This is a genomic window from Pseudomonas sp. G11-1, from assembly GCF_024031555.1.
Taxonomy (GTDB): domain Bacteria; phylum Pseudomonadota; class Gammaproteobacteria; order Pseudomonadales; family Pseudomonadaceae; genus Halopseudomonas; species Halopseudomonas bauzanensis.
On the sequence record NZ_QEYQ01000001.1, the window covers coordinates 975,634 to 1,090,976 of the forward strand.

The 115,343-nt window shown below is 61.6% G+C and carries 98 protein-coding genes, 1 tRNA gene and 1 pseudogene (2 of these 100 only partly in view); 49 read left to right on the top strand and 51 right to left on the bottom strand.

Translation table 11 applies throughout. The features are described from left to right. The 4 genes in view from glgP to DHB74_RS04565 are tightly spaced (at most 26 nt apart) and all read left to right on the top strand, a layout consistent with a single transcriptional unit that may run on beyond the window. Positions 1-1,594: the 3' portion of an alpha-glucan family phosphorylase gene (gene glgP / locus DHB74_RS04550; protein ID WP_499160866.1), read on the top strand. 53 nt of this gene lie to the left of the window's left edge; only the last 1,594 of its 1,647 coding nucleotides appear in the window; its start codon lies beyond the left edge, outside the window; it ends in the stop codon at positions 1,592-1,594. A gap of 15 nt (positions 1,595-1,609) precedes the next feature. After that, a complete protein-coding gene (locus DHB74_RS04555; RefSeq protein ID WP_136868829.1) occupies positions 1,610-1,876 on the top strand; it encodes a DksA/TraR family C4-type zinc finger protein in 267 nt (88 codons plus the stop codon). A gap of 26 nt (positions 1,877-1,902) precedes the next feature. Next, positions 1,903-2,874 (top strand): diacylglycerol/lipid kinase family protein, encoded by a 972-nt coding sequence (locus DHB74_RS04560; RefSeq protein WP_499160867.1) that lies wholly within the window; start codon positions 1,903-1,905, stop codon positions 2,872-2,874. Continuing rightward, positions 2,871-3,674 carry a metallophosphoesterase family protein gene (locus DHB74_RS04565; protein ID WP_499160868.1) on the top strand — a complete coding sequence of 268 codons (804 nt, stop codon included), beginning with the start codon at positions 2,871-2,873 and terminating at the stop codon, positions 3,672-3,674. The genes DHB74_RS04560 and DHB74_RS04565 overlap by 4 nt, the downstream gene beginning before the upstream one ends. Positions 3,675-3,677: 3 nt before the next feature. Here DHB74_RS04565 and DHB74_RS04570 read toward each other — a convergent pair whose 3' ends face one another. Then, positions 3,678-4,394: a YebC/PmpR family DNA-binding transcriptional regulator gene (locus DHB74_RS04570; RefSeq protein ID WP_036989198.1), complete on the bottom strand. Its 717-nt coding sequence runs from the start codon at positions 4,392-4,394 to the stop codon at positions 3,678-3,680. A 153-nt stretch (positions 4,395-4,547) separates the two neighbouring features. Between DHB74_RS04570 and DHB74_RS04575 the strand changes: the two genes are divergently transcribed. The 3 genes from DHB74_RS04575 to DHB74_RS04585 all read left to right on the top strand — a co-directional run bounded on the left by DHB74_RS04575 (position 4,548) and on the right by DHB74_RS04585 (position 7,707). Continuing rightward, positions 4,548-5,273: a transporter substrate-binding domain-containing protein gene (locus DHB74_RS04575; protein WP_136868827.1), complete on the top strand. Its 726-nt coding sequence runs from the start codon at positions 4,548-4,550 to the stop codon at positions 5,271-5,273. Next, entirely contained in the window at positions 5,270-6,226 is a 957-nt protein-coding gene (locus tag DHB74_RS04580; RefSeq protein ID WP_499160869.1) for a cation diffusion facilitator family transporter, read from the top strand. The genes DHB74_RS04575 and DHB74_RS04580 overlap by 4 nt, the downstream gene beginning before the upstream one ends. Positions 6,227-6,489: 263 nt before the next feature. Beyond that, complete coding sequence (locus tag DHB74_RS04585; protein WP_499160870.1) at positions 6,490-7,707, top strand: BaiN/RdsA family NAD(P)/FAD-dependent oxidoreductase; 1,218 nt, start codon at positions 6,490-6,492, stop codon at positions 7,705-7,707. Here DHB74_RS04585 and lnt read toward each other — a convergent pair. Continuing rightward, positions 7,655-9,322, bottom strand: coding sequence for an apolipoprotein N-acyltransferase (gene lnt, locus DHB74_RS04590; RefSeq protein WP_036989194.1), 1,668 nt, complete (start codon positions 9,320-9,322; stop codon positions 7,655-7,657). The two genes, DHB74_RS04585 and lnt, sit on opposite strands and share 53 nt — an antisense overlap. A gap of 740 nt (positions 9,323-10,062) precedes the next feature. Between lnt and dbpA the strand changes: the two genes are divergently transcribed. Then, entirely contained in the window at positions 10,063-11,442 is a 1,380-nt protein-coding gene (gene dbpA, locus DHB74_RS04595) for an ATP-dependent RNA helicase DbpA (protein ID WP_074777593.1), read from the top strand. A 561-nt stretch (positions 11,443-12,003) separates the two neighbouring features. Here dbpA and DHB74_RS04600 read toward each other — a convergent pair. The 6 genes from DHB74_RS04600 to tkt form a co-directional block, all read right to left on the bottom strand. Next, a complete protein-coding gene (locus tag DHB74_RS04600) occupies positions 12,004-12,471 on the bottom strand; it encodes a hypothetical protein (RefSeq protein ID WP_136868823.1) in 468 nt (155 codons plus the stop codon). Between the two features lie 15 nt (positions 12,472-12,486). Continuing rightward, positions 12,487-12,753 carry a hypothetical protein gene (locus tag DHB74_RS04605; protein ID WP_036989191.1) on the bottom strand — a complete coding sequence of 89 codons (267 nt, stop codon included), beginning with the start codon at positions 12,751-12,753 and terminating at the stop codon, positions 12,487-12,489. A 51-nt stretch (positions 12,754-12,804) separates the two neighbouring features. Next, positions 12,805-13,869 carry a class II fructose-bisphosphate aldolase gene (fba, locus tag DHB74_RS04610; RefSeq protein WP_036989190.1) on the bottom strand — a complete coding sequence of 355 codons (1,065 nt, stop codon included), beginning with the start codon at positions 13,867-13,869 and terminating at the stop codon, positions 12,805-12,807. A gap of 152 nt (positions 13,870-14,021) precedes the next feature. Beyond that, positions 14,022-15,182, bottom strand: coding sequence for a phosphoglycerate kinase (locus DHB74_RS04615; RefSeq protein ID WP_036989189.1), 1,161 nt, complete (start codon positions 15,180-15,182; stop codon positions 14,022-14,024). 26 nt (positions 15,183-15,208) lie between these two features. Beyond that, positions 15,209-16,255 (bottom strand): erythrose-4-phosphate dehydrogenase, encoded by a 1,047-nt coding sequence (epd, locus tag DHB74_RS04620; protein WP_499160871.1) that lies wholly within the window; start codon positions 16,253-16,255, stop codon positions 15,209-15,211. Positions 16,256-16,351: 96 nt separating this feature from the next. Next, a complete protein-coding gene (gene tkt, locus DHB74_RS04625; RefSeq protein WP_499160872.1) occupies positions 16,352-18,349 on the bottom strand; it encodes a transketolase in 1,998 nt (665 codons plus the stop codon). A gap of 229 nt (positions 18,350-18,578) precedes the next feature. On the opposite strand from tkt, the gene DHB74_RS04630 reads away from it, so the two are divergent. Further along, entirely contained in the window at positions 18,579-19,568 is a 990-nt protein-coding gene (locus DHB74_RS04630) for an ArsR/SmtB family transcription factor (RefSeq protein WP_074777582.1), read from the top strand. A gap of 46 nt (positions 19,569-19,614) precedes the next feature. Continuing rightward, a complete protein-coding gene (gene metK / locus DHB74_RS04635; RefSeq protein WP_036989185.1) occupies positions 19,615-20,805 on the top strand; it encodes a methionine adenosyltransferase in 1,191 nt (396 codons plus the stop codon). A gap of 23 nt (positions 20,806-20,828) precedes the next feature. Here metK and DHB74_RS04640 read toward each other — a convergent pair whose 3' ends face one another. Continuing rightward, entirely contained in the window at positions 20,829-21,290 is a 462-nt protein-coding gene (locus DHB74_RS04640; RefSeq protein ID WP_499160873.1) for a c-type cytochrome, read from the bottom strand. Positions 21,291-21,362: 72 nt separating this feature from the next. Here DHB74_RS04640 and ahcY point away from each other — a divergent pair, with 72 nt between their 5' ends. From ahcY to DHB74_RS04675, 7 genes and pseudogenes are all read left to right on the top strand, one after another. After that, positions 21,363-22,769 (top strand): adenosylhomocysteinase, encoded by a 1,407-nt coding sequence (gene ahcY, locus DHB74_RS04645; RefSeq protein WP_499160874.1) that lies wholly within the window; start codon positions 21,363-21,365, stop codon positions 22,767-22,769. 99 nt (positions 22,770-22,868) lie between these two features. Further along, complete coding sequence (gene metF / locus DHB74_RS04650) at positions 22,869-23,708, top strand: methylenetetrahydrofolate reductase [NAD(P)H] (RefSeq protein WP_499160875.1); 840 nt, start codon at positions 22,869-22,871, stop codon at positions 23,706-23,708. 328 nt (positions 23,709-24,036) lie between these two features. Continuing rightward, positions 24,037-25,488: pseudogene (locus tag DHB74_RS04655) on the top strand (DEAD/DEAH box helicase); the annotation flags it as partial. 199 nt (positions 25,489-25,687) lie between these two features. Further along, a complete protein-coding gene (locus DHB74_RS04660) occupies positions 25,688-26,080 on the top strand; it encodes a hypothetical protein (RefSeq protein WP_051610768.1) in 393 nt (130 codons plus the stop codon). Next, on the top strand, positions 26,077-26,733 hold the full coding sequence (locus tag DHB74_RS04665) for a CDP-alcohol phosphatidyltransferase family protein (protein ID WP_036989182.1): 657 nt from the start codon (positions 26,077-26,079) through the stop codon (positions 26,731-26,733). Before DHB74_RS04660 ends, DHB74_RS04665 begins: the two co-directional genes overlap by 4 nt. 2 nt (positions 26,734-26,735) lie before the next feature. Continuing rightward, positions 26,736-27,692 (top strand): phosphatidate cytidylyltransferase, encoded by a 957-nt coding sequence (locus DHB74_RS04670; RefSeq protein WP_218144697.1) that lies wholly within the window; start codon positions 26,736-26,738, stop codon positions 27,690-27,692. A gap of 14 nt (positions 27,693-27,706) precedes the next feature. Continuing rightward, positions 27,707-28,360: a lysophospholipid acyltransferase family protein gene (locus DHB74_RS04675; protein WP_036989181.1), complete on the top strand. Its 654-nt coding sequence runs from the start codon at positions 27,707-27,709 to the stop codon at positions 28,358-28,360. A 12-nt stretch (positions 28,361-28,372) separates the two neighbouring features. Here DHB74_RS04675 and DHB74_RS04680 read toward each other — a convergent pair whose 3' ends face one another. The 3 genes from DHB74_RS04680 to DHB74_RS04690 are packed head-to-tail and all read right to left on the bottom strand — an operon-like array spanning position 28,373 to position 34,094. Continuing rightward, on the bottom strand, positions 28,373-31,189 hold the full coding sequence (locus tag DHB74_RS04680) for an FAD-binding and (Fe-S)-binding domain-containing protein (protein WP_499160876.1): 2,817 nt from the start codon (positions 31,187-31,189) through the stop codon (positions 28,373-28,375). 13 nt (positions 31,190-31,202) lie between these two features. Then, on the bottom strand, positions 31,203-32,357 hold the full coding sequence (gene lldD / locus DHB74_RS04685) for an FMN-dependent L-lactate dehydrogenase LldD (protein WP_074777568.1): 1,155 nt from the start codon (positions 32,355-32,357) through the stop codon (positions 31,203-31,205). 42 nt (positions 32,358-32,399) lie between these two features. Then, the gene (locus DHB74_RS04690; protein ID WP_499160877.1) at positions 32,400-34,094 is read right to left on the bottom strand and encodes an L-lactate permease; all 1,695 of its coding nucleotides are present in this window, start codon (positions 34,092-34,094) and stop codon (positions 32,400-32,402) included. 206 nt (positions 34,095-34,300) lie between these two features. Here DHB74_RS04690 and DHB74_RS04695 point away from each other — a divergent pair, with 206 nt between their 5' ends. From DHB74_RS04695 to DHB74_RS04705, 3 genes are all read left to right on the top strand, one after another. Continuing rightward, a complete protein-coding gene (locus DHB74_RS04695) occupies positions 34,301-35,065 on the top strand; it encodes an FCD domain-containing protein (RefSeq protein WP_499160878.1) in 765 nt (254 codons plus the stop codon). An 85-nt stretch (positions 35,066-35,150) separates the two neighbouring features. Next, positions 35,151-35,759: a DUF3617 family protein gene (locus DHB74_RS04700; protein ID WP_499160879.1), complete on the top strand. Its 609-nt coding sequence runs from the start codon at positions 35,151-35,153 to the stop codon at positions 35,757-35,759. A gap of 66 nt (positions 35,760-35,825) precedes the next feature. Further along, positions 35,826-36,626 (top strand): universal stress protein, encoded by an 801-nt coding sequence (locus tag DHB74_RS04705; RefSeq protein ID WP_499160880.1) that lies wholly within the window; start codon positions 35,826-35,828, stop codon positions 36,624-36,626. A gap of 47 nt (positions 36,627-36,673) precedes the next feature. On the opposite strand, the gene DHB74_RS04710 is transcribed toward DHB74_RS04705, so the two are convergent. Further along, a complete protein-coding gene (locus DHB74_RS04710) occupies positions 36,674-37,858 on the bottom strand; it encodes an acyl-CoA dehydrogenase (RefSeq protein WP_499160881.1) in 1,185 nt (394 codons plus the stop codon). 235 nt (positions 37,859-38,093) lie between these two features. On the opposite strand from DHB74_RS04710, the gene DHB74_RS04715 reads away from it, so the two are divergent. Further along, positions 38,094-39,005 (top strand): LysR family transcriptional regulator, encoded by a 912-nt coding sequence (locus tag DHB74_RS04715; RefSeq protein ID WP_036989169.1) that lies wholly within the window; start codon positions 38,094-38,096, stop codon positions 39,003-39,005. Positions 39,006-39,041: 36 nt separating this feature from the next. On the opposite strand, the gene DHB74_RS04720 is transcribed toward DHB74_RS04715, so the two are convergent. From DHB74_RS04720 to DHB74_RS04790, 15 genes are all read right to left on the bottom strand, one after another. Beyond that, complete coding sequence (locus tag DHB74_RS04720) at positions 39,042-39,800, bottom strand: iron ABC transporter ATP-binding protein (RefSeq protein ID WP_036989167.1); 759 nt, start codon at positions 39,798-39,800, stop codon at positions 39,042-39,044. Next, complete coding sequence (locus DHB74_RS04725) at positions 39,797-40,762, bottom strand: iron chelate uptake ABC transporter family permease subunit (protein WP_499160882.1); 966 nt, start codon at positions 40,760-40,762, stop codon at positions 39,797-39,799. The genes DHB74_RS04720 and DHB74_RS04725 overlap by 4 nt, the downstream gene beginning before the upstream one ends. Continuing rightward, a complete protein-coding gene (locus tag DHB74_RS04730) occupies positions 40,753-41,709 on the bottom strand; it encodes an iron chelate uptake ABC transporter family permease subunit (RefSeq protein WP_499160883.1) in 957 nt (318 codons plus the stop codon). The genes DHB74_RS04725 and DHB74_RS04730 overlap by 10 nt, the downstream gene beginning before the upstream one ends. 86 nt (positions 41,710-41,795) lie before the next feature. Next, entirely contained in the window at positions 41,796-42,731 is a 936-nt protein-coding gene (locus DHB74_RS04735) for a siderophore ABC transporter substrate-binding protein (protein ID WP_036989161.1), read from the bottom strand. Between the two features lie 189 nt (positions 42,732-42,920). Continuing rightward, entirely contained in the window at positions 42,921-43,496 is a 576-nt protein-coding gene (locus tag DHB74_RS04740) for a YceI family protein (protein ID WP_036989160.1), read from the bottom strand. Positions 43,497-43,522: 26 nt separating this feature from the next. Then, a complete protein-coding gene (locus DHB74_RS04745; protein WP_074778673.1) occupies positions 43,523-44,077 on the bottom strand; it encodes a cytochrome b in 555 nt (184 codons plus the stop codon). A 295-nt stretch (positions 44,078-44,372) separates the two neighbouring features. Continuing rightward, positions 44,373-45,167, bottom strand: a complete 795-nt coding sequence (gene trpC, locus DHB74_RS04750) for an indole-3-glycerol phosphate synthase TrpC (protein WP_074777555.1) — start codon at positions 45,165-45,167, stop codon at positions 44,373-44,375. Beyond that, on the bottom strand, positions 45,164-46,213 hold the full coding sequence (gene trpD, locus DHB74_RS04755) for an anthranilate phosphoribosyltransferase (protein ID WP_036989156.1): 1,050 nt from the start codon (positions 46,211-46,213) through the stop codon (positions 45,164-45,166). Before trpD ends, trpC begins: the two co-directional genes overlap by 4 nt. Positions 46,214-46,233: 20 nt before the next feature. Continuing rightward, positions 46,234-46,830 (bottom strand): aminodeoxychorismate/anthranilate synthase component II, encoded by a 597-nt coding sequence (locus DHB74_RS04760; protein WP_036989154.1) that lies wholly within the window; start codon positions 46,828-46,830, stop codon positions 46,234-46,236. Between the two features lie 10 nt (positions 46,831-46,840). Next, entirely contained in the window at positions 46,841-48,319 is a 1,479-nt protein-coding gene (trpE, locus tag DHB74_RS04765) for an anthranilate synthase component I (RefSeq protein WP_499160884.1), read from the bottom strand. A gap of 181 nt (positions 48,320-48,500) precedes the next feature. Further along, on the bottom strand, positions 48,501-49,178 hold the full coding sequence (locus DHB74_RS04770; RefSeq protein WP_036989153.1) for a phosphoglycolate phosphatase: 678 nt from the start codon (positions 49,176-49,178) through the stop codon (positions 48,501-48,503). Between the two features lies 1 nt (position 49,179). After that, positions 49,180-49,854 (bottom strand): ribulose-phosphate 3-epimerase, encoded by a 675-nt coding sequence (gene rpe / locus DHB74_RS04775; protein ID WP_036989152.1) that lies wholly within the window; start codon positions 49,852-49,854, stop codon positions 49,180-49,182. A gap of 81 nt (positions 49,855-49,935) precedes the next feature. Then, a complete protein-coding gene (locus DHB74_RS04780) occupies positions 49,936-50,721 on the bottom strand; it encodes a DnaJ domain-containing protein (protein WP_499160885.1) in 786 nt (261 codons plus the stop codon). A gap of 1 nt (position 50,722) precedes the next feature. Further along, positions 50,723-51,400, bottom strand: a complete 678-nt coding sequence (gene murU, locus DHB74_RS04785) for an N-acetylmuramate alpha-1-phosphate uridylyltransferase MurU (RefSeq protein WP_036989150.1) — start codon at positions 51,398-51,400, stop codon at positions 50,723-50,725. 3 nt (positions 51,401-51,403) lie between these two features. After that, complete coding sequence (locus DHB74_RS04790; RefSeq protein WP_499160886.1) at positions 51,404-52,414, bottom strand: aminoglycoside phosphotransferase family protein; 1,011 nt, start codon at positions 52,412-52,414, stop codon at positions 51,404-51,406. A gap of 165 nt (positions 52,415-52,579) precedes the next feature. Between DHB74_RS04790 and DHB74_RS04795 the strand changes: the two genes are divergently transcribed. From DHB74_RS04795 to DHB74_RS04845, 11 genes are all read left to right on the top strand, one after another. Further along, positions 52,580-55,333, top strand: coding sequence for an LPS-assembly protein LptD (locus tag DHB74_RS04795; RefSeq protein ID WP_499160887.1), 2,754 nt, complete (start codon positions 52,580-52,582; stop codon positions 55,331-55,333). After that, a complete protein-coding gene (locus DHB74_RS04800; protein ID WP_074777540.1) occupies positions 55,323-56,612 on the top strand; it encodes a peptidylprolyl isomerase in 1,290 nt (429 codons plus the stop codon). Before DHB74_RS04795 ends, DHB74_RS04800 begins: the two co-directional genes overlap by 11 nt. Then, the gene (gene pdxA, locus DHB74_RS04805; protein WP_499160888.1) at positions 56,613-57,605 is read left to right on the top strand and encodes a 4-hydroxythreonine-4-phosphate dehydrogenase PdxA; all 993 of its coding nucleotides are present in this window, start codon (positions 56,613-56,615) and stop codon (positions 57,603-57,605) included. Continuing rightward, the gene (gene rsmA, locus DHB74_RS04810; RefSeq protein ID WP_074777536.1) at positions 57,602-58,411 is read left to right on the top strand and encodes a 16S rRNA (adenine(1518)-N(6)/adenine(1519)-N(6))-dimethyltransferase RsmA; all 810 of its coding nucleotides are present in this window, start codon (positions 57,602-57,604) and stop codon (positions 58,409-58,411) included. Before pdxA ends, rsmA begins: the two co-directional genes overlap by 4 nt. Further along, positions 58,404-58,787 carry a Co2+/Mg2+ efflux facilitator ApaG/CorD gene (apaG, locus tag DHB74_RS04815; RefSeq protein WP_036989142.1) on the top strand — a complete coding sequence of 128 codons (384 nt, stop codon included), beginning with the start codon at positions 58,404-58,406 and terminating at the stop codon, positions 58,785-58,787. The genes rsmA and apaG overlap by 8 nt, the downstream gene beginning before the upstream one ends. A gap of 8 nt (positions 58,788-58,795) precedes the next feature. Continuing rightward, positions 58,796-59,608 carry a symmetrical bis(5'-nucleosyl)-tetraphosphatase gene (locus DHB74_RS04820; RefSeq protein WP_499160889.1) on the top strand — a complete coding sequence of 271 codons (813 nt, stop codon included), beginning with the start codon at positions 58,796-58,798 and terminating at the stop codon, positions 59,606-59,608. Between the two features lie 54 nt (positions 59,609-59,662). Beyond that, positions 59,663-59,983 carry a thiosulfate sulfurtransferase GlpE gene (gene glpE / locus DHB74_RS04825; protein WP_499160890.1) on the top strand — a complete coding sequence of 107 codons (321 nt, stop codon included), beginning with the start codon at positions 59,663-59,665 and terminating at the stop codon, positions 59,981-59,983. Positions 59,984-60,396: 413 nt separating this feature from the next. Next, positions 60,397-62,319, top strand: coding sequence for a PrkA family serine protein kinase (locus DHB74_RS04830; RefSeq protein ID WP_036989139.1), 1,923 nt, complete (start codon positions 60,397-60,399; stop codon positions 62,317-62,319). 30 nt (positions 62,320-62,349) lie between these two features. After that, the gene (locus DHB74_RS04835) at positions 62,350-63,624 is read left to right on the top strand and encodes a YeaH/YhbH family protein (protein WP_036989138.1); all 1,275 of its coding nucleotides are present in this window, start codon (positions 62,350-62,352) and stop codon (positions 63,622-63,624) included. Then, complete coding sequence (locus DHB74_RS04840) at positions 63,621-65,174, top strand: SpoVR family protein (protein ID WP_036989137.1); 1,554 nt, start codon at positions 63,621-63,623, stop codon at positions 65,172-65,174. Before DHB74_RS04835 ends, DHB74_RS04840 begins: the two co-directional genes overlap by 4 nt. A gap of 94 nt (positions 65,175-65,268) precedes the next feature. Next, positions 65,269-66,507, top strand: a complete 1,239-nt coding sequence (locus DHB74_RS04845) for a multifunctional CCA addition/repair protein (RefSeq protein WP_499160891.1) — start codon at positions 65,269-65,271, stop codon at positions 66,505-66,507. Between the two features lie 204 nt (positions 66,508-66,711). Here DHB74_RS04845 and folK read toward each other — a convergent pair whose 3' ends face one another. Both folK and folB read right to left on the bottom strand, forming a co-directional pair. After that, on the bottom strand, positions 66,712-67,275 hold the full coding sequence (folK, locus tag DHB74_RS04850; protein ID WP_074777527.1) for a 2-amino-4-hydroxy-6-hydroxymethyldihydropteridine diphosphokinase: 564 nt from the start codon (positions 67,273-67,275) through the stop codon (positions 66,712-66,714). Then, on the bottom strand, positions 67,272-67,634 hold the full coding sequence (folB, locus tag DHB74_RS04855) for a dihydroneopterin aldolase (RefSeq protein WP_036989133.1): 363 nt from the start codon (positions 67,632-67,634) through the stop codon (positions 67,272-67,274). The genes folK and folB overlap by 4 nt, the downstream gene beginning before the upstream one ends. A gap of 55 nt (positions 67,635-67,689) precedes the next feature. Here folB and plsY point away from each other — a divergent pair, with 55 nt between their 5' ends. Further along, the gene (gene plsY, locus DHB74_RS04860) at positions 67,690-68,274 is read left to right on the top strand and encodes a glycerol-3-phosphate 1-O-acyltransferase PlsY (RefSeq protein ID WP_036989132.1); all 585 of its coding nucleotides are present in this window, start codon (positions 67,690-67,692) and stop codon (positions 68,272-68,274) included. Here plsY and tsaD read toward each other — a convergent pair whose 3' ends face one another. Further along, a complete protein-coding gene (gene tsaD, locus DHB74_RS04865) occupies positions 68,275-69,306 on the bottom strand; it encodes a tRNA (adenosine(37)-N6)-threonylcarbamoyltransferase complex transferase subunit TsaD (RefSeq protein WP_499161029.1) in 1,032 nt (343 codons plus the stop codon). A 228-nt stretch (positions 69,307-69,534) separates the two neighbouring features. Between tsaD and rpsU the strand changes: the two genes are divergently transcribed. The 5 genes from rpsU to DHB74_RS04890 all read left to right on the top strand — a co-directional run bounded on the left by rpsU (position 69,535) and on the right by DHB74_RS04890 (position 76,585). Then, a complete protein-coding gene (rpsU, locus tag DHB74_RS04870) occupies positions 69,535-69,750 on the top strand; it encodes a 30S ribosomal protein S21 (RefSeq protein ID WP_036989131.1) in 216 nt (71 codons plus the stop codon). Positions 69,751-70,000: 250 nt separating this feature from the next. Further along, the gene (gene dnaG, locus DHB74_RS04875) at positions 70,001-71,890 is read left to right on the top strand and encodes a DNA primase (protein WP_499160892.1); all 1,890 of its coding nucleotides are present in this window, start codon (positions 70,001-70,003) and stop codon (positions 71,888-71,890) included. An 89-nt stretch (positions 71,891-71,979) separates the two neighbouring features. Continuing rightward, on the top strand, positions 71,980-73,842 hold the full coding sequence (gene rpoD, locus DHB74_RS04880) for an RNA polymerase sigma factor RpoD (protein WP_074777523.1): 1,863 nt from the start codon (positions 71,980-71,982) through the stop codon (positions 73,840-73,842). A 170-nt stretch (positions 73,843-74,012) separates the two neighbouring features. Further along, positions 74,013-76,394, top strand: coding sequence for a penicillin acylase family protein (locus DHB74_RS04885; RefSeq protein ID WP_499160893.1), 2,382 nt, complete (start codon positions 74,013-74,015; stop codon positions 76,392-76,394). 114 nt (positions 76,395-76,508) lie between these two features. After that, positions 76,509-76,585, top strand: a tRNA-Ile gene (locus tag DHB74_RS04890). A gap of 18 nt (positions 76,586-76,603) precedes the next feature. On the opposite strand, the gene DHB74_RS04895 is transcribed toward DHB74_RS04890, so the two are convergent. Further along, entirely contained in the window at positions 76,604-77,779 is a 1,176-nt protein-coding gene (locus DHB74_RS04895; protein WP_074777518.1) for an MFS transporter, read from the bottom strand. A 139-nt stretch (positions 77,780-77,918) separates the two neighbouring features. Beyond that, complete coding sequence (locus DHB74_RS04900) at positions 77,919-78,557, bottom strand: TetR/AcrR family transcriptional regulator (RefSeq protein WP_499160894.1); 639 nt, start codon at positions 78,555-78,557, stop codon at positions 77,919-77,921. Between the two features lie 90 nt (positions 78,558-78,647). Between DHB74_RS04900 and DHB74_RS04905 the strand changes: the two genes are divergently transcribed. Then, entirely contained in the window at positions 78,648-79,265 is a 618-nt protein-coding gene (locus DHB74_RS04905) for an NAD(P)H-dependent oxidoreductase (protein WP_036989126.1), read from the top strand. Positions 79,266-79,405: 140 nt separating this feature from the next. On the opposite strand, the gene DHB74_RS04910 is transcribed toward DHB74_RS04905, so the two are convergent. The 4 genes from DHB74_RS04910 to DHB74_RS04925 all read right to left on the bottom strand — a co-directional run bounded on the left by DHB74_RS04910 (position 79,406) and on the right by DHB74_RS04925 (position 86,900). Then, on the bottom strand, positions 79,406-82,648 hold the full coding sequence (locus tag DHB74_RS04910) for an efflux RND transporter permease subunit (RefSeq protein ID WP_499160895.1): 3,243 nt from the start codon (positions 82,646-82,648) through the stop codon (positions 79,406-79,408). Beyond that, positions 82,645-83,853: an efflux RND transporter periplasmic adaptor subunit gene (locus DHB74_RS04915; RefSeq protein ID WP_280164764.1), complete on the bottom strand. Its 1,209-nt coding sequence runs from the start codon at positions 83,851-83,853 to the stop codon at positions 82,645-82,647. The genes DHB74_RS04910 and DHB74_RS04915 overlap by 4 nt, the downstream gene beginning before the upstream one ends. Then, on the bottom strand, positions 83,853-85,337 hold the full coding sequence (locus tag DHB74_RS04920; RefSeq protein WP_083392347.1) for an efflux transporter outer membrane subunit: 1,485 nt from the start codon (positions 85,335-85,337) through the stop codon (positions 83,853-83,855). The genes DHB74_RS04915 and DHB74_RS04920 overlap by 1 nt, the downstream gene beginning before the upstream one ends. A 150-nt stretch (positions 85,338-85,487) precedes the next feature. Further along, positions 85,488-86,900 (bottom strand): hypothetical protein, encoded by a 1,413-nt coding sequence (locus DHB74_RS04925; RefSeq protein ID WP_036989123.1) that lies wholly within the window; start codon positions 86,898-86,900, stop codon positions 85,488-85,490. A gap of 154 nt (positions 86,901-87,054) precedes the next feature. Here DHB74_RS04925 and DHB74_RS04930 point away from each other — a divergent pair, with 154 nt between their 5' ends. Further along, on the top strand, positions 87,055-88,278 hold the full coding sequence (locus DHB74_RS04930; protein ID WP_499160896.1) for a benzoate/H(+) symporter BenE family transporter: 1,224 nt from the start codon (positions 87,055-87,057) through the stop codon (positions 88,276-88,278). A gap of 252 nt (positions 88,279-88,530) precedes the next feature. Here the strand turns inward: DHB74_RS04930 and DHB74_RS04935 are convergent, their stop codons facing one another. From DHB74_RS04935 to DHB74_RS04955, 5 genes are all read right to left on the bottom strand, one after another. Next, positions 88,531-90,315: an acyl-CoA dehydrogenase C-terminal domain-containing protein gene (locus tag DHB74_RS04935; protein WP_499160897.1), complete on the bottom strand. Its 1,785-nt coding sequence runs from the start codon at positions 90,313-90,315 to the stop codon at positions 88,531-88,533. A 192-nt stretch (positions 90,316-90,507) separates the two neighbouring features. Further along, positions 90,508-91,149 carry an N-carbamoylsarcosine amidohydrolase gene (locus DHB74_RS04940; protein ID WP_499160898.1) on the bottom strand — a complete coding sequence of 214 codons (642 nt, stop codon included), beginning with the start codon at positions 91,147-91,149 and terminating at the stop codon, positions 90,508-90,510. Between the two features lie 16 nt (positions 91,150-91,165). Then, the gene (locus tag DHB74_RS04945) at positions 91,166-91,918 is read right to left on the bottom strand and encodes a maleate cis-trans isomerase family protein (RefSeq protein ID WP_499160899.1); all 753 of its coding nucleotides are present in this window, start codon (positions 91,916-91,918) and stop codon (positions 91,166-91,168) included. Continuing rightward, complete coding sequence (locus DHB74_RS04950; RefSeq protein ID WP_499160900.1) at positions 91,911-92,744, bottom strand: alpha/beta fold hydrolase; 834 nt, start codon at positions 92,742-92,744, stop codon at positions 91,911-91,913. Before DHB74_RS04950 ends, DHB74_RS04945 begins: the two co-directional genes overlap by 8 nt. Continuing rightward, on the bottom strand, positions 92,744-93,883 hold the full coding sequence (locus tag DHB74_RS04955) for an FAD-dependent monooxygenase (protein ID WP_499160901.1): 1,140 nt from the start codon (positions 93,881-93,883) through the stop codon (positions 92,744-92,746). Before DHB74_RS04955 ends, DHB74_RS04950 begins: the two co-directional genes overlap by 1 nt. A gap of 257 nt (positions 93,884-94,140) precedes the next feature. Here DHB74_RS04955 and DHB74_RS04960 point away from each other — a divergent pair, with 257 nt between their 5' ends. Both DHB74_RS04960 and DHB74_RS04965 read left to right on the top strand, forming a co-directional pair. Continuing rightward, entirely contained in the window at positions 94,141-95,175 is a 1,035-nt protein-coding gene (locus tag DHB74_RS04960; RefSeq protein WP_499160902.1) for a 2,5-dihydroxypyridine 5,6-dioxygenase NicX family protein, read from the top strand. A 100-nt stretch (positions 95,176-95,275) separates the two neighbouring features. Next, positions 95,276-95,743 carry a MarR family winged helix-turn-helix transcriptional regulator gene (locus DHB74_RS04965; RefSeq protein ID WP_499160903.1) on the top strand — a complete coding sequence of 156 codons (468 nt, stop codon included), beginning with the start codon at positions 95,276-95,278 and terminating at the stop codon, positions 95,741-95,743. Between the two features lie 6 nt (positions 95,744-95,749). Here DHB74_RS04965 and DHB74_RS04970 read toward each other — a convergent pair whose 3' ends face one another. The 4 genes from DHB74_RS04970 to DHB74_RS04985 all read right to left on the bottom strand — a co-directional run bounded on the left by DHB74_RS04970 (position 95,750) and on the right by DHB74_RS04985 (position 99,762). Next, positions 95,750-96,637 carry a DMT family transporter gene (locus tag DHB74_RS04970; RefSeq protein ID WP_499160904.1) on the bottom strand — a complete coding sequence of 296 codons (888 nt, stop codon included), beginning with the start codon at positions 96,635-96,637 and terminating at the stop codon, positions 95,750-95,752. Between the two features lie 61 nt (positions 96,638-96,698). Beyond that, positions 96,699-98,210 (bottom strand): tripartite tricarboxylate transporter permease, encoded by a 1,512-nt coding sequence (locus tag DHB74_RS04975; protein WP_499160905.1) that lies wholly within the window; start codon positions 98,208-98,210, stop codon positions 96,699-96,701. Positions 98,211-98,223: 13 nt separating this feature from the next. After that, the gene (locus tag DHB74_RS04980; RefSeq protein WP_499160906.1) at positions 98,224-98,751 is read right to left on the bottom strand and encodes a tripartite tricarboxylate transporter TctB family protein; all 528 of its coding nucleotides are present in this window, start codon (positions 98,749-98,751) and stop codon (positions 98,224-98,226) included. Between the two features lie 39 nt (positions 98,752-98,790). Continuing rightward, positions 98,791-99,762 carry a tripartite tricarboxylate transporter substrate binding protein gene (locus DHB74_RS04985; protein ID WP_499160907.1) on the bottom strand — a complete coding sequence of 324 codons (972 nt, stop codon included), beginning with the start codon at positions 99,760-99,762 and terminating at the stop codon, positions 98,791-98,793. A 501-nt stretch (positions 99,763-100,263) separates the two neighbouring features. Between DHB74_RS04985 and DHB74_RS04990 the strand changes: the two genes are divergently transcribed. From DHB74_RS04990 to DHB74_RS05010, 5 genes are all read left to right on the top strand, one after another. Next, entirely contained in the window at positions 100,264-101,292 is a 1,029-nt protein-coding gene (locus DHB74_RS04990) for an NAD(P)/FAD-dependent oxidoreductase (protein WP_499160908.1), read from the top strand. Continuing rightward, on the top strand, positions 101,286-101,606 hold the full coding sequence (locus tag DHB74_RS04995; protein WP_499160909.1) for a 2Fe-2S iron-sulfur cluster-binding protein: 321 nt from the start codon (positions 101,286-101,288) through the stop codon (positions 101,604-101,606). The genes DHB74_RS04990 and DHB74_RS04995 overlap by 7 nt, the downstream gene beginning before the upstream one ends. A gap of 16 nt (positions 101,607-101,622) precedes the next feature. Next, the gene (locus tag DHB74_RS05000; RefSeq protein ID WP_499160910.1) at positions 101,623-102,651 is read left to right on the top strand and encodes an aromatic ring-hydroxylating dioxygenase subunit alpha; all 1,029 of its coding nucleotides are present in this window, start codon (positions 101,623-101,625) and stop codon (positions 102,649-102,651) included. A gap of 95 nt (positions 102,652-102,746) precedes the next feature. Further along, positions 102,747-103,811: a hypothetical protein gene (locus DHB74_RS05005; RefSeq protein WP_499160911.1), complete on the top strand. Its 1,065-nt coding sequence runs from the start codon at positions 102,747-102,749 to the stop codon at positions 103,809-103,811. Between the two features lie 75 nt (positions 103,812-103,886). After that, positions 103,887-105,194, top strand: a complete 1,308-nt coding sequence (locus tag DHB74_RS05010) for a porin (RefSeq protein WP_499160912.1) — start codon at positions 103,887-103,889, stop codon at positions 105,192-105,194. A 59-nt stretch (positions 105,195-105,253) separates the two neighbouring features. Here the strand turns inward: DHB74_RS05010 and DHB74_RS05015 are convergent, their stop codons facing one another. After that, positions 105,254-107,044, bottom strand: a complete 1,791-nt coding sequence (locus DHB74_RS05015; RefSeq protein ID WP_499160913.1) for an acyl-CoA dehydrogenase C-terminal domain-containing protein — start codon at positions 107,042-107,044, stop codon at positions 105,254-105,256. Positions 107,045-107,214: 170 nt separating this feature from the next. Between DHB74_RS05015 and selO the strand changes: the two genes are divergently transcribed. Together selO and DHB74_RS05025 are read left to right on the top strand one after the other, a co-directional pair. Further along, positions 107,215-108,648, top strand: a complete 1,434-nt coding sequence (selO, locus tag DHB74_RS05020) for a protein adenylyltransferase SelO (RefSeq protein WP_499160914.1) — start codon at positions 107,215-107,217, stop codon at positions 108,646-108,648. Between the two features lie 139 nt (positions 108,649-108,787). Next, positions 108,788-110,590, top strand: coding sequence for a sodium:proton antiporter (locus tag DHB74_RS05025; protein ID WP_499161030.1), 1,803 nt, complete (start codon positions 108,788-108,790; stop codon positions 110,588-110,590). Positions 110,591-110,640: 50 nt separating this feature from the next. Here DHB74_RS05025 and DHB74_RS05030 read toward each other — a convergent pair whose 3' ends face one another. The 4 genes from DHB74_RS05030 to gltB form a co-directional block, all read right to left on the bottom strand. After that, positions 110,641-111,915 carry a bifunctional O-acetylhomoserine aminocarboxypropyltransferase/cysteine synthase gene (locus tag DHB74_RS05030; RefSeq protein ID WP_036989118.1) on the bottom strand — a complete coding sequence of 425 codons (1,275 nt, stop codon included), beginning with the start codon at positions 111,913-111,915 and terminating at the stop codon, positions 110,641-110,643. Between the two features lie 30 nt (positions 111,916-111,945). Beyond that, entirely contained in the window at positions 111,946-113,022 is a 1,077-nt protein-coding gene (hemE, locus tag DHB74_RS05035) for a uroporphyrinogen decarboxylase (protein ID WP_499160915.1), read from the bottom strand. A gap of 350 nt (positions 113,023-113,372) precedes the next feature. After that, the gene (locus DHB74_RS05040) at positions 113,373-114,791 is read right to left on the bottom strand and encodes an FAD-dependent oxidoreductase (protein ID WP_036989117.1); all 1,419 of its coding nucleotides are present in this window, start codon (positions 114,789-114,791) and stop codon (positions 113,373-113,375) included. A 93-nt stretch (positions 114,792-114,884) separates the two neighbouring features. Next, positions 114,885-115,343: the final stretch of a glutamate synthase large subunit gene (gltB, locus tag DHB74_RS05045; protein ID WP_499160916.1), read on the bottom strand. It continues 3,990 nt past the right edge of the window; only the last 459 of its 4,449 coding nucleotides appear in the window; the start codon falls outside the window, past its right edge; its stop codon occupies positions 114,885-114,887.

A 115,343-nucleotide genomic window follows, 5' to 3' on the forward strand; every position in this document is an offset into this window, starting at 1 on the left:
CGTGGCATATTTCTCCATGGAGTACGCCATCGACCAGCCGCTGAAAATCTACTCAGGCGGGTTGGGATTTCTGGCCGGCTCCCACATGCGCAGCGCCTTCGACCTGCGGCAGAATCTGATCGGCATCGGCATGCTGTGGAAGAATGGCTATTACGATCAGGTCCGTCATGATGACCAAAGCATGCGGGTGCAGTTTCAGAAGAAGTACTACCCGTTCCTGGTCGATACCGGCATTTGCGTCCCGGTCACCGTCAACGGTCATCAGGTCTGGGTCAAGGCGCTGCGGCTGCCGGCCGAGGTCTTCAACACCGCTCCCCTTTATCTGCTGACCACCGATATCCCCGAGAACGACTATCTCGCGCGGACCATTACCCACCGCCTGTACGACACCGAGCCGTCGACCCGCATCGCCCAGAGCATAGTACTGGGGCTGGGCGGCGCTCGGGTGGTGGAGCAGCTCGGGGGCGCTGATGTCTGCCATCTGAATGAGTCCCATGGCCTGCCGCTGGCGTTCCACTTGATGGCGCAGTTGCAGGACAGCCAGGCGGTGCGGCGCCGTATCGTCTTCACCACCCATACTCCAGAGAAGGCTGGGAATCCTGAACACGACCAGGACTTTCTGCAACAGATGGGGTTTTTCGGTGACCTGTCTGCGGCGCAGGTTACCGAGCTGACCGGCATGCGCGGCCCGCGTTTCAGTCATACCCTGGCTGCACTGCGCGTTGCCGGCCGGGCCAACGGTGTTTCCCGTGTGCATGGCCAGGTCGCCAACCGCATGTGGGGTGACGAGCCGGGAATCTGCCCTATCAGCTCGGTGACCAATGCCCAGAATGCGCGGTTCTGGCAGGACCAGGCGTTGCGTCAGGCAGTGGAACTGGACGATGATGCCGCCCTGATTCGCCGCAAACGGGAGCTCAAGCGCCAGCTGTTTCAGGTGGTGGCGGACCAGACCGGCAAACTTTTCGACCCCGAGGTGCTGACCATTGTCTGGGCCAGGCGCTTCGCCGCCTACAAGCGGGCCGATCTGCTGCTGCATGACGTTTACCGCTTCTGCCGATTGATCGAGCAGGAGGACCGTCCAGTGCAGTTGATCTGGGCCGGCAAGCCCTTTCCTTTCGATCAGACCGCCATCGACCTGTTCAATCGGCTGATACGGCTGTCCTACAAGACCGCACGCTGCGCGGTGCTGACCGGTTATGAAATCCAGCTGTCACGGCTGCTGAAACAGGGCGCGGACGTATGGCTGAACACACCCCAGCGGTTGCGCGAAGCATCCGGCACCAGCGGCATGACCGCGGCAATGAATGGCGCGGTGAACTTGTCGATCAGCGATGGCTGGGTGCCTGAATTCGCCCGCGACGGACTCAACTGCCTGCTGATCCCCGATGCCGATCCCACATTGGATGTCGCCGCGCAGGACGCAGCGGACTATTCTCAGTTGATGAACATCATTGAGCATCGGGTCCGGCCGTTGTATTACGACCAGCACGAACACTGGCTGTCACTGGTCAAACAAGGCATGCACGACGTGCTGCCCCGATTCGATTCCGACCGGATGGCAGACGAGTATTATCGGACTATGTATGGGCAATGAGCTCCGGAGGCGAACATGGCAACGGGCTGGGCGCAGGACGGTGCAGTACAGGAGCAGATCGATGACACCATCAAGGACGCGGTCGAGCGGGCACGCAGCAGGTTGCCGGCGGGCGAAAGCCGCAGCCACTGCGAAGAATGCGAGGCGGTCATTCCCGAGGCACGCCGTAAGGCGGTGCCCGGAGTACAGCTGTGTGTGGAATGTCAGGCTGCCCGGGACCGCGAGCTGCAAGAAGCCGGTGGCTACAACCGTCGCGGCAGTAAAGATAGCCAGCTCCGTTGATTGGTGCCCGCCAGAAGGTGTCGCCCGTGAGCCTTGAACAGGGCCGGCCGCTGTTATCACTGACCGGTGGCGAGCCGCTGTTCATGGTGATGAACGCCGGGTCGGGCAAGCATGACAGCACCGAGATCCAGGCCACCATTCAGGCCGCTTGTGAGCGAGCCGGCCGCCGTTGTCAGCTGCTGTTGGTGGATCACGGCAGTGAGCTGCAGCGGGCTGCCGAACGGGCCGTGCACCTGGCGCGGGAACAAGCCGGGGCGGTGGTCGCGGTGGGTGGTGACGGCACCCTGCATGCGGTCTGCCAGGCGGTGGTGGGTCAGCAGGTGCCCTTCGGTGTGCTGCCGCAGGGCACTTTCAACTATTTCGGTCGCGCCCACGGTATTTCCCAGGATCTCGAACAGGCGTTGCAGCAGTTGTTCGATGCGCGCCTGACGCAGGTGAGCCTGGGCGAGCTCAACGGCCGATATTTCCTGGTCAATGCCAGTCTTGGACTATATCCCCGCCTGCTGGAAGACCGCGAAGCCTACAAGCAGCGGTATGGCCGCAGCCGCCTGGTCGCCCTGTGGTCGGCACTGGTCACCCTCGCCCGAGCGCACCGGCAGTTGCAGATCCAGCTGGATTATGCCAACCGGCATCGGCAATTGCGCACACCGACGCTGGTGGTATGCAACAACCCGCTGCAGCTGGAGCATATCGGTATCGATCCGCAGTTGCCGGAGGATGCCGACCACCTGGTCGCTCTGACCTCGCGACCGGTGGGCACCCTGGCGCTGTACGGCCTGTTGTTGCGGGGACTACTGAGCCGCATGGGCGAAGCGGACCAGGTGTCCAGCATCGGTTTCGAGCGGATGACCGTACATCTCGGCCGGCGCCCCCGGCTGGTCAAGGTAGCCATGGATGGGGAGATCTTCCGCATGCGCACGCCGCTGGAATTCAGCATCGCTGCCAAGTCATTGCCGCTGCTGATTCCCCGTACCGCCCCGCCACCGGACCATCCATGAGTAGAATCCTGCATCTCTCGGACCTGCATTTCGGCACCGAAGACCCGGCGGTGGTCCAGGCGCTGCTGCAACTGGCCGAAGAGCATCGTCCGAGTCTGTGCCTGCTCAGCGGCGATATCACCCAGCGCGCGCGGCGCAGCCAGTTCGCTGCCGCCGGCGCCTTCGTCCATCAACTGCCGGCGCCGGTGCTGGCGATACCCGGCAATCATGACTTGCCGCTGTTCAACCTGCCGCTGCGACTGCTGAATCCCTATGGCAACTATCGGAGGGTGTTCGGCGAATCACTTGCGCCAGAGCTGGTGCGGGACGATGTGTTGGTGATTGGCGTCAACAGCACCCGCGCGGCGCGGCACAAGAATGGCGAGGTGTCCGCAGAACAGATCCAGCAGGTAGCGCGGCGGCTGCAGCAGGCCAAGCCGGATCAATTGCGTGTGGTCATGCTGCATCACCCGGTATGCGCGATTCAGTCATCGGATCTGGCCAACCTGCTGATCGGTCGCGAACAGGCGGTACCGGCCTGGGTCGATGCGGGGATGGATCTGCTGCTGGCCGGCCACATTCATCTGCCCTATCGGTTGCCACTGGCCGGCAGCGGTCAGCGCCAGGCCTGGTCGCTCCAGGCCGGCACCGGGGTGTCGCAACGGGTGCGCGGCAGCATTCCCAATTCGGTCAACTTCATCGACTATGGATCGACCAATGGCCAGCGCTGGTGCCAGGTCACGCGCTGGGACTACGCCGTGGAGCAGGCACGCTTTCTGGCGCACGAACGGCAGTCGCTGCCGCTGCACGGCAGCGATTGAGCCTCACACCTCGGCGTTGTGGTAGATGTTCTGCACGTCCTCGACATCATTGAGCATGTCGATGAAACGTTCGAACATCGGCATATCCTCTTCGCTGATCGCTGTCGAGGTCTGCGGCAGGAACTGGATCTCATCCACCTCGAAATCGATCTCGCCCAGAGCCTCAGTCAACGCCTGACGCGCCTTGGCATATTCGGTGTTCGGGGTGAACACGGTGATGACACCGCTCTCGTTTTCGATATCGGTCACATCCACGTCCGCCATCATCAGGGCTTCGAGCACGGCTTCCTCATCATCGCCCTTGAATGCCAGAATCGCGCAATGATCGAACATGTGGCTGACGCTGCCGGGGGTGCCCATCTTGCACTTGGTCTTGGTGAAGCAATGGCGCACGTCAGCGATGGTGCGGTTGGGGTTGTCGGTCAGGCAATCGACAATGACGATGCAGTTGCCTGGCCCGAAACCTTCATAACGTGCCACGGCGAAATCTTCACCGCCGCCGCCCTTGGCCTTGTCGATGGCCTTGTCGATAACGTGGCCCGGTACCTGGTCCTTCTTGGCGCGGTCAATCAGCCCGCGCAGGCTCAAATTGCCGTTGGGATCGACACCGCCGGACTTGGCGCAGACATAGATCTCACGGGCATATTTGCTGTAGACCTTGGTTTTGGCATCGGCCGTTTTGGCCATGGATTCTTTGCGGTTTTGGTAAGCGCGTCCCATCGTGCAACCCCGAATTCAGAAAAAGCCGATTTTACGCCAGTTTATCCTGAAGTTTGACCGTTTTTTCCCTGCAGCCCCGATAGATAAAACTGGAACCCAAGCCGTCGGGCCAAGTCTGACTCTGTAACATCCTGTCAAACACCGAGATTCATCATGCCTTTAGCTGGATTGATCAGATCCGCGTTGCCGCTGGGCCTGATGTTGCTGATCCTGACGCTGCAAGGCTGCGACCACTGGCCGGCCGACCCGCGTGATTCCCTGACTACCGCCATTGAGCGCGGCACCCTGAAAGTCGGTGTCGTGGCCAACCCACCCTGGGTCAAGATCACCGATCCGGAAGCTCCCACAGGCTTGGAAAGCCAGCTGATAACGGAATTCGCCCGGGAACTGGGCATGACGGTCGACTGGCGTACCGGGGGCGTGGAAGAACAGATCGAGGCCCTGAAGTCATTCGAGCTGGACCTGCTGATTGGCGGCTTCACCGCGGCCAATCCCTGGAAGGCCGAGGTCGGCAATACCTTTCCCTATTACACCGAACGGGTGCTGATCGGCAGCCGGGGGACGCCCCCCTCGGCGATTGATGGACAGACCATTGCGATACTGCCAGACACCAACCTGGCCCCCCAGTTGCGCAAGCACAACGCCATCAGCGAGATACGCGAGACATTGGCAGATAGCCCCAACCCGGTCGCCACCGCGCAGTGGCGGCTCAGCGGGATGGGTTTTGCAAGTTCCAGCCTGGAATTGCTCAAGCACAAGCATGTGCTGCTGACACCTCCCGGCGAGAACGCCCTGCTGATGGAACTGGAGCGCTTTCTATTCCGCAATCGTGACCAGCAACAACTTGCCACACGTCTGTGGCAGGAGGCGCAGCCATGAAGGTTCGCCAGGGTTATGACCTTCCCCCGGACAAGGAACGGCTGCTGCGCCGGACCATTCGGCTGGAATGGATCTCCATGTTCTTCTCACTGACCATCGTCATCATCGTATACCTGACGATGGGCTCGTCCCAGGCCATGAAGATGGCGCTATTCGAGGATTTGCTGGCCTTTGTGCCGCCAGCCGTGTTCCTCTTGGCGATGCGGGTGCGCAAGCGTTCACCGGATGAAAAGCACCCCTATGGTTACAGCCGCGCCATTTTGCTGGCTTTCCTCGCAGCAGCGGTGGCCATCGTCATGTTCGGCCTGTTCATGCTGGTGGATTCAGCTTCTTCTCTGCTCAAGCGCGAGCACCCGAGCATCGGCCACTTCCAACTGTTCGATTGGCCGTACGAGATCTGGGCCGGCTGGATCATGATCGGCGCGCTGGTGTACGCGATGATTCCGCCGGTGGTTCTGGGCCACATGAAGATGCCGCTGGCCAAGGCGCTGCATGAAAGTACCCTGTATGCCGATGCCGACATGAATAAGGCCGACTGGATGACCTCAGCGGCTGCCATCGTCGGCATCCTCGGTATCGGCCTGGGCTTCTGGTGGGCCGACGCGGTTGCTGCTGCTGTCATCTCACTGGATGTGTTGAAGGATGGCGTCACCCATGTGCGCAAAGCGATGTTCAATCTGATGGATCAACGCCCCACCGAAACCGTGGGCGACAAGCCCTTGGGGCTGGAGGAAAAGATCGCCGAAAGCCTGTTGCGCGAGCCGGATATCAAGGACGTCGTCTCCCGCCTGCGCGAGGAAGGCCATGTCATCGGCGGTGAGATCTTCGTGGTGCTGGCCCCCGGTCAGACCAACGTGGCGCGACGTGTGCAGGAGATTGCAGAGCAGGCCTGCACGCTGGATTGGCGGCTCTACGATCTGATCGTGATGCCGGTGGAAACCATAGAACGCTGAAGAGAACGCAACCATGTGGAAACCTACCCCCTCCCGCTTGCAGTCCCCCTCCGCCAGTTCAACCTTCTGGTGGTGCCGACCTTTCGCGGCGCCTGGTACGCCGATATCACCGGCTAGCCGAACCCGACCGTTACCGGCCTGGAGAAAGAAGGCGCTGCTGTAGTCGGCCGCTCTGCTGCATTCAAGCGGCGTGCTATCATGCGCGCCGGCAGCGCCACCGTGTGCCGGTGCCGCATTCCCCCAGCAGAGCAGGCCAGATCTTCGTGCAATCCCCAAGCTCCCATGACGTGATCATTCTCGGCGCCGGCGCCTCAGGTCTGATGTGCGCCGCCATAGCCGCCCAGCGCGGACGCCGAGTGCTGGTACTGGAGAAGGCCAACAAGCCCGGCAAGAAGATCTTGATGTCCGGTGGTGGCCGGTGCAACTTCACCAATTATCAGGTCGAGGCGGATAACTTCCTCTCGGCCAACCCGCACTTCTGCAAGGCCGCACTGAAGCGTTACACCCAATGGGATTTCATCGGCATGGTGGAGCGTCACGGCATCGACTACGAGGAGCGCCGGCATAGCCAACTGTTCTGCCGCCAGTCGGCGCGGGAGGTTCTCGACATGCTGCTCGACGAGTGCCAGCAAGCGGGTGTCGAGATCCACACCCACTGTGACATCACCGAAGTGCAGCCGCTGGAATCGCATAACCTGCGCTACCGACTCATCGGCCGACAGGGCCAACAGCCGCTCCGGCTGGAGTGCCAGTCACTGGTGGTAGCCACTGGCGCCCTGTCCATCCCCACCCTGGGTGGCAGCGGCATGGGCTACGATATCGCCACCCAGTTCGGACTGCCGCTCGTCCCGCGCCGCGCCGGTCTGGTGCCGTTCATGTTCAGCGATAACATGAAGACCCTCTGCGAGCGATTGTCCGGCCTGGCGCTTGAAGTCACCGCCAGCTGCAACAACCAGAGCTTTACCGAAAACATGCTGTTCACTCACCGGGGCATCAGCGGGCCGGCGATCTTGCAAATATCCAGCTACTGGCATCCCGGCGACACGCTGGTCATCGATCTGCTGCCCGGCCTTGATGCCTTTCACTGGTTGCGTGAGGCCAAACAACAACAGGGCAAGCAGTTGTTGAAGACGTTGCTGGCCCAGCGGTTGGGGCGGGCGCTGGTGACCGAACTGCAACAGCTATGGTGGCCCGATGCACCAGCCAGACCGCTGGCCGATTACAGCGACCGGCAGCTGCGCACCGTGGCCGACCAATTGCACCAGTGGCTGTTGAAGCCCTCGGCGACCGAAGGCTATCGCACCGCCGAGGTGACCCTCGGCGGGGTGGCCACCGAGGCGGTCAGCTCGAAAACCATGGAGGCCCGGGATTACCCGGGGCTGTACTTCGTAGGTGAGGTGCTGGATGTCAGTGGCCACCTGGGCGGCTTCAATTTCCAGTGGGCCTGGTCTTCTGGCTACAGCGCCGGCCTCGCCGTCTGACCCAAGAGCGACCACGCCACAGCGCCGATATGATCAACATTATCACCACGCCATAGATCAGGTTCAGGAACAGCTGCGGGTGGCGGCTGTAGAAGCTGCCGCCGGCCTGCTCGGAAAAGGGCACATCGGCCAGCAGCTCAGCCCGGTTGAAAGCCACGCTGCTGGCCAGCCGGCGGCCATTGGGCGCGGACACCAGCGACGGCCCGTTATTGATCAGATGCGCCATCGGCACACGATTCTCAACCCCGCGCAGAATCGACATGTTGCCGTGATGGAACGGCTGGGATGTCTCGCCGAACCAGTTATCCTGGGACAGGAACAGCAGCATTTTGCCGGCCCCGTCAGAACTGATCGCGTCGGCAACAAACCCGGGGAAGGCCGCCTCGTAGCAAACCTTCGGCACCACGCGCATACCATTCAGATCAAAAGCGATGTGCTCGCTGCCGGCACCGAGCGGCCGCAGGAACTCACCGAATACCAGATCGGCCAGCCCCTTGAGCACCGGCCACGACCAGGGCTCGGGCAGATATTCACCGAACGGCATCCGCAACATCTTGCGGTATTGCGCCGTCATCTCGCCCTGCCCGTCCAGTAACGCTACCGTGTTGAAGCTGACGCGCTGGGCATCTACCCAGCGCCGCTCGACATCATGGAAGATCAGCGGCACACCGTGCCGGGCAATCGCCCGGGCGTAGCTGTCACGTACGCTGTAATCGTCGAAGTACCCCTTGTAGCGCGCCTCGGGCCAGGCCACCCATTGGGCGCCGGCCGCCACCAGCCGTTCGGTAGCAAGCATTTCCGGCGGGGATTCCCGGGTGAAGCCGACCGCCGGCGCGGGAATATCCAGGGTGATGGCATCGTTGGGTTGTACCAGCCCGATCCGCCGCGTATCCCATTGCTGCATACGCCTATCCCACTCGTAGAGGCTGATGTAGCCATACCCCAGCCACACTGCCAACAGCCCCCAAGCCAACCCCTGGGCCAGCCGGGAGTATGGCGCCTGGGGCAAGCGTCGCGGCGTCAGCATGCGATAGACCAGCACGCTGAACAGCATCATCATCGCATCCAGCCCCGGCGCACCGGTGATATCGATGGCCTGCAGAGCCGGCAGGAAACTGACCTGGCCATCGGCGAAATGGGTCTTGAACAGCATCGGGTAGAGCGCCATTACCGAGACCATGACGGCAGGAAAAACGAGCAGATCCCAGCCATCCAGGCGCCGAACCAGCCAGCGGTAGAGAGCACAACCCAGACCGATGACCAGCCCGATATAGCACCAGAACAGCAAGGCCAGCAGCGTGCTCGACAGGGGGCTGATCTGTTTGAGGTTGACCATGAAGCCGGCCAGCCAGTAGCTGCCGCCGGCAAAACAGAGAGTACCGGCCAGCCAGCCGAGCAACAGCGCCATCATGGGGCGGGTATCGCGCAGGGCAAACAGTAAAGGCACCCAGGCAAACCAGCCGACCCAATACAGGTTGATACTCAACCAGGGCACACAGAGCAGAAAGCCGCTGAGCGCGGCGAACAGCAGGCGATACATCATCCGCGCCAGCGGTGCATTTCGCCGTTGGGTATGGGCATCCGCAGCCAGAAAATCTGAAGTGGAATCGGACATCAGCGCAGCTTTTGGATTGAGGACCTGCTCGCACCCTAGAGCGTGAGCTTCATCACGGACAATACCCTATTCGGGTTACCGTCTTACGACGCTCGATACTACGTCGTGCCATGACGAGAGAACATCCTTTGGCCACCCCGGATGACGAAAGCTTGATGTGGTCGACATTTGACGAAGATAAGTAGCGGGAACCATGGCACCCTGCCGCCCATATCAGCATCATTCCGTCAGGCGCCGTAACGGCTGGGCCTGCTTGGTTATCAGACGGGGCGGAGCGCCTCGCCGAGCAAAATGCCACCATATCGAATTGCGCCAACCCGGAATAAAACCGGGAACCAATGCCGCCGAATTCTCTCAAACGCCATTGTCAGGGCTGTGGCAGGCCGACGAGCACGGAAGAAGGGCTTATATATGGATGTTACCGAGCAAGAGAATGATCCGTTTTTCATCACCGCCTGCCAAGGCCATTTTGTCACCGGTATCGGCTCAGCCGATCATGAAAACGGCAACAGTAGAATATGAGTAAGTCGAAACGCAGCTGGAGCTGGGCCTATCACAAAGTGCGGAGTTATCATGTCTCGCGCCTGCAGGCCTGTTATCGCGCAACCCGCTTCTGGTTACTCGGCGACACCGGATCCTTCGTCACCCATGGCGGATTCCGCAAGTCGCGAATCAGGAACTGACCGGGCGTACCCCTGCTTCTGTTACACTGTGGCGCCCATCCTCAGCAGGCCGCTACCGTGACTACAAGCGCTTTCTCCTCTCTCCCGCTGCCCCCTTCCCTGCTTGCCACTATCGACCGCCTGGGCTATCAGAGCATGACGCCAGTGCAATCTGCCGCACTGCCGATCATTCTCGCGGGGCAGGATCTGATTGCCCGCTCGCGCACCGGCAGTGGCAAGACCGCCGCCTTCGGCATCGGCCTGCTGGCACCGCTCAATCCGGCTTTTTTCGGCTGCCAGGCATTGGTGCTGAGTCCGACCCGGGAGCTCGCCGGACAGACCGCTACGGCGCTGCGCACGCTGGCGGGGGGCATTCCCAACATCAAGATCATCACCCTGTGCGGCGGCACGCCATTCGGCCCCCAGGCGGCCTCGCTGGAACAAGGTGTCCATGTGATCGTTGGCACGCCGGGACGGGTCAAGGACCATCTGGAACGTGGCACCCTGAGTCTGGACAAGCTCAACTGCCTGGTGCTGGACGAAGCCGACCGCATGCTCGACATGGGCTTCATCGACAGTATCAGCGAGATCATCCAGGCTACCCCCGAGCGGCGCCAGACCCTGCTGTTCTCCGCCACCTATCCACCAGGCATCGAACAGCTGGCTGGACGCTTTCTGCGCGAGCCACAACAGGTGGTAATCGAAGACGTTGAAGTCCGCAACCCGATCCGCCAGCGCTTCTATGAAGTCAGCGCCGAGGAGCGGCTACCGGCGGTATTGCGTCTGCTGGCCGATGAACGGCCGCAGCCCTGCATCGTCTTCTGCCATACCCGTCAGCAATGTCAGCAGTTGCAGCAATTGCTGTCGAGCAATGGCGTGAGCGCCCAGGCCCTGCATGGCGACATGGAACAGCGCGAACGCGATCAGGTGCTGGCGCTGTTTGCCAACCAGAGCTGTAGCGTGCTGGTGGCTACCGATGTGGCAGCCCGTGGGATCGACGTGGAAGGGGTTGCCGCGGTGATCAATGCCGAGCTGTCACCCGACCCGGCCGTGCATACTCATCGCATTGGCCGCAGCGGCCGTGCCGGCCAGCCCGGTCTGGCCCTGAGCCTGGTCGCGCCCGCGGAACAGGGACGAGCGCGCAGTATCGAGCAGAAGCTCGGTGAGCCCCTGCCCTGGTGTGAGCTGGATCAGTTGCCTGAGCGTCTCGACAAGCCGCTGCTGGCGCCGATGCGTACCCTGGCGATAGCGGGCGGACGCAAGGACAAGGTACGCCCCGGCGATCTGCTTGGCGCACTCACTGGCGACGCCGGCCTGCCTGGCGACGCCATCGGCAAGATCAGCATCAGTGACTTTCAGGCACTGGTAGCAGTGCGTTGGGAGCTGGCGAATACCGCGCTGGAGCGGCTGGAGGAAGGCAAGATCAAGGGGCGGCGGTTCAAGATAAGATTGCTGTAGGCGCAGTATGGCGGGCCGTGTCCGGCGGCAGTCGGGCGATGGCCGGATGGGGCGCTCATCGAGCTGGTGCTCGACGTTTCCCAGGAGGACCACACCTGAGTCACAGCTATAGTTGCAGCCAATACTCTCAATTCTGACGGCTTTCCTCTCAGCCATACCCAAGTTACAGGACGGTGCTGGGCAGTTGCCCTTGGCGAACCGTGTGCGGCCATGGACGGCCGCACACGAGCGCCACGGACGGCACGGGTGCGTGTTCACCAAGGGCAACTGCCCAGTGCCGTCGGACACCGAACGTGCCCCAGACTTACCTGCCCACTGCCGTCAGACACCGAACGTGCCCCATGTATCTGAGCACTGCCACCGGCAACCAACGGTGCCACGGACACACACAGCCCCCAAACCCGGTACAGAGCCAATCCGCTACAAATCAGTTACCGGCAGGGCCGCTGGTCGAGATGGAACTCGACCGGGTCGCGATCGACGGGGTCGCCATCGACCTTCCAGGAGACTGTGCACGAAGTGAGGCGGATGCTCCCAGGCAGACTCGGGGCGCCCGGCGGTTCAGCCCAAGACGCGCAATCCGCGTCTGGCTTTGGGACGGGTCAACTGACCAAACAGCCAGCTGCCAATGGCCGCCGCGACCAGCAGCGCGGCCAATCCCCAGCTCTGCTCAGGCACGGCAATGAAGCCCGGCAGAGACAGCTGGCTGAGCTTGAAACCTGCCCAGACGCCGCCAGCACCAGCCAGAGCAAACAGCAGCCAGCGCCAGGGCCGGAAGATGCGCGCCAGGCCAGCGGCCACCGGCAGCAGGCAGACAAATGCCACCGCCACCAGCAGGGCGAATGCCTTGACGAAATCCAGCAGGTCCGGCCAGACGCTGGCCAGTCGGTCAGTCAGGCTGACCGGCACCTCAGTCGGCGGCATACCCGCCAATTGAATCTGCGCCTGGACCAGACAGCCGAGAATGGTCGCCACCAGGACGGCCAACAGATAGAAAGCGATGATTCGCAGTACAGCAACCGGTGACATTGTGTCTATTCCTTGTCAGGGCAGATCCGGCAGGTTGCGCAGGGACTGTTCGTAGGCCTGCAGGTCGAAGGGCGCATCCTGCTCCAGCATGAGGTTGATGTGATGCGCCAGCACCTGGGCCATCAGGCTCAGGATCTCCTCGCGCTCATAGCCAACCAGGGTCAATTTGTTCAATGTGGCCTGGGCCGCCGGTGGTTCGCCTCCAGCCAGCTGGTTCTCGATCGCCTCGACCAGTTTTTCATGGGCGAAAGCATCGTCGGCCGCATCATCGGATGAATGCATGTGTCGGACTCGCGAAGAGGGCGCCGGACGGGTGTCCGGCGCCGGTACGGATCAGTTGACCTTGGGATCCAGCTCGCCGCTGGCGTAGCGCTGGAACATGGTTTCCAGGTTGATCGGCTTGATGCTGGAGGCATGTCCGGCAGTGCCGAAGGCTTCGTAACGGGCGATGCAGACATCACGCATGGCCTTGACCGTTTCGGCGAAGAACTTGCGCGGATCGAACTCGCTGGGATGCAGCGCCATATGACGACGCATGGCACCGGTGGAGGCAAGACGCAGGTCGGTATCGATGTTCACCTTGCGCACGCCGTGCTTGATGCCCTCGACGATTTCCTCGACCGGCACACCGTAGGTTTCCTTGATGTCGCCACCGTACTCGTTGATGATCGCCAGCCACTCCTGCGGCACCGAGGAGGAGCCATGCATCACCAGGTGGGTATTGGGGATGCGCTTGTGGATTTCCTTGATGCGATCGATCGCCAGGATGTCGCCCGTCGGCGGCTTGGTGAACTTGTAGGCGCCGTGGCTGGTGCCGATGGCAATGGCCAGAGCATCCACCTTGGTCTGCTTGACGAAATCGGCAGCTTCCTCGGGATCGGTCAGCATCTGGCTGTGATCCAGGGTACCTTCGGCGCCGATACCGTCCTCTTCTCCGGCCTGCCCGGTTTCCAGGCTGCCCAGGCAACCCAGCTCGCCTTCCACCGACACACCGCAGGCGTGAGCCATTTCCACGGTACGGCGGGTCACGTCGACGTTGTAGTCATAGTCGGTCGGGGTCTTGCCGTCTTCACCCAGGGAACCATCCATCATCACCGAGGAGAAGCCCAGTTGAATGGAGCGCTGGCATACCGCCGGGCTGGTGCCGTGATCCTGATGCATGCACACCGGAATGTGCGGAAATTCTTCGATAGCGGCGAGGATAAGGTGGCGCAGGAAAGGCGCGCCGGCGTATTTGCGGGCACCGGCGGAGGCCTGCACGATCACTGGGGAGTCGGTCTTGTCGGCCGCTTCCATGATGGCGCGCATCTGCTCCAGGTTGTTGACGTTGAAGGCCGGGACGCCGTAACCGTGCTCGGCGGCGTGGTCCAGCAACTGGCGCATGCTGATCAAAGCCATGGTCTTTCTCTCCGTAAATGATGTCTGGGTAAAGCGGTAAGCGGCAAACAGTCGGTCAAGGCTGACAGTTTACTCACCTGGCTTCAACTCATGGCACCCGGCCTGTCGCCGAGCGCCTGTTATCGTGCAAAAACTGACGCTTGCTACTGCGCTCAGCGCGCTCTCTGCTGCAGGATCTCGACCGCGGGCAGCACCTTGCCTTCGACAAATTCGAGGAAAGCTCCACCACCGGTGGAAATATAGGAAATGCGCTCGGCGACGCCATACTTGTCGATCGCTGCCAGGGTATCGCCACCACCGGCAATCGAGAAGGCCTGGCTTTCGGCAATGGCCAACGCCAGCGCCTTGGTACCTTCACCGAACTGATCGAACTCGAACACGCCAACCGGGCCGTTCCACAGAATGGTGCCGGAAGACTTGAGCAGCTCGGCGAACTGGGCGGCGGTCTGCGGGCCGATATCCAGGATCATGTCGTCCTCGGTAACTTCGGCTACCAGCTTGACGGTGGCTTCGGCGTCTTCGGCAAAGGCCTTGGCGACCACTACATCCACCGGCAGCGGCACGCTGACCTTGGCGGCGATGGCCTTGGCCGTGTCCACCAGATCGGCTTCATACAGCGACTTGCCCACCGGCAACCCCGCAGCAGCGAGGAAGGTGTTGGCAATGCCGCCGCCAACGATCAGCTGGTCGCACTTGTCCGCCAGGGCGTTGAGCACATCCAGTTTGGTGGATACCTTGGAGCCGGCGACAATGGCCGCCATGGGCTGGGCCGGCTTGTCCAACGCCTTGGCCAGCGCGTCCAGCTCGGCGGCCAGCAGCGGGCCGGCACAGGCAACCTGGGCGAACTTGGCCACGCCATGGGTGGAACCCTGGGCCCGGTGAGCGGTACCGAAGGCATCCATGACGAACACATCGCACAGCGCGGCATACTGCTGCGCCAGTTCATCGGTATTCTTTTTCTCGCCGTTATTGAAACGGACGTTCTCCAGCAGCACCACCTCGCCCGGCTGCACCGCGACGCCGCCCAGATAGTCACGTACCAGCGGCACTTCACGGCCCAACGCCTTGCTCAGGTAATCGGCTACCGGTGCCAGGCTGTCCGTCTCGCTGAACACGCCCTCCTCAGGGCGCCCCAGGTGCGAGCAGACCATTACCGCCGCGCCTTTCTCCAGCGCCAGCCGGATGGTCGGCAGGGCCGCAAGAATGCGCGCATCACTCTTGACCTGGCCGTCCTTGACCGGCACGTTCAGGTCTTCACGGATCAATACCCGCTGGCCCTTGAGATCCAGCTCTTTCATGGTCAATACGGTCATGCAGAGTTCCTTGTCGATAATGTTGATCAGTTATTCCGGTTGGCCAGCTGCAACCAGTAATCCGCCACGTCCAGCATCCGGTTGGCAAATCCCCATTCGTTGTCGAACCACACCAGCAGATTGACCAGCCGTGGCCCGGCCACCCGGGTCTGGCTGCCATCGACGATCGCCGAATGCGGGTCGTGGTTGAAATCGCAACTGGCATGCTGCAGTTCGGTGTAATCAAGCAGCCCGCGATACTCAGACTCTGACGCGGATTTGAGCAGACGGTTCACTTCCGCCGCACTGGTATCGCGTGAGGTCTGCAAAGTGATATCCAGCGCCGAGACGTTGACCGTCGGCACGCGGATCGCCTTGGCTTCAACACGTCCGGCCAACTCCGGCAACAGCCGCTCTATTCCGCGGGCCAACCCGGTGGAAACCGGAATCACCGACTGGAATGCCGAACGCGTACGACGCAGGTCGGTGTGATGATAGGCGTCGATCACCGGCTGATCGTTCATTGCCGAGTGGATAGTGGTGATGGAGATATATTCCAGCCCGATCAACTCGTTGAGCAGTCGCAGCACCGGTACGCTGGCGTTGGTGGTGCAGGAGGCGTTGGAGACCAACCGCGCGGCTGGATCCAGCGTCTGGTGGTTGATGCCATAAACCAGCGTGGTATCCACTGCCCCGGCACCGGCCATCGGCTGGGAGAACAGGACACGCGGCGCGCCGGCCTGGAGGAATCGCTCGGCGTCGGCACGGGAGGTGTATTGCCCCGAGCATTCCAGCAGCAGATCGAGCTCCAATGCCTGCCAGTCGATATCCTCGGGGCAGGGTGCACAGAGCACCTGCACGCACTGGCCATTGATATGCAGACAATCCCCATCGACCCGAACCTCGCCGGGAAAGCGCCCGTGGGTGGAATCGAAACGGGTCAGGTACTCGATGCTGGCCTGGTCGGCCAGATCGTTCAGGGCGACAATCTGCATATCGCTGCCACCGCGTTCATGCAGTGCACGCAGCACACAGCGTCCGATACGGCCGTAACCGTTGAGGGCAATGCGCAGGGGACGGTGACTCGAGGACATGGTCAGCAGCTCGGTTGCAGCTGCAAGCCACCAGCAGCAGGTGACAAGCTGGGTACCTTCAACTTGTCACCTGCCACTGGTCACTTGCCGCTGTGATCAATCTTCCAGCAGCTCTTCAGCCACCGCCAGCACGTTGTCGACAGTAAAGCCGAACTCTTCGAACAGCGCACCCGCCGGCGCCGACTCGCCATAGCTGTGCATGCCGACGATGCGACCATCCAGGCCAACGTACTTGTACCAGTAATCGGCGTGGGCCGCCTCGATGGCGATGCGTGCGCCTACTTCCAGCGGCAGTACGGCCTGACGATACTCGGCGTCCTGCTGATCAAACACGCTGGTGCAAGGCATGGACACCACGCGAACCTGACGGCCCTGCTCGGTGAGCTTTTCCCAGACCTGAACAGCCAGGCCAACTTCCGAGCCGGTGGCAATCAGGATCAGTTCCGGCTCGCCGGCACAGTCCTTGAGCACGTAACCGCCGCGTGCAATGGCCGCCTCGGTTTCGTTGTCGCGGATATGGCACGGCAGGTTCTGGCGCGAGAAGATCAACGCGCTGGGGCCGTCGTTGCGCTGCAGCGCATGCTTCCAGGCCACCGCCGACTCGACGGTATCGGCCGGACGCCAGGTATCCAGGTTCGGCGTGGTGCGCAGGCTGGTCAGTTGCTCGACCGGCTGGTGGGTTGGGCCATCTTCGCCCAGACCGATGGAGTCGTGGGTGAATACATAGATGACGCGCTGGCGCATCAATGCCGACATGCGCACCGCGTTGCGCGCGTATTCCATGAACATCAGGAAGGTCGCACCATAGGGCACCAGGCCACCGTGCAGCGCCACGCCGTTCATGATCGCTGCCATGCCGAATTCACGTACGCCGTAGTACATGTAGTTGCCCGAGGCGTCCTCTTCGACCACCGGCTTGCAGCCATCCCACAGAGTCAGGTTGGAGCCGGCCAGGTCAGCCGAGCCGCCGAGCAGCTCCGGCAGCATGGGGCCAAAAGCGTTCAGGCAGTTCTGACTGGCCTTGCGGCTGGCGATGTTCTCGCCCTTCTCGGCCACGGCGCGGATGTAGGCCGAAGCTTTTTCGTCGAAGTCCGCCGGCAGCTCGCCGGCCATGCGCCGGGTGAACTCGGCAGCCAGTTCGGGGAACTCGGCCTGGTAGGCGGCAAATTTCTCATTCCACTGCTGCTCGGCCTGGTTACCGGCGTCCTTGGCATCCCACTCGGCATAGATGTCGGCGGGGATCTCGAACGGGCCGTGGCTCCAACCCAGCGCTTCGCGGGTCAGGGCAATTTCCGCATCACCCAGGGCCGCGCCGTGGGAGGACTCCTTGCCCTGCTTGTTCGGCGAGCCGAAGCCGATGATGGTCTTGCAGCAGATCAGGGTCGGCTTGTCGCTCTTGCGGGCGGTCTCGATAGCGGTCTTGATTTCGTCGGCATCATGGCCGTTGACATTGCGGATCACCTGCCAGCCGTAGGACTCGAAGCGGCGCGGGGTGTCGTCGGTGAACCAGCCGTGTACTTCGCCATCGATGGAAATGCCGTTGTCATCATAGAAGGCGGTCAGCTTGCTCAGGCCCAGGGTACCGGCCAGCGAGCAGACTTCGTGGGAGATGCCTTCCATCATGCAGCCATCACCGAGGAACACGTAGGTGTCGTGATCGACGATATTGTGACCGGGCCGGTTGAACTGGGCAGCCATGATCTTTTCCGCCAGAGCGAAACCCACCGCGTTGGCGATGCCCTGGCCCAGCGGGCCGGTAGTGGTTTCCACACCCGGCGTATAGCCCAGCTCCGGATGACCGGGCGTCTTGCTGTGCAATTGGCGGAAATTCTTCAGGTCATCGATCGACAGGTCATAGCCGGTCAGGTGCAGCAGCGAGTAGATCAGCATCGAGCCGTGACCGTTGGACAGCACGAAGCGGTCGCGGTCGGCCCAGTTCGGGTTGGCCGGGTTGTGCTTCATGAAGTCACGCCACAGCACCTCGGCGATATCCGCCATCCCCATGGGCGCACCCGGGTGGCCGCTGTTGGCTTTCTGCACCGCATCCATGCTGAGGGCACGAATGGCATTGGCTCGGTCACGACGACTGGGCATGAACTACTCCTGTGATTTCAAGGCAGAGGGCGAACCGGGATCAAGGTCGGCTGGCCGGGAAATAAAGGCCGGCATTTTCGCCCAAACTGCCGCAACGGGCAATGAAAACCCCGACTCCGTGGTGCAAACACCGCTGTTGCGAGACGAATGGCCCTGCCGGAGCATCTATATCAAAATATTTTGATATAGATATTGCGATCAGCCGGGGGCTTCACTACACTGCTCCACCATGAACGAACCAGTACGGCTTGCGCCCCTCGACGATACAGCTACCGAACAACTGGCTGCCTTCTGCAAGGCTGCCGGTGACCAGCTGCGGCTGGATATCCTGCGGGCGCTGCGCAGCGATTCCTTTGGCGTACTGGAGCTGGCCCAGATCTTCGGCATGCGCCAGTCGGGTATCAGCCATCACCTGAAGGTACTGGCCAATGCCGGCCTGGTGCGTACCCGCCGGGAAGGCAACTCGATTTTCTATCGGCGCAGCCTGCCGGATGCTGCCAGTCATTGGCGGCATTTACACGAGCAGTTGCTGAACGGGCTGGACGCACTGCCCCTGGAGCCGGCGCTGACCCAGGCGATTGCCGCAGTGCATAGCCAGCGCGGCGAGGTCTCCCGACAGTTCTTCGCCCGCTTTGCCGATGGCACGCCGGCCCAGCAGGACCTGATCGCGCATTTCGGTCTGTATCGCGAATCGCTGTTGGGGCTGATCGATAGCTTGGTGCTCCCCGCCACTGAACTGGCCATCGAAGTGGGGCCCGGTGAAGGCGGTTTCCTGCCGGACCTGGCCAGCCGCTTCGGCCGGGTGCTGGCACTGGACAATGCACCGGCTATGCTGGAACGAGCCCGCCAACAATGTGCCGAGGCGGGCCTGGATAATGTCGATTGCCTGCTGGCCGATGCGTTACTGCCGCAGGAACTGCCGGCCGCCGATTGCCTGGTATGCAATATGGTGCTGCACCATATGCCGGCACCGGCCGAGGCGCTGCGGCGCTTTGCCGACCTGCTCAAACCCGGCGGCACTCTGGTGCTGACCGAGCTGTGCAGTCACGACCAGAGCTGGGTCCGGGAGACCTGCGGCGACCTCTGGCTGGGCTTCGATCAGGACGACCTGGCCCGCTGGGCCGGCAGTGCCGGACTGGAGCTCGGCAGCAGCCTGTACCTGGGGCTGCGCAACGGCTTCCAGATTCAGCTGCAACAATTTACCAAGGGTGCCCGATGATCCGTCATCGTGCTACCCGCCCCCTGTCAACGAAAGGGCTGTGACCATGAGCGAATACTCGATTTTCACCTCCGAATCGGTCTCCGAAGGCCATCCGGACAAGCTGGCCGACCAGATTTCCGACGCTGTGCTGGATGCCATTCTCGCCGAGGACAAATTTGCCCGCGTGGCCTGCGAAACCATGGTGAAAACCGGGGTTGCCATCGTCGGTGGTGAAATCACCACCAGCGCCTGGGTCGACCTGGAAGATCTGGTGCGCGGCGTGATCAAGGATATCGGCTACACCTCCTCCGAGGTCGGTTACGACGCCGATACCTGTGGCGTGATCAACATCATCGGCAAGCAGTCACCCGACATCGCCCAGGGCGTCGACCGGCAGAAGCCGGAAGACCAGGGTGCCGGCGACCAGGGTCTGATGTTCGGCTATGCCAGCAATGAGACCGATGTGCTGATGCCCGCACCGATCACCTTCGCCCACCGACTGGTCGAGCGCCAGGCCGAAGTGCGCAAGAACGGTACGCTGAACTGGCTGCGCCCGGATGCCAAATCCCAGGTCACCTGCCGCTATGACAACGGCAAGGTAGTCGGCATCGACGCCATCGTGCTGTCGACCCAGCACAACCCGGAAATCGAGCAGGCCGACCTGCGCGAAGCGGTGATGGAGACCATCATCAAGCACGTGATTCCGGCCGAGCTGCTGCATGCCGACACCCAGTACCACATCAACCCGACCGGCAAGTTCGTCATCGGCGGGCCGGTGGGCGACTGTGGCCTGACCGGTCGCAAGATCATCGTCGACACCTACGGCGGCATGGCCCGTCACGGTGGTGGCGCCTTCTCCGGCAAGGACCCGTCCAAGGTTGACCGCAGCGCCGCCTATGCCGGTCGTTATGTGGCCAAGAACATCGTGGCTGCCGGCCTGGCCGAGCGCTGCGAGATCCAGGTGTCCTACGCCATCGGTGTAGCGCAGCCGACGTCGGTCTCGGTCAATACCTTCGGTACCGGCAAGATCAGCGATGAGCAGATCATCAAGCTGGTGCGCGAGCACTTCGACCTGCGGCCCTATGCGATCACTCGCATGCTCGACCTGCTGCACCCGATGTACCGCGCCACTGCGGCCTACGGCCACTTCGGCCGCAACCCGTTCGAGATGACGGTGGGCAATGACACCTTCACCGCCTTCCCCTGGGAGAAGACGGACAAGGCCGAGGCGCTGCGGGCTGACGCGAAGGTCTGACCGCAGCAGGTCAACGTCAGGAGTTAACGCCGGAAGTTATCGTGACAGCCCTTGCAGCTCTGCTGCACGGCGCTGAAGGCCTCGGTCACCTGTTCAGGCGTTTCGACGCCCTGCGCAGTGACCTCCGCCAGCTCGGCTACTGCATCGCGATAGCGGTCAATGGCCTGGGCAAAGCCTGCGGGGTCAGTCCAGACCTCAGGCAGAGCAGCATGCTTCTGCTCGGTTTCCCCCGGTTCGGGGAAATACGCCCAAGGCGCTTCGACGGAAGCAGCCAGGGCCTGGGCATGGGCGGCGAAGGTGTCGCCATCGAAGGGCAGACGGTCACGCAGCATGCCACCCATCGGCTCGCTGTGACTGAGAAAGTCCTTGAAGGCCGCCTGGCGTTTGCCTTCCGGCGAGTTGGGATCGGTCTTGTTACCACAGCCGGCCAGCGCCAGGCCGAGGGCAGCGAGCAACAGAATTTTGGGGGTTGGAACAGCAAACATCGTGACATCCCTTTGGAACATTGAGGGCGCTATCTTAACGCGTCTTCCACCTGAAACTGATTGGAGAAAAGTATGAGCGCAGTTATCCAGAGCAATTTCACCGACTACAAGGTGGCTGATATCAGCCTGGCCGATTACGGCCGCCGCGAGATCATCATTGCCGAATCCGAGATGCCGGCGCTGATGGCCATGCGTCGCAAGTATGCCGGTGAGCAGCCGCTCAAGGGCGCGCGCATCCTGGGCTGCATCCACATGACCATCCAGACCGCCGTGCTGATCGAGACGCTGGTCGAACTGGGTGCCGAAGTGCGCTGGTCCTCGTGCAATATTTTCTCCACCCAGGACCACGCAGCCGCTGCCATTGCCGCAGCCGGCGTACCGGTATTCGCCTGGAAGGGTGAAACCGAGGAAGAATACGAATGGTGTATCGAGCAGACCATCCTCAAGGACGGCCAGCCGTGGAATGCCAACATGGTGCTGGATGACGGCGGCGATCTGACCCTGATCCTGCACGAGAAATTCCCCCAGGTACTGGAAAGCGTGCACGGCGTCACCGAAGAAACCACTACCGGCGTGCACCGCCTGCTCGACATGCTGAAAAAGGGCACACTCAAGGTACCGGCGATCAACGTCAACGACTCGGTCACCAAGAGCAAGAACGACAACAAGTACGGCTGCCGTCACAGCCTGAACGACGCCATCAAGCGCGCCACCGACCACCTGCTGTCCGGCAAGAAGGCACTGGTCATCGGTTATGGCGACGTGGGCAAGGGCTCGTCCCAGTCCCTGCGCCAGGAAGGCATGATCGTGCGCGTCGCCGAGGCCGACCCGATCTGCGCCATGCAGGCGTGCATGGACGGTTATGAAGTGGTGTCGCCCTATATCAACGGCATCAACGATGGTACCGAAGCCTGCATCAACCGCGAGCTGCTGGGTAACACCGACCTGATCGTCACCACCACCGGTAACGTCAATGTCTGTGACGCCAATATGCTCAAGGCGCTGAAGAAGCGTGCCGTGGTGTGCAACATCGGCCACTTCGACAACGAGATCGACACCGCCTACACCCGCCAGAACTGGCACTGGGAAGAGGTCAAGCCGCAGGTGCACAAGATCCACCGCACCGGCAAGGACAACTTCGACCCGGCCAATGATGACTACCTGATCCTGCTGGCCGAAGGCCGTCTGGTCAACCTGGGCAACGCCACCGGCCACCCCAGCCGTATCATGGATGGCTCCTTCGCCAACCAGGTGCTGGCGCAGATCCACCTGTTCAAGCAGGGCTACGCCAACCTGGATGCCAGCGCCAAGGCCGAGCTGCTGCGCGTGGAAGTGCTGCCCAAGGAGCTGGACGAGGAAGTGGCCCTGGAGATGGTCAAGGGCTTCGGCGGTGTGGTCACCCAGATGACCCAGGTCCAGGCCGATTACATCGGCGTACCGGTCAACGGCCCGTTCAAGCCGGACACCTACCGCTACTAAGCACAGCGGCAAGTCAGGCGTTGCGCCTCGCTGCGATCGGCAGTCCGCTATCGCAGCGAGGCGAGGCTCCTACCAGATGAGTTTGATAAGAGACGAGTCATGACGACCAGCAAAGAGATTCCCGTCAGCTTCGAGTTCTTCCCGACCAAGACCGAAGCCGGTCACGAGAAGCTGATCGCGGCGGCCCATGTACTGGCCGACCAGCAACCCGAGTTCTTCTCGGTGACCTACGGCGCCGGTGGCTCCACCCGCGACCGCACCATCAATACCGTGCTGCAGCTGGATCAGCAGGTAAAGATCCCGACCGCACCACACCTGTCCTGCGTGGGCGACAGCAAGGCAGACCTGCGTCAGTTGCTTACCGAATACCGCGAAGCCGGCATCCGCCGTATCGTTGCGCTGCGTGGCGACCTGCCCTCCGGTATGGGCCGCGCCTCCGGTGAGCTGCGCTACGCCAACGAGCTGGTCGAGTTCATCCGCGAGGAAACCGGTGACCATTTCATCATCGAGGTCGCCGCCTACCCCGAGGCGCACCCACAGGCACGCAATTTCGAAGCGGATCTGGAGAACTTCGTCCGCAAGGCCAAGGCCGGCGCCGACAGCGCGATTACCCAGTATTTCTTCAACGCCGACTGCTACTTCCATTTCGTCGACCGGGTGCGCAAGGCCGGTGTGGATCTGCCGATCGTGCCCGGCATCATGCCGATCACCAACTACACCAGCCTGTCGCGTTTCTCCGATGCCTGCGGTGCGGAAATCCCGCGCTGGATCCGCAAGCAGCTGGAATCCTACGGCGATGACAGCGCCAGTATTGCGGCCTTCGGTACTGAAGTGATCAGCGACATGTGCCAACGCCTGCTCGACGGCGGCGCACCGAGCCTGCACTTCTATACGCTGAATCAGGCGCAACCAAGCCTGGCGATCCTGGATAATCTGTAACCCAACAGTCGATATAGAAACACACTCTCCCTATCTGCTGTTGGAGTGTCGAGTTCCATCCCGGCCGCCTGGAACACCCCTGGCCGGGATGGCACCCGCCCCTCCGTCGGACGGTGTTGTTTCCCAAGCGGGCTGCGTTCGGCCTCGGCCAGCGCCGCTCCAGGCCGCCTTGCTGGGCGATATATCTCCGGCTTGTTCCAGCGCCTCCGGCGACCGCCGGGAAGCTTTTTTCTGCGAGACTGGTTCATTTCTGTTACACTCCAGCCTCTTCATTTTCGGCCGCACGGACAGTCCTTGTTCGCAAACGGCCATCACAGGGTTTATCTGAATGTCCTTTGCCTCTCTCGGCCTGTCCGACGCGCTGGTGCGCGCCGTGGCTGCCACTGGTTATACCACCCCCACTCCCGTCCAGACCCAGGCCATCCCGGCCGTTCTGGAAGGCCGCGACCTGATGGTCGCCGCCCAGACCGGTACCGGCAAGACCGCCGGTTTTTCACTGCCGATTCTGGAACTGCTGTTCCCCAACGGCCAGCGCCCAGCTGACTACAAGCGCGTCCCGCGCAAGGTCCGCGCGTTGGTATTGACGCCGACCCGTGAACTGGCAGCCCAGGTGCACGACAACATCCGCTCCTACGCCACCGAGCTGCAGCTGCACAGCGCCTGCATCTTCGGCGGTGTCGGCGCCAACCCGCAGATGAAGGCCATCGCCCCGGGTCTGGATATCCTGGTGGCCTGCCCCGGTCGCCTGCTGGATCTGGTCGGCCAGCGCGCGGTCGATCTGTCCGCCGTCGAGTTCTTTGTCCTGGACGAAGCCGACCGCATGCTCGACATGGGCTTCATTCACGACGTGAAGAAGGTCATCGCCAAGCTGCCGGCCAAGCGCCAGAACCTGCTGTTCTCCGCCACCTTCTCGGCCGAAATCACCGAGCTGACCAACCGCCTGCTGCACAACCCGGCGCGCATTCAGGTCACCCCGCTGAACACCACCGTCGAGCGTATCGAGCAGCGCGTCTACCGCGTGCAAGCCGGTCACAAGCGCGCGCTGGTAGCTCATTTGATCACCATGGGCGCCTGGGAACAGGTGCTGGTCTTCACCCGCACCAAGCACGGCGCCAACCGCCTGGCCGAGTATCTGGACAAGAATGGCCTGCCCGCTGCAGCCATTCACGGCAACAAGAGCCAGAGCGCACGCACCAAGGCACTGGCCGACTTCAAGGCCAACAAGATCCGGGTGCTGGTTGCCACCGATATTGCCGCCCGCGGCCTGGATATCGACCAGTTGCCCCATGTGGTCAACTTCGAGTTGCCCAACGTCTCGGAAGACTACGTGCACCGTATCGGCCGTACCGGTCGTGCCGGTCGCAGCGGCGAGGCAGTCTCGCTGGTCAGCCCCGACGAGGAGAAGCTGCTCAAGGCCATCGAACGCCTGACGCGGCAGAAATTCGAGGAAGGCAGCCTGGAGGGTTTTGTGCCGCCGGCCCAGGCCGAGCTCAACAGCGACCGTCCGGAGCGCCCACGTGGCGCTGCCCCGGCCAATGGCCGCAACCAGCGTCGTAGCAACAATGCTGGCGGACAGCCCCGTGGCCAGGGCGGCCGTAATGACAAGCCGCGCAGCAGCAACGGCGGTAGCAATAACAAACCGCGCCGCCCGCAGCAGGCCCGTCCGGGTATTGCCGAGCCGGAAGATGCCGTCGCCCGCGAACGTCGCCTGCAGGCTATGGGCAATCGCGCCGTACCGGATGCACCCAAAGAAAACCGCCAGCGCAGCCAGCGGGAAAAGCCGGCGCTGCTGGGTAGCTGAGACCCAAGCTATCAGGACGAGGTCCGGAGCCGATTCACGGCTCCGGATTCCTGATCACCCCTCTCCGCTGCGTTGCCGGAATGTGAGCTAGTCCACAATAAGCAGATCCTTCGCTCGCCTCACCGCCGGGCGCAGCCTATCCTTGCGGCCTGACTCACGGACTGATGTCACGCCCACCATGCACAACATGATTACCGCCGGATTGGCGTTCCTGCTCTGGGGCAGTTGGGCCTGGCTGGCCAACCAGACCAGTGACCCTGCTCATGCATTATTGGCCGGCCTGCTGCAGGGCGCTGCCAGCGCCATCATCACCCTGCTGATGGCTGCCATCGTCACACGACTCTTTCACCGAATCTCGTCTCGCCCACTGGCAATCTCGTTGCCCCCACTGCTGGTGGTATCGGTAAGCACCAGTGCGCTGTATCTGCTTCACTGGCTCAGCCAGACACCGAACCTGTGGCTCACCATTGCCCCACCCAGTTGCACCGCCCTCATTTTCTGTATCTATCTGACCCTGCGACTGGCATACCAATCTCCGTCTCCCACCCCCTCCAGCGAGCCCAGCCCATGAGCGAAGCCAGTAATCGGCGTCCACTGAAGATCCGCGACCAGAGGACGGTCAATCGCATCGCCGCCTGGCTCAGCCAGCGCAACGTGACACCGAATCAGATCTCTGTATGCAGTGTGATATTTGCCGCCGCTGGAGCCGTCGCGCTAGTCGCCGCAGGGCATACCGGCGATGCCTACCAGGTAGTCAGTTTGATATGCGCCGCGCTGATGATCCAATGTCGCCTGCTCTGCAATCTGTTCGATGGCATGGTGGCGATGGAGGGCGGCAAGCAGACTCCGGCCGGGGAACTATTCAATGATGTACCCGACCGCATCGCTGACCCGCTGCTGATCGTCGCCTGCGGCTTCGCCGTACCCGAATACCCCTCCGCCATCTGGCTGGCATGGCTCGGTGCATTGCTCGCAGTGCTGACAGCCTATATCCGCGTGCTGGGCGCTTCACTGGGGCTGCCGGCAGACTTCCGCGGGCCGATGGCCAAGCAGCAACGCATGGCCTTGCTCACCCTGGCCTGCCTGGCTTCGGCACTGCAGTTCCTCTGGGATGGCCATGGTGAGCTGCTGTGGCTGGCCCTCATTGTCCTGGTCGTCGGCAGCGCCTTGACTTGCCTGCGCCGGCTATTCGGCGCCTACCGTCAACTGAATACCGGAGCTTGAAGATGGATCTCGGCCTGCCATTCATGCTGGAACTGACGCCCAACACGCTTACCGCGATGGTGCTGGTGCTGGCGCTGCTGGTGCTCGCTTCAATCATCCAGCGGCTGCTGGTCAGCCGCTTGCCCGCTGGAACCCATATCGAGTTGCAGCAGCGGATCAGGTCCTGGTGGATCATGGTGCTGGTGGTATTCACTGCACTGGTCATCGGTCATACCGCCTCGCTGATCTTTTTCACCATCCTCAGCTTCATCGCCCTGCGCGAGTTCTTCTCGATTCTGCCGGTGCGCCTGACGGATCGGCGATTGATCCTGGCGCTCTATCTGCTGGTGCCGGTGCATTACTACTGGATCGCCACCGACTGGTACGGCATGTTCACCATCTTCATTCCGGTTTATCTTTTCCTGCTGATACCCTTCGGATTGTTGCTGCTGGGTGAGACCAAGGGCTTCATTCGCGCAGTGGCATCCTATCAATGGGCGGTAATGACAACGGTATTCGCGATCAGCCATGTCGCCTATCTGTTGATGCTGCCGGCAGAGACCAACCCGGCCGGCGGCGGTGTCGGCCTGGTGCTGTACCTGGTATTCCTCACCCAGTTCAACGATGTTGCCCAGTACATCTGGGGCAAGACCTTCGGACGCCGCAAGATCGTCCCCGGCATCAGCCCGAACAAGACATGGGAAGGTTTCCTTGGCGGTATTGCCACCACCACCCTGCTCGGCGGCCTGTTGGCTCCGTGGCTGACTCCATTGCATTGGCCCCTGGGATTGCTTGCAGGGTTACTGATAGGTATAGCGGGTTTCGTCGGTGATCTCACCATTTCAGCGGTCAAGCGTGATCTGCTGATCAAGGACACCGGTCAGTTGATTCCAGGGCATGGCGGTATTCTCGATCGCATCGACAGCCTGATGTATACCGCCCCGCTGTTTTTCCACTTCCTGCGATATACAGCGTATTGAGCGAGCTAGAAGCCATGATCAAAGCGCTGCCAAAAGTATTGTTCTTTCTGTTGATCGTCCGCCCGGTGGTGTATCTGATGCTGGGGCTCAACTTGCTGCAGCGGGAAAAACTGCCCGTTCACGGACCGGCCATCCTGGCCGCCAATCACAACAGCCATCTCGATACGCTGGTGTTGATGTCACTCTACCCACTGGCCACCTTGCATCGTGTGCGCCCGGTGGCCGCGGCGGACTACTTCCTGCGCAATCGCTTCACCGCCTGGCTATCGCTCAACCTGATCGGCATCATTCCGCTGGATCGCCAGGGCGAGGTAGGCAAGGACAAGGTCTTCGAACTGTGTCAGCGGGCATTGGCCGATGATCAGATCCTGCTGCTGTTCCCCGAGGGCAGCCGGGGCGATCCGGAGCAACTGCAACCCCTGCGCAAGGGCATCTACCATCTGGCTCGCAGCCAGCCCGGCACCCGTGTCACACCGGTTGCCCTGCACGGTCTGGGCAAGGCATTACCCAGAGGCGGGTCGATGATAGTGCCTTTCAACTGCGATGCCGTGGTCGGCGATCCACTGGAGCCGGGAGAAGACTGCGACGCGTTCATGAACGAGCTGCAAACGGCGCTGGAAGACCTGCTGACGCAATGCATTACCCGGAGCAAGGAGCAGGAAGGCTAGCCAAGGCGGTCATCACACCGCCGGAGGCCGCGCCCGCGTCACTCGATCCACCAGATACACCAACCCCTGATAATCGATGCCACTGTGGCTGCTCAGACCGATCTCGCAGGTTCGGCTGGTGGATACCCCCTGTTCGCAACTCCCTACCGCGCTCTTGAGCGTGCGCAGCGCATGGCTGTTCAACTGCGGCAGGGTGAAGCCCTTGTCGCCGGCGAAGCCGCAGCAGTGGATGCCTTCGGGCACCACCACCTGAGTACTGCAGCGCCGGGCGATGGCAAGTAATGCGTCGGCCTCGCCAAGATGCTGGGTGCTGCAGGTCACGTGCACCGCCACCGGGGTATCGACGGGCTGGAATTCCAGCCGGTCAAGCAGATGCTCACGGATGAAGCGCACCGGGTCATGCAACTGCAGGCGCGTATCCGGCTCGCCCTGCAGCAGCCGCAGGGTGCAGGGACTGGTATCGCAGTAGATCGGATAGCGGCCCTGCTCGCTGGCCTGCATCAAGGCAGCCAGCAGTTCCCCGCGCTTGCGCTCGGCCTGCTCCGGATAACCCTTGGAGGCGAACGGCTGGCCGCAGCAGAGATCGTCCAGTCCGGTTGGCAGAATCACCTCGAAGCCGGCCTTTGCCAACAGCGCGCGGGTCTTGTCGAACAGGGACATCTGCTCGCCGCTGCCCGCTGCCGGCCCCATCACCCGCGATACGCAGGCCGGCAGGTAAACCACCCGGGGCTTGTCGCTGGCCATGGACGCTGGGATATCGACCCACTTCACTGCCTGTGGCATGGCGGGCGTCCACTGCGGCAGGCGGCCGCCGGACAACCGCTGCGCGCCCCGGCTGAGGCGCTGCAATCGCGGTGTGCCGAGCAGCCGCCGCGCGGTACCCGCCGCGGCCAAGGTCAGCCGCGCGCCCTTGAGCGCAGTGGCGAAATGCCCGGCCAGCCAGTCGGCTCGCCGGGCCTGCAGCACCTGCCCGGCGCGCAGTTGGCGCACCAGGTCGCCGGTATTGATGCCGACCGGGCAGCGCTGGGCGCATAGTCCGGTGGCAGCGCAGCTGTCGATGCCTTGCTGTTGGTAGGCTTGCTCCAGCTCACGGGTATCGATACCCGCGCGCTTTTTCGCCTGAATGTCGCGCCAGATAACGATGCGCTGGCGCGGCGTCAGGGTCAGTCCGTTGGACGGACACACCGGCTCGCAGAAACCACATTCGATGCACTTGTCGACGATGTCGTCGGCGGCCGGCAGCGGCTTGAGATTCTGCAGATGGATGCGCGGGTTCTCGGACAGGACCACGTCAGGGTTGAGAATGCCGGTCGGATCGAGCAACCGCTTGATTTGCCACATCAACGCATAGGCATCGGCGCCCCACTCCAGCTCGACAAAGGGCGCCATGTTGCGTCCGGTGCCGTGCTCGGCCTTCAGCGCGCCGCCGAATTCCACCGCCACCAGTTGCGCCACATCCCCCATGAAAGCTTCATATCGCGCCACCTGGGCCGGATCGTCGAACCCCTGGGTGAAGACGAAATGCAGGTTGCCCTCCAGCGCATGACCGAAGATGATCGCCTCGGTATAGCCGTGGCGGTCGAACAGCTCGAGCAGGCGATTGACGCCCTCGGCCAGCGCCTCGACCGGGAAGGTCACATCCTCGATGATCACCGTGGTCCCGACCGGGCGCACTGCGCCGACCGCCGGAAAGGTGTCTTTGCGGATGCGCCATAGCTGGTTGCACACCTGCGGATCGGTACTGAAATCGACCTGCTTCTCCCGGGGAAAATCGGCAAGGGCGTGCAAGATCTGGCCGATCTGTTCGTCCAGTAGCGAGGGACTGGCGGCTCGGGTTTCCACCAGCAGCGCACAGGCATTGACGGACAGCTCGCGTACCCAGGCGGGCATGCCCTGCATATTCTGCACCGAGCGCAGGCTGCGGCGATCGAGCAGTTCCACCGCAGCCACTGGCTGGCGCTTGAGCACCGGCACCGCCCGGCAGCAGGTCTCCACATCGGGGAATACCAACAACGCGGTGGCCTTGTGCGGATGCTCGGGCACGGTGTGATAGGTCACCGAACTGATGAACCCCAGGGTGCCCTCGGAGCCCACCATGAGATGGCTGAGAATTTCCAGCGGCTCGTCGAAATCCACCAGCGCATTGAGCGACAACCCAGTGGTATTTTTCAGTCGGTATTTATGGCGAATGCGCTCGGCCAGCGCGGTATCGGCACGGGTCTGCCGGCCCAGTTCGGCCAGTTGCTCCAGCAGCGCGGCATGGCTGTGGCGAAATATGGCCACACTGGCTGCATCTTCGGTATCCAGCACGCTGCCGTCGGCCAGCACCAGGCGCAACCCGGCCAGCGTGTGGTAGCTGTTCTGGGCGGTGCCGCAGCACATGCCGCTGGAGTTGTTGGCGAGGATACCGCCGATCTTCGCCGCATTGATCGATGCCGGATCAGGACCGATCTTGCGCTGCAGCGGTGCCAGCGCAGCATTGGCGTTGGCTCCGATCACGCCCGGCTGCAGGCGGATGCGCTCGCCGCCATCGAGAATCTCACGGCCATTCCACTGATCGCCGAGCACAATCAATACCGAGTCGCTGAGCGCCTGCCCGGACAGGCTGGTACCCGCAGCGCGGAAGGTCACCGGCACGTCAAACCGCGTGGCCAGCTGCAACAGGGCAACCACCTCGCCCTCCGCCTCGACCCTTACCACCAACTGGGGAATCAATCGGTAGAAACTGGCATCGGTCCCGAATGCCAGGGTCGACAGCGGATCGTCGAACAACCGCTGAGCAGGAATCAACTGGCGAACGGCAGTCAGAAAGTCAGCGGGCAGGCTCATCGGCGCTCCGTCGTTATTGCGTCAGGTGCGCCAGCTCGCGCGCCAGCAGCTCGGGACTGATCTCGCTGATCGACTTGGCGCCAGTCAGCACCATGGCCACCCGCATTTCCTTTTCGATCAACTCCAGCAGATTGGTCACTCCCGCCCCGCCATGCACCGCCAGAGCGTAGATGAAGGCCCGACCGATCAGGGTGCAATCGGCACCCAGAGCCAGCATACGCACCACATCCAGCCCACTGCGGATACCGGAGTCGGCGAGAATCTTGATCTGTCCCTTGACCGCATCGGCGATGGCCGGCAGCGCGCGAGCGCTGGACAACACACCATCCAGTTGGCGGCCGCCGTGGTTGGACACCACGATGCCGTCGGCGCCGAAACTCACCGCATCCCTGGCATCCTGGGGGTCGAGAATGCCCTTGATCACCATGGGGCCGTCCCAGAACTCGCGGATCCACTCCAGGTCCTTCCAACTGATCGAAGGATCGAAGTTGGCACCCAGCCAGCCGATATAGTCGGCCAGCCCGGTCGGGTTGCCGCGATAGGTAGAAATATTGCCCAGGTCATGCGGGCGGCCCAGCAGGCCCACATCCAGCGCCCAGCGCGGATGCGTCATTGCCTGCAGCACCCGGCGCATAGGACCATTGGCACCGCTCATGCCGGAATGGGCATCGCGGTAGCGGGCGCCGGGTACCGGCATGTCCACGGTGAATACCAGGGTGGTTACCCCTGCAGCCTTGGCTCGCTCCAGGGCGTTCTTCATGAAGCCGCGGTCGCGCAGCACGTACAACTGGAACCACATGGGACGGTCAATCGCCGGGGCCACTTCCTCGATCGCACATACCGACACGGTGGACAAGGTAAAGGGAATGCCCTTGGCTGCCGCTGCCTGCGCCGCCTGCACTTCACCCCGGCGAGCGTACATACCGGCCAGGCCCACCGGCGCCAATGCCACCGGCATGGCCAGGGTCTCATCGAACAGCCGGGTTTCCAGGCTCAGCTCGGACATGTTCTTCAGCACCCGTTGGCGCAACGCGATGTCGGCAAGGTCCGCGACGTTGCGCTTGAGCGTGTGCTCGGCATAGGCGCCGCCATCGAGATAGTGGAACAGGAAGGGCGGCAGCCGGCGCTGAGCAGCGGCGCGGTAATCGGTAGAGGCAGAAATGATCATCGTGTTAATCCCATGTTGTATCGTAAGTGGTGAGCGCCGCCATCAACCCAGGGGCACAGGGTCGGTCAGGCCCAGTACATAACAGCCGATCAGGGTAAGGACGCCGGCCAGGGTCACGTAATAGAGTGTTGGCCAGATGGTCTTGCGCAGGATCAGGCCCTCACGCCCCAGCATACCCACTGTAGCCGAAGCGGCTACCACATTATGAATTGCCACCATGTTGCCGGCGGCGGCGCCCACTGCCTGGGCAGCGATCACCAGCACCGTGGACAGCCCCAGATTGGTGGCCACGCCGTATTGGAACTGGCTGAACATCATGTTGGACACGGTATTGGAACCCGCCAGGAACGCCCCCAGCGCACCGATGGCCGGAGCGAACAGCGGATAGATTCCACCCACGTTATCGGCAACAAAGTGCGCCAGGGCAACCGGCATGCTCGGCAGGTCAGCGCCGTTGACCCCCGAGTTGATCAGAATGCGCACCATCGGCACCGTGAACAGCAACACGAAGCCGGCGCTGAGCAACACACCCCCGGATTCGCGCGCCGCCCGGCCGAGCTCACTCAGACGCATGCGGTGAATGAAGAAGGTTGCCAGCACCACCGCCACCAGCACACCACCCGGCAGGTACAACGGATCGAGGCCGGCATTGATGCCCGCCTCACCGAGAATGCCGGTGAAGGTGAGCGCAACACTCTTCAGCGCCGCGGTCACCTCCGGGAACACCCGGCTGACCACCAGCAAAATACCCACCAGCACATAGGGAATCCAGGCCCGCAGGCTACTCATCGGCCGGTTGCCGAGGTCCTCGGCACGCATCTCGATGGTGCCCATCCAGCTCAACGGCCAGTCCTTGCGGTCGGCGAACTGCCAGCGGTTCTTCGGCACCAGAAAGCCGGCCCGAGCCGCCAGGGTCACTATCGACAGACCTACCAGCCCGCCCAGCAGCGAAGGGAATTCCGGCCCGAGAAAGATACTGGTCAAAACATAGGGCAGCACGAAGGCCAGTCCGGCGAAAAGCGCAAAGGGCACTGCCTCCCAGCCGGCCTTCCAGCTCTTGTCCCGACCGAAATAGCGGGTCAGCATCAGCACCATCAGTGCCGGCATAACAACGCCCACCATGGCATGGATAATGGCCACCTTCACCGCTACCCACTGCATGTAATCGGTCCAGGCGTAGCCATGAACCGCCAGCGCCTCGCCGAGCGCCACGTTATCTACCCCGGCGGTAACCCCGACAATGATCGGCGTGCCCACCGCACCGAAGGACACCGGCGTGCTCTGCAACAACATGCCCATCAACACCGCCGCCATTGCCGGAAAGCCCATCGCCACCAGAAGAGGTGCGACTATCGCCGCCGGTGTACCGAAGCCGGAAGCTCCCTCGATAAAGCAGCCAAATAGCCAGCAGATGATCACCACCTGAATGCGCGGGTCGGGGCTGATAACCGCGAATCCGGAACGAATGGCGGCGATGCCACCGGAATATTTAAGGGTATTGAGCAGCAGAATGGCGCCGAAAATAATCCACAACAGGCTGAGGGTAATGATTAGCCCCTGCAAGCTCGAAGACAGCACGCGGTTGAAGCTCATATCCCAGCCGAACAGCGCGATCAACACAGTGGCACCATAGACCACCGGCATCGCGGTCCTGGCTGACCAGCGCAGCCCGATAAGCAAGACACCGGCCAGGAGAATTGGGGCAAAGGCCAGCACAGCGAGAAGTGCAGAAGACATACAGTATTCCGTCATTGTTATTGGAAAGGCTTCGGGTAAATTGGTCATACCAATTATCCGGCGGTGTCGATCAGCGTAAAAAAGCACCGCCAGCATGTCAAACAGAATTTCCTATACCTTCGTCTTATTACCGGAGAAAAACTTTTCGAGACGGCGTTTAGCCGGCATACTTCTGGAATCATTGGTCAGACCAATAGGAGCGAACGATGGAGGTTGGCCAGATCCAACAACGCCGGCTGTCAGACAATATCGTTGAACAGCTGGAGTCCATGATGCTCGACGGCATATTGAAGCCGGGGGAACGATTGCCAGCGGAACGCCAACTGGCTGAACAGTTCGGCGTTTCCCGACCTTCCTTGCGCGAGGCGATTCAGAAACTGGCGGCCCGCGGTCTGCTGGTCAGCCGTCAGGGGGGAGGCAATTATGTCACCGAGTCCCTGGGCTCCAGCTTCAGCGACCCGCTGCTCGACCTGCTCGAAGGCCGCCCCGAGGCCCACCGGGACCTGCTGGAGTTTCGCCATACGCTGGAAGCCGATTGCGCCTATTACGCCGCGCTGCGCGCTACCGAAGTCGATCATCAGCACCTGCGTGAGGCTTACGAAGTACTACAGGCCTGCTACGCTCGGGAAGGTGGCAGCCGGGCCGAGGAAGGTGCCGCGGATGCGCGCTTTCACCTGGCCATTGCCGAGGCCAGTCACAACATCATCTTGTTGCATACCATTCGTGGTCTGTTCGATCTACTCAAGCGCAACGTGGTGACCAATATTGGTGGCATGTATGCCCTGCGCCCGAGCACCCGCACCATGCTGATGCGCCAACACCAGGAGTTGCTGGAAGCAATCATCGAGGGCCGCGCCGAGGATGCCCGGCGTCATGCCAGCGAGCATATCGATTTCGTACGTGAAGTACTGGCCGAACGCCAACAGGAGGAGCAACGCCGCAGCCGAGCTAAACGACGCGAGAAACACTGAACCCCTCAATCCCGGGCGATTTCCACCGGAGCGGCTATAGTGATTAATCCCAAATGAAGGACCGTTCATCTGACAGGAGATTTCGATGAAGAAAGGCGCCCCATCCGCGCTCATGCTGCTGGTTCCGCTCGCCCTGTCCGCTCACGCCTATGAATTGAGTCCCACGCCGGAGGCAGGTCTGTGGCGCATCGAAAAACGCGTCCTGATCGACAAGGAGGAGCGCCTGCAGACGCTGCAGGAGGCTCAGCAGAAATTACCCCAAGACACCGCCGCCCAACGTCGGGCACTGCTGGATGAAGCTGCCATCAGTCGCAGCAATCCGACCGTCGAAATGGAGTGCCTCACTCCCCAGCAGGCAGTGGAACTGGTCCGACTGGAAACCCTGCAGCAGGAGATTCAGCACGACGTGCCCGAGTGCGAGCTGACAGTGCACCCGGTGGACCGCTCCACCTTGAATGTCCATGGTCGTTGTCAGGCCGAACACGGCTTCGATGGTGACATGCGGGGCCATCTCGAAATCATCAGCAGTTACGAGATCCGCTCTTCCTTTCTCGGGCGTGGCAATGTGCAGCTCGATGCAGACATCAGCGAAGCCGCAGCGGGCAACCCCGTCAGCATCCAGCTGCAGGAGATCTCCCGCTGGACCCAACCGGATTGCGGCGCGGTCCCCCCCCGGGAGCGGCTATCCTTTTGATTGCCCACCGTCACGGCTGTTGGCGGTGGGCTAGACTGGAACCCATATCACGACGGGAGAATGTCCATGCTCAATCATTGTATTCTCGCTTTCGACTATTCGGAAAGCTGGCAGAAGACCTGCGAGCGGCTACCGCCAATGCTGCAGCTGACTGCGGTACGGCGGCTCACCCTGGTGCATGTGGTGGACACCACCCGGCGAATGCACGTGGAGGACAGTGCAGCCTCAGCCGCCAGCCATCTCGCTGACCTGGCGCGCCAGCTTTCCGGCGAGTTTGGCATCACGGTAGATTACGAAGTGCGCAGCGGCTTCGCCGCCAGCGAACTGCACGAAGCCGCGCGCCGACACAAGGCCGACGGCATCATCGTTCTCAACCAGAGTCATTCCGCTGGACGAGCCTTGTTCTATGGCAATGTCACCCTGAACCTGGCCCGCATTACCCACCTGCCGCTGCTGATCCTACCGGCCAGTGGCCCTGTCACGGAACCCAGCGCCCCGGTCCTGCTGGCAACCGACGGCTCGCGCCCAGCTCAGGTCGCCCAGCGTGTGTTCGAACGCTTCCTCACCGGCGGTCGGCACGGGCTGGTACTCTGGGTGGAAACCGACGAGGTAGACAATACCGCTGTCATCAACGAGCAGATCGAGGACCTCACCCGCCGCCATGAGCTGGTGGTCGCCCGTCAGGTGAAGGGCTCGGCCGTACGCGAAATAGTCAAGGCCGCCGCCGCCGAGCGAGTATCTCTGGTCATCCTCGGTAAACGCGGTACCACACCGATTCACGACCTGATGATCGGCAGTACCGCCGAGGGCGTCGCTCGGGAAAGTGAGCAACCGGTCCTGTTGGTCCCCGTCAATACCGCGCTCTGAAACGACAACGGCCCCTCGCGGGGCCGTTGCCAAGGTACCGATCAACCTCAGAAGAATGCCTGCAATCCGGTCTGCGCCCGGCCGAGAATCAGCGCGTGCACATCGTGAGTACCTTCGTAGGTGTTCACCACCTCCAGGTTCACCACATGGCGGATCACGCCGTACTCGTCGGAGATACCGTTGCCACCGAGCATGTCCCGCGCCACCCGGGCGATATCCAGCGATTTGCCGCAGGAGTTGCGCTTCATGATCGAGGTAATCTCCACCGCAGCGGTGCCCTCATCCTTCATCCGGCCCAACCGCAGGCAACCTTGCAAACCCAGGGTGATTTCGGTCTGCATGTCTGCCAGCTTCTTCTGTACCAGCTGGGTCTGGGCCAGCGGACGGCCGAACTGGGTGCGATCCAGGGTGTACTGGCGGGCGGTGTGCCAGCAGAACTCCGCCGCACCCAAAGCGCCCCAGGCGATGCCATAGCGAGCCGAGTTGAGGCAGGTGAAGGGCCCACGCAGGCCGGTCACGCCGGGCAGCAGGTTCTCTTCCGGCACGAAGACATCGTCCATCACGATTTCACCGGTGATAGAAGTACGCAGGCCGACCTTGCCCTTGATCGCCGGCGCGCTCAGACCTTCCCAACCTTTCTCGAGGATGAAGCCGCGGATGACATCGTCTTCGGTCTTGGCCCAGACCACGAATACATCGGCGATCGGGCTGTTGGTGATCCACATCTTGGCGCCCTTGAGACGATAGCCGCCGTCGACCTTGCGCGCCCGGGTGACCATGGACCCCGGATCGGAACCGTGGTTAGGCTCGGTAAGACCGAAGCAGCCGATATATTCGCCGCTGGCCAGTTTCGGCAGGTACTTCTGCTTCTGCTCCTCGGAGCCGAACTCGTTGATCGGTACCATCACCAGCGAGGACTGCACACTCATCATCGAGCGATAACCGGAGTCGACACGCTCCACTTCACGGGCGATCAGGCCGTAGCACACGTAGTTCAGACCGCTACCGCCGTATTCGGCAGGGATGGTCGCACCCAGCAAGCCCAACTCGCCCATTTCGCGGAAGATGCTGGCATCGGTATCCTCGTTGCGGAACGAGTTGAGTACCCGCGGCATCAGCTTGTCCTGACAATACTGCGCTGCCGAGTCCCGCACCATGCGCTCTTCTTCGGTGAGCTGCTGGTCCAGCAGCAGCGGATCTGCCCAGTTGAAACTTGCTTTGCTATTGGCCATGGATACTCCATCGGTGATTGTTGTGTGAACTGTAAGCAAGGCTAGTCCGCAGAGGGCGACGGGGCAAGCGCGTTTTTTTCAACCCATTGTGCTAGATTGGAACTCCGAACAATCAACTAAAAGCATCAAGCTACCGAGTGCAAGCGATCTCGCGCAGCGCGACAGACCCATGTCGCCGGCCCGGCCGGCTTGCCCTCGGCACGAATGGTTTGCCGCCGTTTCACAGGAGCCCCCCATGCGTCGCAAGATACCGCCGACCCAGGCGCTGGTCTGTTTCGAGTCTGCCGCCCGGCATGAAAGCTTCACCAAGGCCGCCGAAGAGCTGGCATTGACCCAGAGCGCCGTCTGCCGTCAGATTGCCAACCTGGAGAGCTTTCTCGATATCCAGTTGTTCCGCCGCACCCGCCGGGGCGTACGCCTGACCGAGGCCGGCGAAACCTATAGTCGACGCATCGCCAATCGCCTGGACGCGGTGGAGCGGGACACCCTGTCGGTGATGGGCAACCATGGTACCGCGACCCTGGAACTGGCGTTGGTACCCACCTTCGGCACCCAGTGGCTGCTGCCACGCCTGAACCGGTACCTTGTGCGACATCCGCACGTGACCATCAATATGACCAACCGTACCCGTCCCTTCCTGTTCGCCGATACCGAGTTCGACGCAGCGATCTATTTTGGTGATGGGGAATGGTCCGGTACCGAGGTGCATTTTCTGATGAACGAATCGCCGGTACCGGTGTGCAGCCCCGCATTACTGGGCGAGCAGGTCGAACTGACCGCAGAACAGATCAGCCGGCTGCCATTGCTGCAGCAATCCACTCGCCCCTATGCCTGGCGCCAGTGGTTCGCCGCCGCTGGCTTGCGCGTGGAGCACGACCTGAATGGTACTCGCCTGGAATTGTTTTCCATGCTGGCCCAGGCCGCCATGCACGGGCTGGGCGTGGCACTGATTCCCCCCTTTCTGATTCGCGACGAGCTGGCCAGCGGCCGACTGGCGGTGGCCAGTCCGCACAGTTTCGACAGCAGCAACGCCTATTATCTGGTAATCCCCGAGCGCAAGGCCGAATCAGCGACGCTGCAGGGGTTCAGGGACTGGGTGATCGGTGAAGCACAGGCGTATGGGCAAGCGGTCGGCACCGTCTCGTAACGTCCGGACCGGCTTGGTAGACCCCCTTCCACAAGCTCAGCGGTAATAGGTGCAGATCCGCTGGCCGTTGACCTCGTGGACCTGGATATCCATCTCATAGAGATCCCGCAGCACCTCGTCGCGGATAATCTCCTGCGGCGACCCTTGATAGGCTGGCCGGCCCTGGCGCATGGCAATGATGTGATCCGAATAGCACGAGGCAAAATTGATGTCGTGCAGCACCACCACCACCGTCTTGCCCTTCTCATCGGCTGCGCGGCGCAGCAGCTGCATCATGTCCACGGCAAAGCGCATATCGATGTTGTTCAGCGGTTCGTCGAGCAACACATACTCGGTATCCTGGCACATGACCATGGCCACATAGGCACGCTGGCGCTGACCGCCGGACAACTCGTCGATCGGCCGATCCCGGTAGTCGCCCAGCCGTAGATAGTCCATAGCCTCGTCCACATGGCGCAGATCCTCGGCGGTCAGCCGGCCGCCGGAGTGGGGAAAGCGCCCGAAGGCGACCAGATCCCGCACGGTCAGGCGCAGGGATGTCTGATTGTCCTGGCGCAGGATCGACAGCCGGCGCGCCAGCACATTGCCCGGTGTGCGGGTCACATCCATGCCATCGACCTGCACAGAGCCAGCGCTCATCGGCGTCAGCCGGCTGATCATCGACAACAGTGTCGACTTGCCGGCACCGTTGGGGCCGATGATCGAGGTGAAGCCACCTCGGGGAATGCTCAGGCTGACGTCATCGACGACCAACACATCGCCATAGCGTTTGGATACACCCCGGGTTTCAATCATTGTCTGACTCCGCGCATCAGCAGCGCTATGAACAGCAGGCCGCCGGCCAGCTCGATGACCAGTGCCAGCGGCAGGGTTGAGGCCAGCAGGTGCTCCAGCAATAGCTGGCCCCCGACCAGGCAGATGATGCCCGCCAGCACGCTGGCCGGCAGGGTCCAACAATGGCGCTGGGAACCGGTGAACCAGTAGGCCAGATTGGCGATCAGCAAGCCGAAGAACAGCGTCGGCCCGACCAGCACCGTAGCTACCGATACCAATACCGCGATCACCGCCATGATGCCGAGCACCACCCGACCATGGGCCACGCCCAGGTTGATGGCGATATCCCGGCCCAGACTCAGCACATCCAGACAACGCCACCAGCGCCACAGCAGTATTCCACCCAGCACCAGAACCATCGCCGCCGCGCCGAGCAGTTCAGTGTTCACCCGGCTGAAACTGGCCTGCGCCACGCCGGTGCTGACGCCGAATTCGCTCGGATCAAGCACCCGCGCACCCAGTCCGGACAACTCACGAAACAGGATGCCGGCCAGCATACCCAGCAGAATCATCAGATGCAGGCTGCGCACCGAGCCGGAGAACAGCAGGCGAAACAGCAGCAGCGCCAACGCCACCATCAGCACGACCTGCAACGCAAAGCGCAGCGCAGGCGCCCACTCGGCCAGGGCACCGCCGCCCAGCACCAGCAGCGTCAGGGTATTGACCAGCACATAGAGCACATCAAAACCCATCAGCGATGGCGTCAACAGCCGGCTGTGGGTAATGGTCTGGAACAGCACGGTGGACACGCCGATGGCAGCGGCGGTGAGCAGCAGCGCCAGCAGCCGATTACCGCGGTATTCGAGGATGAAGTGCCAATCGGTCTGCACATTCACCGTCATGAAGCCAATCACGCACAGCGCCGCCAGCACGCCCAACAACAGCACCCGGGTGCCCGGACGACGCCACAGATTCAGGACCATTTCGCCCTCCCCTGCAGCAGCACGGCAAGGAAAATCACGCAGCCGATGATCGACAGCAGGTTGGACGAGGGTACTTCGTAGGGATGGATCAGCAGCCGCCCCAGCAAATCCGCCGCCAGCAGCAACGCCGCACCCAGCAGCGCCATCAGCGGCACCGCACGGCGCAGATTATCCCCGGCAATCAACCGCACCAGGTTCGGCGCCACCAGCCCGATGAAGGGAATCACCCCGGCGGTTACCACCACGCTACCGACGATCATCGCTACTAGTGCCACGCCAGCGGCCATCAACAGTCCGTAGTTCACGCCGATATTGGTGGCAAAATCCCGGCCCATGCCGATCACGGTAAAACGATCCGCCAACACCATCGCCGCCACCGTCAGCCCGGCGGCGACCCACAGCAACTCGTAGCGCCCACGCAAGATCGCCGAGAAGTCGCCACTGTTCCAGGCGCGCAGCGATTGCGATAGATCGAAGTGATGGGCAATCAACCCGCTGGCTGCATGCACCACCCCAGCCATGACCAATCCGACCAGGGGAACGATCAACGCCGAGCGCAGCGGCATGCGCTGCAATACACCAAGAAACAGCAGAATGCCGCCGGCCGCAAAAGTGCTCACCACCAGGAACCGCCCCCACAATGGCAAGCCCTGGGGCAGCACGATGGCCAGCACCAGCATACCCAGCGCCGCCGCAGCCATGGGGCCGGTAGTCGAGGTATCCACCAACCGGTTGCGCGCCATCATCTGCAGAATCGCCCCAGCCACAGCCAGCGCCGCACCAGCAAGGATCAGCGCAATGGTACGAGGCAGTCGACTGACAAAGAGAATCTTCGAGATCCGGTCATCCGGATCGGCGGTAAGGACATTCAACAGGTTCATGCGGCTGGCGCCGACGTTCAGGCTGCATAGCGCGAGCACCACCACCAGCGCGAGCAGCAGAAACAACCAGAGGACGCCCCTATCGGGCGCCCCTGGAGATGGAGAAAGGGAATGTGACATGCATCCTGCCTGGACAGCGAAAGGGCGACTACTCAGCGTGCCGCAGAGAATACCTGAATCAGTTCATCGACACTGTTCTGCATCACACCGATACCGCTGTTGTCCAGCAGATACCAGCTGGCCGGGTCCAGGTAGACGATCTGGTCCTTGCTGCCGGCGGTGGTAGCCTCGACCAGCTCGTTGTCCATCAACTCAGCCGCAGCAGTACCCTCGCGGCCGATCGCGGCATCACGGTCCATCACGAACAGCCAATCGGGATCAGCCTCCAGCAGAAACTCGAAGGACACTGCCTGGCCATGGCGGCCGGTCTTGAGATCAGCTACCGCCTGCTCGACACCAAACACATCGTGGATCAGACCGAAGCGGGTACCCTTGCCGAAGGCGGCCATCTTGCCACCGGTGGTGAGCAACAGCAGACCGTCGCCCTGCTCCGCCGTCAGGCTACGCAACTGCGCCACGGAAGACTTCAACTCGGCAACCAGCTCGGCAGCCTTCTCCTGCTTGCCGAACACCTCACCCAGCAACAGCGTGTTGCGCTCGACACTCCCCAGCAGATCGTTCGGATCAGGGGTCAGGTCAATGGTGGTACCGAACCGGGACACTTCCGCATACTTACCCTGCGCCCGGCGCCCGAGGATGATCAGATCCGGCTCGGCATTCTTCAGCACCTCGAAGTCCGGCTCGAACAGGCTGCCAGCACGAATGAATTCGCCCTCGCGGTACTGCTTGAGCACGTCCGGCGGGTTGGAAGAAGGAATGCCGCTGACGGTAACGCCCAGCTGCGCCAGGGTATCGAGCGTTGACCAGTCGAGCACCACCACCTTCTGCGGTTGCACTGGCACCTGGGTCTCGCCACTGGAATGGGTCACGGCGACGCTCTCGGCATGAGCAACAGACGCACCAGCGCCCATGGCCAAAGCCAGACACACGCTCGAAACAGCAGCAAAACGGGACAGACCTGACAGCATGACAACTCCTTTCTGCAGACCCACAAGCCGCGCCCGCAACAGTCACAAAGCACTGTCGGCACTGATCAGGGATCCCCGATTATTAAGAATAGTTATTGTTTACGATGCTAGCGGAAGCGTCTGGCCAGCGCAATCGAACAGACAAAAAAAAGCGAGCCCGCAGGCTCGCTTTCCAGTATCGCGCCGATCTTACTGGCGGATGCCTTCGATCGTCAGATCCAGCTCGACCACCGCAGAGGCCGGCCCAAGATCCATGGACACGTCATAGTCCGCCAGCTTGATGCTGGTGGTGCCCTCGAAACCGGCACGGTAGCCGCCCCAGGGATCATCACCTTCGCCAACGAAGCGGGCGTCGATCACCACCGGCTTGGTCACGCCGTTGAAGGTGAAGTCACCGGTGACCTTGGCGGTGTTCTCACCTGTCACTTCCACGCCAGTGGAAACAAAGGTGGCCTGGGGATGCTTGGCCACATTCAGGAAGTCATCGCTGCGCAAATGCTTGTCACGCTCGGCATGGTTGGAGTCCACGCTGGCGGTATTGATGGTGACGTTCACCTTGCTGTTTTCCGGATTTTCCGCATCCCAGCTGAAGGTACCATCAAAATCGTTGAAGCGGCCATGCAACATGCTGAAACCCATGTGCCCGGTCTTGAAGTTGATGAAGGCATGCTGGCCTTCCTTGTCGATCTGGTAGTCAGCTGCGTACAGCGAGCCGGACAGAGCCATCAAACCACCCAGAGCGACCCCAGCAAAAATCTTTTTCATACCTGTTTCTCCTATGAATCCGTCAATTACCGCGCTCGCATGCCCAGCATGCGGCGCAATGTATCGTCACGATCAAGAAAATGATGTTTCAGGGCGCCCAACGCATGCAACGCCGCCAATCCCAGTACCGCTATCGCTACCCAGTAATGCACTGCTCCGGCGCGGTCAGCCTGACTGGGCAGACCGGTTATCGAAGCCGGTATCTCAAACCAGCCAAAGACACTGATACCTTGCCCCGTGGCCGTAGAAATCAGATAACCACTGAGCACGATAACCAACAGCATCAGGTATAGCAGCCCATGCACCACACCCGCCACGCTGATTTCCCAGCGCTTATGATTAGGCAGATGCGCCGGACGCGGATTGCCCCAGCGCCATAGCAGCCGCAACACCAGCACGGCGGCCAGGGTGATGCCGATACTCTTGTGCCAGAACGGAGCGCTGCGGTAATAGGGACTGTAGTAACTCAGGTCAGTCATCCACAAGCCGAGTATCGCCAGCCCGATCACCGCCAGAGCCACCAGCCAATGCAACACGATGGCCACCAGGCCGTAGCGTTGCTGTGAATTTCTCAGTTGCATTTGAATATGTCCGGTACCGATGATGCGAAGATCATACATCGACACAGGAAAACAAAAAGGGGAAATATTGGGTAGGAAATATCTGATTTATAGATACGTCTTGAATACAACGTCTCTGAATACCTGCATTTCTCTAACAACCACCCCGGGGGAGGCTAGCCTCCGACCGGCCCCTGTGGCGGCCAGGGAAGGTCACCACACGAGCGCCCATGGATGGCTAGAGCGGGTCCGGGCAGGAGCTGGTCGCCCGCGCATCGCTGCACGGACTAACCGCAACAAGGGGTGTACCAAACAATCAGAAAAACAATCGCTTCAACTCAGCCCCCGGATCAGACGCCCGCATAAACGCCTCGCCCACCAGGAAACCATAAACATCATTGCCCAGCATCAACTCCACATCGGCACGAGTGAGAATGCCACTCTCGGTAACCGCCAGACGATCCGCCGGCACACGGCTCAGCAATTGCAGCGTGGTATCCAGGGACACCTCGAAGGTATGCAGATTACGGTTATTGATACCTACCAACGGCGTATCCAGTTGCAGCGCCCGGTCCAGCTCGGCACCGTCATGCACCTCAACCAGCACATCCATCCCCAGCTCGACCGCAGCGGCATTCAGCTCAGCCATCTGCCCATCTTCCAGCGAAGCCACAATCAGCAGAATGCAATCAGCGCCCATCGCCCGGGCTTCGACCACCTGATAGGGGTCGACCATGAAATCCTTGCGGATAACCGGCAGATCGCAGGCCGCACGAGCCTGCTGCAGATACTCCGTACTACCCTGGAAGAAATCGATATCGGTCAGTACTGACAGGCAAGCCGCACCACCCTGCTGGTAACTGACCGCAATCTCCCCCGGGTTGAAGTTCGCGCGAATTACCCCCTTGCTCGGCGACGCCTTCTTCACCTCGGCAATCACCGCCGGCTGCTGCGCTGCCGCCCGCTGGCGCAGCGCCTGGGCAAAACCGCGCGGTGCATCAGCTCGGGTGGCCAGCCGTTGCAGCTCGTCCACTGAAATGCGCGCACGGTTTTCCTTCACTTCTTCATACTTGCGCGCAACGATATTTTCCAGAATGGTCGGCAGGCTCATTTCTGCAGCGCCTCCTCGCGAAAGATTTCAGTGAAGGACGCCAGTTCGGCCAGCTTTTCCCGGGCCATGCCCGAATAGAGCGCATCGGAGGCCAACTCAACACCCTCTTTCAAGGTACTCGCCACGTCGGCTGCATAGAGCGCAGCACCGGCATTCAGGATGATCATATCCGCCGCCTTCTCGCCGACTTCGGTCTCGCGCTTGCCCAGCGCATCACGGATCAGCTTCAGCGATGCCTCCGGGCCTTCCACGGTCAGCCCGATCAGGCTGCGGCTCTTGATACCCAGATCCTCCGGGCTCACCTCATACTCAGTGACCTTGCCATCTTTCAGCTCGGCAATATGCGTCGGCGAGGCCAGGCTGATTTCATCCAGACCATCGCGCGAATGCACGATCAGTACATGCTGGCTGCCCAGACGACCCATCACCTCGGCCATCGGCCGGCACAGCGCCTTGCTGAACACCCCGATCACCTGATGCTTGACCCCAGCCGGGTTGGTCATCGGCCCAAGCATATTGAACAAGGTGCGCATGCCCAACTCGCGCCGCGGCCCGACCGCATGCTTCATCGCCCCATGGTGCGCCGGGGCAAACATGAAGCCGACGCCCACATGCTCTACACAGCGCGCCACCTGCTCCGGCGTCAGGTTCAGGTTGATGCCCGCCGCCTCCAGCAGATCGGCGCTGCCGCTCTTGCCGGATACCGCACGGTTGCCGTGCTTGGCCACCTGACCGCCAGCAGCCGCCACCACAAAGGCCGCCGCCGAGGACACATTGAAAATGTTTGCCCCATCACCACCGGTGCCGCAGGTATCGACCAGGTTATCCCCCGGAATCGCCACCTTGGATGCCAGCTCACGCATGGCCAGGGCCGCGCCGGTGATTTCATCCAGGCTTTCACTCTTCATGCGCAGCGCCACCAGCATGCCGCCGATCTGCGCATCAGTGCACTGGCCGGTCATGATCTGCCGCATCACGTCCTGCATTTCCTCGGTGGACAGGTCGATCTGTTCGACAACCCTGGCCAGCGCTGTGGTGATATCCATTGTTAGAATCTCCTGAATCGTCAGCTGCGCATTCCGCCCTGCTGTTTGAGAAAGTTGGCCAGCAGTTCATGGCCCTGTTCGCTGAGAATGGACTCGGGATGAAATTGCACCCCCTCGATCATGTACTGGCAATGGCGCAGCCCCATGATCTCGTCCACCGTACCGTCCGCATGTTGCGTCCAGGCAGTCATCTCCAGGCAATCGGGCAGGGTATCACGCTGCACCACCAGGGAATGGTAGCGGGTCACGGTCAACGGATTGGCCAGCCCGGCGAATACGCCCACGCCCCGATGGTAGACCGGGCTGGTCTTGCCATGCATGGCTTCACGGGCGCGTACCACCTCGCCGCCGAAGGCCTGGCCGATGCTCTGATGGCCCAGGCAGATGCCCAGAATCGGCAGCTTGCCGGCAAAGTGCTGGAGAACAGGTACCGAGACACCGGCTTCGTTCGGCGTGCAGGGGCCGGGCGATATCACGATGCGCTCAGGCTGCAACGCCTCGATCTGCGCCACGCTCAGCTCATCGTTGCGCACGACCTTGACCTCGGCACCCAATTCACCAAGGTACTGCACCACGTTCCAGGTGAAGGAGTCGTAGTTGTCGATCATCAATAACATGCTCAGCTCCTCACTCGGCCGATTGTTCGGCCAGCGCCACGGCGCGGAACATCGCGCGACGCTTGTTGATGGTTTCTTCCCATTCCAGCTCGGGCACCGAGTCGGCGACGATGCCACCGCCAGCCTGCACATGCAGCTCACCGTGCTTGATGACCGCGGTGCGGATGGCGATCGCGGTATCCATATTGCCATTCCAGGCCCAGTACCCCACCGCGCCACCGTAGACGCCGCGCTTGACCGGCTCCAGCTCGTCAATGATTTCCATGGCGCGGATCTTCGGCGCGCCGGACAAAGTGCCCGCCGGCAGGATGGCACGCAGGGCATCCATGGCGGTCAACTCGGGGCGCAACCGGCCACGGACGTTGGAAACGATGTGCATGACATTGGAGTAGCGCTCGATGACCATCTTCTCGGTCACCTGCACCTGGCCGATGGCAGCCACCCGGCCCACGTCATTGCGCCCCAGGTCGATCAGCATCAGATGCTCAGCCAGCTCCTTGGCGTCGGACAGCAGATCCTGCTCCAGCGCCAGGTCAGCCTCTTCGGTGGCCCCCCGCGGGCGGGTACCGGCGATCGGCCGCACCGTCACCTCACCCTCCTCGACCCGCACCAGCACCTCGGGCGAACTGCCAACCACATGGAAGTCGTCCAGGTTGAAGAAGTACAGATAGGGCGTCGGATTCTGGCTGCGCAGGGCGCGGTACAGGTCAATCGGCGCCGCCTTGAAGTCGATGCTCATGCGCTGGGATGGCACCACCTGCATGCAATCCCCAGCCAGAATGTAATCCTTGATGGTGTCGACCGCGTTCTGGTAATCCTCACGGGTGAAGCTCGCGCGGTATTCCAGATCACGCTCGGCGACGGCAGCCAGGTCAAGGCCAGGACGCGGGGTGAAGGGCGCGGCCAGTTGCGCCAGCAACCTATCCAGACGGCGGTTGGCCTGCTCCCAGGCATCGTCGTTTGCCGTGTCGGCCAATACGATGACGTGCAGCTTGCCGGCCAGGTTGTCGAATACCACTACCTCATCGGACACCATCAGCAGGATGTCCGGATTACCCAGCGGATCGGGATTGGGCGAATCGCCAAGCCGGCGCTCCACATAGCGCACGCAGTCGTAGCCAAAATAACCGACCAGCCCGCCATTGAAGCGCGGCAGCCCGGGAATACTTGGCACCTGATAGCGCGCCTTGAACTCTTCGACGAAGGCCAGCGGATCCTCACACTGGTGGGATTCGGTTTCGATACCGTCCACCAGCACGCTGGCAGTGTAGCCATGCACCTTCAGCAAGGTGCGCGCCGGCAAGCCAATAATCGAATAGCGGCCCCACTTCTCACCGCCCTGTACGGATTCGAGCAGATAGGAATAGGGCGCGTCGGCCAGTTTCAGATAGGTGGACAGCGGCGTGTCCATATCAGCCAGCACCTCGCGCACAACGGGTACGCGGTTGCAATCCTGGGCAGCCAGGCGGAGGAATTCGTCTTGGGTCATGATCAGCCTCATGGGCGGGTAGATGTCACACACACAAACCGGGCGCCTGCGCAGAAGGCAGGCGAAAGAAGTTCAGGGACGCCAACGCCAGCGGGCGAGCGCCTTCATCATTCCCATCAGTATGCGGTTGCTGACAAACACGGCTGATCCATCGATTCGGTGAACAGGTAACGCTGCAAGACTATATGAGCGCATCGAGCGAATCAACCAGCAGGTCCGGCTCCTCCAGTGCAACCGACCGGCCATGGTTGTAACCGTAGCTGACCGCGACCACCCTGACGCCGGCGGCGCGAGCGGCCAGTACATCGTTGCGCGAATCACCGACGAACAGGCTCTGCTGCGCGGTCACGCCAGCGGCGGACATGACCTGCAGCAGCCCCGCCGGATCGGGCTTCTTCACTGGCAGGGTATCGCCACCGATAATCCAGTCGAAGCGGCCCAGCCCTTTCTCTTCCAGCAACGGCGCAACGAAGCGTTCGGGTTTGTTGGTGATCACCGCCAACGCCACTTGCCGCGCCCGCAGCCAGTCCAACAACGCCGACACGCCCGGGTAGACGGTGGTAGCGTCATGGCCGCCGGAATAGGCCTGCATGAAATCAGCCAGCGCCGCCTGGGCCTCGGCCTCGTCCACGTTCGCATGATCAATACTATCGGCCAGTGCACGGCGCACCAAGACCAGGGCACCATTGCCAACCCAGTCCTTTACCCGCGCGACGCCGGCGGCCGGACGATTGCGCAGGGCCAGTACCTGGTCCACCGCTGCCGCCAGATCCGGCACCGAGTCGACCAGAGTGCCGTCCAGATCGAACATCACCAGGCGTGGCAAGGCACCGTCGAACAGCCGCTCCAGCTCGCTCATGCTAGCGCTTCACCTGGGCCAGTTCGGCGCGCATCTGATCGATCACAGTCTTGTAATCCGGCGCATTGAAAATGGCCGAGCCGGCAACAAAGGTGTCAGCGCCCGCTTCGGCTACCTGCCGGATGTTCTGCACGTTCACGCCGCCATCGACTTCCAGGCGGATATCCCGCCCGCTGGCGTCGATCAGCGCCCGCGCCTCGCGCAGCTTGTCGAGGGTGCCGGGGATGAATTTCTGCCCACCGAAACCGGGGTTGACGCTCATCAGCAGGATCATGTCGACCTTGTCCATCACGTACTTCAAGGCGTCCAGCGAGGTTGCCGGGTTGAACACCAGCCCGGCCTTGGCGCCACCTGATTTGATCAGTTGCAGGGAGCGATCAACGTGGTCGCTGGCTTCCGGATGAAAGGTGATGAAGGACGCGCCGGCTTCGAGGAAATCACCGATGATGCGGTCGACGGGGCGGACCATCAGATGCACGTCAATGGGCGCGGTAACGCCGTATTTGCGCAACGCAGTGCAGACCATCGGGCCAATGGTCAGGTTGGGTACGTAGTGGTTGTCCATCACATCGAAATGAACAATGTCGGCACCCGCCGCCAGCACCCGGTCCACATCTTCCCCGAGACGGGCGAAGTCGGCAGAGAGAATGGACGGGGCTATCGCGTAATCAGGCATGGCAGACCTCTGGGATAATCGGAACCCGGGTATTCTACCCTCTCGAGCAGCACTCGTGGGGATGCGCTGGCTGCGCGCCCGTCAGCGGAAGCCGCGATACCGCCGGATCTTCTCGTAGGCCTGCTGGATCCGGTGGACTTGCTCACCCGCTGCGGCCAACTCGGCCTCACTCGCACCCGCGGCCAGTTGCTTATCCGGGTGATGACGGCTGAGCAGCCGGCGATAGGCGCGCTTGATCTGCGCCGGTTCCGCGTCGAGCTCAATGCCCAGCACGGCCGCAGCCTGCTGCAGCCCACCACCGGCGGAAACCGGGGCGGCGCTGCCCGGGCGGCGGCGCTGGTGGCGCTGTTGCATCCGCTGCTGCTCGGCCTTGCCCAGGCCGGCAATGACGGCCCAGCGGTCGAGCAGCTGGCGCGCGGCCGTACTCGGCTGCCCCTGTACCAGCGCCATGCGCCAGCAACCATCGAGCAACTCGGCATTGCGCCCCGGCTGCTGGCGGCACAAGCGGCGCAGTTGCCTCTCCATAGTGGTGGCCGGCAACTTGCCCCGGTTGAAATCGGCCATGGCGGCCAACCGTTGTGACTCATCCAGGCGGTACTGCTGCATCAGTTCCCGAGCCAACTGCAGGTGCTCGGGCGTTACCCTGCCATAGGCCTTGGCCATACGCCCCAGACAGAGAAAAAGCACCTGCTGGAATTCCGGCCTCAGCCCCAGCCGCCGCCCCAGCTGCGCCGGCAACTCGGACCAGCGCCGCAAACCCCAATGCCGGTCCAGCGCATGGCCGAGTACCCCACCGAGAATACCGCCGGGCACGCCGGCAATGGCACTTCCCAACAGCACACCCACTACGGTCACCGGCCACAACATATCAGCGCTCCCGCGCCCGCAGATCGGCCTGCTGCAACCGCTCCGGCGTGCCGACATCGATCCAGCTGCCAGCATGGGCTTCGCCACTGACCAGCCCCTGCTCGGCAGCGGCCCGCAGCAGCGGCGCCAGCGGTTGCGGGCCCTCGGCCAGGCCAGCGAACAGCCGTGGCGACAATACCGCTATGCCGCTGTAGGTCAGGGCTGCGCTTCGCTCGGCCTCGTTCGCGGGATTGACGATTGCCCCTTCGCGCAGCAGGAAGTCGCCATGGGCTTTGAAGGGCGGGTTATCCACCAAGACCAGATGCGCCAGCTTGCCAGTTGGCAACTGCAGCCGGGAAAAGTCGAAATCGGTCCAGATATCACCATTGACCAGCACAAAAGGCTCTTCACCCAGCAACGGCAGGGCGCGCAGGATGCCGCCGGCGGTTTCCAGCGGTTGCTCCTCGGCCGACCAACTGATCCGCACGCCGTGGGCGGCACCATCACCGAAGGCCGTTTCAAGCTGCTCCCCCAACCAGGCATGGTTGATCACCAGCTGGCCCAGTCCGGCCCGTTGCAAGGCTTCGATATGCCACTGGATCAGCGGTTTTCCGGCCACCGGCAGCAACGGCTTGGGGGTATGCAGGGTCAGCGGGCGCATACGCTCACCCTTGCCCGCCGCCAGGATCATTGCTTTCATCTATTACAACTCCAGACTGTCCAGCAAGCGGCTCAGCGGGGCCAGCCGCGCATCGCTGTCGCAGGCATCACGCAGGTATTGCACGAAGCGCGGTGCATCTTCCAGATAATGCGGTTTGCCATCGCGATAGCGGATGCGGGCGAAGATGCCCAGCACCTTGAGGTGGCGCTGCACGCCCATCAGCCGGGACTGACCCAGAAAGGTGTCAAAGTGCGCCGGCAAGTCGATACCTGCTGCGCGCGCCTGCTCCCAGTAGCGGCCGACCCAGCGCTCACGCTCGGCCAGCGGCAGATTGAAAAAGGCATCGGCAAACAGCGAGGTCACGTCATAACTGGCCGGCCCGTACAACGCATCCTGAAAATCCAGCACGCCAGGCTCGCCCGGCGCCGTCATCAGGTTGCGCGGCATGTAGTCCCGATGCACGAAGACCTTGTTCTCGGCCAGATGGCTGTCCAGCAATGTAGTGCACAAGGTTTCCCAGTCCGCCCGCTGCTCGGCATTCAGCTCATGCTGCAGATGTCGGGCGACAAACCAATCAGGAAACAGCGCCAGCTCACGGCGCAATACCGCTTCATCGTACTCGGGCAGCTCACCCGGCCGACTACTGGCCTGCCAGCGCACCAGAGCGCTGATGGCCCCGGCGTACAGCCGCTCCAGCTCAGCATCGCTCACCCCGGCCTGGATACTCTGCAGATAGGTGCGCGCGCCCAGATCCTCCAGCAGCAGAAAGCCCTGTTGCGGGTCGGCGGCGAGAATGGCGGGTGTCTTCACGCCGGCGGCGGCCAGCAAACCGGCGATCCGGATAAATGGCCGCACGTCTTCCTGCTCCGGCGGCGCATCCATGATGATCAGGCTGTGCGCCCCATCGCTCCAGCGAAAATAACGGCGAAAACTGGCATCGGCACTGGCCGGTTGCAGCTCGCCGGCACCAACCTGAGCCCAGCCCTGCCGCTGGTGCGCCTCGGCCAACGCCGCGGGCAACCAAGCCTCCAACAAACTTCGTCTTGCATCCACCTTGGGGTCTCCTGCTTCCGCACTGGCTCTGGCGCCTAACAATGCTTTATTATCCACGATCTCGATAAGCAGACGCAGCATGCATGTTGCAATTGCCTCGCACAAGGGAGACGCTTCCGAGTCATCGCGAGCCTGCACGCCCGACTGAATCCCGGATAACGACAAATGGCCTACCCAAAACCACCGTTTCGCCCCTCCTTCTCCCTGCTGCTGGCCAGCGGACTCCTGCTGGCCCAACCCGCTACCAGCCTGGCGGTCAGCCAGGTCGAATGCCGCGCCGACAGCGCCGGCGGTGGCTGGGTCTGCGTGCCACTCGAAGCCACCGCGGACCTGCCGCCGCGGCCCGGCACGCCGGTGGTACGTACCACCGAAGCAGAGCCGGAGCCGGAGCGCGCCGTCAGTGAAATCCGCCAGCCCGCCGCCAGTTCGCAGACGGCGGACTTCAGCGAACTGGATTGGGTACCCCGCGACCAGTTGACCGAAGCCCAGCAGGCTGCCATCGCCCCCTATTGCAGTGGCGACTACATCGAGCCGCCGCGGGCCGGTCGGGATGACAACACCCCCTTCGACCAGCTCCCGGTCTATGCCAGCGCCGACTCCAGCAGCTTCGAACAACGCAACCAGACCGGCACCCTGCAGGGCGACGTCTTGCTGCAGCAGGGCCGACTCCAGGCCCAGGCCAATGAAGCCAGCTTCGATCAGGGCAACAATCTGGTCCGCCTGAACGGCGACGTGCGCCTGCGCGACCAGGGTGTACTGGTACTGGGTGATCGGGCTCAGATGCAGATCGACAGCGGCGAAACCCGTATCGAGCAGGTACGCTATGTCGTCCACGACGCCAATGCCCGCGGCAGCGCCGAAAAGCTGATGCGCCGCGACGACGCCGTCATCGTCATGACCGATGGCAGCTATACCACCTGCTCCCCAGGCAACAACGCCTGGAGCCTGCACAGTGATGATATCGAGCTGGACCGGGAAAAAGGCTGGGGCGAAGCCAAGCATGTGACCCTGAAGGTGAAGGATGTACCGGTGTTCTATACCCCGTACATCTATTTCCCATTGGATGACCGCAGGATGTCCGGTCTGCTGGTGCCGAGCATGTCTTATAGCAGCGGCTCTGGCTCACACCTGACCACGCCGTATTATTTCAACCTTGCGCCGAATTATGACGCCACCCTGTATCCCACGCTGATGAGCGATCGAGGGCTTCAGATGGAGGGCGAGTTCCGCTACCTGACCCCAACCAGCGAAGGGCAGTTCGGCGCATCGGTACTGAATGACAGTGAGGATGAGCGTGAGCAGCAATCCAAATATCGGGATCAACGCTGGATGTATAGCTGGCAACATGTCAGCAACATCACGCCCCGGCTGCAGGCCAGCGTAGACTATACCGATATCAGCGATCCCTATTATTTTCAGGATCTTGATACCTACCTCGGCATCGACACAGGCAACTTCCTCGACCAACGTGCCGGGGTGAGCTGGCAGGGCGATAGTTTCCGGGCCGCTATCAATGTGCACGGCTATGAAAGAGCAACGGTAACCGACATCACCCCTTATGAACGTCTTCCACAAATCACGTTGAATGGCACGCTACCGTTTCAGCCTGGCGGACTGCGCTTCAGCTACGGCAGTGAATTCGTCAGCTTTCAGCGCAACCTGATGGATGGATATTTTACTGATGAAGATGGTATTACCGGGCTGCCCGAACATCGCTGGTACGATGACCGTCTGACCGGCCTCACTCGGGCGGAAGGCGAACGCCTGCATCTTGAACCAAGCATCAGCCTACCCTTGGATTGGGATTGGGGCTTCGTGCACCCCTCATTGAAATATGCCTATACCCGCTACGACCTTTCTCTGGACAGTGCGGGGCAAGCCAGCCTGGGCCAAAGAGATGGCGTCTATTATGAGCGCTTCGACAGCAATCAGGACCGCAGCGTGCCCATCTTCAGCGTGGATAGCGGCCTGTATTTCGATCGCCCCACCGAGCTGTTCGGTCAAAGTTATACCCAGACCCTTGAGCCCCGCCTGTTCTATCTGCACGTGCCGGAAGAAGATCAGGACAACATTCCGATTTTCGACTCAAGCGAGCCAGCCTTCGGCTATGCCTCGCTGTGGCGGGAGAATCGCTTCTCGGGCAAAGACCGGATTGGTGATGCCAACCAGGTGTCTCTGGGCCTGACCAATCGCTGGCTCGAGGCGAATGGCTTCGAGCGCCAGCGGTTCAGCATCGGCCAGAGTTTCTATTTCCGTGACCGCAAGGTGCAGCTGCGCGGAATCGACTACCGCGACCGCGAAAGTGCGCAATCATCGGAATCCCCGATAGCAATGGTGTACCAGTACCGCTTCAACCGGGACTGGCGCTTTACTTCATCATTCAACTGGGATGCCGACCAGAGCGAAACTCGTAGCGGCAGCGCCATGTGGCACTACCAGCCGGAGGACAACCCGCGCAAGATCCTGAATGTCGGCTATCGCTACCGCAACGACACCATGCGTTTCGATCGAGAAACAGGCCAATGGACAACCAACCCGGACTACGGAGTCCCGGGCACGCCAAACTATGTCCGCAACTACTACAAGACCGACCATCATGACATGTCCTTCATGTGGCCAGTTTCCCCACAATGGAGCCTGATCGGCCGCTGGCAACGCGACTATGGCCGCAACCGGACCGTGGAAGCATTCGGCGGCTTCGAGTACGACAGCTGCTGCTGGAAACTCCGGGTGATCAATCGTTACTGGATCGACTACGATGAAAGGAGTCTCAACCCCAACCGCAATGATGAACCGGATCGTGGCATTTTCCTCCAGATCGTCTTCAAAGGCCTCGGCAACGTTGCCGGCAGTGGAGTGGATGCGCTTCTGGAAGAAAGCATCAATGGCTACAGAGAGCGTGAAAACAATGCATTTTAAGCTACACCGCAAGCTCATCGGCCTGTGTGCCGGTCTGCTGATCAGCACTGGCCTGCAAGCCCAGATGGTTGAATTGGACCGGGTCGCGGCCATCGTCGATAACGACGTGGTCATGCAGAGCCAGGTGGAAGAGCGGATGGACACCATCCGTCAGCAACTCAGCGAAAGGGGTACCGAACTACCTCCCGAAGAGGTGCTGCGCACCCAGGTGATCGACCGTCTGGTGCTGGAAAGCATCCAGTTGCAGATGGGCGAGCGAGCCGGCATTCGTATCGATGATGCCAGCCTCAACCAGACCATGCAGCAGTTGGCCGAGCGCAACGGGGTAACCCTGGAGCAGTTTCGCGCCGCCCTCGATCGCGACGGCATCAACTACAACCAGGCACGCGAACAGGTGCGCCGGGAAATGATCATCAACCGGGTGCGCCAGCGCCGGGTGGCCGAGCGGATTCAGGTCAGTGATCAGGAAGTGCGCAACTTCCTCAACTCCGAAGTCGGTCGCTATCAGACCGCCGCCGATTACCGCCTGGCCATGATCGTGCTGCCGGTGTCGGAAAACGCCAGCAGCGATGAGGCCCGCCAGCAAGCTGAGGTTGTCAGCGATATCCACCGCGAACTGAGCGAGGGCGCTGATTTCACTCGCCTGGCGGTCAGCCGTTCCGGTGGTGAGCACGCCCTGGAAGGCGGTGAGCTGGGCTGGCGCAAGGCCGCCCAATTGCCTCCGACCTTCGCCAATGCGGTAGCCGATCTGGAGATTGGCGAGATTACCGCACCGCTGCGCTCCCCCGCTGGTTACCACATTCTCAAGCTGCTGGAAAAGCGCGGCGGCGACAACCTGCTGGTGGACGAATTCAATGTGCGCCACATCCTGATCAAGCCCAGCGAAATCCGCAGCGAAGAAGAAGCCGCCCAGCTGATTGGGCGGCTGTATGAGCGCATCCGTGCCGGCGAATCCTTCGCCACCCTGGCGCGCTCCTTCTCGGAAGACCCGGGCTCGGCACTCAACGGTGGCTCGCTCAGCTGGGTGACTGCCGACGCCATGGTCCCCGAGTTCCGCGAGGTCATGACTTCAACACCGGAAAATCAGATCTCAGCGCCGTTCCAGAGCCAGTTCGGCTGGCACATCCTGCAGGTGGAAGGTCAGCGGCAGGTCGATATGACCGATGAAATGCGTGAGCAGCAAGCCCGCAACCTGCTGCAGAACCGCAAGTTCGATGAGGAGCTGCAGACCTGGCTGCTGGAGATTCGTGACGAAGCCTATGTCGAGATCAAGAGCTAAGTGACTGTTTCCGCCATTGCCCTGACCGCCGGCGAACCCGCCGGCATCGGTCCCGATCTGTGTCTGCTGCTGGCCCGTGAGCCCTGTGCCCATGAGCGCGTGGTCATCGCCGATCCGGACCTGCTTGCCGAGCGTGCCCATCAGCTCGGCCTTGCCATAGAACTGCAAGCCTACGACCCGACACGCCCACCAGCTGCGCAGCAGGCCGGCCAGCTCAGTGTGTTGCCAGTACCCCTGGCGGCTGGCTGCCAGCCCGGCAAACTGAACCCGGCCAACGCCCGCTACGTGCTGGAAACCCTGCGTCTGGGTGGCCAGGGCTGTATCGACGGGCAGTTCGCCGCGGTAGTGACAGCGCCGGTGCACAAAGGCGTGATCAACGATGCCGGTGTGCCCTTCTCCGGGCACACCGAGTTCTTCGCTGACCAGACCGGCACTGAGCAGGTAGTGATGATGCTGGCCTGCCCCGGCCTGCGCGTGGCCCTGGCGACCACCCATCTGCCGCTGCGCGAGGTAGCCGATGCCATTACCCCGCAGGCGCTGGAACGGGTAATCCGCATCCTGCACAACGATCTGCGCAGCAAATTCGGCATCGCCGCGCCACGCATCCTGGTGTGCGGTCTGAACCCCCACGCCGGCGAAGGCGGGCACCTGGGCCGCGAGGAGATCGACATCATCATCCCGCTGCTGGAGCGCCTGCGCGATGAAGGCATGCAGCTGGATGGTCCACTGCCCGCCGATACCCTGTTCACCCCCAAACATCTCGATCAGGCCGATGCGGTGCTGGCGATGTATCACGACCAGGGCCTGCCGGTGCTCAAGCACAAGGGCTTTGGTCAGGCGGTCAACGTCACCCTGGGCCTGCCGATCATTCGCACCTCGGTCGATCACGGCACAGCGCTGGATCTGGCCGCCACCGGACAGGTTGACGTTGGCAGCCTGAAGGTCGCCCTGCACACCGCCATCAGCATGATCGAAGCCCGAGGCCGGCAATGAATGAATTTGCTCCACACCGGGCGCGCAAGCGTTTCGGTCAGAACTTCCTGCATGATCACGGCGTGATCAATCGTATCCTGCGTGGTATCGCCCCGCGTGAAGGCCAGCACCTGGTCGAGATTGGTCCGGGCCAGGGTGCGCTGACCGAAGGTCTGCTCGCCAGTGGTGGCCGACTCGACGTGGTCGAGCTGGACCATGACCTGCACCCGCTGCTGCAGGCCCGCTTCGGCGGCAACCCGCAGTTCACCTTGCACAAGGGCGACGCGCTGAAGTTCGATTTCCGTTCCCTGGCCCAGCCGGGTGAGAAACTGCGGGTGGTCGGCAACCTGCCGTACAACATCTCCACGCCGCTGATGTTCCATCTGCTCAATCAGGCCGACTGCATCGCCGACATGCATTTCATGCTGCAGAAGGAAGTGGTGCAGCGCCTGGCTGCCGGCGCCGGCATGAATCATTACGGCCGCCTGGGCATCATGGTGCAGTACCATTGCCAGGTAGAGCATCTGTTCGATGTGGGTCCCGGCGCCTTCAATCCGCCGCCCAAGGTCGACTCGGCGATCGTGCGCCTGACGCCCCATGCCGTGCTGCCGCATCCCGCTGATGATCCCAAGGTCCTGGAGCTGATCGTCCGTGAAGCCTTCAATCAGCGGCGCAAGACGATGCGCAACACGCTCAAGGGCCTGCTCGATGCCGATGCCATCGCCGCCGAAGGTATCGATCCGACCCTGCGGCCGGAACAGATCGACCTGGCCGGCTTTGTGCGGCTGGCCAACCGCCTGGCTCGCGAGCAGCGTGACCATGACTGATTCCCGGCTACAGAACATTCTGGTCGAGGCGCAGACACGCTATCTGAACGAGCAGTCCGACCCGGCGCAAAACCGCTTCGCCTTTGCCTATACCATCACCATCCGCAATGCCGGCCAGGTCGCCGCCCAACTGCTCGATCGCCACTGGGTCATCACCGACGGCAACGGCAAGGTCCAGGAAGTCCGCGGCCCGGGTGTGGTGGGCGAGCAGCCACTGATCGAGCCCGGTGCCAGCTACACCTATACCAGTGGTTGTCTGCTGGAAACCCCGGTGGGCAGCATGCAAGGCAGCTATGGCATGCGCAGTGCAAATGGGGAGGAATTTCGCGCGCCGGTCGCGGTCTTCCGTTTGGCCAGACCCAACGCGCTCAACTGAGGTACCGCATGACCGTCTATGCTGTGGGAGATATCCAGGGCTGTCTCAAGCCGCTGCAATGCCTGTTACAGGAAGTCGACTTCACACCATCGCGCGATACGCTCTGGTGTGTTGGCGATCTGGTCAACCGCGGCCCGGCCTCCCTTGATACCCTGCGGTACCTGGATAGTCTGGGCAACGCCTGCATCAGCGTACTGGGCAATCATGACCTGCACCTGCTGGCTGCGGCCTACGATGCCAAACGCCTGCGCAAATCCGACACCCTACTGCCAATCCTGCAGGCACCGGATCGGGAAAGGCTGCTAGACAACCTGCGCCAGCGCCCCCTCGCCCACATGGATACCCAGCGGGGCCTGATCATGACCCACGCCGGCATACCACCGATCTGGAGCCCGCAGGAGACGCTTGTCCTGGCAGCCGAGGTCGAGGCGGTACTGCGCTGCGACCAGCAACTGCCCTGGTTTCTCGATCAGATGTACGGCAACGAGCCGGCGTGCTGGAGCCCAGAACTGGATGGCGTCAAGCGCCTGCGGGCGATCACCAATTACCTGACCCGCATGCGCTTCTGCCGCGCTGATGGCACCCTGGACTTCAAGTCCAAGGATACCCCCGATCAGCCCCCGAAAGGGTATGCCCCCTGGTTCACCCTGCCCCGCCGCGATCCCACCATAGGCATCATCTTTGGCCACTGGGCTGCGTTGGAAGGCAAGGTGACCGTGCCCGGCATCCATGCGCTGGATACCGGCTGCGTATGGGGCAACAGCCTGACGCTGATGAACGTGGATACCGGCGAGAAGCGCCAATGCGACTGCGACCATTGACCTGCGTACCACGCCTGCCATAGCCTTGATCCATCACTTCAACGGAGCACCGCCATGAGCGACTTTCAGCGTATTTCTCCCGATACCGCAGCCCAACTGCTGGATGCCGACGCCTGTGTGGTGGATATTCGCGACCCGCAAAGCTACCTCGCCGGGCATATCAGTGGAGCCCAGCGCCTGGATAACGACAACGTCCAGCAATTTGTCGCCACCGCCGATCGCCAGCAGCCGCTGGTGGTGTGCTGCTACCACGGCAATTCCAGTCAACAGGCCGCCGCCTGGCTGGCCGGCCTCGGCTTCAGCCAGGTGTACAGCCTGGATGGCGGTTTCGAGCTGTGGCAGCAGCAATTTCCCGCCCTCGTCAGCCGCGGCTGATCGGCCAGTCACCGGCCATGCGCCTGCAAAATTTTTCTCACATCTTCTGTCACCCTCGTACAAACCAACTATCCTGAAAGCAAGGCAACAATTCCAGGAGTCTCTGAGAAGCGCAGCGAGTGTAGTCATTGAGCATTCGACACGGCGAGTCCCGGTTCGATATCCACGCAAGATGACCGAGCGCAATCGTTTCCCGGAGGTTCCCTAAAGTAAAGCCGGTCTGCCGGCTTCTGATAACAAGGGGAGCATGTCGTACCGCAGCACAAGCTGCCGTCGACCCACTTCCCGGGCCTTGTCTGACAGGCGGTAACGGGGGATTTGCGCATGCCATCATCTTCGCCCTTCGCTGCGTGGCAGATGGGCTCCGATTCGGAAGCCCCGAACCTCTTTTTCAGTAACAGCGAGGTCATGTCATGAGTATATTCAGCCATTTTCAGAATCGATTCGAGACCACCCAGCAGGAGGAAATGTCCCTGCAGGACTATCTGGATCTGTGCAAGTCGGACCCCATGACCTACGCCTCCAGCGCCGAGCGCCTGCTAACAGCCATTGGCGAGCCGGAGCTGATCGATACCTCCATGGACCCGCGGCTGTCCCGGATTTTCTCCAACAAGGTGATCAAACGCTATCCAGCCTTCGCCGATTTCCATGGCATGGAAGACGCCATCGAGCACATCGTGTCGTTCTTCAAGCATGCCGCCCAGGGGCTGGAGGAAAAGAAACAGATTCTTTATCTGCTCGGGCCGGTTGGCGGCGGTAAGTCGTCCATCGCAGAAAAGCTCAAGGCGTTGATGCAACAGGTGCCCTTCTACGCGATCAAGGGCTCACCGGTGTTCGAGTCGCCCCTGGGACTGTTCAATGCCGCCGAGGATGCCCATATCCTCGAAGAGGACTTCGGTATTCCGTCGCGTTACCTGAATGGCATCATGTCGCCCTGGGCGGTCAAGCGCCTGCATGAATTCAACGGCGATATCAGCCAGTTCCGGGTGGTCAAGCTGTACCCCTCGATTCTGCAGCAGATTGCCATTGCCAAGACCGAGCCGGGTGACGAGAACAACCAGGACATCTCCGCGCTGGTGGGCAAGGTGGATATCCGCAAGCTGGAAGAGTTTCCGCAGAATGACCCGGATGCCTACAGCTATTCCGGCGCCCTGTGCCGGGCCAACCAGGGCCTGATGGAATTCGTCGAGATGTTCAAGGCTCCGATCAAGGTGCTGCACCCGTTACTGACGGCCACCCAGGAAGGCAACTACAACAGCACCGAAGGTCTCGGCGCCATTCCCTTCAACGGCGTGATCCTGGCCCACTCCAACGAATCGGAATGGCATACCTTCCGCAATAACAAGAACAACGAAGCTTTCATCGACCGAATCTATATCGTCAAGGTGCCCTACTGCCTGCGCGTCAGCGATGAGATCCAGATCTACCAGAAACTGTTGACCAACAGCTCGCTGGCCAGCGCCCACTGCGCACCCGATACCCTGAAGATGCTGGCCCAGTTCAGCGCCCTGTCGCGGCTCAAGGAGCCGGAAAACTCCAACGTCTACTCGAAGATGCGCATCTATGACGGCGAAAACCTGAAGGACACCGATCCCAAGGCCAAATCGATCCAGGAGTATCGTGACACCGCCGGGGTCGACGAGGGCATGACCGGGTTGTCCACCCGCTTCGCCTTCAAGATCCTGTCCAAGGTCTTCAACTACGACAATACCGAGGTGGCGGCCAACCCGGTGCACCTGTTGTATGTACTGGAGCAGCAGATCGAACAGGAGCAGTTCCCGGCCGAGGTCAGCGAGCGCTACCTGCGCTTCCTCAAGGAATACCTGGCACCGCGCTACGTCGAATTCATCGGCAAGGAAATCCAGACCGCCTACCTTGAGTCCTACAGCGAATACGGTCAGAACATCTTCGACCGCTATGTACTCTATGCCGATTTCTGGATTCAGGATCAGGAATACCGCGATCCGGATACCGGCGAGATTCTCGACCGCGCCGCTCTCAGCGAAGAGCTGGAGAAGATCGAGAAGCCCGCAGGCATCAGTAATCCCAAGGACTTCCGCAACGAGATCGTCAACTTCGTGCTGCGCGCCCGCGCCCACAACAACGGCAAGAATCCCAGTTGGCTGTCCTACGAGAAGTTGCGCGTCGTGATCGAGAAGAAGATGTTCTCCAATACCGAGGACCTGCTGCCGGTCATCAGTTTCAATGCCAAGGCATCCACCGAGGATCAGAAAAAACACAACGACTTCGTCACCCGGATGGTCGAACGAGGGTATACCGAGAAGCAGGTGCGCCTGTTGTCGGAATGGTATCTGCGGGTACGCAAAGCGCAGTAATGGCAGCCGCGAGCTACCCCGGAGGGGCCTATGAGTTATGTGATCGACCGTCGTCTGAACGGCAAGAACAAGAGCACGGTCAACCGCCAACGCTTTCTGCGCCGCTATAAGGCGCATATCAAGAAGGCAGTGGAAGAGGCGGTAGGCCGCCGCTCTATTACTGATATCGAGCATGGGGAGCAGATCAGCATCCCCGGCCGGGATATCGACGAACCAATTTTCCACCATGGTCCGGGAGGCCGGCAGACCCGGGTCTTTCCCGGCAACCGCGAATTCTCTACCGGCGACCGTATCGCCCGCCCCGAAAGCGGGGGTGGCGGCGGTGGAGGTGGCAGTCAGGCCGGCAATTCCGGTGAAGGAGAAGATGACTTCGTCTTTCAGATCACCCAGGAAGAGTTCCTCGACTTCATGTTCGAGGATCTGGCCCTGCCCAACCTGATCAAGCGTCACTTGACCGGTACCGACACTTTCCGCACGGTGCGGGCCGGCATCAGCCAGCAGGGTAATCCGTCGCGCATCAATATTGTCCGCTCCATGCGCTCGGCACATGCCCGGCGGATCGCCCTGTCCGGCGGCAGCCGCGCCCGGCTGCGCGAGGCGGTCAAAGAGCTGGAGCTGTTGCACCAGCAGCAGCCGGACAACCTGCTGGACATCAAAGCGCTGGAGGAGGAAATAGAACAGCTGCGCGCCCGAATCGACCGAGTTCCTTTTCTCGATACCTTCGACCTGCGCTACAACCTGCTGGTCAAGCAACCCGACCCCAGCTCACGGGCAGTGATGTTCTGCCTGATGGATGTCTCCGGCTCGATGACCCAGGCCACCAAGGACATCGCCAAGCGTTTCTACATCCTGCTCTATCTCTTTCTGCAGCGTAACTACGAGCGCATCGAGGTGGTCTTCATCCGCCACCACACCAGCGCCAAGGAAGTGGATGAGGAGGAATTCTTCTACTCCCGGGAAACCGGCGGCACCATTGTTTCCAGCGCCCTGCGGATGATGCAGCAGATCATCGCCGATCGCTATTCACCCGCCGAGTGGAACATCTACTGCGCCCAGGCCTCCGATGGCGACAACTGGAACGATGACTCGCCGATCTGCCGCGAACTGCTGGTCCGCCAGCTCATGCCGGCCATGCAGTACTACTGCTATGTGGAGATCACCCCGCGCGAGCATCAGGCGCTGTGGTATGAATATGAACAGGTTGCCGAGCATTTCCCGGACAGCTTCGCCCAACAGCAGATCGTGGATGCGGGGGATATCTATCCGGTGTTCCGCAAGCTGTTCCAGAAGAGGATGGCCACATGACCCGTCAGCCCATTTCCACCGAATCGGAATGGACCTTCGAGCTGATCCGCGAATATGACCGCGAGATTGGCCGCATTGCCCATGACATCTACGGCCTGGACACCTATCCCAACCAGATCGAAGTGATCACCGCCGAGCAGATGATGGATGCCTATGCTTCGGTAGGCATGCCACTGGGCTATCACCACTGGTCCTACGGCAAGCATTTCCTGCATACCGAAAAGCACTACCAGCGCGGGCAGATGGGCCTGGCCTACGAGATCGTGATCAACTCCGACCCGTGCATCGCCTACCTGATGGAAGAGAACACCATGACCATGCAGGCCTTGGTGATCGCCCACGCCTGTTATGGCCATAACTCCTTCTTCAAGGGCAACTACCTGTTTCGCAGCTGGACCGATGCCGGCTCGATCATCGATTACCTGGTCTTCGCCAAGCAGTACATCAGCCAGTGCGAGGAGCGCCATGGCATCGACGCCGTGGAAAACCTGCTCGACTCATGCCATGCGCTGATGAACTACGGCGTGGACCGCTACAAGCGCCCCTACCCTGTATCCGCCGCAGAGGAACGCCGCCGCCAGCAGGAGCGCGAAGAATATCTGCAGCGCCAGGTCAACGACCTGTGGCGCACTATTCCGACCAGCCCCGATGCCAATAACAAGCAGCATGAGGAGCCACGCTATCCGGCCGAGCCGCAGGAGAACCTGCTGTACTTCATCGAGAAGAACGCGCCCCTGCTGGAGCCCTGGCAGCGCGAGGTGGTACGCATCGTGCGCAAGGTAGCGCAGTACTTCTACCCGCAGCGCCAGACCCAGGTAATGAACGAGGGTTGGGCCACGTTCTGGCATTACACCCTGCTCAATCATCTGTATGACGAGGGCAAGGTCACCGATGGCTTCATGATGGAGTTCCTGCAGTCGCACACCAGCGTCATCTACCAGCCGCCCTTCGACAGCCAGTGGTTCAGCGGCATCAACCCCTATACCCTCGGTTTTGCCATGATGCAGGATATCCGCCGCATCTGCGAAAACCCTACTGCCGAGGATCGTGACTGGTTCCCGGATATTGCCGGCAGTGACTGGCTGGAAACCCTGAAGTTCGCCATGCGCACCTTCAAGGATGAAAGCTTCATCCTGCAATACCTGTCGCCCAAGGTGATCCGCGACCTCAAGCTGTTCGCCATCATCGATGACGAGAAGGACGACCATCTGGAGGTGGCCGCGATTCATGATGATGCCGGTTACCGCCGGGTTCGTGAATTGCTGGCCGCACAGTACAACCTAGGCAACAACGAACCGAATATCCAGGTATGGGAGGTTGACCGCCGTGGCGACCGCTCCTTGTCCCTGCGCCACCAGCGACACGAAGGCAAGCCTCTGGGTGAAACCACCGAACGCATGCTGAAACATCTGCATCGCCTGTGGGGCTTCGACATCCACCTGCTGAGCATGGAAGGCGATGTCGTCAAGAGCGAGTCCCATATGCCGCCCCGCCCGGCCAGTGGCGAGCAGGCCATTCCCCGCTTCGACATGAATATTCCGCCTATCTGAGCCAGCCAGTTGGTGGCGGGCCCCTGAGTCCTCGAAGCGCAGCTGCTGGCAGCGGTGTCTTGGCCTGCCGGGCACAATGACTTAGAGTCGCGCCATGAAAACAGATCTCACTACTTACCTGGTCGGCGGCGCGGTCCGCGATCAGCTGCTGGGCGTGCCCTGGCATGAACATGACTGGGTCGTGGTCGGCGCCACGCCCGAACAGATGGTCGCGGCCGGGTTTCGCCCGGTCGGCCAGGACTTTCCGGTGTTTCTGCATCCACAGACCAGCGAAGAGTACGCGCTGGCCCGCACTGAGCGCAAAAGCGGTCGCGGCTATGGCGGTTTCACCTTCCATGCCACGCCCGACATTACCCTGGAGCAGGACCTGCAGCGGCGGGACCTGACCATCAATGCCATGGCCATGGACAGCACTGGCCAGCTGGTCGACCCCTACGGTGGCCAGCAGGATCTGCAGGCTCGACTGCTGCGCCATGTGTCCCCCGCCTTCGCCGAAGACCCCTTGCGGGTGCTACGAGTGGCCCGTTTCGCCGCACGCTATACGCCGCTGGGTTTTCGCGTTGCCGACGAGACCCTGCAACTGATGCGCGAACTCGCGGAATCCGGCGAGTTGCAGGCACTGACCGCCGAGCGCACCTGGAAAGAGATCAGCCGTGCGCTGATGGAAACCCGGCCCGATGTCTTTATCCGCGTACTGCGCGAATGTGGCGCACTGGCCGTGCTGCTGCCGGAGGTGGATTGCCTGTTCGGCGTGCCGCAGCCCGAGGCGCATCATCCCGAAGTGGATACCGGCGAGCATGTGCTGCTGGTACTGCGCCAGACCGCCGAGATGGCGTTGCCGTTGCCCGCGCGCTGGGCCTGTCTGCTGCATGATCTGGGCAAGGGCCGCACACCGGAACGGTTCTGGCCCAAGCACCATGGGCATGAAAGCTCAGGGCTGGCGGCGGTCAAGGCCGTCAGCCAGCGCTGCAAGGCGCCGCGCGATTGTCAGGAGCTGGCGCTGCTGACCTGCGAGTTCCATACCCACTGCCACCGCGCCCTGGAACTCAAGCCCGGCACCCTGCTCAAGCTGTTCAAGGCCTTTGACATCTATCGCCGGCCGGAGCGGTTCGAGCAGTTCCTCGGTGCATGCGAGGCCGATGCCCGTGGTCGTACCGGATTGGAGCAGCGCGAATACCCGCAGCCGGATTACCTGCGGGGTGCTGCCGAAGCGGCGCGCTCAGCCAATGTCCAGACTTTGCTGGAACAGGGACTCAAGGGCGCGGAGCTGGGTGCGGCGCTGGAACAGGAGCGGCTGCGGTTGTTGGCGGAGTATTGCCGAGCGGCCCGCTGACACTGAGACGGCGGCGTCGGAGTTGCTGGCAAGACGCTCATCGAGCTGATGCTCGACGATCCCAGGGACAGCCCATCACCTTCTGGGAGGTTCGAGCACCAGCTCGTACCACTCCCCGCAGCCACTCCGTGCATTCCTGACACAAGGCAAGTCGCGTCGGCGCAGCGGTCTATGGAGTGTCGAGTGCCATCTCGACACAAGGGTTCAGGCCGCGCCGCTACCGGGAGCAGGATCGGCAGAGGGCAGCTGCTGACGCAGCAGCCAAGCAGGCGTCAGCGTCTGACCGTGCCACTCGAAAGCCACCGGCCAGACCTTCTGTTCGCCGCGCCACTCGCTCCACAACGTGGCGATGGTTGTATCACTGCCTGGCAACACCACCGCCGGAGCCAGCAATGCCAGGGGCCAGAGCACAAAGGCATTGCGGCGGGTCTCCGGGCGCGGCAGCAGCACACCGTCGTGTCGCCCGGCCAGCTCACCGTACAGCAGAATATCGATATCCAGGGTAATCCGCCCGGGCGAGGTCTGCTCGCGGCGGCCGCATGCGGCCTCGATAGCCTTGAGCGCAGCGTTCAGGTCAACCAGATCCAGCTGGCACTGCGCCCCGACCACCAGATTATAGAAACGCGTGCCGAGAATACCCACCGCATCGCTTTCAAACACCGGGGACAGTTCCAGCGGCCCCAACAACTGCTCCAGAGCATCCAACCCGCGGCGCAGATGGTGCTCGCGGTCGGTATTGCTGCCCAGGCCCAGGTAGATGACTGTCATGCGCTGCGGGTTCCACGTTCGATGACCACCCCGACGCCGCCGGCAGCTTCCTTTACTGCGCCGGGTTTGGTGACGGTCAACCGCAGCCAGGGCACACTGAACTCGCTCATCACCAGGGCGGCAACCCGCTCCGCCAGCGACTCGATCAGTTCGAAGTCGGTCGCTGACACGTACGTCAGCAAGCGCTGGCTGACCGCGGCGTAATCCAGCGTCAGACTCAGGTCATCCTGCGCGGCAGCCGCGCGGATATCCCAGGCCATGTCCAGGTCGAATAGCAGGCGCTGGCGGATGCCGCGCTCCCAATCGTAGACGCCGATCACCGTCTCGACTTCCAACCCCCTGATGAACACCTGATCCACCGTTTTCTCCCATGTCGACTACAATGGCCTTTCGATCAACCCGGCCAGGGGCACCATGACCATCGAATTCAATCTGTTGCTGTGTGTGGCCTACCTGCTCGGCTCGATTTCCTTCGCTGTGCTGCTTGCCCGCCTGCGCCATCAACCTGATCCACGCAGTTTCGGCTCACGCAACCCGGGGGCCAGCAACATGCTGCGCCTGGGCAATCGCCCGCTGGCCCTGGCCACCCTGCTGGGCGACATGGGCAAGGGCGCCCTGGTTGTCTGGCTGGCCCGGCACGAAGGGCTGGAACCGGTCCAGCAGGCCTGGGTGGGGCTCGCGGCCGTGATCGGTCATATCCTGCCGTTGTATCACCGATTCCAGGGCGGCAAGGGCGTAGCCACTGCCGCCGGTGTACTGCTACTTCTGTCATGGCCGGCAGCCGCTGTGGCGGCGCTGGCCTGGCTCGGCGCCTTTGCCATCCGCAGCATCGCCTCCCTCGCCTCGCTCGTCGCCTGCGTCGTGCTGCTGCCCTGGCTGGCCTGGCACAGCCCCGAACTGCAGATACCGGTCAGCCTCATGGTGTTGATCATTCTGCTGCGCCACCGGCTGAACATCGGTCGACTGCTGGCCGGCACCGAAAATCGTTTCAGGTCCTGATCAACCGACGATAGACGGCAACTGCTCCAGCGGCCAGCGGGCACGTGCTTCCAGCCCCACCCCGTCCTGCTGCCCGGCCATCAGCCGCTGGCAACCGGCGTAGGCGATCATCGCGCCGTTATCGGTACAGAATTCCGTGCGAGCATAAAAGAGTTCACCCTTCAGCCCCCCGGCCATCTGTTCAAGGGAGGCGCGCAGGCGTCGATTGGCACTGACGCCCCCCGCGATCACGAGCCGCTTCAGGCCGGTGGCCTTGAGCGCGCGCCGGCACTTGATGGTCAGGGTCTCGACTACCGCCTGCTCAAAGGCCAGAGCAACATCACTGCGGGTTTGCTCCCCGTCATCCCCCTCCGCGACACAGCGCTGCCAGGTATTCAGGGTGAATGTCTTGAGGCCACTGAAACTGAAATCCAGACCGGGGCGATCGGTCATCGGTCGCGGAAAGACGAACCGACCCGACTGCCCCTGCTCGGCCAAGCGGGCGATTTCCGGGCCGCCCGGGTAACGCAGCCCCATGAGCTTGGCCGTTTTGTCGAATGCTTCGCCCGCCGCGTCATCCAGGGATTCGCCCAGCAATTGATACTGACCGATGCCATCGACCCGAACCAGTTGGGTATGCCCGCCGGACACCAGCAGCGCAACGAAGGGAAATTCCGGTGGTCGGTCTTCCAGCATGGGCGCCAGCAGATGGCCTTCCATATGGTGTACACCCAGCGCCGGTACCTGCCAGGCGAACGCCAAGGCTCGGGCGAAGGCACCCCCGACCAGCAGCGCACCGACCAGTCCGGGTCCGGCCGTATAGGCGATACCATCCACTTCGCCCTCCGCCACACCGGCACGCTCCAGCACTTCACGCACCAGTGGCACCAGCCGCTTCACATGATCCCGCGACGCCAGCTCCGGCACCACGCCACCATAGATGCGGTGCAGGTCGATCTGGCTGAACAGCGCATCCGCCAGCAGGCCGCGCTCGCTGTCGTACAGCGCAACGCCGGTTTCATCACAGGAGGTTTCAATACCCAGAACACGCATGGAATCAGGTTTGCCGGTCAGCTTGGAAAAGAGGCGTGCATGATAATGCCCATGCTTCACTCAGACCAGCCTTTCCTGACCATCGCCCCGCCACGCCGCGGAGGATTCCTCAAACGCATCCTCCCTTTGCATTTCTTCTCCGAAGGCGGTAACATCCGCTCCCCTTGAAATGCAATCGCTCTGATCACGGTCAGGGCTATTACCCACAGTTTTTGAGAAAGGTACGAAATGCCTGCCGTCAAAGTAAAAGAGAACGAACCCTTCGACGTGGCCCTGCGTCGTTTCAAGCGCTCCTGCGAAAAAGCTGGCGTCCTGGCTGAAGTCCGCCGTCGCGAGTTCTACGAGAAGCCCACTACCGAGCGCAAGCGTAAGGCAGCTGCTGCTGTCAAGCGTCACGCCAAGAAGCTGCAGCGCGAAAACCGTCGCCGCGAGCGTCTGTACTGAGTTCAGTTGTAATGTCCTGCAGGGCCTGATCCCAGGCCCGCCGAGCGTGCACCACGCAGCGGCATAAGGACAGAAGTAATAAGCGCACACTGGTCCGGCCTTCTGGTATTACTGGAAATGGCTGGATTTTTGTGCTGCCTGCGTGTGCTATCATCACGCCCCGATAGCCGCCTGCTCCAACGCCTGTTCCCGTTGTGGCAGACTCAGGGCCAACCCCGAATATCCACCCCATTTTTGCAAGGCAGCATGCATGGCCGGGCTGATCCCGCAGGGTTTCATTGACGATCTTCTTGGACGCACCGACGTGGTCGAAGTGGTCGGCTCGCGCCTGAAACTCAAGAAGACCGGCAAGAACTACTCCGCGCTGTGCCCCTTCCACAACGAAAAGTCGCCTTCGTTCAGCGTCAGCCCCGACAAGCAGTTCTACTATTGCTTCGGCTGCGGCGCCGGGGGCAATGCCATCGGCTTTCTGATGGACTTCGAACGCCTGGACTTTCCCCAGGCAGTGGAAGAACTCGCCCGCCAGGCTGGCGTGGAGGTACCCCGCGAAGAGCGCAGCGACCGCCGCGGCGGCAACCGTCCGTCACGCCAGGACAGCCCGCTGTACCCGGTACTGGAGAACGCCGCTGCCTTTTATCGCCAGCAGCTGCGCCACCATGCCCAGCGCAAGCGCGCCGTGGATTACCTGCAACTACGCGGGCTCACCGGCCAGATAGCCAAGCTGTACGATATCGGCTTTGCGCCGCCCGGCTGGAACAACCTGATGGGCCACCTGGCCACCGACAATACCGAGGAGAAGGTACTGATCGAAGCCGGCCTGGTGGTGGAGAATCCCGACAGTGGCAAGCGCTACGATCGCTTCCGCGACCGCATCACCTTCCCCATTCGCGACAGCCGCGGACGGGTAATCGGTTTCGGCGGCCGAGTTCTGGGCGATGACAAGCCGAAGTATCTCAACTCGCCCGAGACCCCGGTGTTCCACAAGGGGCGCGAACTCTATGGACTGTACGAGGCGCGCAAGCAGAACAGGCAACTGGACGACATCCTGGTCGTGGAAGGCTACATGGATGTGATCGCCCTGGCGCAGCATGGCGTGACCAATGCCGTCGCCACCCTGGGCACAGCGACCAGCGAAGAGCATCTGAAGCGCCTGTTTCGCATCGTCAACAGCGTCGTGTTCTGCTTCGATGGCGATAACGCCGGCCGTCAGGCTGCCTGGCGCGCCCTGCAATCCTGTCTGCCGGCACTGGAAGATGGTCGCCATGTGCGCTTCATGTTCCTGCCCGAAGGCCAGGACCCGGACAGCCTGATCCGCAGCGAAGGACACGATGCCTTCCGCGCCCGCATGGTGCAGCAGGCCCAGCCGCTGACCGACTACCTGTTCCGCCATCTGGCCGAGGAGGCACCGCCGGACAGCCTGGAGGGCAAGGCCCATCTGGCAACCCTGGCGCTCCCCCTGATCGAGCAAGTACCCGGCAGCCTGCTCCGCCGCCTGCTGCGCCAGTCCCTGGAAGCGCGCACCGGCATGGATCTGGACAGCCTGCCCGCAGCGCCACCGGTCGAGCCGACCAGCGCACCGCCCATGGAACCGGGTTACGATGCCTGGGAAGGCTATGAGCGCCAGTACGACGAGACTCCCGACTGGGACAGCTCGCCAGTTACGCGCCCCAGCCGCAACCGCCGCCAACCCCAACGCCAGCGCGACACCAGCGGCGTGGAAAGCCCCGTCATGAGCGCGACCCGCACCCTGCTGCATCACCCGCACCTGGCAGGGCTGGCCAAGCAGGCGAGCCAATTGGCCAATGAGGATGACGAAGAAGCCCAGCTGCTGATCGCACTGATCGACACCCTGCAGAAGAATCCGCAGCTATCGACCATCGAACTGCTGGCAAGATGGCATGGCACCGCGCTCGGCGAGCAGCTCAATCGTCTGGCCGAGAAGGAATGGATACTGAATATTGCCAGTGCCAACCTTGAACAACAGTTTTTCGACACTATAACTACACTGATGGCAAGACAAACCGACCGTCAGATCCAACACCTCCTCGACAAGTCGGCCCACACGCCACTCATCGCCGAGGAAAAACAGCAGCTGCGCGAGCTTCTGGGCAGAAGACATACACCAACTGCCGAGAACTGACAATCAGGCAAACTGGTAAGGCACCCTGATTTCAGGGTATAATCCGCAGCTTCCTTTTTTGCACACCAAGGCATCCACATAGGGTTGTTATGTCCGGAAAAGCGCAACAGCAATCCCGTCTCAAAGAGCTCATTGCCCGCGGTCGCGAGCAAGGCTACTTGACCTACGCGGAAGTCAACGACCATCTGCCTGAGGATATCTCAGATCCAGAACAGGTTGAAGACATCATTCGCATGATCAACGACATGGGAATCACGGTCTTCGAGACTGCACCCGATGCCGATGCTCTTCTACTGGCCGATAATGACGCCGACGAAGCCGCCGCGGAAGAAGCCGCAGCCGCTCTGGCCGCCGTTGAAAGCGACATCGGCCGCACCACCGACCCGGTGCGCATGTACATGCGCGAAATGGGTACCGTCGAGCTGCTGACCCGCGAAGGCGAGATCGAAATCGCCAAACGCATAGAGGAAGGCATCCGCGAGGTGATGGCGGCCATCTCCATGTTCCCCGGCACCGTCGAGGGCATCATCAGCGAATACCAGCGCATCGCCGAAGAAGGCGGGCGCCTGTCGGATATCTTCAGTGGTTATATCGACCCTGACGATGACGGCATGTCCGGTACCGACAATGCCATCGTTCCCGGTGAGACAGCCAAGCCGAAGAATGACAAGAAGGCCGACGACGAAGACGAAGAAGACGAAGAGCAGGACGACGATGACGAGGCCGAAGAAGGTGATGGCGGCCCGGATCCGGAGCTTGCCCGTCAGCGTTTCGGCGCGGTCAACGAGCAACTGCAGAAAGTCCGCAAGGCACTGAAGAAGCACGACCGCCACAGCCCGGAAGTCGTTGCCGAGCTGGAAGCGCTGGCGCAGCTGTTCATGCCGATCAAGCTGGTACCCAAGCAGTATGACGCGCTGGTTGTTCGCGTGCGCAGCACCCAGGACAACATCCGCGCCCAGGAACGCGCCATCATGCAGCTGTGCGTGCGGGATGCGCGTATGCCGCGTGCCGATTTCCTGCGCAGCTTCCCCGGCAACGAGACCAACGAAGCCTGGATCGACAGCCTGCTGGCCGACAAGCCGCGCTATGCTGCCGAGCTGGAAGCGGTCAAGGCCGACGTCATCCGTGCGCAGAAGAAACTCGTCGCACTGGAAGAAGACGCCCAGCTGAGCATCGCCGACGTCAAGGACATCAACCGTCGCATGTCGATCGGTGAAGCCCGCGCCCGCCGTGCCAAGAAAGAAATGGTCGAGGCCAACCTGCGTCTGGTGATCTCCATTGCCAAGAAGTACACCAACCGCGGCCTGCAGTTCCTCGACCTGATTCAGGAAGGCAACATCGGCCTGATGAAGGCGGTGGACAAGTTCGAATACCGCCGCGGCTACAAGTTCTCGACCTATGCCACCTGGTGGATTCGCCAGGCGATCACCCGCTCGATCGCCGACCAGGCGCGCACCATCCGGATTCCGGTGCACATGATCGAGACGATCAACAAGCTCAACCGCATCTCCCGTCAGATGCTGCAGGAAATGGGCCGCGAGCCCACCCCTGAAGAGCTGGGCGAGCGCATGGAAATGCCCGAGGACAAGATCCGCAAGGTATTGAAGATCGCCAAGGAGCCGATCTCCATGGAAACCCCCATCGGTGACGACGAAGACTCGCACCTGGGTGATTTCATCGAGGACGGCGCCATGGAATCGCCGATCGATTCAGCGACCGTGGAAAGCCTCAAGGAAGCGACCCGCGAAGTACTTTCCGGCCTCACCGCCCGTGAAGCCAAGGTACTGCGCATGCGCTTCGGCATCGATATGAACACCGACCACACGCTGGAAGAGGTCGGCAAACAGTTCGACGTCACCCGCGAGCGGATCCGTCAGATCGAGGCCAAGGCCCTGCGCAAGCTGCGTCACCCGACCCGCAGCGATCACCTGCGCAGCTTCCTCGACGAGTAAGCACACCGCAGTACCAATAGAAACGCCCGGCTTGCCGGGCGTTTCTGTTTCCAACGCTCACTCCCCCGCCAAAGAAATTACGGCTGCGCTCTATGCTGCGCTTCCATCCTCGCTTATTCTGGGCAGCATCACCCAAACGGGTGTTTGAATAATAATAAGAGGAAAGGAACATGCAGCAATATAGGCAGCGTAGAAGTCTCGCTCAACTAGGATTGATCAGCACCTTTCTGATGCTGGGTGCGTGCAAGTTCGGTAGCAGTGGCGGCGGTAGCGATGCTCCCCCTCCAGCCAGTTACAAGGCTACTATCGAACGCACCACCTACGGCATCCCCCATATCACCGCCGACAATTTCGCCGGCGCAGGATACGGACACGGTTACGCCATCGCGGAGGATAACCTCTGTGTGCTGGCCGATGCCTTCCTTACCTTCCGTGGCGAACGCTCACGTTATTTCGGGCCAGATGAACCCGCCTCGCTGATGAGCACCTTCGGCTCACCCCCCAACCTGGAGGCGGATTTCTTTTTCCGCTTTGTAGTCGATGATCAACAGGTTGAGAAATTCAAGGACGCGCAATCCGAGGATGTCCGTGACCTTTTGCACGGCTTTACCGCAGGCTACAACCGTTATGTAACCGAAATACAAGACGGCGGGCATGCCGGTCGCCATGCCGATTGCCGCAACCAGGAATGGCTGATGACGGTAACCGAAGACGACCTCATGCGTCGCCTCGTTGGGCTGAACCTGGCCGCCAGCAGTGCCAACTGGGTACAGGAAATCGCCAGCGCGCAGCCGCCAGCCATCGGCGCGGCCACAATGCGCAGCCGCAGCGCACCGCAGGAATTGAATATCGATCCGGAGCGCTTCAAGCTGGGCCGCAAGGAGGGGATCGGCAGCAATACCTTCGCCTTTGGCAGCGACACTACCGAATCCGGTGAGAGCCTGCTGTTTGCCAACCCCCATTGGTTTCACCTGGGCATTGACCGCTTCTATCAGATCCACATGACCATCCCTGGAAAACTGGATATTTCCGGGGCCTCCATCATGGGCTCACCCATGATCCAGATGGGCTTCAACGACAATATCGCCTGGGCGCATACCGTCTCCACCGCCTACCGCTTCACGCTCTATCAGTTACAGCTGGCGAACGGCGATCCCACGCGCTACATCCAGGATGGCCAGGAGAAAGCGCTGGAGGCCACCGAGATCACCGTTCAGGTCAAGCAAGCCGATGGCTCTCTGGCCCCCGCCTCACGGACGCTATATCGCTCGGCCTACGGTCCGATGATCAACCTGGCAGACATGGGCCTGCCGGGCTGGAGCGATCAGGCCGCCTTCACCCTGCGCGATATCAACCTCGAAAACACCCGAGCCTTCGAGAACTTCTTCGCCTGGAACCAGGCAGAGTCGCTGACCGATTTCTATGACATAACCAGACAGTACGTCGGCATTCCGTGGGTCAACACCACGGCCATCGGTCGTGGCGATGATCGTGCGCTCTATTCCGATATCACAGCTGTGCCCAACGTACCCGACAGCATGCTGCCCGGCTGCCTGGCTCAGCCTTATGGACCCATCGTGTTGCAGTTGGTACCAGGCCTGCCGCTATTGGATGGCAGTCGTACCGAGTGTGATTGGCGTACGGATGGGGATTCGCGGCAGCCTGGCGCCTTCGGCCCCAGCAAGCTGCCCAGCCTGCTCACCAGCGACTATGTGGCGAACATGAACGACAGCTACTGGCTGAGCAATCCCGAGCAACCGCTGACCGGTTTCGACGGCATCATCGGCCGCGAGAACTACCAGCAAACCCTGCGCACGCGCATGGGTCACACCCTGGTCAGGGAACGGCTGGCCGGTACCGATGGTTTGAACGGTCATTTGGCCAACAGCGAGAACATCCGCGATATCGTGCTCAACAGCCGGGTCTATAGCGCTGAACTGCTGAAGGACGAAGTGCTTGCCAGCGTCTGCGACGCCGGTGCGCCCGACACCGAGCAGCAGGCCTGCCAGATCCTGGCCAGCTGGAACAATACCGGCGAGATCGATGCCGTCGGCGCCCATATCTGGACCGCCTTCTGGATGAACATAGATCTGGCCCCAGGCCAGAGCCTGTATGCCACGCCCTTCGATGCAGCCGATCCGGTCAATACACCAGCGGGTCTGAGTAGCAATACCAGCGTGCAGGAAGCCGTTCGTAGCGCATTTTCCAGCGCCGTTGCGGAACTGGTGGATGCCAATATCCCGCTCAACGCCAAGCTGGGTGAGGTGCAGTTCTTCCTCAAACCGGGCAAGCAGATCCCCCAATATGGTGGCGAGGGCGAGGAAGGCTACTTTACCGTGCTACGTAACACCTATATGCACGTGGTGGATTTCCCCGAAGGTGAACCGGTACGAGCCTACACCTTCCTGAGCAATTCCCAGTCCACCGACCCGGCCAGCCCGCACTACGCTGACTACACCGAAGCCTATGCAGACAAGAACTGGCATCGGGTGCCCTTTACCAGAGAGCAGATCGAAGCTGAACGCATTTCCAGCATCGATATCAGCGAGTAAACCCACCTGCCTGCAAGGTGCCCCGGTGCCTTGCAGGCTCCCCCACCCGCTGCCGCACAGCAGCCTAGCCAGAGCCAACCGCAGTCCGTATAATCCGCGACTGTTGTAATAAGTGGGCCTATAGCTCAGTTGGTCAGAGCAGTCGACTCATAATCGATTGGTCGTAGGTTCAAGTCCTACTGGGCCCACCATCTTGACGTTGCAGTGAATTACAGCGAAGCGACAGCATCAGCCTCCGCCTCGTCCTCCGCTTTTCCCAGTCGCCAACTCATGGCCAGCACCACCAGCGCACCCACCGCCATGCAGATCCAGGCCCATTCCAGCGAGGCCATGGTGTCTCTGATGACGCCCGCCAAGAGTGGCATCAACGCTGCGATGGCATAACCACCACCCTGCACAAAAGCCAGCAACGCGCCGGCCTGGGCTGGGGAATCCGCGTGGTCCAGGGTGACGATCAGAGACAGCGGGAAGAGTGCGCCGATGCCCAGGCCCAGCAGCACAATGGCCGGCAGCATGAGCGATATGGGCGCCAGAATCAGACAACCCAGGCCCGCCAGTACAAACAGGATGACGACGGTCAGCAACGGCCGGCGGTCCGGGAAGCGGTGCACCAGGGTTGATACGGCCAGCCCGGCGACGACTTCCATGGCTGACAATGTACCGAGCAGGTAACCCGCGTGAACCGAGGTGAACCCCAGATCGATGTAGTAGGCTGGCAACCACGCAAGGGCCAGGGTGTATGCGCTGGTGCCGATGCCGAAGAAGGCCAGCAGGTACCAGGCCCGGGTGCTACGGTAGGGCAGCACCACACGGTCCGCTGTACGCTCGCGACCGCCGGCGTAGCGTATCCAGGCGATCAGGGCCAGCAAGGCAGGAATCAGCGCGATGCCCAGCACCAGCTGCCAGCCACCGACAGCCGCCGCCGGGGCCGCTCCGGCGGCGGCTATCACCGCCCCACCCATGATGCCGGTGGTGAACAGCCCCATGAGCGAGCCTGCCCGCTCGGGATGGTTTCTTTTCAGCCAGGCCGGCATCAGCGCCTGGACCATGGCGATGCCAGTTCCGGCAACGGCTGCCGAGACGATCAACCAGTTGCCCGAATCAATCACGAATCTCGCCGCGCTGGCCAGGGTGATCAGCAGCATGCCGAGTGCTATTCCCCTCACCTCCCCTACCCAGCGCTGCAACCACGGACCAGCAAGAGCGCATACGCCCATCAGCACGACCGGCAATGTCGTCAACAGCCCCGCCTGGGTACTGCTGAGGCCCAGATCCCGTTGGAGTATTTCCAGCAACGGGCCGATGGCAGCCATGATCGGCCGGAGATTGAAACCAATAAGCAAGGCAAGTCCCGCAATCAGCGAGTACCGAGGAGAAGTAGACATGAATTATTTCCAGGAGGGGGAGCGCGGGCGGTACTTTAACACAGCCGGCGCGCCGGTTCTGGAGCCGCGGTGCTGATAAGGTGTGAAGCGGGGTAGGTTCCAGCGAGCCGCGTCATGATGGATGACACCGCATCGAGTTTCAAACCTGGTCAGGCACTCTCCCCCGCGCATTTCTGGCAACCATCCCTGTTATCACCTCCTCCAGCTCACCCTTGGCCTGCTCGGCTGTGATCTCACCGCAGACAGCGGCAGCCGAAAGCGCTTCAGCCGCCCCCAACATCCCGTGCAGACTGGCCAGCTTCAGCTCGCCACCTGCGAATGGCGAAAATAGCTCCTGGCATTTGTTCAGAAAAACCGCTTCATATTCGCGTTTGATTTTTTCCAGCTCTGGCGTGCTCGCCAACGCCGCAATCACCCCAGGGATTTCCCGCCCTTGAAGCAGCACACAGTCGATATAGGACGAAGCCACAACCGTGGCCCGGCTCAAGAGCGTCGGATCGCTAGCCTGGATAGCAGCATCCATGATGGACGTCTGGCGCAGATCGAAATCCTTGTACAGAGCCGCGAGCAGCCCCGAACGGGTTGCGAAATGGTCGTAGACCACCGGTTTAGTAACCCCGGCCTGCTCGGCGAGCCGGCCTAGCGTCAGGGCGTCAGTGCCTTCGCCGCTAACCAGTTGCCATGCCACATCCAGCAACTGGCGTAGCCGCTCCTCCCGGGTCAGCCGACGGCGCGGCCTGGACGATCCATCTTTTTGATCTTTGCTGGTTATTGACATCGCTATATACCATTAGTAACTTATAGGCGTAACTTACCAAAAGTATATAGCCGCCACGCTGGCGGTTCAAACTTTCACAGAGGTTTCGCCATGCATACACTCATCGTAGTCGCTCACCCAGAGCTCGAGTCGCTGACTCAGGCCGTCGCATCGCATATAGCCAAGGGCATTACGTCTGCACAACCACAGCATACGTTCGAGATAGCCGACTTGGCGCAGGAAGGCTTCGACCCTCGCTTCACCGCAGCCGACCTGACTGTACACCGCACACAAGCATCACCTGCTGCCGATGTGCAGTCAGAGCAGACCAGAATCGATCGCGCCGATGCCTTGGTATTGGTGTATCCCGTTTACTGGTGGAGCATGCCCGCGCTTTTGAAAGGATGGATAGACCGGGTGTTCTCGAACGGCTGGGCCTTCGATTTCAGTCCGGGAGGCGCCCTGATTAAAAAGCTGGCGCACCTGAACGTCCACCTGGTAGGTATCGGCGGCGCCGATCCGGGGACCTTCGAGCGGCATGGCTATGCAGCGGCCATGAAGACACAAATCGACCATGGCATCTTCAATTATTGCGGCGCAAAGGTGTTGAGCTCGCACCTGCTATTGGACAGTGAAACCGCTGACTCGACGAAGATATTGCAAGCAGCCCAGCAGATCGGCCACGAGATGGTTGCCGTGGATACCCATCGCCAGGTCGAGCACGCGTAACTGGAGTCTGAGAGCAGCCGCCCTTAGGCGGCAGCTCTCAGCCAGCTGTGGACCGCGCTGTTGATGCAGTCGCACAGAGATCCATAACGACTAAAACAATGGCACGGCTTAGGTAAACCACCGAGCACCCCCCGCCCCACTCAATCCAGCACTTTCTCCTCACCCGCATCCGCCGGGGTCAATAGCACATACAGCGCCGGCACCACGAACAGCGCCAGCACCGACACCGATAGCAGTCCAAAAATAATCACCAACGTGAGTGGTCGATAGAAGGCACTACTGACCGCCAGCGGCACCAGACCGACAATGGTGGTGATGGCCGTGGTGAGCAGCGGTCGCAGACGCCGGGCGGAACCGGCCGCGGCTGCTTCGGGGACGGTCATGCCGTCCTTCAGGTAGTTATTCATGGTATCGACCATGATGATGCCGTTGTTGATGGCGATCCCGATCAGCGAGACCAAGCCGATCATGGCGAAGAACGAGAAGGTGATGTCGAAGGCCCAGAAGCCGAGGGCAGAGCCAATGACGGCCAGCGGCATGGTCGCGAAGATGATGAAAGCCTGACGGAAGCTGCTGAACAGGATGACCAGCACACCGACAATCAGCACCACGGCAATGACCAGCGCCACCAGGGCCGAGGCGAAGGTTTCGGTGGTATCCGCTGCTTCCCCGCCGATCACGGCACGGTAGCCAGAGGGCCATCGTTGCTGCAGCTCGTCCAGCCGGGGCTGCACTTCGGCAAAGACTTCACCCACGGTGCGCCCTTCGTTCTTGGCCATGACGGTCAGCGCCCGCTCACCACCGACGTGGGAGATGGCGATAGCCGCTTCGGACTGGGTGGGCTTGAGTAGCTGCTGCATGGCGACGGAACGGCCATCCTGGGTGAAGGCACGTACTCGCGTCAGCTCTTCAGTACTGCGCGGTCCGCCCGCTTCGCCCGGGCGGCTGGGCCATTCAGTGCCCAGACGGATATCGATGTTGTCGTCACCATCGGCGGTGACGAAGGTACCGACTTCGTCGGAACTGAAGGCAATGCGCAGTTGTGAGGCCAGGTCACCGTGGTCGATGCCGAAGAAGTTGGCCGCTTCGCGGTCGGGCTGCAGGGCCAGTTGCGGTTTGAGCATGCCGATGTTATCGCGTACATCCACCACGCCCTGGGTATCGGCCAGCAGCGCCTGGACCTCGCGGGACAGGCGCAGCAGTTCGTCCATATCGGCACCGATCAGCTGGATCTCGATGGGATCACCCGCACTGGGGCTACTTGATTCCGGAACAACCAGCAACTGCGCGGCGGCAACATGCGCATTCAGATAGGCCGACAGCTCGCGGCGCAACTCATCGGCCAGCTCGTAAGACGGAGCGTCGCGTTCCTCCAGTGGGCGGAAGGTGGCGGAGAAGCCGATAAAATTCTCCGCTTCGCTGGGTTGCAGGTTGGAGGCCATCGAGCCGCCGGCGAAGGGACTCTTGAGACCCACCAGCTTCACCACATTCTCGAAATACGGTTTGTCGCGCAGGATAGCGCCAATGTCATCGGCGACCGCCTGGGAAGCTTCCAGCTGCACCGTGGGCGGCAGCTCGATGTTGATACCCAGGCGCTCGCCGTCCGTCGCGGGGAAGAGTTCGACCCGCGCCTGGGTAAAGGCCCACATGGAGAAAATGAACAGCACAATGGCGCCGAGCAACCACAGCCAGGCTTGCCGACGCTGCCGTACGACCCAGCGGGCATTCCACTGCTCCAGCCCATCGACGGCACGCCGGGTAATCCGGTCGGACAATCCCTGACGCTGCGGGTCTTCAGCTTTGCGCTGCCTACCCAGCAAGGCACGGGCCAGCGGCAAGGTGCACAACATGGCAACGATGAAAGAAAGGATCAGGCAGACCACCGTGGTGGTCGGCAACACCCGGATGAATTCGCCCACGGTGCCGCTGATCGACATCAGCGGCGCCAGCGCGAGGATGGTCGTCAACTGTGCGGCAAAGGCGGGCAAGGCGTAGCGCTTGACGGTCGCCAGCACGGCCTGGCCGAAGGTCTTGCCGCCGTTGTAGATCTCGTCGTGCAGCCCTTCCAGCAGAACGATGAAGACGTCGACGATCATCACCAGCGCGATCACCATGCCGATGACCACCAGCTCGTTGAGCGAATAGCCCATCAACATGATGATCAGCAGCACCCCGGCAAAGGTCACCGGCACTGACAGGCCGGCCAGGATTGCCTCGCGCCAGGCAATCGTCAGCAACAGGATGATGAACACCACGGCCATGGTCTGCAGGGCGCTGAAGAACACCTCGGCCAGCGACTCCATGATCTGGTTTGCCTCATCCTGGATGATGCTGTATTCCAGACCGGAAGGCCAGGCGCCTGCGTCCTGCATCCGCTCCAACGCGGCATGCAGATTCGCTACCAGATTCACGGTGTCAGCACCGGGGGTCTTGCGGACCGAGAGCTCCAGGGACGCGGCGTACTCTTCGCCGTTTGCGCTGAAAAAAGCCCGGGAAGTTTCGGTTTCCTGCATGCGGCGCACTGAGGCCACTTCATCCAGACGTACGGGGCGGTCGGCGCCCGGGCCACTGAGCCGCGCCACCGGCAACGCACGCAGGTCGTCCACATCATGGAAGCGCCCTTCCAGACGCACCACGGCCCCGATATCATCGCTGCGGATCTCACCGAATGGCTGCTCCACGTTGGCCTGCTGCACCGCATTGCGCACGGCTGACGGCGACAACCCCAGCGCCAGTAGCCGCTCAGGGCGCAGCAGTATCTGAACGATTTCCTCACGCTCCCCGCCAATGTTCACTTCATTGACGCCGGGCACGCGCTCCAGCTCATCGCGAATGCGCCTGGCCTGCTGGTTCATGGTTGCAGAGCCCGCCTCACCATGCAGGGTGAAGGTAAGAATCGGACGATCATCGACCGAGGCCTGTTTGATCGTCGGCCGCTCCACGTCTGCCGGCAGTTCCGCCTCGGCGTCAGCCACCGCGGCCCGCAACCGAGTCATGGCATCGATGGGGTCGGCCGAGGCGTCGAATTCGACGGATATGACCGAGAAGGAATCGTAGGAAGCGCTGTCAACTTTACGCACCCCCTCCAGAGTAGTGACCTCGTCCTCGATGAAGTCAGTGACCTGTTCCTCGATGGTACGGGGATCGGCGCCGGGCCAGGTGGTGGTGATGGTGGCCTGAGGGATATTCAGATCCGGCAGCGACTCCTTGACCAGTTGCATATAGGCCATCAGCCCACCGAGCAACAATGTGATCAGTAACAGAATGCCGAAGATCGGTTGCAGGAAGAAGAAGCGCGCCAACGGGTGGGCTGTGCGTACCTCTTCGCTTTCCTGCCGCGGGGTCGCCGGGAGCGCACCGTCCGGACTGTTGGCGGTGCTCATTCGCGTTCCCCGTCTGCTTGCAGGACCCGGACCTGCTGTCCATCGTAGAGAGCCGCCCGCCCATCGGTAACCACCAGTTCGCCCTCTGCTATCCCCTCGACGACTGCCCGGTAGGCGCCGGCCTGCTGGCCCAGTTCGACCCGGCGTTCATTGACCCGGCCACTATCCCGTTCCACCACGAAGACGAAGGATTGATCGTTGCGAAAGCGCAGCGCCTCCAGCGGCACGGCCAAACTCTCCTGCAGCACCGGCAGCGCGATCCAAACCGCGACGAACTCGCCGTCCAGCAGGCCAGGGTTGTCGCCTTCGGTATGCACGACCACTTCGAAGGTACGGGTTTCCGGGTCCAGGGAAGGGCTGATCGCATGCACCGTGCCGGCCACCCGATCATTCCCGACCAATGGATCGACATCGCGACCGTCTCTCGGCGGCTCACCACCAATCACTGCCCGGGCGCTATTCTCGACCTGCCGGAAGTCATAGGACGGCAGGTCCACCCGCACTTCAAAACGGTTCGGGCCGATCACCAGGGCAGGCACCGTGCGCAGGGCATTCTGTTCGGTGTTGGTTTGCACCACGCTGGGCATGAAATAACGGCCCTTCTCGATATTGAGGCGCGCGAGCACCCCGTCGATGGGCGACACCAGTCGCGACTCGTCCACCGTCAATTGCGCCTGCGCCAGCTGCGCACGACTGTTGTCCCGTGCTGCCGTGGCCTGCTCCACCTGCACCACGGCTTGGTCCAGTTCCTGTCGCGACGCGGAGCGCTGTTCGATCAGGGCTTCGTAGCGCCGGCGAGTTACCTTGGCCAGTTCCAGATTGGCCTCGGCTTCAGCCAGCGCCGCCCTGGCCGCCTGCAGGTCAGCTTGCACCCGCTCGGGTGCCTGGTGGGCGATCAATTGACCGGCCTTCACCGGACTGCCGACCCGCAGTTCTTCATCAACATGGGAGACCATGCCTTGCTGGGTAAAGGTCAGAAATTCACGCTGACGCGAGCGGGCAGTGCCCTGACTGTAGACCCACGTCTGCAGATTGCGATGTGCCACCGGCACCGCCTTGACGCTAACCAATTGCGCTTCACCGCCCTGTTGCCCCGCAGTAGCGGACTGGCCGTTCTGCTGCGCCTCCGGTTCCTCGGTGCCACCACACCCCAGCAAACCGAACAGCAAAACCACGCCAACAGCGCTCATACGACTCTTGCACATTATCTGGGCTCTTCTCTGGGATTAGTGGACAGGCTGCCGGCACTGACGGGTGTTACCGCAAGCACCGTGGACGAGCCGGACTCGAAGCCGCCGCCCAGCGCCAGATGCAATGCGATGCGGTTTTCTATCCGCGCATGGCGGGCGGTGATATGGGCGCTGCGGCCATCGAGGGCGCGTTGCTGACTCTCCAGCACGTTGAGAAACGGATCTATCCCTTGCAGATAGCGGTTATAGGACACCCGTACCGCCTCCTCTGCCGCACTGGCCGACCCATCCAGCACCTGCTCGCGGCGTGCCAGCAGCCCTTCTACCGCCAGGCGGCTTTCGACTTCCGCCAGGGCATTGAGCGCCGTTTCGATGTAGGCGTTCAGCGTCTCGTCGCGCTGGCCTTCGGCAATATCCACTTGAGCAACCAGGCGCCCGCCTTGGAATATCGGCTGCACAATGCGCCCGCCAATCGACCAGATCAGATTGCCGCTGCTGAACAGGTCGGAGAACTCGCTGCTGGAGTAGCCGCCCGAGCCCGTCAGTGAGACGGACGGCAGAAAGGAGCGCTTGGCCGCGCCCAGCTGGTATCCCGCTCCGATCAGCGCCAGCTCCGCGGCGCGCACATCCGGGCGCCGCACCAGCAGCTGCGCGGGCACACCTGCGGTGGGTGGCGGCGAAACAGCAGGCAGCGTGGCGCTGGTCTGCAGATTGCCGGCCGGGTAGTTTCCCATCAGTATTTCCAGCTGCCGGACGCTGACGGCCAGCGCCTCACGGCGCTGTTCAAGCCCGGCCTGGGCCGAGCCGAGGTTGGCGTCGGCGAGCATGCCGTCTGCTGGCGAGGCGATCCCAATCTGGACCCGGTTGTTGATCTGCCGGGCCATTTCTTCCAAGGCAGTGACGGTATCTTCCGATAGTTCGACCTGTGCCCGGGCATGGGTGATGTCGAAATACAGCTGCGTGATCTGCGCTGCTACCGACTGACGCATGGCACGCAGCTGCTCGCCGCTGGCCAGAAATTCGGCTCGGGCCGAGGCGCTCAGAGCGGACAGGCGGCCCCACAGATCCAGCTCCCAGCTAATATCCAGTGCCGCATTGTGGTTATTGCTGAGCATGGCCATATCGTCACCCAGATCCGATAATCCCAGGCCCGACAGGTTCTGGCGTTGGCGCGTGCTGTTCAGGCCAATCCCGACCTGGGGCAGCGCATCGGCGCCGGTGGACCTGACCCGCGCTTCGGCGATGCGTGCCCGGGCGATGGCCTGGGCGAGGCCGGGATTGCGTACCAGGGCCGTATCGACAAAATGGTTCAGGCGTTCGTCATCAAACTCCGTCCACCAACGCTCGGCGGGCTCGAAGGCGCCGGAAGACTCAGCGGCGAAGGTAACCGGCAGGGTAAACGGCAACACCGGTTCCGCTGGCGGCGACACACGGCAAGCCGTGGTGGAAACAGCCAGGCAGATGATGGCAGCACGCAATAGCGGCGTTGCCATCCTCATGCAATTTTCTTCTGTAGCGGTAACCCGAGCACAAACATTCTCCGTGACGCTCCCTTTGTTTCAACCGGCTCGGTTGTCTCCCTGCGACACCAAACCGGATTATTATTCATTGGTCACTTGCCGCTTCGTAAAGTTACATTCACCCGGCATTCAATGTCGACGTAGATGGTCACGCAAGCGCAGCAGCCCGCTTCTGCGCTGCTGCTCTTCGGCGCTGGGCCAGTGCGTCTTCTTGCTTTCGCAGTGGACTATACCATCGCTCCCCAGGCGCAAACGCCAGCGCTGGGCCGTGGAATGCCCCGTTCCCGGCTCGGTGTACACCAGCAACAGATTGTAGTCGTGCTGTTTCTCGATGGGGTGGGCCTGGATCGCAGCAAAGGGCTCATCGTCAGCGTAGCTGAACAGCCGGTTTCGTGTGGCCTGGATCATTTCGCACAATTTTTCGCAATCCAGGCTGAGGCGCTCCTGGATCTTGTCCCGTTCCAGCGCCCCCTTTTCCAGCGAAAGTACCGAACGGTAACAGATGATCTGCCGCTCTTCATTGGTAGCCCATTTGCCGGAGTGCTCCAGCACCTCATGGGGCAAATTGGGGAGTTTGCGATAGTCCAGCCATACTCGCTGCTGAGCCATGAGTCTTTTTGTGTAAGGCATCAGCAGGCGGATCTTCCAGCGCGGCTTGCCCTTACGCAACCAGCGGGTGATGACCGTAATCATGTCGTCACGCAACAGGTCGCGTATGGCGTACACCGAGGCGATACCCAGCAGCAGCGCAATCGATAGGTGCTGATTGCCCGCCCGCGCATTGAACAGAAAGTACGTGAACAGCGTCATGATCAGCATGGTTGATGCCGCCTTGACCAGCTTGCGGGTACCTTCCCCCAGCTCGGTCACCTTGGAACGCAGCAGCACCGGATATTCCAATAGACGATGATACAAACTCATGCGATTCCAGACCCGGGTCGGGGAGCCGTGGAAGTCGCTCAGATATTCCCGCTCCCGGCGATGGCGGTATTCCTGCTGCAAAAACTCCTGGATGGCTGCGATGAGCTCTTCATCCAGCTCGCTGTAGCCTTCCAGGGTCATGCATTCGAGAAAGAACTGTTCTGCATGCCAGGAGAAGTAGATATCCAGCTGCCGGAAGTAGCGCCGCTGATTGCTCTGCTCCGGCGTCGATCTGCGCAGACGCTGGGCAAAGTTCTGACTCAGTCGCAGCGCCCGCTTGAGCGGCTCTTCCGTCACACCGGCATTTTGGATCTGCTGTCGCAGCCGGTCCATGGAGGCCCGATATTGAAAGAGCCAGGAGCCGAACATGATTTCATAGTGAGGGGATAACAGCGCGAAAGATCCGTCTGTCTTGCTGACCCGGTCTTCTTCAGGCAAACCGAGCAAACCGAAGCGGTGTGACAGCGTGCTGAAGAAGAACTGCCGCTCATCCAGCGTCCAGGCGGACAGGTCATTTTCATGGGGCGTGAATAGATATAGCTCGACGTCGTAGCGGCCCGGCTTTTTCAATGTGCGAGTCAGCTGTAGCCGATAATCACCCTTACGCTTCAGCGAGAACACGATCCCTCCACTCAAAACTGTTATCCGCCCGCGTGCGGCGTGCTCATCCTAGCACGAGCACGTCAAGGCAACCGGCGCTAACATGAGCGGGCCCAATTATGTGAAGATCGTAGCCCTGACTGCTATCCCTTGTGCATGACCTGATGAGTTGCCCATGAGTTTTTTCAAAGACCTTTCCGTTTCTTCCTTCAGCGCCGGCTTCGTCGCTGTGCTGGTGGGCTTCACCAGCTCCGCCGCGCTGGTATTCCAGGCTGCCAGCGAGCTGGGCGCCACGCCTGCGCAAATCGGCTCCTGGATGCTTGCACTGTGTCTGGGCATTGGGGTTTCGGGTATCTATCTTTCCTGGCGTTTCAAAGCGCCGGTCGTCACCGCCTGGTCGACGCCGGGCGCTGCAGTCCTGGTGACCGCCGCCTCCAGCGCCACTTTGCAGGAAGCCACCGGCGCGTTCGTCCTGTGCGGACTTCTGATGGCGCTGTGCGGCTTCTTCGGCTGGTTCGAGCGGATCATGCAGCGGATTCCACCGGCGATTGCAGCGGGCATGCTGGCCGGGGTACTGCTGCGCTTCGGCATGGAAGCTTTCGCCGCGCTGGCCACGGCTTTCAGTCTGGTCTTCCCGATGTTGCTGACCTACCTGCTGGCCCGCCGCCTGATCCCTCGTTATGCCGTGATGGCGCCGCTGGTGGTGGGCATTGCTGTGGCAGCGGCCAGTGACTCGCTCGACTTCAGCGCCTTGAGTTTCACCGTCACTACGCCGCAATGGGTCACACCCGCATTCAGCGTGCAGGCTTTGATGGGCGTGGCGTTACCGCTGTTCGCCGTCTGCGTGGCATCTCAGAATCTGCCGGGGCTAGCTGTGATGCGGGCCGCCGGCTACCAGACACCCGCCTCGCCCCTGATCGGCTGGACCGGACTGGCGACCTTTGTATTGGCGCCGTTCGGCGCCTTTGGCGTGAATCTGGCCGCCATCACCGCGGCCATCTGCACCGGCCCCGAGGCCCATGACGATCCCGCCAAGCGCTATACCGCAGCGATAGTGTCCGGTCTATTCTATCTGGTGGCAGGTATCTTCGGGGCCAGCATCGGCGCGCTGTTTCTGGCATTCCCGAAAGAGTTGGTACTGGCTATTGCCGGCTTCGCGTTGATCAACACCATTGGCAGCGGACTGGTCAGTGCGCTGCAGGAAGAACGCCACCGGGAAGCGGCGCTAGTGACTTTCCTGGTCACGGCTTCCGGGGTGTCGCTGCTGGGGATAGCATCGGCATTCTGGGGCATGGTCGCCGGGGCCGGCGCCTTGCTGATATTGCAGGCGCCGGGCTTGCAGCAATTACGCAAGCGCAAGGTGGAATCGGCGGAGCACGAGTCGACAGAGAACGGCTGATATCCGGCAAGGCCGGATGGCTGGAAGACGCCCATTAAAAAACCCCGCCGAAGCGGGGTTTCGCAGAATAACGTCCTGATCATCATCCTTAACGCTGGTACTTCCTGTAACTCGATCCCTGCTCCCTTTTGTACTGCTTCGCTTCCTGCGGTGCATCCTTGCGAAACCAATAGTACGCAGGTGCCAGGTGGCGGCCCATAGGCTATTACCGCCACGTTTTGTAAGTGTTCTCCTACGTACGGAAGAAGCGTCTCAGAATTGCGCCGATTCCAGTTCGAACAACACGTCACTACCGGCGCGCACCGACGCGCTCAGCGAATGGATACGCGGCAGCAGACGCTTGAAATAGAAGCGCGCAGTAGCCAGCTTGCCCTGATAGAAACCGTCAGCACCCTGCTCCGCTGTCAATGCCGCCTTGGCCATCCGCGCCCACATGTAGGCGTAGGCCGTGTAGCCGAAGGTGTGCAGATACTCCACCGAAGCCGCGCCGATCTCGTTGGGATTGGCTTTGCTGTTATCGATGACCTGGGCAGTCAACTCCTTGAGGTTCTCCAGTGCCGCCTGCAGGGGCTCGATAAACTCACCCATTTCGGCAGCATCGTTTTCGCTGATGAACGCGTCGATCTCATCGGCAAATACCTTGAAGAAGGCACCACCGTTGGCGACTGTCTTGCGCCCCATCAGGTCCAGCGCCTGGATGCCGTTGGTCCCTTCGTAGATCTGCGCGATACGCACATCCCGCACCAGTTGTTCCTGGCCCCACTCGCGGATATAGCCATGGCCACCGAGTACCTGCTGACCATGAACGCAGCTTTCGAAGCCGACGTCGGTAAAGAAGGCCTTGGCTACCGGCGTGAGCAGCGCCACCAGGTCTTCGCCTTTCTTCTTGATCTGCTCGTCGTCAGCGAACTTGCTGATGTCCAGCTGCATGCCAACATAGGTGGAGAAGGCACGGCTACCTTCGGTCATCGCCTTCATGGTCAACAGCATGCGACGCACGTCTGGATGCACCATGATCGGGTCGGCGGCCTTGTCCGGTTGTACCGCGCCGGTCGGAGCGCGGCTCTGGATGCGTTCGCGAGCGTATGCGACTGCCGTCTGGTAAGACGCTTCGGCGCAACCGATGCCCTGGATACCGATGGACAGGCGCTCGTAGTTCATCATGGTGAACATGGCATTCAGGCCCTTGTTCAATTCACCGATCAGATAGCCCTTGGCACCATCGAAGTTCATCACGCAGGTAGCCGAGCCCTTGATACCCATTTTATGTTCAATCGAGCCGCAGCTCAGGGAATTGCGCTCACCCAGGCTGCCGTCTTCGTTGACCAGGAATTTGGGCACCAGGAACAGAGAAATGCCCTTGGGCCCGGCCGGTGCGTCGGGCAGCTTGGCCAGTACCAGGTGAATAATATTCTCGGTGAGGTCGTGTTCACCGCCGGTGATGAAGATCTTGGTGCCGGTCACCGCGTAGCTGCCATCGGCCTCGGGTACGGCCTTGGTGCGGATGATACCCAGGTCAGTACCGGCATGGGGCTCGGTCAGGCACATGGTGCCAGCCCAGGTGCCTGCATACATGTTCGGCAGGTACTTCTGCTTGAGTTCTTCGCTGCCATGGGCGTCCAGCGCCAGGGTGCTGCCGGCAGTCAGGGCGATGTACAGCGCGAAGCTGCTATTGGCGCCGTAGATCATCTCTTCAACCTGAACGCCGAGGGTCTTGGGCATGCCCAGTCCACCGAACTCGGGATTACCAGCCAGCCCTACCCAGCCGCCTTCGGCATAGGTGGCGTAAGCCTGCTTGAAGCCAGCTGGGGTGGTGACTTCGCCGTTGTTCCACACAGCACCTTCTTCATCACCGTTGCGGTTCAGCGGGGCGATGGTCTGGGAGGTGATCTTGGCCGCTTCTTCGAGCATGGCTTCGGCAGTATCGGCATCAATGGCGCCATTCAAGCCGGGCAGGCTCTGCCACAGCTGGTCGGCTGCAAAGGTTTCATTGAGAACGAAACGGATGTCACGCAGGGGGGCTTGGTACTCGGCCATGGGAACTCCTCAGTCAGTGTGCCGGCTCAACCGGGTCGATTGGGCTGATTGTAGACTGAGACCATTTCAAACGATAGCGTCTTGTTGTGACTTTTTCCTGACCAGCAGTCATACTTTGGCCGCATTGCATGCTGCCCTCCTGAGTGCGCCCTGACACGCCCGACTCGCCCGGACGTGTCACGACCTCGCTTCTCAGGCGCGACCGACCTCCTCCTGCAGTCCCGCAATCACCTCCCCAAGCGTCAGGACATCACCATACTTGCTGTCGATATCAAACAGGTTCGCCTCGTGGGGCCCCGCATGGCGGTCCCCCACGCACTCACGCGCCACGATCACGTGAAAGCCGTGCTGCACGGCGTCCACTGCGGTTGCCCGCACGCAGCCACTGGTGGAGCACCCGGCCAGCACCAGGGTATCCACGCCCTGCGCATGCAGCAGCGATCCGAGACTGGTCCCGAAAAAGGCGCTGGCATACTGCTTGGTGATCACCAGTTCCCCCGGGGCGGGGGCGACCGGCGGGCAGAATTCGGCCAGGGGATTACCCTCGACCATGGCCTTCATGACCGGCGCTTTTCTGACCCAGACGCCGCCATCGGCGCAATCCTCGGCAAAGTAGCGGATATTGGTGTGGATAACCGGCACGCCATGGGCGCGCGACCAGCCCAGCAATTGCTGCGCGTGGTCCACGGCCGCTACTACGCCCTCGGCAAACAGCGGCGCACCGGGCACGGTGTAGGCCTGCATGAAGTCGATGAACAGCACCGCGCAGCGGCGACCGAAGCCGATCCGGTGCCCCCACACGCCCTGATAATTTTCCGCAGCACTGACAGACATGCGATGTCTCCTCAGATCAGTAGGCACCCGAGAGCAGCGCCCCGGCACCCGGAACCACCGGCTCAAGATCCAGGGTCTTCAGCATGGCGTAGGTGGTCGCGATGGCGGCCGTGATGACGGGTTTGCCGGTCATGGCTTCAACCGTTGCCACGGCGGGCAAGGATGGCATCTGTACGCACGCCGACAGCACGATCACGTCCACGTCGGTCAGGTCCAGTTCACTGACAATCGCCGGCAGGCGTGCCGGATCATGGCGTCCGACCTCGAGGTTGTCGGAAATCTCCAGCGCCTTCCAGGTAACCACGTCGAAGCCCTCATTGCGGATGTAGTTCACCACCAGCTCGGTGAGTGGCTTCATATAGGGTGCCACGACGGCAATGCGCTTGGCGCCCATGACCTTCAGGCCTTCAACAAGGGCGCCGGCGCTGGTGATGACCGGCGCGTCGGACTGGTTGGACGCGGTCAGCTGGCGCAGGTTGCGCTCCGACTCTCGGTGGTAGCCCAGGCCGGTCGCCATGATGGCTACCAGGCAGGCGTAGCCCAGCACATCCACGCGGGCGTCGGACAGCTCCAGGGCGCAGCGCCCGGACTCGGCGTCCATCGCGGCCAGCTCTTCCTTGCGGACGTGCTTCATGCGCATACGGCTGGAGTGGAAGGTGAAGCGCTCGGGGCGAACCATCTGCCGGGCCATGAGCATGGCGGGAATCTCCGTTTCCATGGTGGTGTTGGAGCTGGGCACAATCTGGCCGATACGGAAGTTCTTACTCATTGCAGTCACCCTCAGTGAAATCAAAATCGATGTCGTAAAACGTGCCAACCGCCGCCAGGAAGCCCGGCAGATCGTCCCAGGGAATCATGTGCCCGGCCTGGGTCACGGTTGCCACCTCAAGTCCGGGAGCCAACGCCTGGATTTCGGCGATATCTGCCGGCTCGATGACACCGCCCCGGCCGGCCACCATCAGCAGCGCGCGGGCCTTGATCGAGGCGAAGCAGGGATGGATATCCACCTCGTGGAATTCATTGAATGCCTGGACTACCGCCTGCTCATCACAGGTGTGCAGCCACTCGGCACGCAGTGCGAGCTGCTCTTCGGTCCAGGTGGGACAGAATGCGCGCATCGCCTCGGCGTCCATGCCCTCGCGCGCCTGCCTGATCGAGTCGACATACCAGGGCAACTGGCTGGGATACGGCCGCCGGCCGGGCCCGGACACCGGCGGATCGATCAGGCACAGCGACTTCAGGCGGTCCGCCAGGCCCAACTGGTTGGCCCGCAGCGCAAAGCGCGCGCCCATGGAATGGCCCATCAGGTGAAACTCGCCAAGGCCAAGGGCGTCTGCCAGGGCAATCACATCCGCGGCACAGCGATCCGTCGAATAGTCCAGGTCCGCCCCGGAGGAGGACAGCCCGCGACCGCGGATATCCACCACGTAGGTATCAAAATGCTGCCCGAGATACTGCGCCACGAAGCCCCAGGTGATGGCCGGGCTGGTGATACCCGGCAGCAGGATCAGCGGCTCGCCCTTGCCGCCGTAACGCAGGTAATGCTGGCGCGTGCCGCCGGCCTGCACCTGCGCGCCATACAGGAAGGTATCCATTACGCCTTACCTCCTGACAGGGGCGCATTGAGGATGTCATAGCCGAACAGCCAGGCCGGATCTTCCTGGGTGCGCAGCCAGGTATTGGCATTGGAAATGGCCTGGACTTTGGATGCCCGGTCCTTGCGGTTGTGTTCGTACAGCTGGAAGGCCGTGGCGTAGTCACTGATGCCGGTTTCGCCCAGGCAGCGGGTCAGCATCACCGCGTCCTCAATGGCCATGCACGCGCCCTGGGCCATGTGCGGCTTCATCGGGTGGCAGGCGTCGCCCAACAGCACCATACGCCCCCGACTCCACAAGGGCAGCGGGTTGCGATTGCGGAACGGCCATTTGGTGATGGTTTCGGAGCATTCGATCAGGGTTTGGACGGTCTCATGGTAGCCCTCGAAGGCCTCAAACATCTCGTCCTTGCAGCTGGCGGTGAAGGCACCCTCGAAATCCGGCTCCGGGTGCGGTACACCCGTCACGTAGTAGTACTCGTCCTGCTTGGCGCTGGTGAAGTACACCATCATGTGGCGGTCTTCAGACCACCATTTCACGCACTTTTCGAAATCCAGGTTGTACTTGCGCAGCTGCTCGCCCCGGATCAGCGCCCGGTGGCCTACCCAACCGCTGTATTTCGGAGGCTCGGCGCCCAGCAGCGCCTCGCGGATGCGGGAATTGATGCCGTCGGCGCCAATGACGATCGAGGCGGTTTCCTGGGTGCCGTCAGCGAAGGTCATGAGCACATCGTCGCCGCGGTCTTCTACCTGCTTGAGGCATTTGTTGAACTGCACGGTACCGGGCTTGAGCAGCTTCAACTGCAATGCATGCAGGTCGCCGCGGTGCACGGTGATGTAGGGCGCACCGTACTCCTTGACCGCAAACTCCCCCAGCTTGATGCGCGAGAGATATTCGCCGGTGTAGCCGTCACGACTGAACCAATGGTCCGGGTGCGAAGCGATGTCGGCCACCGTCTGCTCCATACCCAAATGGCGGAAGATCCGCATGACGTTGGGCCCGATATGGATGCCCGCACCCAGGCGGGTAAACTCCGGAGCCTGTTCATACACCACACATTCTTGGCCGGCCTTCTGCAGCAGGCCGGCCATCGCCGCGCCACCCAACCCACCACCGATAATCGCAATCTTGTCTTTCATGGGAACGCTCCTTGGGGATCACTGTTACACGATTACAGTGTATGCACTTTTTATTCCAAGATTTACGCACGAACCCATACGGACCGAAAAATTCCTTCGCCCATTACAAATAATGGCCTTTCAACTATAAGCGCAGCATGGCAAGGCAATTGCTTACTAATAAATGTCGACCAATACCAACGAAATTAAAGTCTACACGCTTTATTTCTGCACAAAACACGGTATTGCCGCACCAATTTGAAGCAAAGGAGCCCGTGATGCCGATTAACGAATATGAATTTACCGCGAAGTTCGAACAGGTCCTGAGCCTGTCCAAAGTCGATGCCACCCAGAGCGTGGCCGTTCTCAAGAGCCACTACTCGAACCCGCTCACGGTGAAAGCCGCAACCAATGCCGCGCTGCGTCTCGGCGCCAAGGTCTACATCGTCGAGCTGCCCTCGTTCAATCACCCTCAGGCCATGGGCATTGACATGACGGCCTATTGCGGGGACACCGCTCTGACGGGCAATCTTGCAGCCCAGCGAGCTCTTGAGGCCGCCGATCTGATCGTCGATACCATGATGCTGCTGCACTCCCCGGAACAGGAGCAGATTCTCAAGACCGGCACGCGCATTCTGCTCGCGGTCGAGCCGCCGGAAGTACTGGCGCGCATGCTGCCGACCCTGCAGGACCGGAACCGTGTCCAGGCGGCCGCCGCTCGCCTGTCCCGCGCCAGTACCATTGAGGTGAAGTCCGCGGCCGGCAGCGACTTCCGCGCTGCGCTGGGCCAGTATCCGGTGGTCTCCGAATACGGCTTCGCGGATGAACCGGGGCGGTGGGACCACTGGCCGAGCGGCTTCGTCTTCAGCTGGCCGGACGAATGCTCCGCCGAGGGCGTGCTGGTGCTGGATATCGGCGACATCCTGCTGCCCTTCAAGAACTATTGCCGGGAGCGGATCACCCTGGAGATCAGGGAGGGGTTCATCACCGGCATCCATGGCGGCTTCGAGGCGGAATACCTGCGGGACTACATGCGTTATTTCAATGATCCGGAAGTCTATGGTATATCCCATATCGGCTGGGGCCTGCAGCCTCGCGCGCAGTGGACAGCCATGGGCCTGTATGACAAGAATGACGGCATGTGCATGGACGCCAGAGCATTCGAGGGAAACTTCCTGTTTTCCACGGGCCCAAACACTGAAGTAGGCGGCTCCCGTAAAACCCCGTGTCACATGGATATTCCATTGCGCCACTGTGATGTCCTGCTGGACGGCGAAGCCGTGGTCAGTCAGGGTCGGGTGCTGGACAACTGATCAGCCAGGGCGTTGCCTGCGCACCGCAGGTAACGCCGACTGGAAAGACCTAACTCAGCGTTCACAAGACAGACAGCGCTTTGCCGCCAAGGAGAAATAGGTGACCTCTCAACACCATGACCAGGATCAGGATTCAGCTACCCCCGATTACGACTTCACCCAGCAGATAGGCTATCTCCTGCGCCGCGCCTATCAGCGTCATACCGAAATCTTTCTGCAGAATTCCCCCGATGCACAGCTCACCAGCACCCAGTTCGTGACGCTCTGTGCCCTGCATGATCGCGGGCCCAGCTCACAGACCGAACTGATCAAGGCGACGGCGATAGACCAGGGCACCATTCGCGGTCTGATCAAGCGGCTCAGCGAACGAGGCCTGATTGCCGTGCGCGCAGCGGAGGATGACAAGCGCAAGGTCATACTTCACCTCACCGTGCAGGGTCGTGAGGTTTATCAGCAGATGGTGCCTGCCGCACTGCGTATCACCGAGCTGACCTCACGCAACCTCAACCAGGCTGAACGCCTGGCCCTTTTCTTCCTGCTGGAAAAGATGCTCAATGGTGAAGAGTGAGCCCGATTACCTTCTGGTGGCGAGCAGAATGCCCAGAAAGGCCAACCCGCCACCGACCAGGTGATACCAATACAGCTGCTCGTCCAGCATCAGAATGCCGAACACCGCAGTGAACACCGGAATCAGATAGGTAAACAGGGAGGCCGTTGCGGCCCCGACAACCTTGATGCCGTTGGTCCAGGCCAGATGCGCCAGCAGTGATGACGCAACGGCGGTATAAGCCACCGCCCCTGCCACCTCCCAGCCCACCGCAACCCCACCCACGGCGGCCAGCTCCCAGAGATAGAACGGCAGCAGCAACGGCACGCCACACAGCACCAGCGCCGCCAGCTGCACATATCCCGGACCCGGCAGCGGCCATTTCTGCAGCAGTACGGAGTATCCACCCCAGGACAAGACCGCCAGCAGCACCAGCAGATCGCCTCGATTGAATGCCAGAGCGATCAACTGGGCGGGTGAGCCGCTGCTCAGGATCATGATCAGCCCGACAAAGGACAGCGCCGCGCCCAGCAGCATCCGCCGTCCCGGCCACTGACGCAGGAAAACCAGCATCGCGATAAACACCGCGACCGGCAGGCTGGTGTTGATCAGGCTGATATTGATGGCCGTTGTGCTCCTGGCCGCCACATAGAGCAATGTGTTGAAGGCGGTGATCCCCATGGCGGACAACACCAGCAACCGCCAGCGCGACTGCCAGAGCGCAGCGCGGTGACGCCACAAACCGGGAGCCGCGACCGGCACCACCAGCGCCAGCACCAGGGCCCAGCGCCAGAAAGCAAGGCTCACCGGGGGCATGATACCGACGACGCCCCGGGCCACCAGGGTATTGCCGCTCCAGGCCAGGGCGCAGAACAGCAGCCCGGCCATGGCCAGCACTCGCGGCGAGACCCTCATACCCCACCCATACCGAGCGGGGCGATGATGCTGCCGTGGTCCGCCGGATAACGATCCGGACTCATTCGACGGCTCCTGCCAGCCGCGGCTGCCGGAGTCGCCGGGCCAGTTTCGTCAGCAGGGGCAACAGGAGCACCAACGCAGTGATCAGCAGGATGCTCAGGGACAGCGGCCGCTCCACAAAAATGCTCCAGGAGCCGCGACTGAGCAGCAGTGCCCGCCCCAGGTTCTCCTCCAGGATCGGTCCCAGGATCAGCCCGAACGCCAGCGGCGCAGCCGGCAGACGCAGTAGGTGCAGGACGTAGCCGACGCAACCGAAGAAGATCATCACGTAGATGTCCGAGACGTTGTTACGGATGGCGAAGGCGCCCACTACGCAGAGCACGGCGATGGCAATCAGCAGGATGCGCGGGGGGATACCCATCAACCGCACCACGACCCGCGCCAGCAACAGACCAATGATCAGGGTGGCGATCACGCCGACGAACAGTGACGCATAGACACTGGCAAAGAATCCGGGATTGTCGACATACAGCAGCGGACCGGGACGCAGCCCATGCATCAGCAGCGCGCCCATCAGAACCGCGGTGACGGTGTCACCCGGAATGCCCAGGGTCATCATCGGCACCAGGGAGCCACCGACACTGGAACTGTTGGCGGCCTCGGGCGCAGTGATGCCTCTGGGATCGCCCTGGCCAAAGGCAGACGGATCCTTGGCCAGGCGCACTTCCTGCGCATAGGCGACCGACACCGCTATAGCAGAGCCCACCGCCGGCACACAGCCAATGATCGCGCCGGTAATGGAGCCTCGGACCATGCTGGCCCAACGGCTGAATACCGCCGACAGCTTCAGGGCCGCGTTACCGATCGCCGGTGGCCGAAAATGCGGATTGGAAGCCCCGGCCAGGTTCTTCAGCACCTCTGCCAGGCCAAAGATTCCCAGCATCATCGCGACAATGTCGACCCCGCCCTGCAGCGCCGGCACGCCATAATCGAACCGCGGAATATCGGTCATGGTGTCGAACCCCACCATGCCACACAGCAGGCCGATCAACCCGACCAGAATGCCGCGGATCGGCGATCCGCCGGAGGCAAACGCAAGCATGACCAGACCCAGGATGGCGATGGCCGCGAACTCGGCGCTGCGCATCAGGCTGGCCGCTGCGGCCATCAGCGGAGAGACCCCGATCAACAGCACAATGCCGAACAGACCACCCACAGTGGAGGCGTACAGCGCCCATTTGAGCGCCTGGCCGCCCTGCCCGCGCTGGGCCATGGGGTAACCATCCAGCTGGGTCACCATCGCTGCGGGCGTGCCCGGGATATTGATCAGGATGGCACTGACCGAGCCCCCGTATACGCTGGAGATAAACACCCCCAGCAGAAACAAGATGGCCATCTCCATCTCCATGCCGAAGGTAATGGGCAGCAGGACGGCGATGGCCATGGTTGTGCTGATACCCGGCACGGCACCGAGAATGACACCCAGTGCGACAGCCATCAGCACCAGCATCAGCGACTGGGGCGATCCCAGAATCGCGAGCAGTGCCGTCAGAAATTCGTTAATAACCATGATTTTTCACCCTCTAGGGCAATGGAACATTCACCAGCTCGACGAAGACGAGATACAGAAGACCGGCAATGGCAAAGGAACTCCCCACCGCCGTAAGCACGATTCCATAGGCCTCACGCACAATCCGGCGACTGAGCGTCAGGGTCCAGCAGCAGCAGAAAAACAGCGCCGAAAGGAAGAAACCCGCCACCTGCATGCTTCCCACCAGCGCAATCAGACTGACCAGCATGAGCAGGGCAAAGCCATGCTGCTCCCACGCTATGGCGCCGGCAACCGCCCTGCGCCGAAGGATTCGCCATCCACCCTTCACGGCCATCACCAGCCCGCCCAGCGTGAGGACGACGAGCCCCCAGAAAGGCAGCAGGCCAGGGCCAGAGACAAACCAGTTACGCTGCACCTGCATCAGCTGTTCGTTACCGGTCAGCCCGTACCAGCCCACGGCCGCCCACAGCAGGAAAAATGCCCCTGCACCCAGATCCACCCACCCCGGAGCCTGTTCGGCTTGTTCAGTGCCTGCGCCGCTCGCTACATCTACTTTCATGGGCACGTCAGGGGGAATATCCCCCTGCTCCTGTGTTCGTTACTTGACCAGCGACTTGTGGACCATCCCTTCTTCCAGGAGCATCGGATAGATCTTCGCGTCCTGTTCTGCCAGTACGGCCGCAGCGCGCGCCTGGCCGCCCGGTTGCACCTCGATGCCAATCGTGGCCGCACGCTCGCGCAGCGCCGGCGCATCCATCGCCTTGAGGAAGGCGTCCTCAAGCTTCGCACGCGCCTCCGCCGGCACGCCCTTGGGCATGAAGAAGACGAAATAGTCGCCAATCACCAGGTCGTGACCCAGCTCACGGAAGGTCGGAACGTCCGGCAGCATGAAGTTGCGCTCTTCGCCCATTACGCCCAGGACCTTGACGGTACCTGCCTGGTAATGCTGGACGATCTGCGGGATCGGCATGGCTGCCGAGGCAATTTCGCCGGATACCAGCGCCGCGGTATTGGGCGCATGGCCAGCATAGGGAACCCGCGTCAGCTCGATGCCAAAGTGCTTCTCCAGCAAGGTCGTATAAACGAAGGTATTGCCACCCAGCGCGTCGTTGCCATGCACGATGGAGCCCGGCTCCCGACGCAGCTGCTCGACATACTGCTCGAGGGTATCGATACCCGCATCAGCGCGCACTTGCAGGGAGCCGGGCTCAAACGCCAGGAATGCCAGCGGGTCGAACTTGTCCAGTGACGGCGCATTGGGGTTCATATAGCTCTGCACCAGCGCATGCATGCCCATCAGCCCCACCGTATAGCCGTCAGGCTTGGCACTGGCGACGTGACGCATACCGTTGGAGCCCGCGGCACCGGTGACGTTATTCACCATGATCGGCTGGCCCAGATGATCGGCTGCGTGCTCTGCCACCAGCCGTGCCGCAATGTCATGACCGCCACCGGCAGGCCATACCACCACCAGCGAAACGGCCTTGTCTGGATAGTTATCGTTCGCCAGCACCTCACCAGTACATGCAAACAGCACCGAAAGGCCCAACATCAATCGTTTGAATCCCATAACCCTCTCCTGTGTACCCGCAGAACAACTCTGCACAGGTACCCCACAGCAAAGCGCATGCCAGCCTGGCAGAACGGTCTGAGAGCGATTCACCGTGCAGGGCCGAAACGGCCTCCTCCAAGCCATAAAAACGCACCCACATATATAGAGTGATAACTTGAAATATGCAGCGCAGCCGCGTTTAAACGTGCCACAGCCGCAAAACAGCCCGCTCCAGCACAGCACCCTCTCGAGCCAGCCACAACTACCTATATATGTGGTTTACGTCCTCAAAACAGTAACCAGACCGCCCGCCTCCCACGCCAATAGCTGCGCAATTGGGGAGCACAAGAGCAGTGAGAAAGCACCAAATTAGAGCCAATTTATAGAGTAGTAACTTAAAAATTGCGTGGCGTGGCGCGCCAACCAAGGGTTCGCCACGAGCGCAGAAGTTGGCACGCTTTCTGAATAGGAGGGACATGACGCAACGGCTCACGAGCCGGATTATCGAGGGCGGGAGCAATGGCAGTTATTCATACAGATGCAGTAGTAATCGGAGCGGGTCCGTGCGGGCTGTTCGCCGTGTTCGAGCTGGGCATGCTCAATGCCCAATGCCATGTCATAGACATTCTGGATAAACCTGGCGGCCAGTGTGCCGAGCTCTATCCGGACAAACCCATTTACGACATTCCAGCTATTCCGTCACTGACAGGGCAGCAGCTCACCGCGAACCTGCTCGAGCAGATCGCCCCGTTCGACCCGGTGTTTCGCCTGAACTGCCGAGCCGAATCGCTCGAGGCCCTGGAAGACGGTTCCTGGAAACTCACTACCCACACTGGCGATGAGTTCGTCACCCGGGCGGTGGTCATCGCCGCCGGAGCCGGTTCGTTCACCCCGCGCCGGTTGCCGTTTGCTGAAGCCAGAGGCTACGAGAATGGCAAAGGCCTGTCCTACGCCGTACGCGATGCCGACCAACTGGCGGGTAAGCGGGTAGTCATCGCCGGCGGCGGCGATTCGGCCGTGGACTGGGCCATTGTCCTGGCCGGTCGGGCCGCCAGCATCACCCTGGTTCATCGACGCAACGAATTTCGCGCCGCACCGGGCACGCTCGCCAAACTGCAGACCCTGATTGCCGACGGCACCATCGACTTTCAGGTCGGCGCCATCAGCGCCCTGCATGGCCAGGAACATCTTGAGCAGGTTGAGCTGAAGTCCGCCGACGGCTCCAGGCAGTTGCCCTGTGATGAGCTGCTGGCGTTCTACGGCCTGGTCGCCAGCCTGGATGAAATCAACAGCTTCGGTCTGACCATGCAGAACGGCCAGATCGCGGTCGATACCGCCACCTTTGAAACCAATCTTCCCGGCGTCTACGCCATCGGCGACATCGCCGTTTACCCGGGCAAGCTCAAGCTGATCCTGTCCGGGTTCCACGAAGCCGCGTTGATGGCACATCACGCCATCAAGCAGATCCGGCCGGACGCCCGCAACACCTTTCAACACAGCACCACGGCCATGCAAGTGCGCCTGAGCAAGGAGAAAACAGCATGCTGATCAACGTCGTTGACCACCAGGGGCAAGCGCACCAGATAGACACCCAGGGCAGCACCGCCAGCAACCTGATGGAGCTGATTGCCGATGCCGATATCGGCATTCGTGCCGATTGCGGCGGCGGCTGTGTCTGCGCCACCTGCCACGTCTACATCGAAGAGGCCGCGCTGCCCCTGTTGCCCAAACCCGTGCCGGACGAGGAAGACACGCTGGACCTGGCGTACCACGTGCGGCCGAACTCACGGCTCGCCTGTCAGATTCAGGTGACCGACCTGCTGGCAAACATGCATGTCGTCATTGCCGCCGATTGGCAATGATGCATTGGAGAATATGATGACCGATTACATCCGCAACACCTGGTATCCCCTGACATGGTCGCGCAATCTGGATAACCAGATCAGCAAGCACCGGGTCATTGAACAGGACATCGTGGCCTACCGCGACAGCAAGGGTCAGATCGTGGCCCTTGAGGACATGTGCCCACACCGGATGGCGCCGCTGTCCATCGGCACCCTGCAGGGGGACGCCATTCAGTGTGGTTACCACGGTCTGCAGTTCAACTGCAGCGGTAAATGCGTGCACATCCCCGGGCAGGACCGGATACCCGAGAGCATCCGCGTCAAGGCCTATCCCACTGTGGAGAACATGGGCATGGTCTGGATCTGGATGGGCAACCCGGCCGATGCCGACCCGGCCAGCGTGTACGACCTGGCCGAATGTCACGACGAAAACTACAGCGTGCTGGAGGGCGATGCCCTGCCGCTGCGGGCTAACTACCTGAACCTGGCGGATAACCTGTGCGATCCATCCCACGTGGCCTTCGTGCATACCACCACGCTGTCCGCCCCCGGCCATGGTGATGTACCTGTCCACCACGAGGTCAGCGGTGATCGGGTGACGACCTGGCGCTGGATCATGGATTCACCACTGATCCCCATCTTCCAGGGGCTGAAGGACTATGCGGGCAACGTGGACCGCTGGCATTACTACCACTATTACGCGCCCTGCATCGCGGTGATCGACTTCGGTTCGGCGCCCGCCGGCACCGGTGCGGAACAGGGTGACCGGTCCGACTGCATCCAGATGTGGGCCTGCCACTTCATCACGCCGGTCGACCAGCAGACCTGCATCCAGCACTGGTTGCTGGTGAAGAACATCCCCTCGGACCCGGAAACCGATGCCCGTCTGCTGGAAGGCCTGCGCATTGCCTTCAACGAAGACAAGCAGGTGCTGGAGGCCATCCAGGCGAATGAGAACCGCCATCCGGACTTCCGCAAGATCCGGCTGGCGATTGATGCCTCGACACTGAAGATGCGCCGGATCGTCGATCAGCGCATCGCCGCGGAAGCCGCCGCAACCTGAGACAGCGGCCGCAAGGCCGCACCCCTTTAATCCGAGCAAAGCCGAGCGTCCAGAAACGCTCGGGTGAGCTTCTCTGTGCCGAGAAAAGGTGACCTGTGACAGAACACTCCAACCTGCTGATCGGCTGTAATGGCCGCGGTGTACAGGATTCCGGACTGGACAACCCGGTGTCCCTCGAAGAACCCAGCATCGAAGAACAATTCCGCCTGGTAAGCCGCAGTGGCGCATTCGACTTCTTCGATCGTCTGCCCCTGGCCGGTCAGGAGGATGAATTCCTCGCCTTGATGGACAAGTACCAGCTGCCGGTCCATACCACCAGCTGGCTGTATCAGCTGGGCACCAACGATGATCAGTTGGCCCGCAATCTCAAGGCCAGCGCGGCGGTGGGCGCCAAACTGCACAACATGATGGTGTATGCGCCGCATGCTGATGGCCACATGCTCAGTGATCAGGAAGTCGTGGATGCCTACCTGTGGGCCTACGACCTGGGCATGACCTACGGCGTTGAACCCTGCTTCGAGACCCATGTGAACATGTGGTCGGAAGACCCCCGCCGTATCACGCCGGTGGCCGAGGCGGTGAGGCGCCGCGGCATACCCTTCAACCTGACGCTGGATTACAGCCACGTCATCTTCAAGATGGGCAACCCCCAGGAGCTGGAACTGGCCGGCATCCGCGAGGATGTCGAGGCAGGCCGACTCATTATCGACCCCTTCGAGGCCGGCAACCTGGTCGACGAGTGGCTTGAACAGAACATGGTGCGCTGGTTCCAGGTTCGCAGCGTGGCACCCAACGGGCCGCGCAATACCTGGGCGCGGTATGTCGCCGGCCAATCCGCCGCCGCGCTGACCATGTACAACAGCATGCCCATGGCGGAGGGAGATCCCGGCCGGGGCATTCTCTACCCCTTCACCCGCCCGGCTGAAGGCGAGTGGCACTCCCCTTGGCACGCCTATCTGCTGGAGCCCACCCGTGAAGTGGTGTGCAAGATGTTGCGCTACCACCACGGCAACCCGGACTCCCGCCTGCAGTACATCACCACCGAGATGATCACGCTGCAGGACTACGCCCTCAATGCGCGCTTTTCCCTGCTCGGTCAGAACGAAGCGATCGCCCGCTTCATTCGCAGCACCTGGGAGGAGCTGACCGCCACGTCGTGACCGACAGGTTCTTTTATCCCAACACCAAATGCCGTTTCTGCCACATCAAAAAAATCAGTTGAAGGATACATTGATATGAAAACCAGACTCACGTCACTTGCCAGCGCCATTCTCGCCGCCAGCCTGTTTTCCCACGCTGCCCAGGCGGCCACGCCAGCCATTTCCGAGGAGCAGCTCGGGGCGCTCCTGCAGCGGATCGAAGCGCTTGAAAATCAGCTCAGGGAACAGCAGCAGGTAGCGGCCACCCCCGCCGCAGCCGAACCCGAAGCCAGGCCAGCCCGTCACCTGCTGACGGCGGAAAATGGCGTCATCCAGGTCACGCCCAACACCACCGTCAAGTTCGGCGGTTACCTCCAGGCCGACCTGATGTATGACCTGCGGTACAAGAACGGCGAGCACTTCAATGCCAGCAACACCCCGGACAGCTCCGTGGAAGACCAGTCACATACCTTCATGCAGGCCCGTCAGAGCCGGCTGAGCATGGCGACCAGTACCGATGTGGGGACCGGCACCCCATTGCAGACCTATTTCGAAATCGACTTCATGGGCAGCCAGGGCAACGAGGTCATGGGCAACTCGCACAACCCGCGCCTGCGCAACGGCTATGTACGCTATGGCCGCTTCATGGCGGGTCAGGACTGGAGTAACTTCCAGGACTACGTCGGCCTGCCGACACTGCTGGATGTGTCCAGCCCGGCGGGCCGGGTCTTCGTTCGGCAAACCCAGCTCAGGGTCAACCTCGGTCAGTTCGCGCTGTCCCTCGAGAACCCTGAAACCCAGCCGGTACTCGGCGCAACCAACCAGGCCGAGAGTCTGGGCGGGATCGGCCGCGACCGGATGCCTGATCTCATCGCCGCATGGCGTGGCGGCCGGGGCGGCGCGGCCGGCAGCTATCACGTTGCAGGCCTGTTGCGCCAGCTGAGCGTCGACGGCACCGTCAATGGCGTTGACTACGATGAGAGCAAGACGGGATGGGGTCTGAACGTCGCCGGCATGTGGGCGTTGAACCGTACCACGCTGAAGGCCAACGCGGCCTATGGCGACGGTATCGGCCGCTACATCAATAACGGCTGGGCGAATGACATGCGCCTGAACGCCGACGGCAGCGTGGACACCATCACCAGCTGGGGTGCGTCGGTCGCACTGGAGCAGCGCTGGACGCCGCAGACGGCCTCTACCTTCTCGGTGGGGTATTTCGAAAACGAGGATGACCTGGGGGCCTTCGGCACCGAGAGTGTCAGCACCTACCGCATGAACTACCGCTGGTACCCGCTGGATACCGTCATGCTCGGTGGCGAGCTGATGTACGCCACCCGCGACTTTGTGGATGGACGCGACGGCGACAATACCCGCCTGCAGTTCTCCGTACGCAAGAGCTTCTGACAGGGCCCGCAGCCCGGAGAAACGCAGCCCCGCCAGGCGGGGCTGCGTTGTATCACCGCTTAGAAGAACTCAGCGGATAGCGCCATCAGCGAGTCCGCACCCGCATCCAGCGCCTCGACATGGGCCTGGGCACGCGGCAGCAGGCGCTTGAAGTAGAACGCCTGGGTAGCCAGCTTGGCCTGATAGAACCCGGCGTCATCCGTGCCAGCGTCCAGTTTCTGCTGGGCGACCACGGCCATCTTCAGCCAGAAGAAGGCATGGATTACATAGCCGGAGAACATCAGGAAGTCCGTGGCCGCAGCGCCAACCTCTTCCTTGTTCTGCATCGACTTGACCGCGACCTTCTGGGTCAGTTCGCCCCACTGGGCATTCAGTGCGGTGAGCTTGTTGAAGTACTCACCCAGTTGCGCATGACCCTCGTTGGCCTGGCAGAACAGGTGCACTTCCTTGGAGAAGGCACGCAGCAGTTTGCCCTGGCTCATCAGCACCTTGCGGCCGAGCAGGTCCAGCGCCTGGATGCCATTGGTGCCTTCGTAGATCGGTGCGATGCGGCAGTCGCGAACCTGCTGCTCCTGCCCCCACTCACGGATATAACCGTGGCCACCGAATACCTGCATGCCCAGCAGGGTCACTTCCAAGCCGGTATCGGTCATGAAGGCCTTGCAGATGGGCGTCAGGAACGCGAGCTGGTCTTCGGCGTTGGCGCGTACGGCCTCGTCCTGTGAGTAATGTGCGTTGTCCAGCAGCTGGGCAGTGTAATAAGCCAGCGCGCGATTGCCCTCGTTGAAGGCTTTCATGGTCAGCAACATGCGGCGCACGTCGGGGTGCACGATGATCGGATCGGCTGGCTTTTCCGGTTCGGCCGGGCCGGACAGCGAGCGCATCTGCAGGCGATCCTTGGCGTAGGCGACGGCATTCTGGTAGGACACTTCGCCGTGGCAGAGACCCTGCATGCCGGTACCCAGGCGGGCGCCGTTCATCATTGTGAACATGCAGTTCAGGCCCTTGTTGACCTCACCGATCAGAAAGCCGGTGGCGCCGTCGAAGTTCATCACGCAGGTGGCCGAGGCCTTGATACCCATCTTGTGTTCGATGGAGCCGCAGACTACGCCGTTGCGCTCGCCCTTCTCGCCATTGGCGTCAGGCAGGAACTTGGGCACGATGAACAGCGAGATACCCTTGGTGCCGGCGGGTGCATCGGGCAGCTTGGCCAACACCAGGTGGACGATGTTCTCGGCCATGTCGTGCTCGCCGGAGGAGATGAAGATCTTGGTGCCGGTGACCGAGTAGCTACCATCGGCCTGGGGCACCGCGCGGGTCTTGATCAGGCCCAGGTCGGTGCCGCAGTGGGGCTCGGTCAGGCACATGGTGCCGGTCCAGTGGCCGGGCACCAGTTTGTTCAGGTACAGCTCTTTCTGCTCCTGGCTGCCATGGGCGCGGATGGCCGAGGCGCAGCCGTGGGTCAGGCCGGGGTACATGTTCCAGGCGTAGTTGGCGGCGGCGGTCATTTCGTTAACCACCAGCCCCAGCGAAGCCGGCAGGCCCTGGCCGCCGAACTCCACCGGGCCGCTCATCGCTGCCCAACCGTTGTCGACGTACTGCTGGTAGGCTTCCTTGAACCCCTTGGGCGTGGTGACGACGCCATTCTCGAAATGACAGCCTTCCTCGTCCCCGGTGCGGTTCAGCGGGGCCAGGACTTCGCTGGCGAATTTGGCGCTTTCCTCGAGCACCGCGTCCACCAGATCGGGCGTGGCGTCGGTCAAGCCATGGGTCTGGTAACCAGCAGCGAAATCGAATACTTCATCCATGACAAAGCGCATGTCGCGCAAGGGAGCGTTGTAGCTGGGCATTGGTTTCTCCGGAGATGGCGCAGCGGGTAGGCTGTTTATTATTCATACAATCGTTTGACATTAATGCCCCGCTGACCGGACGGTCAACGGAAACGGTTCACCATTACATCGCTTGATACAGGAGCATAAGGCAGGCAGCATGGAAATCTTTCCATCTCGATGGTGTGCTTATGACCACGCTGGCCGACCTGCAATTCGACAACCGCTTCGCCCTCCTCGGTGACACTTTCTCCAGCAAGGTGGTCCCCGAGCCACTGAGCAATCCGCAACTGGTGGTCAGCAGCGTCGATGCCATGGAGCTGATCGACCTGGATGCCAGCGAGGCGGACTCTGTTCTATTCACCGAGCTGTTTTCCGGGGCCAAACTGTGGAGTGCGTCGGAGCCACGGGCCATGGTCTATTCCGGCCACCAGTTCGGCGTGTACAACCCGCAGTTGGGGGATGGTCGTGGCTTGTTGCTCGGCGAGGTGGTCAATGGCCGCGGTGAGCATTGGGATCTGCATTTAAAGGGTGCCGGCAGCACACCCTATTCGCGGATGGGTGACGGGCGCGCGGTGTTGCGTTCGTCGATCCGCGAATTCCTTGCCTCCGAGGCGCTGCCGGCGCTGGGTATTCCCAGCAGCCGAGCGCTGTGCGTCACCGTGGGTGACGATCCGGTCTATCGTGAGCGCCAGGAGCGCGGTGCCATGCTGCTGCGCCTGGCGCCGTCACACATCCGCTTCGGGCATTTCGAGTTCTTCTACTACACCCGGCAGCATGACGCACTGCGCCAGCTCATCGACTTCACCCTGCAGACCTGCTATCCAGCGTCCCAGCAAGCCACCGACCCGGTACTGGACATGTTCAATCAGGTTCTGCAGCGCACCATGGACATGGTCGCCCGCTGGCAGGCTTATGGTTTCTGTCATGGCGTGATGAACACCGACAATATGTCGATTCTCGGCATCACATTCGATTTTGGCCCCTACGCCTTCCTTGACGAGTATGACGCTGGCCATATCTGCAACCATTCCGATCACGAGGGTCGTTATGCCTTCAATCGGCAGCCGGCCATTGCCCACTGGAACCTGGCCTGTCTGGCCCAGGCGTTGACACCCTATATCGAAGTCGAGGCGCTGAAAGCAGTGTTGGCGACAGCAATGCCGCGTTACCAAGCAGAATATCTGCGCCTGATGCGCGCGCGCCTGGGCTGGGCTGGCGAGCAACCGGGGGATGAGGAACTGCTGCAGCATCTGCTGCAGCAAATGCAGACCAGCGCCAGTGACTACCACACCACCCTGCGGCTGCTGGCCGAGGATGATGCCAGCGCACGGGATCAATTCATCGATCGGGAAACCTTCGACCACTGGCTGGTGCAACACCATGCACGGCAGGCCAAAGACCCTAGCGCTATGGCCGGCCGGCTGGAGTGTAACCCGGTGTATGTGCTGCGCAATTATCTGGCCCAGCAGGCCATTGCGGCAGCCGAGCAGGATGACTTCAGCGAAGTGCGCCGGCTGCATCAGATTCTGCGCCAGCCGTTTGTTCGGCAACCGGGACAGGACGCCTACGCCGCGCCACCGCCAGATTGGGGTCGGCGGTTGGAAATCAGCTGTTCGTCCTGATTTCAGATATTGCCTTTCGGCTCCACTTATAACTTTAGTGAATAACAAAATCATTACCAGGTCTTGGACAGACTAAGCACCGGCAATTAGGGTAGCGACTCTGTCTGGTTCCGGTTGCGGGACCGATACCTCACACGAGATTCTGGTACCGATGAACTGGGATACCCTGGCCCCGCTTGGTGTGGCCGCCCTGCTGTGCTGGGTGATGTACGCCTTTGTCCGCGAGAAGCTCAGCCCCGACGTGGTGGTCGGTGTTGCCGTCGCGATCCTGCTGGCCACTACCCTGCTGACGCCGCAAGATGTGCTCGGCGTGCTGTCCAATAGCGCCCCGGTCACCATCGCCTGCATGTTCGTGCTGTCTGCCGCGCTCGAACGCACCGGCTGCGTGGACAAGCTCGGCAGTGTGCTTGCCCGGGTCGGCGGCACCAGCCCAACGCGCATGCTGTTCGCCCTGCTGGTCACCGCCATGCTGTTGTCGACCTTCATCAACAATACGCCGGTGGTGGCGATTCTCACGCCGGTGGCGGTCACCCTCGCCGCCCGGGTTGGCAGCAAGGCATCGAAGGTTCTGATTCCACTGTCCTATGCCACTATTCTCGGCGGCACCATGACCATGATCGGTACCTCCACCAACATACTGGTCGACGGGGTAGCCCGACAGGAGGGGCTGGCGCCGTTCGGTATGTTCGAGATCACCCTGGCGGGTGCGATCATGTCAGCCATCGGCCTGGCCTTCATCATGTTGTTCGGCAACCGTCTGCTGCCAGACCGCGACAGCCTGTCGGACCGCCTGCGGCCAACTCGCAGCCGCACCTTCATGACCGAACTGCTGGTGCCCCAGGACTCACCCGTGATCAACCAGACCATCGCCGAAGCCCAGCTCAATGGCGATAGCGGCATTCAGGTCTTGAAGCTGTTTCGCGGTGACGACGAGCTGACCACCCCGCTCAACACCACCATGCTCAATGCTGGCGACCGCTTGATACTGCATGCCAATGTGCGCGACTTCGTCGAGCTGCGGCACAATGGCGTACTGGAATTCAACCGCGACCAGAGTTTCGAAACCATCTCCACTCGCGATGTGGTACTGGCCGAGGCCGTGGTGGCGCGCAGCTCACGCTACATCAACCGGCCCATGCGCGACCTCAACCTGACTGCCCGTTACGGGATCCACGTACTGGCCGTGCATCGGCAGGACGAACACATCCAGGACAACCTCGACGACTTCGAGTTGCAGTTCGGTGATGTGATGCTGGTCGAAGGCTCGCCGGCGCAGATCCGCAAATTCGCCGATAACGGCGATCTGATCAGCCTGAATACCGTGCAAGAACGCGCCTATCGCCGCAACAAGGCCCCAATTGCCATTGTCGCCATGCTGTCGGTAATGGTGCTGGCAGCGCTGGGGGTGATGTCGATCGAAGGACTGGCGATCATAGCTGCCGCCGTGGTGGTCGCCACCGGCTGCCTGGAAGTCGAGGATGCCTACAAGTCCATCGACTGGAAGATCCTGGCGCTGATCTTCGGCATGCTGGCGATCAGTATCGCCATGGACAAGGTCGGGCTGGTGGACGGCATCGTCGGTCAGGTGATGACCCTGTCGCCGCTGCTCGGTCCGCTGTTCATGCTGTCTTTCATCTATCTGCTGACCTCGATTCTCACCGAGATTGTCAGCAACAATGCGGTGGGCGTGCTGCTGACACCCATCGCCATTGGCGTGGCTTACCAGTTGGGCGCTGATCCGCGCCCGTTCGTGGTGGCGGTGATGCTCGCCGCCAGTGCCAGCTTCGCCACGCCGATCGGCTACCAGACCAACACCTTCGTCTACAGCGCCGGCGGTTACCGGTTCATGGACTTCGTGCGGATCGGCCTGCCACTGAACCTGATCATGTGGGCCGCGGCGACGCTGGTAATCCCGCTGATCTGGCCATTGTTTCCGGCCTGACAGAAACATAAAAGGCGGCCAAGGCCGCCTTTTGTGTTTTCAGCACTGACTCATTTTGCCGCTTCGAGCGCCTGCGCCAGGTCCGCAAGAATATCGTCGATATGCTCGATACCGATCGACAGACGAATCAGGTCTCGCGGTACTCCCGCTTTCTCCAGTTCCTCGTCGTCCAGCTGGCGGTGCGTGGTCGAGGCTGGATGGCAGGCCAATGACTTGGCGTCACCGATATTCACCAGCCGCAGTACCAACTCCAGCGCATCGATGAAACGCGCACCGGCTTCCTGGCCACCCTTGATCCCGAAGGACAGGATCGCCGCCGGCTGACCGCCCATGTAGCGCTGGGCCAGATCGTGTTCAGGATTATCCTTGAGCCCCGCATATTTCACCCAGGCTACCTGCGGATGCTGCTGCAGGTATTCGGCCACCTTCTGCGCGTTCTCGCAGTGACGCTCCATGCGCAGGCTCAAGGTTTCCAGACCCTGCAGGATCAGAAAGGTATTGAACGGCGACAACGCCGCGCCCATGTTGCGCAGCGGCACCACCCGGCAACGACCGATAAAGGCCGCCGGACCGAAGGCTTCGGTGTAAACCACGCCGTGGTAGGAAGGATCAGGCGTATTCAGAAGCGGGAAACGCTCCTTGTTATCCGCCCAGGGAAACTTGCCCGAATCCACCACCATGCCGCCCAGGCTATTGCCATGGCCGCCGATATACTTGGTCAGCGCATGCACAATGATATCGGCGCCATGCTCGAAGGGCCGGCACAACACCGGCGTGGCTACCGTGTTATCCACGATCAGCGGTACGCCATGCCGGTGCGCCGCGTCGGCCAGCGCCTGCAGGTCGACGATATTGCCCGCGGGATTGCCGATAGACTCGCAGAACACCGCCTTGGTGTTCTCGTCGATCAACGCTTCCATCGCGGCGATATCGTTATGCGCGGCAAAACGCACCTCGATGCCCTGACGCGGCAAGGTGTGGGCAAACAGGTTATAGGTGCCGCCGTACAGCTTGGCGGTGGAAACAATATTGTCGCCCACCCCGGCAATGGTCTGGATCGCATAGGTAATCGCGGCCATACCCGATGCCACCGCCAGGGCTCCTACGCCCCCTTCCAGCGCCGCGATCCGCTGCTCGAGTACATCGTTGGTCGGATTGGTGATCCGCGTGTAGATGTTACCGGGCACCTTCAGATCGAACAGGTCAGCGCCATGCTGGGTACTGTCGAAAGCGTAGGACGTGGTCTGGTAGATCGGCACCGCGACCGACTTGGTCGTCGGGTCGGGGCTGTAGCCGGCGTGTATTGCCAGAGTTTCGAGCTTCATTATTGTTTTCTCCCTATAACTGTTCAGTCGTCAGACCGCCTTCAGGTCATGGTACTTGGCCGACAACTCATGCACCGCCTCGATGAACACACCAGCGTGAGCCGGGTCCACTTCCGGGGTGATGCCGTGGCCTAGGTTGAATACATGGCCGGTGCCCTTGCCGTAGCTGGCGAGAATCCGCTCCACTTCATTGCGGATCGCCTGCGGGTTGGCATACAGCACGGTGGGGTCCATATTGCCCTGCAGCGCGACTTTGGCGCCGACCCGGGAACGGGCCACGCCGATATCCATGGTCCAGTCCAGACCAACACCATCAGCGCCACACTCGGCAATGCTTTCCAGCCACAGGCCGCCGTTCTTGGTGAATACGATCACCGGGACGCGGCGCCCGTCATGCTCACGAATCAGACCGCTGATGATCTTGCGCATATAGGCCAGGGAGAACGTTTGATAGGCATCGGCGGACAGATTGCCGCCCCAGGTGTCAAAGATCTGCACCGCTTGGGCGCCTGACTTGATCTGCTCGTTCAGGTAGCTGGTGACCGATTGCGCCAGCTTGTCCAGCAGCAGGTGCACCGCCTCGGGCTGGTCGTACATCAGCGCCTTGATCTTGCGGAAATCCTTGGAAGAGCCGCCTTCTACCATGTAGGTGGCGAGGGTCCAGGGACTGCCAGAGAAACCGATCAGCGGCACCCGGCCATTGAGCTCGCGGCGGATGGTGCTGACCGCATCCATGACGTAGCCCAGATCCTGGCGTGGATCGGGAATCGGCAGGGCTTCGATATCGGCGAGGGTGTCGATGCGCTTGCGAAAACGCGGGCCTTCGCCGGTCTCGAAGTGCAGGCCCAGACCCATGGCGTCGGGGATGGTCAGGATGTCGGAAAACAGGATGGCGGCGTCCAGCGGATAGCGTTCCAGCGGCTGCAGGGTCACTTCACAGGCCATCTCGGGATTCATGCACAAGCCCATGAAGTCACCGGCGCGGGCGCGGGAGGCGCGGTACTCGGGCAGGTAGCGGCCTGCCTGGCGCATCATCCATACCGGGGTTACATCAACAGGCTGGCGCAGCAGCGCACGCAGAAAACGGTCATTCTTCAATTCAGACATGAAATCGGTATCCAGTGGCGTAAATGCAGCCATTGTAACCGTTCTCGCGGGGAAGATAAGGGGCGGTGCGGCAAAGGGGCGCGGGGGGCTTCGTTTCGATGAGGTTATAAATATTGGATATGGTGCGGGGACTGCGGTTACCGGTCGGACCTGCTCGACACGCCGTGAATACGTCCCTGTAGGCTCGCGGTTGCCATCCCTGGCAACCGACGGTCGAGCTGGCCCGACCGGTAACCGCTGCCGTCATCTCCGTGCGAAGCGCAGAGCGTTGTCTGCGAAGGCAGGCCAGACCGTCAACCCAGACATCCACACCATCAAGTAACGCAAATCGCAAACGCCCCCAACCGGCATCAAACCTCGAGATAATCCAGAATCCCTTCAGCCGCCTGGCGTCCTTCCCAGATGGCGGTGACCACCAGATCCGAGCCGCGCACCATATCGCCGCCGGCAAACACCTTCGGGTTGCTGGTCTGGAATTTGTACTGGGCCTGCTCGGGGGCGATGACTCGGCCCTGATCGTCGGTCTGCACCTGCACCTCGGCAAACCAGGGTGCCGGGCTGGGGCGGAAGCCGAAGGCGATGATGACCGCATCGGCCGGCAGGATCTGCTCGGAACCGGGAATGGGTTCGGGACTGCGACGGCCGCGCTCATCCGGTGCGCCAAGGCGGGTTTCCACCACCTTCACGCCTTCGACCTTGCCATCGCCGACGATCGCGATCGGCTGGCGGTTGAACAGGAATTTCACCCCTTCATCCTTGGCGTTCTTCACTTCCTTGCGCGAGCCCGGCATGTTCTGCGCATCTCGGCGATAGGCACAGGTCACCGAACTGGCGCCCTGGCGAATCGAGGTGCGGTTGCAGTCCATTGCGGTGTCGCCGCCGCCCAGCACCACCACCCGCTTGCCGTGCATATCGACAAAATCGTCAGCCGACTTCTCGAAGCCCAGATTGCGATTGACGTTGGCCACCAGGAAATCCAGTGCGTCATGCACACCCGGCAGGTCCTCACCGGGGAAGCCGCCTTTCATGTAGGTGTAGGTGCCCATACCCATGAATACCGCATCGTATTCACTCAGCAACTGGTCGATGGTCACGTCTTTGCCGACTTCGGTATTCAGACGGAACTCGATACCCATGCCGGCGAACACCTCGCGGCGGCGCGACATCACGGTCTTTTCCAGCTTGAATTCGGGGATGCCGAAGGTCAGCAAGCCGCCTATTTCCGGGTTGCGGTCGAATACCACCGGGCTGACCCCAGCCCGCGCCAGCACGTCCGCGCAGCCGAGACCCGCCGGGCCCGCGCCGATGATCGCCACCCGCTTGCCGGTCGGCACCACCTGGGACATGTCCGGGCGCCAACCCATGGCGAAGGCAGTGTCGGTGATGTATTTCTCCACCGAGCCGATGGTCACCGCGCCGAACTCGTCATTCAGGGTGCAGGCACCTTCGCAGAGCCGGTCCTGCGGACAGACACGGCCACACACCTCCGGCAGGGTATTGGTCTGGTGCGAGAGCTCCGCCGCCTCGATGATGTTGCCCTCGGCTACCAGCTTCAACCAGTTCGGGATGAAGTTGTGGACCGGGCATTTCCATTCGCAGTAGGGGTTGCCGCACTCCAGGCAGCGATGTGATTGCTCCGCCGCCTCCTGCGGTTTGTACGCCTCGTTGATCTCGATAAAGCGCGTCTTGCGGTGGCGCAGCGGCCGCTTCTTCGGGTCCTTGCGGCCCACTTCGATGAACTGGAAGTCGTTATTCAGACGGTCTGCCATTGTTGCACCTCATTACTGCAGCGCCGTGGGTTTACCCGTCGCTGCCTGATGTTCCTTGTCGTGGTCGGGCCCAACCGGGCCCGCCGCCGGGAGTTACTGCGGGTTGGCCAAGGTGGTCCGCAACAGCGCGCGCAGGCTCGCTGCCTTCGGCTTGACCAGCCAGAACCGCCGGATGTGGTTGTCCAGATCCTCCAGCACCTCGGCACCCCAGGCACTGCCGGTTTCCGCAACGTACTCGGTCAGCACCTGGGTCAGGTGGCTGCGATAGGCCTCCATGGCTTCGCCGCTGATGCGCTGCAGCTCCACCAGCTCGTGGTTGAGCTTGTCGAAGAAGCTGTTATCCATATCCAGCACGTAGGCGAAGCCGCCGGTCATCCCGGCACCGAAGTTGTAGCCGGTCTTGCCGAGCACGCAGACCATGCCGCCGGTCATGTACTCGCAGCAATGATCCCCGGTGCCCTCGACCACCGCATGGCAACCCGAGTTGCGCACTGCGAAGCGCTCACCGGCCACGCCGGCAGCGAACAGCTTGCCGCCGGTGGCGCCGTACAG

Bases quoted from the DNA above. Each gene is read 5' to 3' on its own strand.
- DHB74_RS04555 (WP_136868829.1), top strand. From the start codon at position 1,610: ATGGCAACGGGCTGGGCGCAGGACGGTGCAGTACAGGAGCAGATCGAT.
- DHB74_RS04565 (WP_499160868.1), top strand. From the start codon at position 2,871: ATGAGTAGAATCCTGCATCTCTCGGACCTGCATTTCGGCACCGAAGAC.
- DHB74_RS04570 (WP_036989198.1), bottom strand. From the start codon at position 4,394: ATGGGACGCGCTTACCAAAACCGCAAAGAATCCATGGCCAAAACGGCC.
- DHB74_RS04575 (WP_136868827.1), top strand. From the start codon at position 4,548: ATGCCTTTAGCTGGATTGATCAGATCCGCGTTGCCGCTGGGCCTGATG.
- DHB74_RS04580 (WP_499160869.1), top strand. From the start codon at position 5,270: ATGAAGGTTCGCCAGGGTTATGACCTTCCCCCGGACAAGGAACGGCTG.
- lnt (WP_036989194.1), bottom strand. From the start codon at position 9,322: ATGTCCGATTCCACTTCAGATTTTCTGGCTGCGGATGCCCATACCCAA.
- DHB74_RS04600 (WP_136868823.1), bottom strand. From the start codon at position 12,471: ATGTCACCGGTTGCTGTACTGCGAATCATCGCTTTCTATCTGTTGGCC.
- DHB74_RS04605 (WP_036989191.1), bottom strand. From the start codon at position 12,753: ATGCATTCATCCGATGATGCGGCCGACGATGCTTTCGCCCATGAAAAA.
- fba (WP_036989190.1), bottom strand. From the start codon at position 13,869: ATGGCTTTGATCAGCATGCGCCAGTTGCTGGACCACGCCGCCGAGCAC.
- DHB74_RS04615 (WP_036989189.1), bottom strand. From the start codon at position 15,182: ATGACCGTATTGACCATGAAAGAGCTGGATCTCAAGGGCCAGCGGGTA.
- epd (WP_499160871.1), bottom strand. From the start codon at position 16,255: ATGTCCTCGAGTCACCGTCCCCTGCGCATTGCCCTCAACGGTTACGGC.
- tkt (WP_499160872.1), bottom strand. From the start codon at position 18,349: ATGCCCAGTCGTCGTGACCGAGCCAATGCCATTCGTGCCCTCAGCATG.
- DHB74_RS04630 (WP_074777582.1), top strand. From the start codon at position 18,579: ATGAACGAACCAGTACGGCTTGCGCCCCTCGACGATACAGCTACCGAA.
- metK (WP_036989185.1), top strand. From the start codon at position 19,615: ATGAGCGAATACTCGATTTTCACCTCCGAATCGGTCTCCGAAGGCCAT.
- DHB74_RS04640 (WP_499160873.1), bottom strand. From the start codon at position 21,290: ATGTTTGCTGTTCCAACCCCCAAAATTCTGTTGCTCGCTGCCCTCGGC.
- ahcY (WP_499160874.1), top strand. From the start codon at position 21,363: ATGAGCGCAGTTATCCAGAGCAATTTCACCGACTACAAGGTGGCTGAT.
- metF (WP_499160875.1), top strand. From the start codon at position 22,869: ATGACGACCAGCAAAGAGATTCCCGTCAGCTTCGAGTTCTTCCCGACC.
- DHB74_RS04660 (WP_051610768.1), top strand. From the start codon at position 25,688: ATGCACAACATGATTACCGCCGGATTGGCGTTCCTGCTCTGGGGCAGT.
- DHB74_RS04665 (WP_036989182.1), top strand. From the start codon at position 26,077: ATGAGCGAAGCCAGTAATCGGCGTCCACTGAAGATCCGCGACCAGAGG.
- DHB74_RS04670 (WP_218144697.1), top strand. From the start codon at position 26,736: ATGGATCTCGGCCTGCCATTCATGCTGGAACTGACGCCCAACACGCTT.
- DHB74_RS04675 (WP_036989181.1), top strand. From the start codon at position 27,707: ATGATCAAAGCGCTGCCAAAAGTATTGTTCTTTCTGTTGATCGTCCGC.
- DHB74_RS04680 (WP_499160876.1), bottom strand. From the start codon at position 31,189: ATGAGCCTGCCCGCTGACTTTCTGACTGCCGTTCGCCAGTTGATTCCT.
- lldD (WP_074777568.1), bottom strand. From the start codon at position 32,357: ATGATCATTTCTGCCTCTACCGATTACCGCGCCGCTGCTCAGCGCCGG.
- DHB74_RS04690 (WP_499160877.1), bottom strand. From the start codon at position 34,094: ATGTCTTCTGCACTTCTCGCTGTGCTGGCCTTTGCCCCAATTCTCCTG.
- DHB74_RS04695 (WP_499160878.1), top strand. From the start codon at position 34,301: ATGGAGGTTGGCCAGATCCAACAACGCCGGCTGTCAGACAATATCGTT.
- DHB74_RS04700 (WP_499160879.1), top strand. From the start codon at position 35,151: ATGAAGAAAGGCGCCCCATCCGCGCTCATGCTGCTGGTTCCGCTCGCC.
- DHB74_RS04705 (WP_499160880.1), top strand. From the start codon at position 35,826: ATGCTCAATCATTGTATTCTCGCTTTCGACTATTCGGAAAGCTGGCAG.
- DHB74_RS04710 (WP_499160881.1), bottom strand. From the start codon at position 37,858: ATGGCCAATAGCAAAGCAAGTTTCAACTGGGCAGATCCGCTGCTGCTG.
- DHB74_RS04715 (WP_036989169.1), top strand. From the start codon at position 38,094: ATGCGTCGCAAGATACCGCCGACCCAGGCGCTGGTCTGTTTCGAGTCT.
- DHB74_RS04720 (WP_036989167.1), bottom strand. From the start codon at position 39,800: ATGATTGAAACCCGGGGTGTATCCAAACGCTATGGCGATGTGTTGGTC.
- DHB74_RS04725 (WP_499160882.1), bottom strand. From the start codon at position 40,762: ATGGTCCTGAATCTGTGGCGTCGTCCGGGCACCCGGGTGCTGTTGTTG.
- DHB74_RS04735 (WP_036989161.1), bottom strand. From the start codon at position 42,731: ATGCTGTCAGGTCTGTCCCGTTTTGCTGCTGTTTCGAGCGTGTGTCTG.
- DHB74_RS04740 (WP_036989160.1), bottom strand. From the start codon at position 43,496: ATGAAAAAGATTTTTGCTGGGGTCGCTCTGGGTGGTTTGATGGCTCTG.
- DHB74_RS04745 (WP_074778673.1), bottom strand. From the start codon at position 44,077: ATGCAACTGAGAAATTCACAGCAACGCTACGGCCTGGTGGCCATCGTG.
- trpC (WP_074777555.1), bottom strand. From the start codon at position 45,167: ATGAGCCTGCCGACCATTCTGGAAAATATCGTTGCGCGCAAGTATGAA.
- trpD (WP_036989156.1), bottom strand. From the start codon at position 46,213: ATGGATATCACCACAGCGCTGGCCAGGGTTGTCGAACAGATCGACCTG.
- DHB74_RS04760 (WP_036989154.1), bottom strand. From the start codon at position 46,830: ATGTTATTGATGATCGACAACTACGACTCCTTCACCTGGAACGTGGTG.
- trpE (WP_499160884.1), bottom strand. From the start codon at position 48,319: ATGACCCAAGACGAATTCCTCCGCCTGGCTGCCCAGGATTGCAACCGC.
- DHB74_RS04770 (WP_036989153.1), bottom strand. From the start codon at position 49,178: ATGAGCGAGCTGGAGCGGCTGTTCGACGGTGCCTTGCCACGCCTGGTG.
- rpe (WP_036989152.1), bottom strand. From the start codon at position 49,854: ATGCCTGATTACGCGATAGCCCCGTCCATTCTCTCTGCCGACTTCGCC.
- DHB74_RS04780 (WP_499160885.1), bottom strand. From the start codon at position 50,721: ATGTTGTGGCCGGTGACCGTAGTGGGTGTGCTGTTGGGAAGTGCCATT.
- murU (WP_036989150.1), bottom strand. From the start codon at position 51,400: ATGAAAGCAATGATCCTGGCGGCGGGCAAGGGTGAGCGTATGCGCCCG.
- DHB74_RS04795 (WP_499160887.1), top strand. From the start codon at position 52,580: ATGGCCTACCCAAAACCACCGTTTCGCCCCTCCTTCTCCCTGCTGCTG.
- DHB74_RS04800 (WP_074777540.1), top strand. From the start codon at position 55,323: ATGCATTTTAAGCTACACCGCAAGCTCATCGGCCTGTGTGCCGGTCTG.
- rsmA (WP_074777536.1), top strand. From the start codon at position 57,602: ATGAATGAATTTGCTCCACACCGGGCGCGCAAGCGTTTCGGTCAGAAC.
- apaG (WP_036989142.1), top strand. From the start codon at position 58,404: ATGACTGATTCCCGGCTACAGAACATTCTGGTCGAGGCGCAGACACGC.
- DHB74_RS04820 (WP_499160889.1), top strand. From the start codon at position 58,796: ATGACCGTCTATGCTGTGGGAGATATCCAGGGCTGTCTCAAGCCGCTG.
- glpE (WP_499160890.1), top strand. From the start codon at position 59,663: ATGAGCGACTTTCAGCGTATTTCTCCCGATACCGCAGCCCAACTGCTG.
- DHB74_RS04830 (WP_036989139.1), top strand. From the start codon at position 60,397: ATGAGTATATTCAGCCATTTTCAGAATCGATTCGAGACCACCCAGCAG.
- DHB74_RS04835 (WP_036989138.1), top strand. From the start codon at position 62,350: ATGAGTTATGTGATCGACCGTCGTCTGAACGGCAAGAACAAGAGCACG.
- DHB74_RS04840 (WP_036989137.1), top strand. From the start codon at position 63,621: ATGACCCGTCAGCCCATTTCCACCGAATCGGAATGGACCTTCGAGCTG.
- DHB74_RS04845 (WP_499160891.1), top strand. From the start codon at position 65,269: ATGAAAACAGATCTCACTACTTACCTGGTCGGCGGCGCGGTCCGCGAT.
- folK (WP_074777527.1), bottom strand. From the start codon at position 67,275: ATGACAGTCATCTACCTGGGCCTGGGCAGCAATACCGACCGCGAGCAC.
- plsY (WP_036989132.1), top strand. From the start codon at position 67,690: ATGACCATCGAATTCAATCTGTTGCTGTGTGTGGCCTACCTGCTCGGC.
- tsaD (WP_499161029.1), bottom strand. From the start codon at position 69,306: ATGCGTGTTCTGGGTATTGAAACCTCCTGTGATGAAACCGGCGTTGCG.
- rpsU (WP_036989131.1), top strand. From the start codon at position 69,535: ATGCCTGCCGTCAAAGTAAAAGAGAACGAACCCTTCGACGTGGCCCTG.
- dnaG (WP_499160892.1), top strand. From the start codon at position 70,001: ATGGCCGGGCTGATCCCGCAGGGTTTCATTGACGATCTTCTTGGACGC.
- rpoD (WP_074777523.1), top strand. From the start codon at position 71,980: ATGTCCGGAAAAGCGCAACAGCAATCCCGTCTCAAAGAGCTCATTGCC.
- DHB74_RS04885 (WP_499160893.1), top strand. From the start codon at position 74,013: ATGCAGCAATATAGGCAGCGTAGAAGTCTCGCTCAACTAGGATTGATC.
- DHB74_RS04895 (WP_074777518.1), bottom strand. From the start codon at position 77,779: ATGTCTACTTCTCCTCGGTACTCGCTGATTGCGGGACTTGCCTTGCTT.
- DHB74_RS04900 (WP_499160894.1), bottom strand. From the start codon at position 78,557: ATGTCAATAACCAGCAAAGATCAAAAAGATGGATCGTCCAGGCCGCGC.
- DHB74_RS04905 (WP_036989126.1), top strand. From the start codon at position 78,648: ATGCATACACTCATCGTAGTCGCTCACCCAGAGCTCGAGTCGCTGACT.
- DHB74_RS04910 (WP_499160895.1), bottom strand. From the start codon at position 82,648: ATGAGCACCGCCAACAGTCCGGACGGTGCGCTCCCGGCGACCCCGCGG.
- DHB74_RS04915 (WP_280164764.1), bottom strand. From the start codon at position 83,853: ATGTGCAAGAGTCGTATGAGCGCTGTTGGCGTGGTTTTGCTGTTCGGT.
- DHB74_RS04920 (WP_083392347.1), bottom strand. From the start codon at position 85,337: ATGAGGATGGCAACGCCGCTATTGCGTGCTGCCATCATCTGCCTGGCT.
- DHB74_RS04930 (WP_499160896.1), top strand. From the start codon at position 87,055: ATGAGTTTTTTCAAAGACCTTTCCGTTTCTTCCTTCAGCGCCGGCTTC.
- DHB74_RS04935 (WP_499160897.1), bottom strand. From the start codon at position 90,315: ATGGCCGAGTACCAAGCCCCCCTGCGTGACATCCGTTTCGTTCTCAAT.
- DHB74_RS04940 (WP_499160898.1), bottom strand. From the start codon at position 91,149: ATGTCTGTCAGTGCTGCGGAAAATTATCAGGGCGTGTGGGGGCACCGG.
- DHB74_RS04945 (WP_499160899.1), bottom strand. From the start codon at position 91,918: ATGAGTAAGAACTTCCGTATCGGCCAGATTGTGCCCAGCTCCAACACC.
- DHB74_RS04950 (WP_499160900.1), bottom strand. From the start codon at position 92,744: ATGGATACCTTCCTGTATGGCGCGCAGGTGCAGGCCGGCGGCACGCGC.
- DHB74_RS04955 (WP_499160901.1), bottom strand. From the start codon at position 93,883: ATGAAAGACAAGATTGCGATTATCGGTGGTGGGTTGGGTGGCGCGGCG.
- DHB74_RS04960 (WP_499160902.1), top strand. From the start codon at position 94,141: ATGCCGATTAACGAATATGAATTTACCGCGAAGTTCGAACAGGTCCTG.
- DHB74_RS04970 (WP_499160904.1), bottom strand. From the start codon at position 96,637: ATGAGGGTCTCGCCGCGAGTGCTGGCCATGGCCGGGCTGCTGTTCTGC.
- DHB74_RS04975 (WP_499160905.1), bottom strand. From the start codon at position 98,210: ATGGTTATTAACGAATTTCTGACGGCACTGCTCGCGATTCTGGGATCG.
- DHB74_RS04980 (WP_499160906.1), bottom strand. From the start codon at position 98,751: ATGAAAGTAGATGTAGCGAGCGGCGCAGGCACTGAACAAGCCGAACAG.
- DHB74_RS04985 (WP_499160907.1), bottom strand. From the start codon at position 99,762: ATGGGATTCAAACGATTGATGTTGGGCCTTTCGGTGCTGTTTGCATGT.
- DHB74_RS04990 (WP_499160908.1), top strand. From the start codon at position 100,264: ATGGCAGTTATTCATACAGATGCAGTAGTAATCGGAGCGGGTCCGTGC.
- DHB74_RS04995 (WP_499160909.1), top strand. From the start codon at position 101,286: ATGCTGATCAACGTCGTTGACCACCAGGGGCAAGCGCACCAGATAGAC.
- DHB74_RS05000 (WP_499160910.1), top strand. From the start codon at position 101,623: ATGACCGATTACATCCGCAACACCTGGTATCCCCTGACATGGTCGCGC.
- DHB74_RS05010 (WP_499160912.1), top strand. From the start codon at position 103,887: ATGAAAACCAGACTCACGTCACTTGCCAGCGCCATTCTCGCCGCCAGC.
- DHB74_RS05015 (WP_499160913.1), bottom strand. From the start codon at position 107,044: ATGCCCAGCTACAACGCTCCCTTGCGCGACATGCGCTTTGTCATGGAT.
- selO (WP_499160914.1), top strand. From the start codon at position 107,215: ATGACCACGCTGGCCGACCTGCAATTCGACAACCGCTTCGCCCTCCTC.
- DHB74_RS05030 (WP_036989118.1), bottom strand. From the start codon at position 111,915: ATGAAGCTCGAAACTCTGGCAATACACGCCGGCTACAGCCCCGACCCG.
- hemE (WP_499160915.1), bottom strand. From the start codon at position 113,022: ATGTCTGAATTGAAGAATGACCGTTTTCTGCGTGCGCTGCTGCGCCAG.
- DHB74_RS05040 (WP_036989117.1), bottom strand. From the start codon at position 114,791: ATGGCAGACCGTCTGAATAACGACTTCCAGTTCATCGAAGTGGGCCGC.